Raw genomic sequence first — 115,343 nt, forward strand, 5'->3', positions numbered from 1 at the left:
GAACGCGACCCAGCTGTCAGTTGGCGGATTGACGGTTCGCCTCGCGTGTTTTGCGACATGCGGAAAAAACTCATCAGTTCCGTGAGCTGATAGGCGATCCGCAAAATGTGTGCCAAGTGTATAAAATTTAGGTTGTATCAAATTTTGAAGTGCTTCCATCCGTTTTTCCAGACCATCTATTGAAAATACATCAAAATCATCTTTTTCCCAAAAATGACTAAACATTTTCATTACCCCCAATTACATTTACACGTTTATCATAACAGAAATCGGGGAACAATCTTTAACAAGAAGGCTTATAACTAGACCACATTTCAGACGCGGCATATTTTAATAATAACTAACGGAAAATTTGGACTATATAACGAAAAAGGGGTGTCAATTATGAAACAGGTTGTCCATGTAATTCGAAAGGCTGATGTTGAAAAAGAATATGTGAGGCTGTTAAATCTAGAGCTTGATTATGAACTTGCAACACTTTTCGATGCAGTACAGGAAAATGATGCAAAGCAGAAAATGAAGAGTAAACATAGGCTTACGGAGATTCATCGTGAGTTGGAGATTTTGAATGGTTTCGCATAATTGCGATTGGCTGACCAGAAAAGGCATCCGTGCACATCCTTTGCAAACAGGGATTGTGTAATGGGATGCCTTTTTCGATATAGTATGATATAGATGGTTGTTACGGAAGGGGTGGCTTCATGAAGTGGGGAATGATTGATCGTTACGCAAAATCATTGATAAAAGAAGCTGGACATAAAATACGCGTCTCTTTCTTTAATCAAATCGATATCGACTCAAAGTCGGATGCGAATGATCTGGTTACGAATATAGATAAGGGAATTGAACAATTTTTCATCAGCAGAATCAAAAGGGATTTTCCCGACCATAAGATTTTAGGGGAAGAGGGATTCGGTGACGATGTCCAGACATTGGAAGGCGTTGTTTGGATGCTTGATCCGATTGACGGTACGATGAATTTCATACACCAGAAACGAAATTTCGCTATTTCGCTCGGTATCTATGCGGAAGGTGTCGGCATGCTTGGCTATATTTATGACGTTATGCGTGATGATTTTTATCATGCCGCGAAAGATGAGGGGGCTTACTTCAATGATGAACGGCTGCCGCAACTGGAAGTCACGCCGCTGACAGAAGCGGTTATCGGCATCAATGCCAGCTGGGTCGCCCCGAATCGTTACGTGGATAATGAAAAAGTAATCGAAATGATAAAAAAATGCCGGGGGACGAGATCTTATGGTTCAGCCGCCATGGAACTGGCGTATGTTTCCTCGGGCAGATTGGACGCTTATATATCAATGAGGCTGTCGCCTTGGGATATTGCGGGCGGCATTGTCATAGCTCAAGAGGTGGGTGCGATTGCGACAAACATGAATGGGGAGTTCCCTCGGCTGTTAGGGCAGGATACTTTTATAGTCGCGCGTCCGGGGCTGCATCGAGACATTTTGACGAACTATATCCGGATGAAACAATAAAAAAAGTGACGTTCCAAGAACCGGATGATCGGTTTTTCCCTGAAACGTCCCTTTTTAGAAATCCTATATTAGAGCAGGCCTTGCTCTCTATATCTCTTTTTCGTTTTGAATCCGTTGCCCATGATCAGAATCAACGCCAGAATAGCGATGATGGCAACAGGAATGCTGCTCATGCCGACTGCGACGCCGATAGCGCACATTGAAGCAATAGCGCCAATGGAGTATAAAACAAAAATCCATTTGATGTTTTTCAAAAAAAATACCCCCATCTATTATTAAATGTTTTCGAATTATCTTTTCATGTGCTATAATAACACAGTTAATCAGATGAAAAAAGAATAATGGAGTGAAATCATGACTAAACTGCGCAATGATTTACGTAACATAGCTATTATCGCCCACGTCGACCACGGAAAAACGACGCTTGTCGATCAACTTTTAAAGCAATCGGGAATCTTCCGTTCCAACGAACAAGTAGATGACCGTGCAATGGACTCTAATGAAATTGAACGTGAACGCGGAATTACAATTCTCGCAAAGAATACGGCAATTGAATATAAAGAAACAAAAATCAATATCCTGGATACACCAGGTCACGCGGATTTCGGCGGAGAAGTCGAACGTATCCTGAAAATGGTGGATGGTGTAATTCTTGTTGTCGACTCATACGAAGGATGTATGCCACAAACGCGTTTCGTACTGAAAAAAGCGCTTGAGCAAAACTTGAAACCAATCGTAGTCGTCAATAAGATTGACCGTGAATTTGCACGTCCGGAAGAAGTAGTAGATGAAGTTCTTGAATTGTTCATCGAACTTGATGCGAATGATGAACAACTTGAATTCCCTGTTATTTATGCTTCAGGATTCAACGGTACTGCAAGCTTATCACCAGATATTTCAACTCAAGAAGATACATTGCGTGTACTTTATGACGCGATTTTAGAACATATCCCTTCACCGGTTGATAATCGTGACGAGCCTTTGCAGTTCCAAGTATCGCTTCTTGACTACAGCGATTATGTCGGTCGTATCGGTATTGGACGGATTTTCCGAGGAACGATGAAAGTCGGACAATCGGTTGCAGTTATGAAACGTGATGGCACTGTGAAAAACTATCGTGTCACGAAAATGTCCGGTTTCCTCGGATTGAAACGTGTTGACATTCAGGAAGCTTTCTCGGGCGATCTTGTTGCGGTATCCGGAATGGAAAACATTGACGTAGGTGAAACGATTTGTCCGGCAGATCATCTGGAAGCTCTTCCGGAATTGTTTATTGACGAACCAACGCTTCAAATGACATTCCTTGTAAACAATAGCCCGTTTGCAGGTAAAGAAGGTAAATGGGTTACGTCTAGAAAAATCGACGAACGCCTTCAACAGCAATTACAGACAGATGTATCTCTTCGTGTAGATCCAACTGATTCACCTGATGCATGGACTGTTTCAGGACGCGGTGAGCTTCACCTTTCGATTCTAATCGAAAATATGCGCCGTGAAGGATTTGAATTACAAGTTTCTAAACCAACAGTAATCGTAAGAGAAATCGATGGCGTCCGTTGTGAGCCTATTGAACGTTTACAAATCGATATTCCTGAAGAACATACAGGTGCTATTATCGAGTCGATCGGTGAGCGAAAAGGTGAAATGCTCGATATGATCAATAACGGTAACGGACAAGTCCGTCTAATCTTCAATGTACCCGCACGCGGATTAATCGGTTATTCAACGGAATTCCTTACATTGACAAGAGGTTACGGAATTATGAACCACACGTTCGATTCTTACCAGCCGATGGCAAAAGGTAAAGTCGGCGGCCGGAGAAACGGAGTTCTTGTTTCGATGGAGAACGGAACAGCTACGCCTTATAGCATCATGCAACTAGAAGATCGCGGTATTATGTTCGTTGCTGCCGGGACTGATATCTATGCTGGAATGGTTGTTGGTGAAAATACGCGCGAAAGCGATTTGACAATCAACTTGACGAAAGCTAAACAAGCGACTAACGTCCGTTCCGCATCTAAGGATCAGACGGTTTCAACTAAAAAACCACGTATTATGTCTCTTGAAGAAGCGCTGCAATACTTGGATGACGATGAGTATTGCGAAGTGACGCCGGAATCAATCAGACTTCGAAAAAAAATACTTGATAAAAACGAGCGCGAACGAGTTCAGAAAAAGAAATAATCGTTTCGCAACCAAACTGGGACTTGTTTTAAGTGGAAGAAGACATCAATTGATGTCTTCTTCCTGCAGGTTTCGACAACAGCGAGGCATGAGGTTTCTCCTAAACTCTTTGGCGGCAACGGTCTTGTTTTATAGCTGCCTTCCGTGCTTTCGGATATTAGAATAGGTTATTAGAAGGGAATGTGTTGAATGAGTGCTAATGTTGAGGACGCAGAAATCGTATTCGGACGGATGTCGGGTATTGCACGCTTTATCTATGAAGTGATGCCTTCCTATACGGTTGCCGGTTACGCGCTTTTTGCCCTCGTCTTCCTCATGTCGGCAATTGTGTATAAACTGGGATTTGCTAGAAAGCTTAAACCTTTGCAAAGTTTAATCATTTATATCTTCCTGTTTATCGGCTGTCTAATTTTGACGTTTCTTGGATTTTTCCTTCCGATTGTGGAAGGGCTTATCGTGGCGGCTCTAATTTTGATTATTTACAGGGTCCGTAGGATGAATGAATATAAAGACAAAAAGGAAGACCCCATCGCGTGATGGAGTCTTCCTTTTTAATTAAAAATCCTTTTCGATTGAATGCGAACTACGATGGAAAATAAAGTTTCCGGTCGCGATACGGGCAATCGTTTTTTCTGCTATCCGATCATGGCATTGTTCACACATGTATGTATGAATGGGGCGGTTTCTCAGCCTTTTTGCTAATGGCGCATCGTCTGGGAGTTGCCCGGTATTGTCGCAGATGACACATTTTACGCGCATTGGAAATCCTCCTTCAGTCAACCCGGATTGCATTGATGTTGCGAATCGGATTGTCGATGTTCGAGCCGTCTTTGAACAGGACGTGAACGGGACCGCCTTCTAGTAGCGGCTTTCCTTCATCGCTGAATTTAAAGAGGATATCATCGACTTTCGCAAGTGGAAACGAGTAGTTTTCGCCATCAATTGTTTCGAATGAAAACGTCTGCGCATTATCGGCAGGTTCTGCAATTTTCATGAAGTGTTGTAATTGAATGGCATAAGTTCCAGTCAGCACTTTTCTTTTCTCGAATTTTTTCTCCGTTTCCAAAGTCGGTGGGAAAGTGGCACCTTCCATTATTTCGCGGGACCAATGTTTCCCCATATCTCGTTTATATTCTTCCAGCTCATCTTTTTCGATGTAGCTGTCTGTAAAATACGTTTTTAAATCAACCCTGCGATCATCAAAAATCCAGACGGTCGGGTCAAGAGTAATCGTATGACGCACATTACCTTTTATCGGAATTATCGATTCCAAATGAATATCCTCCTACTAAATAAATAATCTTTTGTAATCAGTATAACGCTTTGGACTCCCAAGGAAAAGCTTTTCCATTCAAATGCCGGCAGTCAAAGGGAAAACACTTGCTTTTTCCCGATTCGAAAGATACAATTTATTCATAATAACCTTTAAGAAATAAAAGTTTGATGGGGGCGTCCTCATGGATATAGAATTGCAGGAAACATATCAGGAAAAGGCCCTGAAGCAACTTCAAGCCGATGCCGATAAGATTGCACAACTGATAAAAGTACAGATGGATCATTTGACGATGCCTCAGTGCCCGCTTTATGAAGAAGTACTGGATACACAAATGTATGGACTCTCCCGGGAAATTGACTTCGCTGTGAAATTGGATCTGATTGATCGCACCAAGGGGAACGAAATTCTTTCCCTGCTTGAGAAAGAAATGTCGGCATTGCATGAAATATATACGAGAAAATAAGCAAAAAACTCAAACTGACATCAAAGTTTGAGTTTTTTGTTTAAAGAAGAAGAGGTAACCCTATGAAAACATATGTAAAAAAACTATCCCGTTATTTTGATTTTCCTTTGTTTTTTGTCTATCTATTGCTTTGCCTGTTTGGGCTGATCATGATTTATAGTTCAAGCATGGTGGCAGCCGTGAACAGATACGATTACCCTGCCGATTATTTTTTACAAAAGCAGTTGTTGAACTTAAAGCTTGCTATTCCCGCTTTTTTTCTGGCTGCCTTTTTTCCCTATAAGAATTATAAACGGAAAAAAGTAATGATTTTTGCTGTAATTAGCATGCTATTCCTGTTGTTTCTTGTTCATTTCGTCGGGACAGGGGATCATGTTGGTGCCACCAGCTGGATAAAAACGCCTTTTGGAAATCTGCAACCTTCCGAAGTTGCGAAACTAGCAATCATTGTCTACTTTTCTGGGGTTTTTGCGAAAAAGTACGAGTCAGGTACGATCGATAATATCAACCAATCGATTGGGCCACCCGTTGGCATTTTAGTATTGGCTGTGGGCTCCATTATGCTTGAAACGGACATCGGAGGCTCTTTCATCATTATTGTCACCGCCCTTTCCGTGCTAGCGGCAAGTGGTATCAAAAAAAAGACCTTCCTGAAAATAAGCGGCATCATTTCAATTGGACTTGTATTCGCAGGTCTTGTCCTGTATTTCCAATGGGAAAACATCATGACCGAGGGAAGAAAAGGCCGCATATTGTCATTCCTCAATCCCTTTGATTATATCCAGGGGTCGGGCTATCAAATAGCGAACGGCTATATCGCCATCGGGTCAGGCGGCGTGCAAGGAAGAGGGCTTGGTAATTCCATTCAGAAAATGGGTTACCTGCCTGAACCGCAAACTGATGTCATCATGGCGGTCATTTCTGAAGAATTAGGCGTTGTTGGATCAATCATTGTTATCGGTGGTCTCGGGTTCATTGTTTTACGCGCTCTATCAATTGCGCTTCAAGCGAAAGACCCTCATGCTCGTATGCTTGCAGCAGGGATTGGAAGTATGATAGGAATTCAAACTTTCGTCAATTTGGGCGGTCTGACGGGTTTGATACCGCTTACAGGGGTTACATTGCCTTTTATTAGCTATGGCGGTACATCAATTATTCTGTTATCTTTATCATTAGGAATATTGAGTAATGTTTCAATGTTCGTAAAATACGATAAAAACAAATAGAAAAGGAAGTGCCTTGTGATGGAAAAGATTAAGAAGATTCTTGTAGCCAACCGTGGTGAAATTGCAATCCGAGTTTTTCGCGCATGTACCGAATTGAATATTCCGACGGTAGGTATTTATTCAACGGAAGATAGCGGGTCGTTCCATCGTTATAAGGCGGATGAATCTTATCTGGTAGGGGAAGGGAAAAAACCGATCGATGCCTATCTTGACATTGAAGGAATCATCGCGATAGCAAAAGACTCAGGCGCGAATGCCATCCATCCCGGTTATGGATTTCTTGCTGAAAACACGGAGTTTGCAAGGCGACTTGAAGAAGAAGGCATCATCTTCATTGGGCCAAGCGCCAAGCAACTCGATATGTTCGGAGATAAAGTAAAGGCGCGTGAGCAGGCAGTTAATGCGGATATTCCAGTTATTCCGGGCAGTGACGGTCCAGTTTCCGCGGTAGAAGAAGTTGCAGCATTCGGAGAAACGAATGGTTATCCGATCATCATCAAAGCATCTCTAGGTGGCGGGGGACGCGGGATGCGAATTGTAAACTCCGCTGAAGAAGTTAACGAGGCTTTCGACCGGGCGCGATCAGAAGCGAAATCCGCATTCGGATCTGAAGAGGTTTATGTTGAGAAATACATCGACAAGCCAAAACATATCGAAGTCCAAATTCTTGGAGATACATATGGTAATGTCGTTCATTTATTTGAACGGGACTGTTCGATTCAGCGTCGACACCAAAAAGTTGTTGAGATTGCACCTTCGATTTCACTCGAAGATGGTTTACGTGAACAAATTTGTAATGCGGCAGTCCAACTGATGAAAAATGTGAATTATAAAAACGCGGGGACTGTTGAATTTCTCGTATCGGATGGCAGATTTTATTTCATCGAAGTGAATCCGCGCATCCAAGTTGAGCATACAATCACGGAAATGGTTACAGGCATCGATATTGTCCACGCACAGATTCATATTGCAGATGGGAAAAACCTGCACGAGGGCGAAGCAAGTGTTCCTGTACAGGACAAGATTCCGCTATTTGGTTATGCTATTCAATCCCGTGTTACAACGGAAGATCCTTTGAATGATTTTATGCCTGATACAGGGAAGTTGATGGTATACCGTTCAGGCGGAGGGTTTGGTGTCCGTCTAGATGCGGGCAATGGGTTCCAGGGAGCCGTCATAACACCATATTACGATTCTTTGCTTGTTAAAGTCTCCACATGGGGTATGACATTCCGCGAAGCTGCTTCGAAGATGGATCGGAATCTGCAAGAGTTCAGAATTCGGGGGATCAAGACGAATATCCCATTCCTTGAAAATGTAGTAAAGCATAAAAATTTCCTGACAGGTAATTATAATACCAGTTTCATTGATTCAACCCCGGAACTTTTCTTGTTCCCGAACCGCAAAGACCGCGGGACAAAAATGTTGAATTACATCGGTAATGTCACAGTAAATGGCTTCCCGGGAATCGGCAAGCAATCGAAACCATTGCTCCATCCTGTAAGAAAACCGGTAATCGACCTGCTTACTCCGCCACCGTCCGGCACAAAACAGATTTTGGACGAACGTGGCGCGGAAGGACTAGTCAAGTGGATCAAAGAACAAGATGATGTACTTTTGACAGATACGACATTCCGTGACGCGCACCAATCTTTGCTGGCTACACGGATGCGGACTTCCGACATGACATCAATCGCGGCGGAATCCGCCAGACTCATGCCTGACCTGTTTTCATATGAAATGTGGGGCGGGGCGACATTCGATGTTGCTTACAGATTCCTGAAAGAAGATCCTTGGGACAGGCTGTTGAAATTGCGTCAGGAAATTCCGAATGTACTACTCCAAATGCTGTTCCGCGGTGCGAATGCTGTCGGTTATACAAATTATCCCGATAATGTTATCCGTGAGTTTGTTAAAAAATCGGCGGAAGCCGGGATTGACGTATTCCGTATATTCGATAGCTTGAACTGGATCAAGGGAATGGAAGTCGCCATTGATGCAACACGGGATGCAGGCAAAGTCGCCGAAGCAGCTATCTGTTATACAGGAGACATCCTTGACGATTCACGTGCGAAATACACGGTAGGTTATTATAAAGAGATGGCTAAAGAGCTTGAATCAGCAGGGGCCCATATTCTTGCAATCAAAGATATGGCGGGTCTTTTAAAACCGGAAGCTGCATATCGTCTTGTTTCCGAATTGAAAGCTACGGTTAATATACCGATCCATCTCCATTCGCATGATACGAGCGGTAACGGTATTTATATGTATGCAAAAGCGGTTGAGGCCGGCGTGGACATCGTAGACACGGCTTTAGGGGCGATGGCGGGTCTGACCTCACAACCATCGGCCAGCTCGTTGCACTACGCGCTGCAAGGCGGCAAACGCAATGTACGGGCAGATGTAAAGTCCCTGGAAGACTTATCGTACTACTGGGAAGACGTACGGAAGTATTATCAGCACTTTGAAAGCGGAATGATGAGTCCCCATTCCGAAATTTACGTCCATGAAATGCCTGGGGGTCAATATTCGAATTTGCAGCAACAGGCGAAGGCGGTAGGGTTAGGCGAGCGCTGGGAAGAGGTCAAGGACATGTATTCCCGTGTTAACCTATTATTCGGCGATGTCGTTAAAGTGACCCCTTCATCCAAGGTAGTCGGAGATATGGCATTATTCATGGTGCAAAATGAACTCGACGAGAAGTCGGTCCTTGTCCGCGGTAAGTCGATTGATTTCCCGGAATCGGTTATTGAGTTTTTCGAAGGATATATTGGACAGCCTTACGGCGGATTCCCTGAGGAACTTCAAAAAATCATTCTGAAAGAGCGCGAGCCAATCACTGTACGTCCCGGGGAGTTGCTGGAGGATGTCGATTTCGAAAAGCTGCGTAACGAATTGAATGATAAGTTAGGGCGTCCGGTTACCAGTCATGAAATACTTTCTTATGCACTCTATCCAAAAGTTTTCGAAGAATATTCCCAGATGAATAAACAGTTTGGTGATTTGTCTGTTATTGACACACCTGAATTTTTATATGGGATGCGTCTAGGAGAGGAAATCGAAGTAGAAATTGAAAAGGGGAAAACATTGATCGTTAAGCTTGTTTCGATCAGCGAGCCTCAATCGGATGCCACAAGAGTCATTTATTTCGAGCTGAACGGGCAACCGCGGGAAGTGATTATTGAAGATATGGCCGTTGAGTCCGTATCGGCACGCAAACAAAAGGCGGATTCGGCAAATGAATCGCATATTGCTGCCACGATGCCGGGAACTGTTCTGAAAGTTGCTATCTCCAAAGGGGCGAAAGTGAAAAGGGGCGAACATTTGCTCATCACGGAAGCTATGAAAATGGAGACTACGATTCAAGCACCTTTCGACGGCACAGTAAAAGAAATATATGTAACTGCCGGTGAGTCAATTGCTACAGGAGATTTGCTCGTCGAATTGGAACATTAAAAGAAAAACAAGAGCATCCGGGTTAAATCCGGATGCTCTTGTTTTTTCAGCTAGTGTATTGGGTATTCTTCTAGATAGGAGCGGCTTTTACGGACCGCCCCTCAGTTTTTATTTTGACAGTTTACTCCTCGAAACAAGCAAAATCATATACGTTAACAAACCGAACAGCAACGTAATGAACAGCGAATGGAGCAAAGCGACATAAAGGTTCAGCCTTGTCATGACAACCAGCAGGCCAGTAGTCGCTTGAAGCGCTACGAGTGTAAATGCGGTAATCCAGCCCCAATAGATGACACGCTGATTCTTATAATGCCGAATGGCGTGGATCATGATGATCAATAACCAGATGAAAATGACTGCCGCGGCGGCACGGTGACCCATTTGAACCCATTCGAACATGCTGCGCGGAAGCTCGAATGAACCATTCCGGCACAATGGCCAGTCCAGGCAGGCGAGTCCGGCTTCCGTATGGCGAACAAGAGCGCCGGTGTATACTACGAAGTATGAGTAAATGGATACCCCGATGGTATGCCTTTTCAGCCGTCCGCCGATTTGTATCTTATCGGCATCAAACTTATGATCCACCTCAAAAACCAGAAGTGTCAGAAGAAAGACGGATGCAAAAGAGAGAAGTGAGATTCCGAAATGAAGTGCGAGTATGAAATCGCCTTGACCCCATAATACTTGAGCGGCACCGATCAGTGCTTGCAGGATTAGAAAGAATACAGCCGAAATTGCTAAGAATTTCGTTTCTCTTATATGTCCCAATGCCTTCCAAGACCAAACAGCCAATACAACAATTAAAATCCCCACGGATCCGGTGACAAGCCGATGTGAAAACTCTATTAGCACTTCCGCGGTGATTTCATCTGGTATAAGTTGTCCATTACACCCAGGCCAATGCCTCCCGCAACCCATGCCGCTATCCGTCTTTGTTACGAGGGCACCGCCGAGTAAGATTAAGAGCATACCTATTGTCGAAGCAACGGCGAACCATTTCAAATATCTATTATATCGCAAAAAATGACACCTACTTTTTATATGATGACCCCTGAATATAAGGTCCCTGCTTTTTTGATGATAACGAAAAATAGTTGAAAAGACAACGGAGAACGGATAAAAAAGGCTAAGTGGCAACCCTTTTCACAAATTGTTCATAAAAAAGACGCTTTACCTTCACAAAAGACCTATTGAAATGATTTACTATAGAGAGTGTTAGAAGCAAATGTGTCGATATTTCAAGGAATTCGGGGGAAATTTTGTATATGTATAGAATTACTACTCGAATTTCGATATAGTAAAGTAGAGTGGTCAACGCCTACAACTTTGAAAGGAGGGGTAACTTGTCAAACGGTCATACAATTTCTACACCTGTCGAATCGAACGCAGTGCCGGCATCACTTTATAAGGATTTCCTTGCGCTCATTAAAATCGGCATCGTTAATTCGAACATGATAACAACTTTTACCGGACTATTTCTGGCATTTCAAATCACTGGTAAAAACTTTCTACATAACATAGATCTGCTTGTCTATGCTCTTGTCGGATCAGGATTGATTATTGCTGGATCTGCAGCGCTTAACAATTTAATCGATCGTGATATCGATCCTGTCATGACGAGGACAAAGTCGAGACCAACAGTTACCGGACGATTCAAAGCGCCGGCTGTATTGGCACTTGCGCTGACTTTCATCGTCGTAGGTGAAGTACTCTTGTTCTCCGCTTCTGTAGCAGCGGGTCTTTGGGGACTTGCAGGCATCTTCAGTTATGTTGTACTCTATTCGATGTGGTCAAAACGCAGACATGTCAGCAACACGGTCGTTGGAAGCATTTCAGGGGCCATACCGCCTTTAATTGGATGGGCTGCGGTAGAACCGGCACTTGGTGCAGGCGCCTGGGCTTTATTCCTGATCATGTTTGTTTGGCAACCGCCTCATTTTTATGCGCTTGCAATGCGCCGGACAGAGGAATACCGCGCGGCAAACATTCCAATGTTGCCTGTTGTAAAAGGTTTTGCCAGAACGAAGAAGTCGATGTTGGCATGGGTTCTCTTTTTATTTCCGTTGCCGTTTCTTCTTACCGAGCTTGGGGTAGGCTTCTTAGTCCTTGCAACTGCGTTGAATATCGGATGGCTTTATTTGGCACTTAAAGGATTTAAAGTTAAAGATGATCTGAAATGGGCGACGGGCATGTTCATTTACTCATTGAACTACATGACAATCCTTTTCGTCGCAATGATCATTTTCTCGATATTCATCTAACGTATCGGAATTCTTTCTGTAGACAGGAATTCACATAGAGGGGTCAGCAGTCCTCAAAATAAGAAAAACATTTTTTTGGAAAGAGAGGTATCATTAAGCGATGATGAAAGGACTCAAAAAGTGGCGTCTTTTTTCACTATTAGCAGCTCTAACCGTATTTCTTGCGGGATGCGGCCAAGAAGAGCTATCCACGCTTCTTCCGGCTGGTCAAGTCGGAAAAGATCAATTCAAATTGTTGATGTTATCATCAGGAATCATGTTATTCGTTATTGTCGCAGTTATGGTCATTTACTTAATTGCAATTGTTCGTTTCAGACGATCAAAACTAGGTGAAGATCATATCCCTGAACAAGTTGAAGGGAGTCATACATTGGAACTTGTGTGGACGGTCATTCCGGTTCTTCTAGTGTTACTTCTAGCTGTACCTACTGTTTATTACACATATAAATTTAGTAATGTTACAGCGATGGATGTAGTAGATGAAGAAGGAAATGCTGAAAACCTTGTCGTCGATGTTACGGCGAAGCTATACTGGTGGGAATTCGAATACCCGAATCTGGGAATCGTCACAGCACAGGAGCTTGTTGTGCCGACTGACGAAAAAGTATACTTCAACCTGATTGCGGCAGACGTAAAGCACTCTTTCTGGATTCCGGCAATTGGAGGTAAGCTCGATACGAACGTTGAGAACGTCAATAAATTTTATTTAACGTTCGATAAAGAGTCGAAGGATCTTAAAGATGGTGTGTTTTACGGTAAATGTGCTGAACTTTGCGGACCATCACACGCACTCATGGATTTCAAAGTGAAAACATTACCGCGTGCCGAGTTTGACAAATGGGTTACAGCGATGAAGGCAACTGGCGAAGAAACGACTGATGTTGCTGCAGCTGGTCAAGGTGAAGAATTGTTCCAACAAAGCTGTATTGGATGTCACGCAACTTCAGCGGTTGGTGAAAGCGGAGCAGTCGGACCAAACCTAGCATCATTCGGTGATCGCAATCGTATAGCAGGATTCATGGATCACGATCAAGAATCGCTAGTCGAATGGCTCTCCGACACACAAGAACACAAGCCAGGAAACTTGATGCCGTCATTCGGTGAACAGCTTTCCGACGAGGAACTAAATGCAATTGCAGAGTACCTCATGAGTCTTTCTGTAGAAAAATAATTTTTAATGTGAAATTGAAGAGGAGGTAAACAAATTGAGTTCAGTTGCTCAAAAAAGAGGTTTTGGCGCAACGCTATGGGATTGGCTGACAACAGTCGACCATAAGAAGATCGGTATCCTTTATCTCCTGGGTGGAGGATTCTTCTTCATAGTCGGCGGTATAGAAGCAATGATCATCCGGTTGCAGCTTTTAACGCCAAACAACGATCTCGTCAGTGCGGGGATTTTCAACCAAATGATCACGATGCACGGAACGACGATGATTTTCCTTGCGGCCATGCCGATATTAATCGGGTTTATGAACGCCATCATGCCGCTTCAAATTGGAGCACGTGATGTTGCATTCCCATTCCTTAACTCATTAGGGTTTTGGATGTTCATGTTCGGTGGTATTTTCTTAAATCTTTCTTGGTTCTTCGGTCAAGTTCCTGATGCAGGCTGGACATCTTATGCTTCGCTTGCCCTTGTATCCGAAGGACACGGCGTCGACTTTTATGCAATAGGTCTTCAAATTGCCGGTGGTGGTACGTTAATGGGGGGGATTAACTTCCTCGTAACAATTATCAACATGCGTGCACCGGGAATGACATATATGCGTATGCCGCTCTTTACATGGACTACGTTCGTTGCTTCAGCAATGATCCTGTTCGCATTCCCACCATTGACAGTTGGACTTTTCCTTCTGACATTTGAACGGATGTTCGGAGGTAACTTCTTTGATCATACAATGGGCGGAAATACGATTATCTGGGAGCATATTTTCTGGATATTTGGTCACCCTGAAGTATATATCTTGATTTTGCCGGCTTTCGGTATTTTCTCGGAAATCTTTTCAATCTTCTCACGCAAACGTCTCTTTGGGTATTCCGCGATGGTATTCGCTACCGTCCTAATCGGGTTCCTTGGATTCATGGTTTGGGCTCACCATATGTTTACAGTTGGTCTTGGACCGACGGCAAACGCTATCTTCTCTGTAGCGACAATGGCTATCGCCATACCTACAGGAGTCAAGATATTCAACTGGCTACTCACCATGTGGGGAGGTAGCATAAAAATTACAACACCGATGCTTTGGGCGTTAGGTTTCATCCCGACGTTCGTCATGGGTGGAGTTACAGGAGTTATGCTTGGTACTGCACCGCTTGATTACCAATTGCATGACACATACTTTGTTGTTGCTCACTTCCACTATGTAATCGTTGGTGGAACAGTATTTGGTATACTTGCGGGCTTACATTTATATTGGCCGAAAATGTTCGGTACATTATTAAATGAAATGCTTGGTAAAGTGACATTTTGGTTCTTTTTCATCGGTTTCCATTTAACATTCTTAATTCAGCACTGGTTAGGGTTCTGGGGAATGCCTCGTCGTGTATTTACATACATGGATGGACAAGGCTGGAACTCATCAAACTTAATTAGTACAGTCGGAGCTTTATTCATGGCAATCGGAATCACGGTACTTGTGTATAACATTATCGTAACTTCCGTTAAAAATGTACGTGTAGCAAATGATCCTTGGGGCGATGGTCGTACGCTTGAATGGGCGATAGAATCACCGCCACTATACTATAACTTTGCACAAACACCACTAGTACGTGGTCTGGATACTGTATATATCGAAAAAATGGAAGGCAATGCGTCTGGGCTCACTCCGGCTGAACCTGTTCAAGATATCCATATGCCGAACGGTTCGTTCATTCCATTCATGATGTCCCTAGGTTTGTTCATTGCAGGATTTGGTGCAATGTACCGTGCTGAAGAGTCATGGGGATTACCTGTCCTAATATTCGGTCTTCTGTGGACGTTCATTGCAATGGCAATGCGTTCATTGAAAGATGATTTGGGCTACTATGTCAAGAAAGATGAAATCTTGAGAGATATGAAACGTAAAGGGGGACAAAAATAATGGATTTGAATAAAAAATTCACCCCTGAGACGTGGCCGGATCATCCGGAAAGAGCAACACTGGAAGCAAAAAATAAGTTTGTAGGTTTCTGGCTGTTCCTTGGCGGAGAGACAATCTTGTTCGCGACGCTTTTCGCGACATATCTTGCTTTAAAGAACAAGGGGCCAAGTGGATTTGAATTCACGACGCAAGGTCTCTTTGAATTGCCACTCGTATTCGTTATGACGTTGCTTCTTTTAACATCATCATTGACGAGTGTTTACGCGATGTATCATTTGAGAAATTATGATTTCAAGAAAATGCAACTTTGGCTCGTTATTACAGCGTTCCTAGGCCTTGGATTCCTTGCGCTTGAGATGTATGAGTTTGTTCATTACGTTAAATTAGGTTTCACATATGACAACAGCGCATTCAGTTCAGCATTTTACACACTTGTCGGAACGCACGGTTTCCACGTAGCAGTCGGACTTGTTTGGATCACACTGCTTATCTATCGTAACTCCAAGCGCGGATTGAACTTGTATAACGCGACGAAGTTCTATACGTTCTCGTTATACTGGCACTTCATTGACGTTGTTTGGGTATTCATCTTCACTGTAGTCTACTTGATGGGAGTGATAGGTTAATATGTCGGACATCCAAGTTTACAAAAAGTCGCCAGCTCAATTTAACTTAGACCAAAGACGTGCACGAAAATCAATGCGCGGTCAGGTTATGATGTTTTCGTTAATGATTTTCATGACGATTATGTCATTTTCAATGGTTATGGCTTACCAAGCTGATGTTGCCGGATTTTCAAAATTCCTGATTATCCCGTCTCTACTGTTATTTGCTGCAGTGCAAGTAGGCCTGCAATTGTATTACTTCATGCATATGAGTGAAGAGGGACATGGTGTTCCCCAAATGTTCATGTATACGGGAGTAGTTCTTTCATTCGCTGTCGTATTGACATTTGTAACAATCGTTTGGTGGTAAAAAATAGTCGTAAAAGCCTGTGGAAGATTTTATTCTCCACAGGCTTTTATTTTTTTATAAACTGTCATAGTTCGTACATTGAGTTACGGCTCCATTCGTTTTATAATGAGGAAAGACTTAATTGAAGGAGCGATGTCAAATGCCTTTAAGCATATTTGGATTCCGGGCTTTATGGAGTCCATGGTTCTTACTATTCATCATACTCGGTATGGCTTTATATTTAATAGTGTCGACGAAAATGCGCCATCGATTTAAAGACACGCATCCGATCACTAAAAAACAGATATTCTTTTTCATGACTGGTATGATTCTGCTCTACGTCGTGAAAGGATCGCCTGTAGATTTACTCGGTCATATCTTATTTTCAATGCATATGGTACAAATGGCAGTTCTATTGCTGATTGTTGCCCCGTTAATCATGATGGGGATACCTAATTGGATGTGGAAAAAGGTTTTTGATGTCAAGATTATTGACAAGCTATTCCGATTCTTCACTAAACCGGTTCTTAGCCTACTGCTTTTCAGCGGGATGTTTTCATTTTATCATTTACCCCTTGTCCTTGATAATGTGAAAATGAGTCTTATCCTTCACTCCATTTTTACGATTACGCTATTTTTTGCAGCTATATTTCTTTGGTGGCCGATCATTAACACATTGGAAGGTCAACCGAAGCTTCATGGCTTGAAAAAAATTGGTTATGTCATATTAAGTGCAATATTAATCACTCCGGCATGTTCTCTCATCATCTTCGTAGATGTACCTGTTTATGAAACATATCAATCCGGTGAAGCATGGTTAAAGGCGATGGCGCTTTGTGTACCTGCAAGCACGCTCTCTGGATTATCGGGATTAGGTATTTCAGGGCCGGAACTATTTACGAATATGCCTACTTTAGTTGATCAACAACTTGGCGGCATTATCATGAAAATAATTCAGGAACTTGTTTATGTCGGTGTTCTGGGTAGCATTTTCATTAAATGGTATAAAGAAGAGCAGGAAAATGCGGACGAAATTACTGCGAAAGCACTTCTCGAACGTCAAAGATTGACGATGCATGGGTAGTTAACTACGTAGGGGTCTTTTTCGTGAAATGGCTTATTTCATCTTTACAATTTGTAAAGGTGAGGATAAGCCATTTTTAATGTATTTCTATATAAATTGAAATAAAGAATCCCTTCAAATCCGTTTCGGCGCTTTGTGGATGCCTCCTCCGATAAGCGAGGGCACTGAAAAAGTCCGGATTCCTTCAATCCCGTTGATTTCCGTTTCGAGCGGACGCTTTCCGCGGGCACGGCTTCAGCCAATCGAACAGCGATGGGTTCGATTTGCCTTAATTTCTGCGTTCTTGGCAGAAATTAAGGCATCCTTCCCTCGTGTTCCCAACGCTAACGCTTTTGGTCGCAAAAGCCGTTCTGCGGAGTCTTCAGCTAAGGAAGAGTGTACTTTCTCTTCCTATCTTTGCCTTCTGTTCCCGCCGGAGTCGAGCGCTTCCACTACAATCAACTAGTTCTTACTATAAACAAGAACTTTTTCAATGGCTTGGCTTAGGGCGGGAGGCATCCCCGAGCGCCGAAGCGTGTATTAACGGAAGCTCCTTATCCCGCTCCGTAGAATAGTGAACATGAACATTCCCAGTGCCTCCAACATACCTACGAAGTAACAGCGCCATAGCGTGTATTATAGGTAATCCTTATTCCACTCTATAATAGTGGATTTTTTCAGTAGCCTCCGATATCCCTGGGAAGAACTAGAGCAGGCGCACTTCGGTGTCAGTAACTGGACACCGGGTAGCCCAAGCCACGTCGGCATTATTCATATGTTCAATATAAATAGATTTTCACATGTAAAAAACACGCAATCATATACAGTGACTGCGTGTTTTTTATTTGCGCCTTTTCAAATCCTGAAATTCATTTTGATAAATCCGGCTTCACGGGCTGTTGTAAACAATATGACGGCTAATGGGCCGATAAAAAATCCGAGGAAGCCGAAAAGCTTCAATCCAATGAACATTGCTATCAGTGTCGGGAGCGGTGATAACCCGATTTGTGACCCCATCACCTTTGGTTCGACAGTTCGTCTTATGACGAGCAGGACAGCTGCTAAAATAGCCAATTGTGTCCCGGTTGCAACATCGCCGCTTATGAATAAATACAGTGACCAAGGTGCAAGAATGATGATTGAACCAAGAATCGGGATGACATCGATTATCCAAATAACAAGCGACATGACGACGGCGTATTTCGGAATTATCAGCAGAAGACCGACGAAAGTGACTGCTAGAATGATAAGACTGACAAGCAGTTGTGCTTTCAAGAATCCGAAAATGACGGAATTCAGACGCGTAATCATAAACCGAACTTTTTCCGCCGTTGCCGTTGTTAAGTGCCTGAATAACAGTCTTTTCAATTCAGGAAGTTCAAGCATAAAGAGGAACAAAGCAATGATGAAGACGATAAAACTGACAAGGAAATTTGGGATATCTGTCATAAGTACCATGATTTTTTCGTAACTGAGTAAATTAAGAATCGATTCCCTTATCGTTTCGAACCCATTCTTGAATTCTTTTTGAATCGCTTTTACAACATCATCTGGCATTCCGGAGGTATATTGAAACAATTTACTTTGCGCATCAATCCATACACCAGATAGCGAATTGAAATAGTCGGGAGCTGCCTTAGTGAAGTCAATAATTTTACCAATCAATCGAGTGACTGTAAAATAGAGAAGGAATGTAATAAATGCTAGGATAAACATGAACACTGAGATGACGGATAGCTTGCGATTCCATTTGAATTTATTTTCAGTGAGTCTAACTAAGGGGTCAATTATCAAAGCGGTTAGAAGGGCTGAAATGATTGGTAATGATACCGGCAATATGAAAATAAGAATCAAGATGATGAAGATTACACTTAGTGTTATGATGAGATTACGTTTCGTAAGCCATTTTGACAAGATCATTCCTCCAGGGTATTCGCTATTTCAATTATAACCAAAATTTAGATGATTGAATAGTAAAGGAGAAGGAAGTTGGTCGATTTTCAGGCTGACAATAAAAAAGACCGGAGAACAGTTAGTCCTCCAGTCTTCAAAATAAAATTATTTCTTCAGGTTATAAGGTTCAAGTGCTGCGCTTACTGCTTTCAGCGTTGCGACACAGTCTTTGACAAGACTTTCAGGGAAATGTTCCCCTTCGCCGTACTCGACGCCGTGTGGATAATAATGTTTGCCCACGACAGGCTTTTTAAGAATCATGGTCGCATTGCGTGTATCGACATCACCATCGGTTGTGTAACTGAATACGCGCAAATAATATGTACCTTCTTTGAGTGTATATTTCTTATCAAATGTAGCTCGTTCATAGTCCCACTGACCTGCACGGACAAGGTCGTGTTTTAACATGATTTCGTCGAGTATCGATAAGTCGGCAACAATGTTTTCAATACCTGTATCTTCAATATACATAGTTTATATCCTCCTTATAAATCGTCCAGCCAATTCCCTATACCTATTTATAATAGAACAAAACACCAACAGTTGCAATGACAACATTGTGTCAAGAGGCGCGGGATTTAAAAAATAATGTAAACCTCAACATTTTTATCAGATTGACGAAGTATAATGGGGGAAGGACCCCAATCAATAATGATTAGCATGTACTAATTGACTACATTAATTACTTGAGGAGGCGGGTAGATACATGAAAGTAATATGGAGAATAATCTTTCTGCTCGTTATCGTCCTTGTGCTATTTTATATAATAGATGATCGAGTTAAGGAAAATAAACCACTGGAATCTCCTGTGAAACATGGGACAGCGATTCCTGTACCCGGAAACGGGGAGGAAATGCCGATGAACCAAGCGGCAAGACCGGAGTCGGGGATCTCTTTGTTTGTAGGGAAAAGCTTGGATGAATTAATTGATGAAATCGGGAAACCCGACCGCATCGAGCCTTCTGATTATGGCTATGATTGGTGGATTTACAATGGTGACCCACAGCTAATGGCGGGAGTGATGGATGGAAAAGTGAATCAGGTCTATACGACGGAATTATCTTCCAATGTAGAGCCTTTTGAAATCGGGCAGGACGTAAAAGACATCTACCGGTTTACTATTGTTGAATCGGAGGTGGGTGTACATATCGGGGAAAGCATTTATACGTTTACACTAAACAGCGAAGATGTGAAAAATCGACTGCTGATTGAATATGAAAATGTCTTTGCGCAGCTTTACATTGATGAGGTGGATGGGGAGTTGGAGGCAATACGTTTCATTGATCCATTCACGCTCGTCCTTCATCAGCCATACGATATGTCGTACATGGGTGAAATCGTCAGCGCGGAACGGCCCTCTTCAACAAAACAGATGGAAGTAGATCGGGCTATGGAACGTCAAATTAGTGAATTAACAAACCTTTACCGAAAAAATCATGGAGTAAATGAAGTATTGAACGATTACGGCCTTTCAGAAGTGGCACGAAAACATAGTAAAGATATGGCGCTTGAAAATTATTTTTCCCATGAATCTCCTGTGACCGGTAATCTTGCGGATAGGTTGAAAGAAGAAGAAATCGAGCATCGCAAAGCAAGGGAAAATATCGCTTTTAACTACGTAGATGCAATAGAAGCAGTTCATGGCTGGCTTAATTCGTCCGACCACCGTGAAGTATTGCTTGAAAAGGATGTCACACATCTTGGCACGGGGGCATATGGCAAGTATTATACACAAGTTCTAGTGCGCTTAGCTGAAGAAGAAAAGAGACAGCAATGAATGACATTGCTGTCTAAGGTGTTACCCATGTTCCCGTCTCTGTCCCGGCGATACCTCTGATGTAAAGGGGTGTCGCCGTTTTTAGGGCATGGAGCGCTGCACGTTTCTGAATGATCGGTCTATCGCAATCCAACAAAGGAATAAATTCTTTCAACTTCAGCACGTCATGTTTGCGTGGATTCTCGACCTCGCGCGGATCGTGGGTCATTACACCGGGGACATCTTTGAAAAACTCGGCATGGGAGGCGTGGAGTGCACCTGCGAGAGCGATAGCAGACAGATCGCTGCCCCCTCTCCCGAGTGTCATGACCTGACCATTTTCCGCTACACCTTGAAAGCCCGGAATGATTACACAGTGGGTCCTTTCAAGGCTTTTTATTATTGACGAAGTATCGATGCGTGTAATTGTTCCATCGCCAAAATCACCTGCAGTCATTATGCCGGCTTGAGCGCCATGGAGGACAGTGTTTACGATGCCTGCCCGTTCTAACTCGGCGGATAACACTGCTGCTGCTATGAGTTCGCCGCAAGACGCCGCAAGATCGCTTGCTGCAGTCGAAGAGGAAAAAGCGTCTGTCAGCTGAAGGAGGCTGTCCGTCGAGTAAGGGTCACCATAACGCCCAATTGCGGAGACGACAACGACGACGTCCCCAAACTCTTTTAAACCATTTTTTATATGGTTGATGCAATTCAATCTCATTGCCTGGTCTTTCACTGCAACACCACCGAATTTCTGGATGATCATAAAGGCTCCCAACTTTCTTCGTGACGTTCATTGAGTTCTTTTCATACGATAAAGTATGTTCGCTCTCAATATATTCGTTTTCGCAGAAAAATGTTCGGGAAGGAGAGAGTGGTGCTGTATTTAACGGAACTAATAAAAAACTGGCCCTGTACAGTCAGTGGTGGGGAACTCAGAACTGTCGTCACGGGAATAACTGAAAATTCTTCACGGGTGAAAAGCGGCTACATTTTTGTAGCGAGGCGGGGCGGTCACTACGACGGAGCGTTATATATCAAAAAAGCGATTGAACAAGGCGCTGCAGCTATCGTTATTGATCGAACAGATGTAATCGGAATTCCAGCGGGTGTTGTTGTCATCATCGTTCCGGATTGTAGAGTTTTTCTGTCACATGCGAGTGCGCGGTTGGCGGGCAATCCGGCAGAACGGTTGAAAGTGATAGCAGTGACCGGAACGAATGGAAAGACTACGGTCACTCACTTCATCGGCCAGTTATTGAAGGAACTTGGAAAAAAGGCGGCTGTCATCGGTACAACAGGTATTTTTATTGACGGAGTAAAAATTGACTATGATGGTCCGCAAATGACAACTTTGCCTGCGGAATATCTTCATTCGTTATTACAAAGATGTGAAAATGAAAAAGTCACTCATATAGTCCTTGAAGCTTCTTCGCTTGGACTGTCTACGAACCGCTTGGATCATTGTGCAATCGACATCGGCATCTTGTTGAATATTGGGACTGATCATTATGAAGAGCATGGCGGCAAGACTTGTTATGTCAATGCGAAAAAGCGTTTATTCGGGATGGTGAAAACGGCCATCGTCAACAAAGATGACGGAGAATGTGTAGAAATGGCTAAAAGCGCACCTGTGCCGGTTGTTTATTTTGGGACTGATCCAGCTGCGGATATACAGGTGCCGTACTTGCAGATGAACCCCATGATTCCGGGGCATTATAATCGATTGAATGCATTAGCGGCAATCAGTGCACTTTTAATCCTCGGGTACACGGTTGACGAGGTTGTGCCACGCTGTGGAGTACTGCAACTTCCCGAAGGCCGCTTGCAACGATTAGAGCGGGATGGTATACAGGTATATGTCGATTATGCACATACACCTGATGCGTTGGAAGCGGTTTTGAGGACATTGGCAAATTCGTGTTATGGGAAACTGATTACGGTATTTGGATGTGGCGGTCAGCGAGACAAAGGGAAAAGGGCCGAGATGGGAGAGCTCGCGGTCCTTTATTCATCCAGTGTCATCGTCACTTCGGATAATCCGAGAAATGAAGATCCTGATGCGATTGTAAGGGACATCATGGAAGGTTTTGGAGGGGATTGTTCGGCTATCGAAGCGGTGCTTGACCGGAAATATGCAATTAGAAAAGCTGTTTTCTGCGCGGCTCCGGGAGACGTCGTCCTGATAGCGGGAAAAGGACATGAGAAAACGCAGCACACTGCGGATGGTCTGATTCCTTTTTCGGATATTGAAGAAGCGGGGAAAGCCCTTTCTGAAAAAACCTTTCTGGATATCAGGGGAATTAATAGTGAATAAGTGCATCTAACCCCTTTTTTCTGGTATGATATGTTTGGATTGGAGGGGATCATTCACATGATGACAGACGAATGGATCACCATCATTGAACATGCTGAAGAACTGACTGAAATGCTGCTTTCTTCGGAGGCGGTGGCTGATTACCGCAAAGCCTACAATGATGTCTATTCGGACACCGAACTTGTGAAGGAAATTCAAGAGTTCACGTCCATGAAAGAAAGATATGAAGAAGTCCAACGATTCGGAAGATATCATCCGGATTATAATATAGTAATGAAAAGTATCCGTGTACAAAAACGTGCGCTGGATATGAACGAACGGGTTGCGGAGCTTCGATTGACCGAGAACGATGTTCAATATATATTGGACGAAATCGGCTCCATCATTGCAAAGTCCGTTTCAGACGAAGTGAAAGTTCCGGCCGGCAGCGCATTCTTTTCTGACTCTTCTTGTGGAGGAAGCTGTGGAACCGGGGGAGGTTGTTCCTGCTCGGCGTAAGTCGAACAACGCTTGGAAACATCATAGGGAATCACTTGTCTTCGAAAAGAAAAAGGTTGCATGCACGTCGGATTCCCGGCGTACATGCAACCTTTTTCTATTCCTAATTATCAATGTTCTCCGAAACAATCTCCATTGCAGGAGTCGGACGGTCAGTGATGAAGCCTGCCGCTCCCGCATGCAAAAGTTTGATGAAAGAGGTTTTCTCATTGACGTCTTCAAAATAAACCGGAACGTTCGTTTCCGACAATAAAGTAATGAACCCTTCAGTGCCTAGTGGAAACAACCCAATTTTTTCCGGAATCCTGAAAAGGTCGGCCCGCGGACTATATAGATGTCCGAACATACTCGTGAACGCGGCATAAGCTCTTTTCACTTCATTATCGCCCGCACCTGTTGCTACCCTGTTTTGGGCATATAAGTTGAATCTGTCTGTCTGTTCGTCATATGGACTAGTCACAACAACGCAATCTTCAGCCCCGAGTTCTTCCAGAAGCCGCCAAAGTTTGGATGGCATCAAGCTTCCCTCATAGGTATCCGGAGAATCCTTCAGATTTAAGACGATTAACATATGTGGAAACAACTGGATTAGTTCACGGAGAGTAAGAACTTTTTCCTCTTTTCCACGATAGGGGTATTGTCCGGTCTCATCTTCAAAATGATAGCCTGCATCAGCCATTTTCAATTCACTGAGCGTATAGTCGGCGATCCTTCCGGAGAAATCTGTTGTCCGATCTGCAAATTCATCGTGGAAGACAATGATTTCTTCATCCTTGGTTAACCGGATATCGACCGCGAATCCATGTACTCCGAGGTCAGCTGCCTTGGAAAATGCCGCCAATGTGTGTTCCGGTGCTTCGGCCATACCACCTCGATGAGCAAGAACGACAGGTTTATCGAAAGCAAGTGCTTTCTTGCCTTCGCGCGATAGTGGTTTTGCAACAGCCTTCGAAGCAGCCCATGCAGCAACACCGGCGGCACCTACTGTGAGGGCCACGTTTGTTTTTCTACCCATTCAGGAACCTCCCTGTAAAATTAAATATTTTTTATGATTATCCTGATTTCAATTGTTTTTTTTATTATAGGGCAAAAGTTTGACGTTGTCAGCAATGTTCAGTGTCTAGCGGGCGATTTTTGCCTTTCTATTGTTGCAGCCCTTTTCGCACCTATGGTATTGTATGGGTTAGGAAAAGAGGGGAAATCTATGATCGATCGTCAAGGAATCATTGTCTATCTTCACCATTTGAAACAAGCGAAATCATTTCGTAAGTATGGCCACGTCCATTATATATCACGAACGATGAAGTATGTCGTCCTATATTGCAATATGGATGATGTCGAAACGATCATGGGGAAAATTGAACGTCTTCCATCCGTGAAAAAAGTTTTGCCCTCGTATCGTCCGTTAGTGAAAACGGAATTTGAAAACGCTAAACCTGATAGAGCGAAAGAATATGACTATAAAACAGGATTATAAAAATTATCTTAACGGGGGGAGTAGTTTATTCATGCGCAAGATCCCGGTTGTGTATTGAAAGAACAACTCCCGTTCCGCAAATTCTGAAGAGTTTTTCAACTCGACATAGACAGGTGTGCTGCCGGCTTTTTCTGCCGCATCTTCAAATAGTAACCTTCTTTTCGATTTGTCGTCGCCTTGCTGTATAATTCCTTCTCTGCAAATGTAAACGGGCATAAACTGACCGTCATTCACAGGGTTGAAAGATGCTGCCAGCGATAGGGCATGACCAGCCGGGGTTTCTGAGGATAAGATAAATGTCTTGTCCAAGCGGGCGCTATTCGTTCTAATTAGTTCACATAATTCGTAAACGTCACCATAACCTTGTCCGAGTTCTATAAATCGTTGATTTAATATCATACATAACCACTACCTTTCTGAATATGTAAATCTACAATCATCATACCATTCCGAATGCGGTGGCGCATTCATCAAATCATGCCGCGGGGTGTCATATTTTGAATTTTATCGGGAAGATACTGCTCATTCTGCTGATTGTCAATGGTCTTTTAATTTATACGCAATATAGTCAGGCGGAGGGCGGAGATGTCATAGGAAAGGATGTTGAATCCTATTCTCAAGACATTGAAGTGATCAACCGTCCGGACGCGCTTCATATTAGGCATCATTTTAGAGGGTTATCCAATGTGCGCCGTGAAATTGTCTGGCCGGAAAAGAGCATCAACCGTTCATGTTACCTAGCAGACGCATCTACCTGTAACCGATTGGACGAAAATTCCACGGCGTTTCTCGAAGGGGACAATGATCGCCAGTCCATTTCGTATGACATACCCAAAACGGGGACCGTTAAAAAGACCGCTCTATTTAACGCCCCTTTTGCTTCACTTTATGACTCTTCTGTAGTGTACACTTACTTCCATATGACGGATGAAACTGGTATCGGCGGATTATGGGTGAATGGCCTAGAACAGGTCGGTGAAAAAGAAATGACGAATATAAATTATGCATTATTTCGTGGTTCAGGTGAGGTCAATGATCTGTATTGGCAAAAAAACAACCTGCCTCTTTTTTATGCGGGGGATAGATTAACTGTTTTTGGAAAAGGCGGCGACACCAAGCGGCTGGTAGAAGTTGATAAAGCGCTTAAGGCGGTAGATGCAAATCATTCGGCAGTTGTAATCGATAATTCAAATCCGCCTGTCCATTCCGACAGATTCATCGTTTCGGATAATACGGATGTTGTGGAGGTGTCTGACCGGCTTCTGACGATGGCTATGTATGAACGGTATAGTATTCAGCCCAAGGAACAGCTGACTGCCGAGGTGATCGCCTCAATTCTTGGCGGAAAACCGGTGGGCTCGAAAAAATCGCGTGAAATGTATCACATGCTTACCGAAACAATCAGTAAGGAAGAACTTGGCGAGTTACGAGCTCTATTAAGCGACTTGTCGAGTCGGGAAATCAATGCAACTGTTTTGGACGAACTAGCTGGCGAAGTGATAGGATTTAAGACAACCTTTTTCACCCGAAATAACCAAGGTGATGCGGTTGGTCATCCATTCTTGATTGAAGACCCGCGAAAAGTATCTTTCGAAGGGAAAGACTTCTCGGATATTCAAGTTATTTTAAGAGAAGGAAAAACACTTTATCCTGCCAAAAAAGTATTGAAATTGGCGGGTTATAAAGTTTCCTCAAATGAACGATCGATATATATTAATAATAAAATCAGGAAATTCAGGTTTCCGCTGAACGATTTTTTTTACGTTTACAATGAACATAGATACGATGTCGTGACGATGCCATTCGAAATACTGGAAAATGATTTTTATTTCGAGGAGAGTTGGTTTAAGCGTTTATTTCTTCTCAGTATCGAGAAAACGGCGGATACGATTGAAATCAGGAGAATTTCTACACTGCTGGAGGAGGAAAAAGACAATTGAGAATCGTTGCTGGGACAAGAAAAGGAATTCCCTTGAAGTCCTTACAGGGCACAGATACGCGCCCGACATCCGATAAAGTGAAAGAATCCGTATTCAATATGATCGGACCTTATTTTGACGGGGGAATCGCTGTCGAATTGTTCGGCGGCAGCGGTTCTCTTTCCCTAGAGGCTTTGTCGAGGGGAGTGGACGAGGCATATATATTCGAGAAAAATATGAAGGCCTGCGCTATCATTAAGACGAATGCGGAAAAGTGCCGCTTTTCGGAGGAACTACATATCCAGCGTGCGGATGCGAGAAACGCCGTCAAAATCTTGCAAACAAAAGGAAAGAAAGCGGACCTGCTTTTTATCGACCCTCCCTATGCAGAAAAGAAATTTTACGATCTTGCGCAGGATTTTGCGGATAGTTGCCTTCTTTCCGATAGCGCTATCATCGTATGTGAACATGAAAAGAAGTTAGTATTACCTGAAATGTTTGGGGCATATCACAAGAGAAAAAATGCAGTGTATGGAAATAGTGCTGTATCTATTTATGGGAAGTGAGGTTTCAATAATGTCGAAAATTGCAGTTGTACCGGGAAGTTTTGATCCGCTAACTAACGGACACCTTGATATCATAAAGAGAGCGGCAAGGGTTTTTGGTGAAGTAAGGGTCGCGGTTATGAATAATTCGTCGAAGAATTCATTGTTCACCGTTGAAGAACGGATGGCATTGATTGCAGAAGTAACTGCCGCGTTGCCGAACGTTAAAGTGGAGTCGTCTTCCGGTTTGCTTGTCGATTATGCAAAAAAAATAAAGGCATCTGCAATTGTTCGCGGATTGCGGGCTGTTTCCGATTTTGAATACGAAATGCAAATTACCTCTATGAACCGATATCTTGACGAAAGCATTGAAACCTTTTTCATCATGACGAATAATCAGTACTCGTTTCTCAGTTCGAGTATCGTCAAAGAGGTGGCAAAGTATGGCGGTTCCATTTCCGGACTTGTTCCGCTTCAAGTTGAAGAGGCATTGAAAAAGAAATATGAAGCATACTAAAACTATTATGGTTATGATGAAATCGAAATTTCGTCATAACCATTTTTGTTAATATAAAAAATAGAAAATAATTGGAACAAAAATGACACTCCAGATTCGTCCCATTAAGTATGGAGTCATGGGGATATTTTGGGTTTTTGCGATAACAAAGACTTGCATATGGATACTTAGTCCATTCAGGGAGATGATGGCGGCGATAAGGTATGGGAAAATCGGCATACCATAAAAATGATCAGTTGCAGACTGGACTCCGGACGTCATTTCAAAAATGGCCAAGGCGAATGTTTTTGTAATCCCCATCTCCACTGTGAATACGGAAGTGAAGGCGGTCGAAAGAATAGTGCCAAGTGATGAAAAGAAAATGACTGTCGTTGCAACAAGGATGATTATCGTTGAACTTTCTTTGATGGCGTCAAGAAGCGGCATTCCTTTTTCTTTTTTTGGAAGTTGAGAGAGAGAGTTATCTTTGTTATCTCCTTGATGCAGAAATAAAAGGGCGATAAGAAAAAAGATGATATTCGCGATGTGGATGGCTATAAGCAGCTTCCATCCGGCACTGACGTCTCCAAATAGTTCCGTCCCGACGAAACCGATGATGAACATTGGACCCGGTGCATGACATGCAGCAACAAGCAATCCGCTTTGCCTCTGAGATAGTTCACCATTTTTCAACATTTCGGTTACTGTTACTGCGCCGACCGGGAATCCGCCGAACGATCCAAGTACGTATGCTTTCATGAACCGTCTCCACTTCGGTGTTTTTTGCGGGCGGTCCGGCATTTTCAAAAGCCACTGTGTCAAAATGATATAGGGAAGCAAATATGGAAGAAGCGCATGGATAAATAACTGGGCTCCCGCTTCAGCTCCGTCATGAGCAATATCGGGCTGCACGATGAACAAAATGATAAGGCCCCAAATGATTGCAAGGATCATCATATTATAAAGGCGTGCATGTGTTTCATTGACCACGCACTCCGCTCCTTTCACTTTCCGACAAAATTGCTATCATTTTGTCGGGATTTCTTTTGTAAGTCATTTTTTGGTGCTACACTTATATATATGTGAAGAAAGTACAGGCTATTAACGGAGGTGTTCGTGATTTGAAAAAGAAACGACTCAGTTTGATAGGAGTGATACTGGTTATAACAGCTATTCTGCTCGTTTATCCATTGGACTCTTATATTTCTTCGCCGGGTGGTACATATAACTTGGATCCGTTAGTGGAAGTTGAAGGCGGAGATGAAAATGACATTGGCACGTTCAGCCTGATGACGATTTCCGTTGCAAAAGCGACTCCGGTTTCCTATGTACTATCGAAGTTTTCGGATAAGAAAAAGCTTCTTCCTCCTGAGAAAGTTAGAAGGGAAGGCGAGAACGATAAAGAATATAATATCCGTCAGAAAAAACTGATGACGAGTTCCCAGTTCAATGCAATTACGGTGGCTTTTGAAAAGGTCGGTCTTCCCGTTGACATCCAATTTGATGGAGTCTTTGTCATGATGGTCCTCGAAGGAGGCGCATCCGAAGGTATATTGGAACTCGGAGATAGGATCCGTGCAGTCGACGGTGTGAAATTGAAGGAATCGGGACAATTCTTTACGCTTATCGGCGATAAGAAATTGGGTGACGAAGTGGACCTCACTTTGGAGAGGGACGGCAAGACGCTCGATTTCACGGTGGAATTGAAGGAGTTGCCTGACAGTGACGGTCGGGCCGGGCTTGGTGTCCGGTTTGAAGAGGATAGAACGCTTGTGACTGAGCCGGAAGTCGATTTCAAAACATCGAATATCGGCGGTCCGTCTGCGGGACTGATGTTTACACTTGAGATTATGAATAAGCTGCTCGACGAAGACCTTACAAAAGGATATAAAATCGCAGGTACGGGCGAAATGTTGGAAGATGGAACAGTTGGAAGGATCGGGGGAGCGGATTTTAAAGTGATAGCCGCATCCCGCCAAGACGTGGAAATTTTCTTTGCACCAGCGGATGATTTGCCTGACGAAGTACGGGCGGCGAACCCTGGGATAGTAACAAATTATGAAGAGGCCGTGGAAATGGCAGAAAAAATCGGTACGAAAATGAAAATCGTACCGGTGAAATCGGTGGATGATGCGCTTGACTATCTGGCGGCATTGAAGGAAAAATAAATGAATTTCACGAGATGATGATCGGATGAGTCTCATAATCAAGGCCGATTCTTGAACGGGAATCCTCATTATCGATTCCTAGCGCGTACATATCAGCTGCGTGGATATCGAAATCCAATGAAGGATGTGAAAAGGCTGCTGCTTTGCTAATTAAAGGAAGCTTCAGCCTTTTTTTATGTTCATTAAGATAAAGTCTTCCGGCAGACGTCATACCGAGCAGGCGTAAATAGGATGGTGTTGGCATCTTGTTGCGTATTTCGTATGTGAATCCGGTGAATATATGAGTCAGCATGCGCTGGATGCGGGTCCAGGTATACCGTTTGGATTTCACTTCGGTCATGAAGCCGTCAAATGACTTGTTATTGGCTGCCGCACGGTATAACAAGTTCTCGATCCCTTCAGTTACGTCCGCAATCATAGCAAGGCGTTCAGGACCTTCCCGTAAAATCGTGAATCGGAGTTGGGGATAGAAAGAAGACCAATTGCCGAATAACTGACTTTCCGCTTGCCAATCCAGGAGGCTAATGCGGGTCGTGTCGGGTATGAAATCCGTAACCGAGCTAATTGTATCCGACCCGAAAAAGGATTTTCTGATCCCGGTTGCACTGGCAATCCGGTTCCCTTTAACCGCATCATCATGATACTGGGCGACGATACGTGGAATAGTAACTGCTTTCATCCGGGAGCCGATTGCGTCAGCCGCTTCCAAGTAATGAAATCCTAAAATGTTATTCGGTTTTGAGAGATCGGCAAGCGGTCCTTCGATTGCAGAGGCATCGGAAGCCGCAAGATAAGCTTCATTCAACGCCTTTGGATAACTGAGACCTCGGCCGACGGCTTCTTTAATCATACCTTCATATTCTTCCCCGGCTTGTTGAAGGAGAAGAAGACTATTTTCGAACGGTTCAATGGCACCATCTTCACTGCCGAAACAGAATGCGCTGCACTGAACGGCGTCCAATAGCTGTATGGCGCCGCGGGCGAAAGTAGGAGCATTAGCGGTCGCAAAAGCATAAGGAAGCTCCACAACTATGTCTATGCCGTTGTGCAATGCCATGGATGCACGAGTCCATTTATCGACAAACGCGGGTTCTCCCCGTTGAAGGAAGTTTCCACTCATGACGGCAATGACAATATCTGCTTCAGTCATTTTTTTAGCTTGTTGTGCATGGTGAAGATGACCGTTGTGAAACGGGTTATATTCGACAATGATTCCTGAAGCTTTCAAATCCATCACTCCTTTGCTATAATGAATATTAATTATACCTATGCGGCTGATGAAGTGACAAGAAAATATCTTGACATCCCTTTTCGCCCATTATATAATCAACATTGTTGTCTTGAGGTGATAGACATGAAATGGTCGATCCATCAATTGCAGAGATACAGACAAGGTGCGATGCCGCTTGACGAAGCTGTCGACCTTGAATCCGTGAAAAAACGGAACCCGGAAATCCGGGATATTACGCCTGTCCGAGTGACCGGAAGTTGTACAATCGGATCCAAGAAATTGGTATGCCGATTCCGGCTCGAAGGTACGATGACATTGCCTTGTTCACGAACATGGGAAGACGTCGAATTACCGTTTTCAATCGAAGCTGATGAACAGTTCAGCTGGGATGAAGAAGTTCTTGCAACAGACGATGAAATTCATCCTGTTGTAGGTGAGGTGATCGATCCAACCCCTGTATTCGAGGAGCTCGTCCTCCTTGAAGTGCCGCTTCAAATTATTAGCGAAAATGCTGACGAAATGCAGCAGGCTGAAGGGAAAGGCTGGTCATACGCGACCGACGAGGAGTACAATGCCAGGCTCCGCGAGGAACTGGAAACGAAAGTGGATCCCAGACTTGCCGATTTGGCAAAATTCTTTGAATCCAAGGACGAATAGGCGATCGTAAGGAGGTGCCCCAGATGGCTGTACCAAAAAGAAGAACATCCAAAACAGTTAAAAACAAGCGCCGTACGCATTATAAATTGCAAGTACCGGGAATGACTACTTGTACTAACTGTGGCGAAATCAAATTGGCTCACCGCATTTGTAAATCATGCGGTCAATACAAAGGAAAAGAAGTTATAGGTGAATAAGTAAGATTTGCCTATGAAGGCTACCGTGAGACCATGGCTCACGGTAGCCTTTTTTCTATATAGAAAAGTTCCAGGGGTCGCCCGGTAGTTTGCGAGCAAGCATACCACAGCCTCCAGGAGGAAAAAGTTCAATTCCTCCCAAATGCCTTATGATCCGAGTGGTTGGCACCAGAAGCTAAACAATGGTAATATCAGGGTAAAACAATTAACGATTGGGGAAATGGACATGTCTTACAGCATAGCTATTGAAAATGGAATCGCCACGTTTACAATCGACCGACCGGAAATGCGTAATGCCATCAATTATGCGGTCATGGAAGGGCTGGAACAATTTCTGAATCAAATTGAAGGAAATCCCGATGTTGCATATACAGTTATAACGGGAGCGGGTGACCGGGCATTCTGTTCGGGAGGGGACTTAACTGAATTCCATTCGTTGCGCACTACGGATGAAGCGTATCCGATGTTAAGCAAAATGGCCGGTCTTTTACACCGAGTGGCTACACTGCCGATGCCTGTGATTGCGCTTGTCAATGGTGCCGCGGTGGGCGGAGGATGCGAAATCGCTACAGCCTGTGATTATCGAATTGTTTCATCGAAAGCGAAAATAGGTTTCATTCAAGGGACGCTGGCCATCACAACGGGCTGGGGCGGCGCCACGCTGCTATTTGAAAAAGATGGCAAGCATGACCGTGTGTTCCGTTTGCTTTCCGAGGCTGGATTACATACGGCACAGCAAATGTTGGAAGCGGAGTGGGCGACCGAGGTTTATGAGGGCACTGCTGAAGAAGGACTGAAACAGTTCCTATCCAAAATGTCAGTTCATCATCCATCTGTCCATCGGGCTTACAAGGCGATTGCCATCCGAAAGTGGACAGCTGATTTCATACGTGACCGAATGATTGAAGAATCACGCCAATGCTCCATTTTATGGGGAGAAGAAGCGCATCATGATGCGGTGAATAACTTTCTGACAAAAAAGTGAATCATAATCTGATCGCCGTCCATGGATTATGCATGGATGGCGATTTTTGTGTGTGAAGGATAAATCGCTTTGGGGTATTGAAAAATCAAAATTAGACTAGTTGAAATGACGTGAAAAAATGTTTTTTTCAGACAAAGGTTGAAATCGCTTTGAAACATCGTATAAACTAAAGAAGGAATGGAAGTTCACATTTTAATAGTCTGGGGGATTATCATGGATAAAATACTGATTGCGAATCGTGGGGAAATCGCACTTAGAATCATAAAGACCTGTAAAAGACTTGGTATCGGCACCATCGCTGTCTATTCGGAAGCGGATGTTGACATGCCGTTTGTGAAAGAAGCGGACGAGGCATTCTTGCTGGGACCTGCACAGGTTCAACAATCATATTTAAAAGCGGACGACATAGTCGAAATCGCGATCCGCGCCGGGGCAACCGCCATTCATCCGGGATATGGACTGCTATCGGAAAACGCGGAATTTGTGCGTAAAGTACAAGCGGCAGGAATTCGATTCATCGGACCTGACGCGGACACAATTGACAAGATGGGGGACAAAATCGGTTCTCGATTGACGATGAAAGCGGCAGGGGTGCCGGTCGTACCTGGAACCGATGAAGGAATCGCTACCTTGGATGATGCCGTGCTTGCCGCAGTTGAAATCGGCTATCCGATTATGCTGAAGGCGAGTGCTGGCGGCGGTGGAATCGGTATGGTTCGCTGTGAAGATGAGCAAGCGCTCAGTCAGCATTTCCAATCAGTTAAGACCCGTGCAAAAGCGTACTTCGGGGATGATGTCGTTTTCCTTGAAAAATTCATAGCGGATGCACGTCATATTGAAGTACAAGTCTTCGGAGATGATTTCGGAAATGTTGTTCATATGTTTGAACGTAATTGTTCAGTGCAACGGCGCAATCAGAAAGTGATTGAAGAATCGCCTTCGCCGCACCTGCCTGAAGAAGCGCGACAACGTCTTTACAAAGCGGCAGTCGACGCGGCGAAAGCCGTTTCCTATAAAAACGCTGGGACAGTCGAATTTATTGTCGATGAAAACAATAACCTTTACTTTCTTGAAATGAATACTAGATTACAAGTCGAGCATCCGGTGACCGAGGAGGTGACGGGATTCGATCTTGTCGAATGGCAAATTGAAGTTGTGAAAGGAAATAAACTTCCGGTGGTAAATCAAGCTGACATAAAGTCGGAAGGTCATGCGATCGAGTTCCGCATTTACGCGGAAGATCCTGTCAAATTCATGCCGTCGCCAGGAACGATCAAGACACTTGACTGGGGAGATACTACCGGAATCCGTGTCGATTCGGGATATGTCGAAGGTGGGAAAGTGACTCCCTTCTATGATCCGCTTATTTCAAAGGTGATTATCCACGCAGCTACTCGGGGAGAAGCAATCCGGAAATCAGAAACATTTCTTTCGAAAGTGGAGATTGACGGATTAAAAACGAACATCCCGTTATTTAATAAATTCCTGAAATCTGAGGAATTCCGGACAGGTGACTATTCAACGTCGGTTTTATCAACATGGGCCGAACAACAAAAGGAGGAAATAACAACATGACTCAAGTGAAATCAACTATGGCGGGTACAGTATTTACAGTGAACGTAACAGAAGGACAAGAAGTAACAGCGGGGCAAGTGGTCATCGTACTTGAATCGATGAAGATGGAAATCCCGGTTGAAGCGGAAGCAGCCGGTAAGATATCAGCCATCAACGTTCAAGTCGGCGATTTTGTCAACGAAGAAGATGTCCTGGTAACGATCGAAGCGTAAGGGAAACGTGTAGAGATATTGGATGAAAGGGGTTATCAAATGACTAAAACGACGGAACAGACAACTTACAACGAAAAACTTGAAGAAAAATTACAAGAGATTTTTGCCGGTGGTCAACCGAAATATCATGAGAAATTAAAGGAACAGAATAAGATATTTGTCCGTGACCGACTGGAACTTCTGTTTGATGAAGGAAAATATACGGAAGACGGCAGGTTTGCGAATTGCGAGGCGGGGGACTTGCCGGCGGACGGCGTCGTTACGGCTATGGGGAAAGTGAACGGCCAGACGGTCTGCGTAATGGCAAATGATTCAACGGTGAAGGCGGGTTCATGGGGCGCCCGAACGGTTGAAAAAATCATCCGAATCCAGGAAATCGCCGAGAAAAACCGTGTACCGATGCTGTATCTGGTTGACTCGGCTGGTGCCCGTATTACAGATCAGCTTGATATGTTCCCGAACCGTCGCGGTGCAGGAAAGATATTCCACAACCAGGTGAGGTTATCGGGTTTCATTCCGCAAATTTGTATTCTGTTCGGTCCTTCTGCTGCGGGTGGCGCATACATACCGGCATTTTGCGATATCGTCATCATGGTGGACGGCAATGCGTCGATGTACTTAGGCTCTCCGCGAATGGCTGAAAAGGTCATTGGTGAAAAAGTGACATTGGAAGAAATGGGCGGCGCGCGGATGCATTGTTCAGTCAGCGGCTGCGGTGACGTCTTAGCGGAAAATGAAGAACAGGCGATTGCGGAAGCGCGTCGTTATTTATCATTTTTCCCTGCGAACTACACGGAGAAGCCGGCTTTGAAAGAAACAGTCGAGGTGAAGGCGGGCAGGACGCTTGAAGCAATCATTCCTGAAAACCAAAATGCGCCTTTCGATATGTATGAAGCGATTGATGCATTGATTGATGAAGGAAGTTTCTTTGATGTTAAAAAGTTGTTTGCGGGAGAAATCATTACAGGTTTGGCCAGAATCGAAGGACAGCCGGTTGGTATCATTGCCAATCAGCCGAAAGTGAAGGGTGGGGTTTTGTTCATTGATTCTGCGGACAAAGCAACAAAGTTCATCAACCTTTGTGATGCATTCTCGATACCGCTTCTGTTTCTTGCGGATGTGCCAGGATTTATGATCGGGACGAAAGTTGAACGTGCAGGAATCATCCGTCATGGCGCGAAGCTGATTATGGCAATGAGCTCGGCGACAGTGCCGAAAATTTCGGTTGTTGTCCGTAAAGCGTATGGGGCGGGTCTATATGCGATGGCAGGTCCTGCGTTTGAACCGGACGTCTGCATTGCGTTGCCGACTGCCCAAATTGCGGTTATGGGACCTGAAGCGGCAGTGAATGCAGTCTATTCGAATAAAATCGAAGCGATTGAAGATCCGAAAGAACGTCTAGCATTCGTGCTGGAAAAACACAAGGAATACAAGGAAGAAATCGATATTTATAAGATGGCGTCCGAACTCATCATTGATGAAATCGTATCACCATCCAGTCTGCGGGAAGTACTTGCAGACAGGTTCCGTTTCTACAGCACAAAAGATATTCCGCAGCCACCGAGAAAACATCCGGTGTATCCTGTATAATCGACTAAAGAACAAAAAGGTCCGCCGGCGTTCAGGCGGGCTTTTTCAATTGGAAGGAGGGGGAACATATGGATGTAATCATAGCAGGAGCCGGTTCGATCGGGCTGCTGATCGGATCGTGTTTGTCTGAAGCGGGAATGGATGTGACATTCTACGTCAGAAGGGAAGGACAGGCGCAACTTATTCGGAAAGAAGGGATTCAGCGCGTCAACCTGGACGGTACAATAGATGTCTTCGAGGTAAAAGCTACAACAGATATTCGAAGTTTATCGACTGCTGCGCTGTGGATTGTTGCAGTCAAATATGCAGGTCTGCGTGACCTCCTTTCAGAAATGCAGAAAGCGCATGTGCATAATCCCGTTCTATTCGTTCAGAATGGAATCGGCCATGTTGAACTTATTAAGAACACTGAATTGCCGCACGTGGCCTTCGCAACTGTGGAGCAGGGAGCGGGGCGTATGGATGACCGCACTGTTTCCCATAACGGCATTGGAATGTTGACGATTGCCGCCGCCCATGGTGCGTCCGGTACATTCGGTTTAATCGGCCGGGCGCATTCGGACATATTCCCCGTGAGTTATCAGGTTGATGGTGAACTGATCTTGATGCGTAAAGTGCTCATCAATTGTATGATCAATCCGTTGACGGCCATTCTTGAAGTGAAAAACGGGGAATTACTGACGAACGATTATTGCATGACGCTCTTTCATACGCTTTATGCAGAATTGATGGATGCCTTCCCGGAGATGAAATCAGTTCTTCCGTTTGAGGCGATAGTGGATGTCTGTAGAAAAACAGCCAGAAATAGGTCTTCGATGCTGACTGACCGTTTAGCAGGGCAGCCGATGGAAATCGAGACGATCATCACAGCGGTTATCCGAAAAGCGCATGAAAGTGCCAAATCGCTGCCGCTTCTTACAACATGTGAACAGATGCTGTATGCCATTGAGAGGAAAGGGGAAAAGTAATGAATGGAGTGTTTTCTGCAGTTGTAGGGACATTCATCCTGTTCCCTTTCATAGTCACAATCCTCTTCCTTATCATCATGAAAAGGATTGGAAGAGCCCCGAAGTCCGTCATGGGGCTAGCGGCAGACGTGACAACACCGTTCCTGTTTATAGGGATTTATGTCATATCTTATACGATATTTGGAATCGGGACGGCATTTTATATTGCGGGGATTGCAATTGTCATTGCCATCATTCTCGCCTTCATCGAACGAGGCGCTGTAAAAGATTTCCGGATTGTACGGCTATTACGGAAAATATGGCGGTTTTACTTCCTTTTCTCAGTGGCCGTCTATCTACTTCTTATAAGCTTCGGAACCGTATTGAAAATCATTGAGTATCTAAAATGAATGGCAGTGTTTTTGTATAAGCGTATATTTTTCAATCCTGCAGCTTGAAATGATATACTCTCTTCATACCGATAGTTACAAAGGGGCATGAATAATGGAATTGGAAGTAATGGCATTACAAGAAAAAAATAAAGTGATGCAATCGTATAATAACGATAAGGAATTCTTACATACGTTTTTTGATTATGAAAATGAAGAGAGCTCCTATCCCGAGAGGCTGAGGGAGCTTGCAGACCGTCCGTTCGAAAGGCGGCGACTTGCAGAAATCATCCGATCATTCATGGAACCTTTTGGAATATCTACGATTGCCGACAAGCATATCGTCGAACTGTCAGAAAATGCTGTCGTATCAATCGGCGGTCAGCAAGCAGGAATTCTGACAGGCCCCCTCTACTCCGTCCACAAAGCGATAACGGTCATCCTACTTGCGAAAAAGCAGAGGGAAGCCCTTGGTGTGCCTGTCGTTCCCGTATTTTGGGTAGCAGGCGAAGATCATGACTTGAATGAAATCAATCATGTCTATACGGAAATGGAAGGTCGCGCGGTGAAACATCAATACCGCGAAAAGTTCGTACTGAAACTGATGGCGTCGGATGCGGAGTACGACAAAAAAATGATGACATCATTCGTCAAAGATATTTTCGGGAAGTTTGGTGAAACCGCCTATACGAAAAATTTGAAGGATGATGTTCTGAAGGCTGTGGAGCTTGAAGATACATTCACGCATTTTTTTGTCAGACTGATGAACGGTCTTTTTAAAGAAGAAGGCCTTTTATTCATCGATTCGGCATTCAAACCGTTGCGGGAACTTGAATCATCTTATTTCGTCCGACTAATTGAAGAGTCTGAACAAATAGCTGAAATGATTTCAAACAAAGAAGAACTGTTTGAACAAAAAGGATACGGTTCACCCCTCGGAACCGAAATTGAGGCTGCAAACCTCTTTTATGTCCATGACACAGGGCGAATTCTTCTATCTAGAAAAGATGGTTATTTCGTGAATGACAGTTCGGGCATCCGGTTTTCAAAAGCTGATTTGTTGCGGATTGCCACTGAAAAACCATGGCTTCTGAGCAATAACGTCGCAACAAGACCGCTTATGCAGGATATGGTTTTCCCTGTCCTTGCCTTCGTGGGTGGTCCCGGCGAGATTGCTTATTGGTCCATCTTGAAAGAGGCGTTTCATCATTTGCATATGAAAATGCCGATTATCGTTCCGCGGATGTCCATGACGCTAGTAACTCCGCAAGTGAAGCATTTGCTCGATGAAAATTCCTTTACGGTTGAAGATGTCATGTCGGGAGGGGTAATTACTGCCCGGGAACAATTCATCAGTGGGTTGAATGATGAACGTTTCGATTCAGTTTTACATGAAACAGAAGAGTTGCTTGGCAAACAGTACGAAAAAATTGCTGAATTCGCCGATAGGCAAGGACCGACGATGCAAGAGTTGCTGCAAAAAAATCTTCGGTTCCATACAAAACAGTTGGACTTTTTGAAAGGAAAGGCGGAAGAGGCGGTATTGTTGAAACATGCTACTGCACTTCGTGCTTTCGGTATATTGGAAGGGGAATTGTTCCCTGATGACGTATTGCAAGAACGGCTTTATCCACCCTATACCTATTTGAATAAGTATGGTCCAACTCTTATACAGGATCTTCTGCGCTTGCCTTTTGAAATGGATGGGACACATAAAATCATCTATCTATAAATGGTTGACCTATAATTACACTCTTGCTTGCACAGTTGTGCGGACAAGGGTGTTTTCTTATGTAGTCAGAAAAATCTCATTGAAACAAGTACTATTGACACATTTTATATGGAAATTGCAATTTATTTGGGAAACTGGTGGAGGAATGTGGGGGGATGTGGTACATTAATTTCATATAGTGGGGTGAAGAGTATGTTCATGGGCGAATATCAGCATACTGTCGATACAAAAGGTCGCCTGATTGTTCCTTCGAAGTTTCGGGAACATTTGGGGGATGGTTTCGTATTGACCCGCGGCCTGGACAATTGTCTCTTCGGTTACCCAATGGATGAATGGAAACGTCTTGAAGAAAAGCTTAAGGCTTTGCCAGTGACGAAAAAAGATGCACGTGCATTTGCAAGGTTTTTCTTTTCCGGTGCCACGGAAGTTGAATTGGACAAGCAAGGGCGCATCAATATTCCGTCATCCTTGCTCCAATACGCAAAAGTTGAAAAAGATTGTGTCGTAATCGGTGTTTCGGGCCGAATTGAAATATGGTCTAAAGCAACGTGGGATGTCTACTATGATGAATCAGAACAATCGTTCAACGATATTGCGGAAAATATTATCGACTTCGATTTTTAAAGGAAATTACTTATTGATGAAAGTGGGCGGTTTCAATTTTTAACCATACAACAGTTTTGCTTCATGAAGCCGTCGAAGGTTTAGCTATAAAACGTGATGGCATATATGTCGATTGCACACTTGGCGGAGCGGGCCACAGCACGGAGATAGCCAAGAAATTATCTCCGGAAGGTAGACTTATCTGCTTCGATCAGGATATAACAGCGATTGAGGTTGCAAAAGAACGATTGAAGGATTATCTTTCTCAAGTGACATTTGTCCATTCTAATTTCAGGAATTTGAAAGCGGAACTGGAAAAGATCGGCGTTTCGTCTGTCGACGGCATTCTTTACGATTTAGGAGTATCATCACCGCAGCTCGATACACCCGAACGGGGATTTAGCTATAATCATGAAGCTCCGCTTGATATGCGAATGGATATGGACGCTCCGTTAACTGCACATGACGTCGTTAACGACTGGTCGTATGAAGACTTGGTCCGAATCTTTTTCCGCTACGGCGAAGAAAAGTTTTCAAAAAGAGTTGCACGTAAAATTGAAGAAGCACGTCAGCTGTCTCCTATCGAGACGACTGCAGAACTTGCAGAACTGATCAAGTCGAGTATTCCGGCCGCAACGAGACGGACGGGGGGACATCCTGCAAAAAGGGTATTCCAGGCAATACGGATTGCGGTGAACGATGAACTTGGTGCTGCCGAGGACTCTTTAATGGATGCGATTACATTACTAAATCCGGGAGGGCGTATTAGTGTTATCACGTTCCATTCACTGGAAGATCGACTTTGTAAAACGATTTTTAAGGAAGCATCTTCATTACCTGAACTTCCGCCGAATTTACCTGTAATCCCGGAAGGTATGGAACCAATTTTGAAATTAGTAACAAGAAAACCGATAATACCGAGCGAAATAGAGATAGAAGAGAATAAGCGGGCAAGATCCGCAAAACTAAGAATCGCCGAAAAAAGGTGAAAGGGGAAATGTGTGAATGGCACTAGAACAGAGAAATTTCCAGTCGACATATGTACGCGAACTCGAAACACCTGAAGCTCCGAGGAAACAGCCTCGAATACGGCCTTCTCGAAAAGTATTTTCTGTCGGGGAGAAATTCTTATTCGTGCTGTTTTCAACAATCCTTGTCCTTTTCTCAACAATGATTTTACATACACAAGCACAAATTAATGACACTAACAGGGAAGTGCAATTGATAGGAAATGAGATTACGGAAACGTCAAAACAAAATATGGAATTGTCCATCCAAGTAAAAGAAAAATCCACATATGAACGTATATGGGAGAAAGCGAAGGAACTTGGCTTGAATCCGAACGAGAACAACGTAAAGGTCGTGCCTGGACGATGAAAAAAAAGTTTCGATTCCAATGGGGAGCCTTTCTGATGTTTTTGGTATACGGAGGGCTCTTTTTCCTTTTGTTCGGAAGAATACTATTCATCCAAGTTACGGGGCAAGCGGAAGGAAAAGTGATGGCAACTCTAGCCGAGGCGAAATACTCGAGGGAATCGGTATTGAAAGCGGATCGCGGAACGATTGTCGACCGTAAAGGCGAGTTGATTGCATCCGATACGCTGAGTTACAGACTTATTGCCGTATTGAGTGCAGGTGCAAGTAAAGGGTCAAAAAAACAATTGCATATCACCGATTATGAAAAAACAGCCGATGTGCTCGCCGAATACATTCCGCTTGAAAGAGATGCGATCCTCTCCCGCTTGACTGAAGCGGCAGAAGGTGGGAAATATCAAGTGGAGTTTGGAAATGCCGGCCGGGATATCAGCAATGAGACCGTCTTAGCGATTAAAAAGAAAAAGCTTCCGGGCGTTCTTTTCATCGAAGACAAAAAACGCTATTATCCAAACGGAGTTTTTGCCTCGTATTTAATCGGTTTTGCGATGAAGGAAGAAGATGGCAAAGGAAATGTTTCCACAGTCGGTAAAATGGGGCTCGAAAAAACGTATAATAAAGAATTGAATGGAACAGATGGCAAAGTGAATTTTAAATCGGACGGCTTCGGATTCATGTTACCGAAAGCCGATAAAGCGGTTGTCGCTGCACAAGACGGTTATGAAATCCAACTGACCCTCGATAAGACCATTCAAAACTTTGTGGAAGATGCGATGAATCGAGTGGAAAAGGAATATTCACCGAAAAAGATATTGGCTGTTGTAGCGAATCCGAAAACCGGGGAGATACTGGCAATGAGTCAACGTCCCGCGTTTCATCCATCCACTCGTGAAGGGCTTACGGAGAACTGGTTGAATCAGGCAGTGGAAACGACAATTGAACCGGGTTCAACAACTAAAATGTTTACAGTAGCCGCAGCGATTGAAGAGAAGAAGTGGATTCCAACTGATTATTATAAATCTGGGCAGTATACAATTTTTGGTGATACAATACGTGATCATAATATTACAGGGTGGGGCTATATTTCATTTCTGGAAGGTTTTCAACGCTCCTCTAACGTATCAATGGCCTATTTACTGGAACGAATGGGTGATAAAAAATATATGGAGTATTTTCGGAGGTTCGGATTCGGAGAAAAGACCGGGATTGACTTACCCCATGAAGCAGCGGGAAAAATTCTCGACACATATCCGATTGAACGGCTAACGACTGCATTCGGTCAAGGTTCAACTGTAACGCTGATGCAGATGGTACAAGCCGCTACAGCAATTGCCAACGACGGCGTCATGATGAGACCTTATGTGATTGATAAAATTACCAATCCTAATACCGGTGAAATTATTCGGGATCAAAAACCGGAGGAACATGGGAACCCGATTTCTGCCGAAACAGCAAAGCAAGTTAGAGAATTGCTAGCTTCGACCGTCACTTCGGAAAAGGGGACAGGTAGAAAGTTCGCCCTCAATGGCTATACGGTTGGCGGTAAGACGGGGACAGCAGAAATACCCGACTCTTCTGGAAGGTATTTAAAAGGGAATGGGAATTATCTCTATTCTTTCCTTGGCATGGCACCCGCAGAAGAACCTCAGCTGTTGACGTATGTCCTTGTGCAACAGCCGAAACTGAAAGCAGGTGAAATCGGTTCGGATGCTGTTTCAAAATTATTCAATTCTATCATGGATAACAGTTTGCGCTATATGAACATCATTCCCACTGGAGATGACATCATTGAGCCGACGGTCCTCCGCGACTATACTGGAAAGGATTCGGCTGAAGCAATCGCAAAATTGAAGGAGGATGGTTTCATTCCTGAAATCCTCGGTGAGGGTGGGGACATCACCAACCAATATCCGCAAGCCGGAACGAAGCTAGTGGAGGGTTCAATCGTTTTATTGCAGACAAAAGGCGTGACTACGCTTCCTGACTTCACCGGGTGGTCGAAAAAAATGATGCTTTCGTATAAAATGTTATCCGGTCTTGATATACGTATTAACGGCGATGGCTACGTTACTGAACAAAGCTTGTCAAAAGGGTCCTTAATCAGAAAAGATGAGCCAGTAGTCATTCATTTGGAACCGCCTTCTGAAATCTATAAACCCGTTGAAGAAAGCGATGAAGAGGAAAGCATTGTAGGCGGTTAACGAATACGAATCCTCGTCACATCATACGTTGATAGAAAAACGAGAGGTGTGTAACCGCTGCGGACGATTATTAAGTTACAATCAAAAAAAAGGCTACGGGCGGTATTTGTTATTTTTCTTATCTGTCTTGCAATGGTTGTTGCAAAGCTATTTCATGTGCAAATCATCAAACATGACTTGCTGAAAGGACGCGCGGAAGCAAACTGGGATAGAGAAATCCCATTTGGCGGGATGCGCGGAAATATAGTCGATCGGTATGGTGATTTGATTGTCGGCAATAGACTAGCGCCGACACTGTATTTCATGCCATCCCAAAATCGTGAAGTGAAAAGTGCGGCGACTGCGCTGGCAAAAATTCTAGAAGTCGACGCTACTAAACTGGAAGAGAAAATGGCGCAAAGGGAAGTTATGGTTAAATTGGCGCCCGAGGGAAAAAATATTACGAAAGAGCAGGCGGATGAAATCGCACGACTCCAAATAGATGGATTGTATACGGGGGTTGATTTTGTCAGGGATTATCCGAATGGAGAGCTGTTATCTAGATTGATAGGCTTTACGGGATATGATAGTCAGGGACTAGCGGGTATTGAATACGCATATGACGAAATTCTGCAGGGTACGGGCGATAATATTCGATTGTATACAGATGCAAAAGGGATCCCGCTTCCCCACGTAGACGACGGTTTTAAGACCGGGAAAAAGGGTGCCAATGTTGAGCTGACGATCGATTTACGCATGCAGGAAATAGTGGAGCGGGAATTATCGCAAGCTATGGAAAAATACGACGCAGCCCAAGCACTTGCAATCGTCATGAACCCGAAAACGGGCGAATTGCTGTCACTTGCTTCCGCCCCGACATTTCACCCGTCTGAATATCAAAATGTGGATCCGAGTATTTATAATCGGAACTTGCCCGTCTGGATGACATTTGAACCGGGCTCGACATTCAAAATTCTAACGCTCGCTGCGGGACTTGAAGAAAAAGTCATTGATCTTCATAAAGAGCATTTTTATGATCCGGGCTATGTAATGATTGCGAAAGCTAGACTGCGCTGTTGGAAAAGAGAAGGTCACAAGGATCAGACCTTCCTCGAAGTCGTTGAGAATTCGTGCAATCCGGGATTTGTTGAAATCGGACAACGATTAGGACCAGAAAAGTTAAATAAATACATCAAGGACTTCGGTTTCGGCGTATCGACCGGCTCAGGTATTGCGGGCGAGTCAAAAGGAATTCTTTTTTCCGAAAAAGCTTTTGGTCCTGTGGAGCAAGCGACAACTGCATTCGGTCAAGGAATATCAGTAACCCCGATTCAACAAGTTCAAGCTGTTGCCGCTGCGATAAACGGCGGATATCTATATCGTCCGTATATCGTGAAAGAAATATTGGACGATAAAGGAAAGACGCTTCAATCGTTCGAACCTGATATGCAGCGGCAGGTCATCAGTGAAGAAACATCGAAGCAAGTGCGGGAAGCACTTGAATCAGTGGTGGCGAATGGTTCCGGGCGTAACGCGTTTACAGATGGGCTACGTGTTGGCGGAAAGACCGGGACTGCGCAAAAAGTTGTCGATGGTGCTTATAAAGATGGTGATTATATCGTTTCATTCATCGGATTCGCACCGGCGGATGACCCCGAGCTACTAGTTTATCTTGCGATTGACAGCCCGAAAAACTCAGTTCAGTTCGGCGGGGTTATAGCCGCGCCTATCGTAGGACGGATAATGGAAGAAATTGCACCGCTGGCAGGTGTCACGAACAGGGAAGGGCAAATTGAAAAGGAATACCGGTGGGGAGATCCACTGACTCATAGAGTTCCCGACCTTACGGGAATGACAAAAGGGAAAATCACCACTCAATTATATACGTATCGAATTGAATGGCACGGTTCCGGTGAAAAGGTGAAATATCAGTTGCCGGCCGCTGATACATTGATTACGATTGATGATGTAATCCACGTTTATACTGACTAAAACATTTAAATGCAAAGTCTGATACAAGGCATCAAGTGAGGCCTTATCAGAAGTTAGAAGGAGAATAAATCATGACACTCGGCACGACATTGACGGCCATTGGGGTCGCGTTCATCATTTCAACAATATTGGGGTTTGGAATTATCCCCGCTCTCAGGAGATTGAAGTTTGGGCAGAGCATCCGGGAAGAAGGCCCGAAAACCCATCAGAAAAAGGCGGGTACACCTACAATGGGCGGGCTTATTTTTATCGGTTCCATCATCATTTCAACGCTCGCCCTTTCATACATATTCGGTGTGCTGACAACACAGACGATTGTCCTGTTGCTCGTTCTAATCGGTTTTGGTGTCATCGGATTTTTAGATGATTTTATTATCGTTGTACTAAAAAGGAACTTGGGGCTAACGTCCATTCAAAAGCTGATTGGGCAAATCATTGTTGCAGTTGCAGCATTTTTCCTTCTGAAACTGGGACCGTTCGATACTGCGGTTCAAATTCCATTCACTGATTTTAAAGTCGAGCTTGGTGTATTCTACGTAGCCTTTCTTATTTTTTGGCTGGTCGGATTTTCCAACGCTGTGAATTTATCGGATGGGTTGGATGGACTGGTGGCAGGAACATCATCCATCGCATTTGCAGCATTTGGCGTCCATGCACTTGTTTACGGACAACATGATATTGCAGTCTTTGCTTTTGTGGTGACAGGAGCAATGCTTGGCTTCCTCGTCTTCAATGTCAAGCCCGCCAAGGTTTTCATGGGAGATACGGGATCATTGGCTTTGGGTGGAGCACTTGCGATGATTTCCGTGCTGATAAAACAAGAATTCCTTCTTGTCATCATCGGGATAGTCTATGTCATTGAAACGCTTTCAGTTATCATTCAGGTGATCAGTTTTAAAACGACAGGAAAACGGGTATTTAAGATGAGTCCCATTCACCATCATTTCGAATTATCTGGCTGGTCCGAATGGAAAATCGTTATTGTTTTTTGGGGAATCGCATTTTTCGCAGCAATTCTCCCTGTCTTGCTGGAGGTGATGTAAGTGAAGAATGCAAAACAATTTAACGGTATGAAAGTATTGGTTCTCGGTCTTGCGAAAAGTGGCTTTGCGGCGTCGAAGTTGCTACATGCGGCGGGAGCGTCAGTGACTGTCAATGACGCATCACCGGATCATGGCAATGAAGCTGCCGCGGTGCTCCGTTCGGAAGGCATCCGTGTTATTTGCGGCGGTCACCCCGCCGGTATTCTGGAAGATGGATTTGATTTCATTGTGAAAAATCCTGGTATCCCGTACAGTAACCCCGTTGTAGCGGAAGCGCTCGGTAAGGGAATCCCCGTTTGGACAGAAATAGAGCTGACATCCAGGATTAGTGAAGCGCCGATCGTCGGGATAACGGGGTCCAATGGTAAAACGACAACTACCACATTGCTGTACCATATGCTTAATATCGGTGGAAAACAGCCACTAATCGCAGGGAACATCGGAACCGTCTCCTGTACGGTTGCCGAAACAGCGACAAAAGAAAATGTCATTGTCCTGGAAGCATCGTCATTCCAACTTATGGGGACGGAAACTTTCCGACCTGACATTGCCATCTGGACAAATTTGTATGACTCACATCTCGATTATCACGGGACTTCGGAAGCGTACGCTGAAGCGAAATATGAAATCACCAAAAATCAAACACAAGACGATTACCTCATCTACAATGACGATCAGCCTGAACTCCGTAAGCATGCGCTACGTTCTTCTGCCGTCAAGATTCCATTCTCACTGACCGGGATGAAGGAAAATGGTATATCAGCTGATAATAAGCAAATTTACTGGAACGGGGAACCTTATGTAAAACGAACCGTCATCAAGTTACCGGGACAGCACAATCTTGAAAATATTTTAGCGGCGACAGCAGCTGCCATCCTTTTGGGTTGTGATAAAACGGCAATTGAAAATGTTCTAAGTTCCTTCACGGGTGTCCGGCATCGGATGCAATTCGTCAAGGAATTGAATGGACGTAGGTTTTACAATGATTCGAAAGCAACGAATACACTGGCTACAAAAAGTGCACTCGCTGCATTCGATGGACCGACTATCCTGATTGCCGGCGGATTAGACCGAGGGCATTCATTCGAAGAACTAAGACCTTATATGGGCAATGTGCATAAAGTAGTTGCTGTTGGAGAGACCGCAAATAGGTTTTCAGAATTTGCAAAGTCATGTGGCGTTTCGACGGTCCTTACTGCCGCTGATGTGAAAGATGCCGTACAAAAAGTCTATCCGCTCACTGCGGAGGGGGATATCATCCTCTTGTCGCCGTCCTGTGCAAGCTGGGATCAATACCCTGATTTCGAAATCAGGGGAGATCGGTTCATAGAAGCGGTCATGGAATTATAAGTTTTGAAGCGAACGGCAGAAGTTCAGTCCATTTGATAAATAATCCTTAATCGATTCAGCAAATTTGCGGAAGGATGCGTTCACTGGAAACAAAGTTGAAAATATCATTTATCATTTCTGCCGTGGCGCTGTCACTCATCGGATTGGCTTTTGTCCATTCCGCCGGTTCATACTGGGGTGCGGTCCATTATGCGGATACCTCCTCCTTCATCGTCAAACAGGGCATTTATATGGCAGTGTCCATTGGTATTGCCCTTATCATCATGAAAAGCCCGTTGACATCACATCCGAAAACATGGACGGCATTCTATATCATTACGATTCTGATGCTCGTCGCAGTTCTCATACCTGGTATCGGGGCAGTCCGGAACGGTTCCCAAAGCTGGATTGCTTTCGGACCGTTCAGTATCCAGCCTGCCGAGTTCATCAAAGTTGCATTGATCGGGAAACTTGCATGTAGCATAGATCAAAACCGCGGTAAAGGTGTTTTCCGGCTGAGTCATTTCGGATTGATTCTTCTTCCCGCGGCACTCATCATGCTGCAGCCGGATCTTGGTTCTGCTGTCATCATGATCGTCTCCGCTTTCGTCATTTTGTTCATAGCCGGATACCCGTTGCGTTTCTTCGCGTTTCTAGGATTGGCCGGGGTTGGTGGTTTCGTTGCGTTGATTGCTGCGGCACCATACAGGTTGGATCGTATTAAATCTTATATCGATCCATGGAATGATCCGCTCGGTACCGGCTTTCAGGCGATTCAGTCGCTGTTCGCCATTGCGCCTGGAGGATTGGTCGGTCATGGTTATGGGAATAGCCGTCAGAAGTATCTTTATTTACCGGAGCCCCAAAATGATTTCATCTTCTCGATCATCGCGGAAGAATCGGGTTTCATCGGCGCAACAATCGTTATAGTACTTTTCGCAGTCTTATTGGCGTCGACTTTCGGGATTGCGATCAGGACGAAGGGCTTTTATGCATTTCTGATGGTAGCGGGAATGGGATCAATGATTGTTTTTCAAACGTTCTTGAACGTAGGTGTTGTTTCCGGATTGTTGCCTGTAACAGGTGTCACATTACCATTTATTAGCTACGGGGGCTCGTCGCTGATGACGACATGGATAGCGGCCGGAACAATTATGCATTTTACAGTCGGAAAAAAGTCGGGATGATAAAGGAGGGGCCGAAATGGACAAAGTCATCGATATTGAAGAACGGATTCCATCGATGCGGGAGAAGCGCCGCAGGAAAACGAATAAAAAATTCCTGTTCATGTTGACGGTGTTCATCACGGCGCTCCTGTTCATCCTTTATTTTCAATCACCGCTCAGTAAAGTAGAGGAGATTATCGTGAATGGCGCGGTTCTTCATGAGCCCGATTTCTATAAGGATCGGAGCGGTTTATCGGCGGACAAGTCCATTTGGAGCTTCAATGCGGGAGATGTCGAGCAGACACTTGGTAAAATTGAAGGTGTACAGAAAGTTTCGGTGTCACGGAAATGGTTCAGGGACGTCGAAATTGACATTACGGAATGGAAGACCGTAGCTTACTTTGAAGATCGGGGACAGTACAGTCTGCTGTTGGAAAGCGGGGAGACGTTTCAGGACACCCTATCACTGCCGGAAGCCGATTCGCCAGTTTTAAACAATTTCAAAACGTCAAAACTGCGGAAGCGGATGACTAAACAATTAGTGAAAATGGATGATGATGTTTTCCACTCAATCTCGGAAATCATTTTCGAAGGTGACGAGGAAAGTTCGGATAGTATTACGGTTTATATGGATGACGGGTTTGAAGTTCGGGCATTCATTTCCACATTCGCGGAAAAAATGTCTTATTATCCCGACATTACCGCACAATTAGATGGCTATGAGAAAGGTGTTATAGACATGGAAGTCGGTACTTTTTTCACTCCTTTCAGCAAAGTTTACGGGTTAATGGAGGAGGAGGATCCGGTTGACGAAGAAAGTGAGGAATGACTATAAAAGGAGGGGCAGAAGCATTCTTTTTTCCGTCGTCTTTCTCGTACTCGGCTTCATTCTCGCATTTTCTTACAGGACCCTCGGAATAAATCAGGAGGCCAATACTGTTAAACCCTCCCATTTCATTCAGGAAGAGGACTATCGGGAAATGTTAATAAGCCAGCAAGAACGAAATAAGGAACTGACGGATGAAATCGCCGCCAAGCAGGAAGAGATACGTGAGTATGAACGTTCTTTCTCCACAGGGAAGAAAAATCATGCCGGTCTCGTTGAAGAAGCAAAAGATCTCCGCTTGCTGCTTGGCGTAATCCCGGCTGTTGGACAAGGCGTCAAGGTTACGTTGAAGGATGCCGATTATGATCCGGTTGAGCAGAACCCGAACGATTATATTGTCCATGAAAGCCATATTCTTCGGATTGTCAACGAATTGAGAATCTCCGGAGCACAGGGGTTAGCGATAAACGGACAAAGAATAACGTCAAACTCCCATATACAATGCACGGGTCCAGTCATTACAGTCGATGGGAAAACTTTTCCGGCACCATTCGTGATAGAAGCGGTTGGTGATATGAATGTCCTGTCTTCCGCCCTGCATTTAAAAGGCGGAGTGGTCGATAGCTTGATCCGTGATAATATCGTGGTTACGACAGAACAATCAAAAGATATCCGCTTATCGGCTTTGCGGGATGAAAGTTGAATATCGGCATGGGAGGGTAGGCGGATGAAAAAAACGATACATTGGAAATTTACATTGATTCTGCTCCTTGTCGGGTTTATGACCGCCGTCCAATTCAATTCGATGAAAAATCCTGAAAAACGGGATACACGTGACGTCTGGGCGATCCGCCAAGACTTGGCTACTGAAAAGCAGATTCACTCCGAGATGCTGTCTGAAATTCGTGAGCTCGACAAGACGATACTTACATACAGATCGTTGAATGATGAAAACACAGGCAGGGCCCTTGCCCAAACGGTGGACAAGCTACACCGTCAAGCCGGCGTTACGGATATTGAAGGACCCGGCATTGTCATCAAGGTCGAGCCCTCAGCGGAAAGTGCAGCGTTAGGTATCCCTATCACCGGGATTTCGCCGGAACTGCTCACACGTTTTGTTAATGAGTTGAATCGTTTTAAAGGACTCATTTTTGAAATTGATGGTAAACGGTATACGATTTTAAGTTCAATCAGGGATATAAATGGAATGACGACCGTGAATGGACTGAACGTTTCAACGCCTCCTTTCACAATGAAAATCGTTTCCCCGACATTTGCGGACAGTGAAAAGTTGTACAGTTATTTAGCAGCTTCCACGATTCATGATGATTTTTATCTGGATGATTTAATCCTTGAAGTTGGAAAACCCAAACAGGCGGTGGAAATCCGCGGCTACTCCGACAGGATTGAAAATCAATTTTTAAAGGAATTGCCGAAAGGGGAATAACTTATGTGGTTACCTTTACTCGGGCTTGCGCTTGGGGTTTCGCTAGGTCTGTTATCAGACATCCAAATTCCGCAAATCTATGATAATTACTTATCGATTGCCGTACTAGCCGCTCTCGACACTCTTTTCGGAGGCATCAGGGCTTACTTGCAGCAAGTGTACGACGATAAGGTATTCATCTCCGGATTCTTCTTTAATATCGCACTAGCGGCCGCACTGGCGTTTCTGGGTGTGCATCTGGGTGTGGACTTGTACTTGGCTGCAATATTTGCATTCGGTGTCAGGTTATTCCAGAACATTGCTGTTATCAGAAGGATCATGCTTGTGAAATGGACAGAAAAAGGCAAGGTTTCAAATACAAATGAACCTTAATGAAGGGGTTTGAGCAAGAGATGTCGAAAATATTTAGACAATACGCTCCTGATACAATAGAATGGGAGTTAAGAGTTGATATGGGAGGTGCCAGTAATTGAGCCAATCAGAATTATATGTATCACTTGATATAGGTTCTTCATCGGTTAAAGTCTTAATTGGTGAGGTGGATGGCGGTTCCCTGCACGTTATCGGAGTAGGTAATGTCCAATCCGCGGGAATACGCAAAGGAACGATCATCGATATAGATGCAACCGTCCAATCAATCCGAAAAGCAATAGAACAGGCTGAAAGAATGATCGGGATGCAGATCCGCGAAGTCATTCTGGGCATTCCTGCTAACGGCGTTATATTACAGGATGTCAAAGGAGTAGTGGCCGTTAACTCGGAAAACCGTGAAATCACCGACGACGATTTGGATCGTGTCATGAAATCGGCACAAGTCATGTCAGTTCCCCCTGAGCGTGAAATCGTCAATATTATACCGAAACAGTTCATCGTCGATGATTACGATGAAATAACGGATCCGAGGGGAATGATCGGTGTCCGGCTGGAAATGGACGGCACGCTCATCACTACATCGAAAACATTGGTTCATAATATATTGCGTTGTGTGGAGCGGGCGGGTCTCGTGATCCGAGAAATTTATCTACAACCGTTGGCGGCGGGTACATTCGCGCTGACAGCTGATGAAAAGAACCATGGTACTGCATACATCGGCGGCGGTTCCACGACAGTCTCCATTTTTGGTGAAAACAGGTTCATGGCGACGGCTGTCATTCCTGTAGGTGGGGACCATATTACAAAAGATCTGTCGATCATTTTAAAAACCCCCACTGAACAGGCCAGAAAGATTAAACATCAGTATGGACATGCTTTTTCCGATGACGCCTCTGATGATGAGTTATTTGAAGTGCCTGTCATCGGCGCTGATTCAAAAGATCAGTATAGTCAACGATACATATCGGAAATCATCGGTGTGCGACTTGAAGAACTTTTCGATCTTGTGCTGGAAGAGTTATACAGGATGGGCGTTCGGGATTTACCGGGCGGCGTCGTATTGACCGGCGGAATAACGAAAATGGATGGTCTTCTTCAACTTGCAAGACATGTGCTGAAAACAAGGGTCCGAATCCACACGCCTGAGTATATCGGGGTCAGGGAGCCGATGTATACGACTGCGGTCGGCCTTATACGCTACGCACATATGCAAGATTCATATTTCGGTCATGTGCCGGACTCACCGACAGTTTCGGCTTCCGAGCATCAATCACCGGCATCAGTCAACAAGAAAGTGCCGGCAGAACGCAATAAAGAAAAAAAACCAGGTATTTTGGATAAGGCGAAGCGAGTATTTGATAATTTCTTCGAATGAATCAAAAAACAACCGTAGGAAATGGATTAGGAGGAGAAATGATGCTGGAATTTGATACGAATGTTGACGCGTTGGCGGTCATTAAAGTAATCGGTGTTGGCGGCGGTGGGAATAATGCCGTAAATCGAATGATTGAACATGGAGTACAAGGTGTGGAATTCATTGCAGTTAATACAGATGCACAAGCTTTAAATCTCTCGAGTGCGGAAGTGAAATTGCAAATTGGAGGTAAACTGACACGCGGACTTGGGGCAGGTGCAAATCCGGAAGTCGGCAAAAAAGCGGCTGAAGAAAGTAAAGAGCAGATTGAAGAGGCATTGCGCGGGGCGGATATGGTTTTTGTCACTGCAGGTATGGGTGGGGGAACCGGAACAGGTGCTGCCCCGGTCATCGCACAAATCGCGAAGGATCTCGGTGCGCTGACGGTCGGTGTTGTGACAAGACCGTTTACATTCGAAGGACGCAAGCGTCAGACACAGGCAATCGGCGGTATTACATCAATGAAAGAATCTGTCGATACGCTTATTGTCATTCCAAATGATAAATTACTTGAAATCGTTGATAAAAATACGCCGATGCTAGAAGCGTTCCGCGAGGCGGATAACGTTCTTCGTCAAGGGGTACAAGGTATCTCGGACCTGATTGCAGTTCCTGGACTTATCAACCTGGATTTTGCTGATGTCAAGACAATCATGTCCAATAAAGGCTCCGCTCTTATGGGGATCGGAATGTCGACCGGGGAAAACCGGGCGGCCGAAGCGGCGAAGAAAGCCATTTCCAGCCCATTGCTCGAAACATCGATAGACGGCGCCAAAGGTGTGCTTATGAATATCACAGGCGGTTCGAATCTGAGTCTGTTCGAAGTACAGGAAGCGGCGGATATCGTTGCCTCCGCGTCGGATGAGGATGTCAACATGATTTTCGGTTCTGTCATTAATGATAATTTGAAAGATGAAATTATCGTGACAGTAATTGCGACAGGATTCACCGAAGAGCAGCTAACCGCTTCACGGCCTGCGAGAAGCGCCGGCTTCGGAGCAAGTCGTTCACAAACGCGTGAACAGCAGCCGCCGGTGCAACAACCCCCTACGCGCGAGCGCAGGGAAAGGGAGGAAGCGCCGCAGTTCCAACAACAGGAACCGACGCGTCAGCCTCAAAGCAGTCAACAAGACGATGCGCTCGATATCCCGACATTTTTACGCAATAGACGTAGATAATAAAGACATATCAAAAGCTTTCCGAAAGGTGCACCCGCACTTTTCGGAAAGCTTTTTTATATTTAACCATCTGGGTATTCTTGCAAAGCGACCATATAGATGGGCAGACTAGATTGACCGTATAACACGACAGACAGGATATATTACGTGGTAGACCGACCTTATCTTCACCCCGATCGACCATTAATTTGGAATCGAATCCTGTCGATTTCTTTTTTTTACATCGCCCCCGTTCCGACAAACATTTCATGGGATAGGTGATAAAGTTGTTTCCAAGGAGGGCGGTTTATGTACGGAGAAATCATTGTCGGAATGAATATGTTGTTCAATTACGCAATTCTTTCATTCGCCAACAAGGTAGGAAACGTCCAAGCCGCCCGCAGACGGCTCGTGTTCGCTTCTTTTGCGGGTGCATTGCCAGTTGTCATTTTTCCTTCATCAATGATTATTGTAATTCTTTCATTTTTTTGCATGACGGTAGTTGCTTTCGGAAAATCTTTTCAACCGTGGAAAAAATCCGCGTCGATGGTTTTGATAGGAGCGGTTTTTGCCGGTGGATTTTTAACCGCTTTCCAATACCGGATCACTATTTTTAGTTCTTCGATAAACGTGCTCACCTATGCGGTTGTGGCGTATGTCTCACTTTATTTCATGAAAAAGAAATGGCTTGACGTTAGAACCGGTCGCCATGTATCAGCGCTCAGAGCGTCGTCCGTTATAGATATTTGGAATGCTGAAATTGAAATTGATGTGTTCGTCGATTCAGGGAACGGTTGCACGGAGCCGTTGTCAGGTGCTCCCGTCCACTTTGTATCATTAAAAGCGTTGGAAAGACACATGCCGGAAGAATTGCTGAAGAAATTGCTTGCTTGGGATCCACATGGTGCACCTTCAATGTCGGGATTTCCTGAAGCCTATCAAAAACAGATTCGGCTGATTCGATTGGTAACTGTCCAGGGGAATTCCTGGGCAGTCGGATTCAGATTCGATCGATGGGTTATCGGAGACGGAAATGCACTGCAGCCGGGTTATATTGTAGTGACAAAAAATGACCGCCGTTATCCTGATGGTGCAGAAGCCATTTTGCACGTATCCGCAATGGAATCATTAAATGGGGAAAGGGGAACTGCTTATGCTACATGAATTGAAAAAATGGATGTCGGTGATCGCCAGCTTTTTTAAACGGAAAAATGGCACATACTATATTGGAGGGCATGAGTCGCTTCCTAAGCCATTGACCCGTGAAGAAGAGGCGGAAACAATCAAAGCATTCATGGAAGGTGATATGAATGCGCGCGACAGACTTATCGAAAAAAATCTGCGTCTCGTCGTATACATCGCACGTCGTTTCGATAATACGAATACACATATCGAGGACCTTATCAGCATCGGTGCCATTGGTCTCATAAAAGCGATTGAAACATTCAAAACGGACAAAAACATCAAATTAGCGACCTATGCATCCCGATGTATTGAAAATGAAATCCTGATGCATCTCCGAAAAACAAATAAGACCAGATCAGAAATTTCTTTCGATGAACCGTTAAATTCAGACGCGGACGGAAATGAATTACTTTTATCGGATATCCTTGGTACAGATGAGCATATTATCACTGACGATGTCGAAAAGAAAATTGAACGCCAGCACATGATTGAAGCCATTATGGGTCTCGACGAACGGGAGCGCTATATTATGGAATGCCGTTTCGGATTGACGGGACAAGTGGAAATGACACAAAAGGAAGTGGCGGAATTACTTGGGATTTCCCAGTCCTATATTTCAAGGCTAGAAAAGAAAATCATTTCGGAACTGCGTGAAAGCTTGAATCAGCCGATTGCATAATGGGTGAAATTGGCGAAGTGGATTCCCGCATATTCTGGACGACTGCGGACAGACTATCTTGTACAGTCATCTACAGAATGCGGAGGAAAAGCGAATGGTACGTACAAGAGTAGAAATTTGTGGAATCGATACGTCCGAACTGCCGTTACTCACGAACGACGTGATGAAAGCTACGTTTGTCAGGTTGCAAAGTGGAGATAACTCGGCAAGGGAAGAACTTGTCATCGGAAATTTACGCCTCGTCCTAAGTTTGGTCCAAAGATTCGCATACAGAGGGGAACAGGCAGACGATTTATTTCAAGTCGGCTGTATCGGTTTGCTGAAATCAATCGACAACTTCGACTTGAAACATAATGTCAGATTTTCAACATACGCAGTCCCGATGATCATCGGGGAAATTAAAAGACATCTGCGTGATCATCACTCAATCAGGGTATCAAGATCACTCCGGGATATTGCATACAAAGCAATACGAGCCAAGGAACAGTTCATTAATGACAATCAAAGGGAACCGCGAATTTCGGATTTATCGGAAGCGACAGGTATTCCGGCCGACGATATCCTTTTTGCGCTTGACGCGATTCAAGATCCGATGTCGCTCCATGAGCCTATGAACGGTGATGGCGGTGATCCAGTATTCATGATGGATCAAATACAGGACAAAACCGTTTCGGAAGAGCGGTGGCTAACTTATGTTTCGGTAAAAGAAACGGTATCCACCATGGATGAAAGACAGCAATCAATCCTGTCCAAAAGGTTTTACTTAGGACAGACACAAACCGAAATCGCCAAGGAACTAGGTATTTCACAAGCGCAAATTTCAAGATTAGAGAAAAGTGCAGTTCAAACCATTAAAGATGGAATGGAATAGAAATAATAAATGTAACGCAATGCGACTACCGCATTGCGTTATTTTTTTGCCTGTAAGCATATATTCACCATAAGGAGGGATTTTATGAAGTTTTCAGAGATGCAAAAAAAAGAAGTTATCGATGCAACGAAAGGTTCGTTTCTTGGGTTTGTCCAAGACGCTACAATTGATATCGAAAACGGAAAAGTCGAATCCTTGCATGTGGGCGGCGGAGAGCGAAGCGGTTTTTTTGAGGGGAAAGATAAAGATCCGAAGCGTGTCAAGCTGAAAGATATTACTACAATCGGCAAAGATATTGTACTAGTCGGTAAAAAGGTCGCTGAAAAATGAATTATCATTGATATGTACCGCCCGGATTGGTACAATGAAATGAAAGATTGATGAAAAGTAGTGATGATAATGGCTGATCTTCAACAACGAATACAAAAAATTGAACAAGATATACAAATGACTTGTGAACAAATAGGTCGAAATAGATCTGAAATAACGGTCGTTGCCGTCACCAAGGAGATTTCTGCGGCAAGAACATCCGCAGTGCTGGAAGCTGGTATTGAACAGCTTGGTGAAAACCGCCCCGAAGTGCTTCTTGGTAAGCAGGAAATAATCCAAAGCGGTGCAATATGGCATTTCATCGGCAATGTACAAAGTAGAAAAGTGAAAGACATCATTAATCAGATTGACTTTTTACATTCTGTAGATCGAATGAGTTTAGTGAAAGAAATCCAGAAACGGGCAAAGCAAACGGTCGACTGTTTCGTTCAAGTCAATGTTTCCGGTGAAGCAAGTAAATCGGGCGTAACGCCATCTGAACTAGAGGGCTTCATTGAAGAAGTGGTGGCTTACGATAAAGTCCGGGTCATTGGACTGATGACGATGGCTCCATTCACGGATGATAAGGATGTAATCCGCACCGTTTTCCGTTCATTAAGGGATCTGCGGGATACAATTGCAGCAAAAAAATTGCCATACGCACCATGTAATCAGTTATCCATGGGAATGTCGAATGATTTCATAATCGCTATTGAAGAAGGTGCTACCCACGTAAGAATCGGGACTGCACTTGTCGGAGCAGAAAGCGAGGGAGACGGATGAGCATAAAAAACAAATTTGAGAAGTGGTTTTATCTAGATGATGAGGAAGTCGAGGAAAAAGAACCGCCTCGTCGGGAAGAACAGCGGCCTGTTCAGGAACAGCCGCGTAGAGCACCTTCACGAAAACCAGCGACTGGCGAACCTCAACAATCAGCAACAGTAGTCAGCTTGCAAAGTTTACAGAAGTCATCTAAAGTCATTCTTATCGAACCGCGTGTTTATGCGGAAGCACAAGACATTTCCGAACACTTGAAAAACAAAAGGGCTGTTGTCGTCAATTTGCAACGAATCGAACGGGACCAGGGAATACGGATTGTCGATTTCCTAAGCGGTACTGTATATGCAATTGGCGGTGACATTCAGCGGATAGGGACGGATATTTTCCTTTGCGTACCAGAAAATGTGGAAGTTGCAGGTGCAATCTCCGATTATTTTGAGAGATAGAAATTGAATGAGGTGTACGAAACAGAATGGCAGAAATTATAATGTTACTATATAAAGGTATTGCTTGGATAATTCAGATTTACTCGATACTACTAATTATATATATTCTAATGTCGTGGGTACCTGCTTCACGCGAAACGAAATTCGGTAAAATGCTTGAGAAAATTGCAGAGCCTTATTTAGGTTTCTTCCGAAAGTTCATTCCGCCGCTTGGAATGATTGATATTTCACCAATCGTTGGATTATTTGCTTTAAGCTTGATATCTAAAGGCGTTTATGCAATATTTGTGAAAATACTAATGTTCGTTCAATGATAATGCGGTCCTCACTTATGTGAGGATTTTTCTATAAGGAGTAGAAAAGATGGAAACAATACTGCAGCATTTTCGAAAAGATGAACAACCTTTCATAGAAATGGCGATTGGCTGGATACGTGAAGTGGAAGATACTTATTCACCTAAATTGACAGGCTTTTTGGATCCGAGGCAACAGCGCATTGTTGAATCGTTGGCCGGCGGTTCCAGTCTGAAGGTTGCCTCGCACGGAGCCCTTCCTGGTGCGGAACGGCGAAGAGTTCTAATCTTTCCGGATTATTACGAGCCGGAACTGCTTGATTTTCGGATAACCGTATTCGATGTCAAATATGCATCAAAGTTTCTCAACTTGGACCACAAGGACATCCTTGGTTCGATGATGTCCTTGGGAATCAATCGCTCGAAATTCGGTGATATCCGGGTAGGGGATGATGAAGTTCAATTTGCTGTCGCAGATGAGTTAAAGGACTATATGGTAGCTAATTTCACATCAATCGGAAAAGCCAAAGTGACGGTTGAGGAAAATGTTCATCCAGAAAAATGGATAGGCTCGACGGATACGTGGACGGAGGACATGCATATTGTCAGTTCATTAAGACTTGATGTAGTCACGGCTGCGCTGGTCAATATCGCGCGCCCGAAAGCGGCTACACTTATACATGGCGGAAAAGTGAAAGTGAATTGGGCTGTTAGAGATCAGCCTGCATTCGAACTTCAAGAATCGGATATGTTATCCGTCAGGGGTTCAGGCCGTTTTAAAGTAATTGCGATCGAAGGAAGAACACGAAAAGACAAAATTAGGCTAGTTGTCGGGAAGTTGGAATGATTAATTCCATACTTGCGGACAGTGAGTCTGATTGGTTCCATGACAATCAATAGGTTGGAACTTCCCGAAAAAATGAAGTTTCACTTAAACAGGTAACCGTTGGAGAAAAAACTGTTATCTGAAGTCTCAACATGTATAATAGAGAGGGAATAAGTTAAAGGGGAGATGCATCAAATGGCGTTATCACCACTTGATATACATAATAAAGAATTTGCCAGTAAGTTCCGTGGATATGACGAAGATGAAGTGAATGAATTCTTGGAGCAAATCATGAAAGACTATGAAAATGTTCTTGAAGAAAATAAAACTTTGAAATCCAGTTTGAAACAATCAACAGAACAAGTTTCCCATTTTAACGCAATCGAGCAAACACTTCAAAAATCTATTCTTGTCGCTCAAGAAGCCGCGGAAGACGTTCGTAGAAATTCCATGAAAGAATCGAAACTGATTATAAAAGAAGCGGAAAAGAACGCGGATCGGATCGTTAATGAAGCGCTTTCGCGAGCACGTAGGATTTCCGTGGAAGTTGAGGATTTAAAAAAACAATCAAAAGTTTTCCGTGCCCGTTTCAAAATGCTCATCGAAGCACAGCTTGATCTTATCCAGTCGGATGACTGGGACGTTCTGCTTCAATATGAAATCAATGCGGAACGATTAGAAGTGGCGGCCGAGCAGGATTCGTAAGGAAACTTGACTTTTGTCTTGAATCGAACATATACTAATATTTATATATTTACAATAGGCGTTGAAAGAGAAAGTACTTTCCAAATTTGTGGATAGCGAGCCGGGGGCGGTGGAAGCCCGGTCAACGGATTGGAAATGAAAATCACTCCCGAGCCGGATTGCGGAATGAAGTACGTAATCCCGGAAACACCCCGTTATGGTGTCTGAGTGGCAACAAATCCGTTTGTTGCAAGTAGGGTGGTAACGCGAGATTAATTCTTCGTCCCTTTTAGGGGCGGGGATTTTTTTATTTCCGGACTTCCGCATCCATACGTTCGGAGGTCTACAGGAAGCCCATGCTTTTCTTATTTTAAAGGAGGAATATAAAATGGAGTATAAAGATACATTGCTTATGCCAAAAACAGAATTCCCCATGCGGGGCAACTTGCCGAATAAAGAACCGCAAATGCAAGAAAAGTGGGAACAGATGGACATTTATAAAAAAGTGCAGGAACGGACTGCAGGCCGTCCATTTTTCGTCTTACACGACGGTCCTCCATATGCAAACGGCGATCTTCATATGGGTCATGCACTGAACAAAGTATTGAAAGATATTATCGTCCGTCATAAATCAATGACTGGTTTCCATGCCCCATACGTCCCTGGCTGGGATACACATGGACTGCCGATTGAACAGGCACTTGTTAACAAAGGTGTAAAAAGGAAAGAACTCACAGTCGCGGAATTCCGCAAAATGTGCGAGGAATATGCGCTTGGCCAAATTGACAGCCAGCGTAGCCAATTCAAACGGATTGGTGTAAGGGGCGATTGGGAAAATCCATATATTACACTGAAACCGTCATTTGAGGCGCGTCAAATTCAAGTATTCGGTGAAATGGCTAAAAAAGGATATATTTATAAAGGATTGAAACCGGTTTATTGGTCTCCTTCCAGTGAATCTGCACTAGCTGAAGCGGAAATCGAATACCAAGATAAAAAGTCACCATCCATTTATGTTGGTTTCCCGGTGAAAGATGGGCTTGGCGTTGTTGACGAGGATGTGAAGTTCTTAATTTGGACGACAACTCCATGGACAATCCCCGCAAACCTCGGTATTTCAGTTCATCCGGAATTCCTGTATGTCGTAGTTAAGGTTGGGGAAGAGAAATTCCTTATCGCCAAAGATCTTCTTACTTTTGTTGCAGAGGAAATTGGCTGGGAAGACTATTCTGTCGAACGCGAACTGAAGGGCTCCGAACTCGATCGTGTAGTTGCGAAGCATCCTATATATGACCGCGATTCGCTCGTCATGCTCGGCGATCACGTTACTGCCGAAGCGGGTACTGGATGCGTTCATACAGCACCAGGCCACGGGGAAGATGACTTCTATGTGTCCAAATCATACGGCATCGACGCGCTTTCTCCTATAGATGACCGAGGAGTTATGACGCATGAAGCGCCGGGCTTTGAAGGGCTATTTTACGAAGATGCGAATAAAGCAGTGACAGAAGCACTGGATAAAGTGGGGGCTCTTAAGAAGTTATCATTCATCACTCACTCTTATCCGCACGATTGGCGTACGAAAAAGCCGGTTATTTATCGCGCGACTGCACAGTGGTTCGCTTCAATCGAGTCGTTCCGCACGGAATTGCTAGAAGCAATTAAAAACACGAAATTCACACCATCATGGGGTGAAACTAGACTATATAATATGGTTCGCGATCGCGGAGACTGGTGTATTTCCCGTCAGCGTGTATGGGGAGTTCCAATTCCGGTATTTTACGCAGAAAATGGCGAACCGATTATTACAGACGAAACCATTTCCAACGTCTCAGAACTGTTCCGTGAACACGGTTCCAACATCTGGTTTGAACGGGAAGCAAAAAATTTGCTTCCGGAAGGTTTCACCCATGAAGGAAGTCCGAATGGGCATTTCACGAAAGAGACGGACATCATGGACGTTTGGTTCGATTCAGGTTCAACGCATCAAGGCGTGCTAGTTGAACGGGATGACCTTGTCTATCCTGCCGACCTCTATCTGGAAGGCTCCGACCAATACCGCGGCTGGTTCAACTCTTCGATTACGACAAGTGTTGCCATTAATGGCCATGCACCTTATAAAGGTCTATTAAGCCACGGCTTTACGCTTGATGGTGAAGGACGTAAAATGAGTAAATCGATCGGTAACGTCATCGTTCCATCCAAAGTGATGAATCAGCTCGGGGCAGATATTCTTCGCCTCTGGGTATCTTCCGTTGATTACACGGCGGATGTACGTGTTTCTGATTCCAACTTCAAGCAAGTCTCTGAAGTGTATAGAAAAATCCGTAACACACTTCGTTTTCTACATGGAAATACATCGGACTTCAATCCGACTGTCGACGCGGTGGCATTTGAAAATCTGCGGACAGTAGACAAATTCGTTTATGTAAAATTACAGGATTTGATCAAAGAAGTACGTGAAGCTTATGATAACTACGAATTTGCAAATGTCTATCATGCGGTGAACAACTTCTGTACGGGCGAATTGAGCTCGTTCTACCTCGATATTGCGAAGGATGTTGTCTATATTGAAGGAGCGGATCATCCGCACCGCCGTGCAATGCAGACAGTGATGTATGAAACATTGATTACACTGTTGAAATTGTTGACACCGATCGTGCCGCATACGACAGATGAAATGTGGGCATTTATCGAGCATAAAAACGAAGAAAGCATTCAGCTGACGGATATGCCGGATGCACAAGATCTGGGAGCAGATGCACAAGCACTGCGTGACCGTTTCTCAACATTGATGCTTGTTCGTGATGACGTTTTGAAGGCGCTTGAAGAAGCTAGAAACGATAAAGTAATCGGGAAATCGCTTGAAGCGAAAGTAACGGTTGCAGTCCCTGAGAGCATGATAGATGTTTTCACAGCGGACGATATCGATTTTGCACAATTCTTCATCGTATCGCAATTTGCAGAAGCATCTATTGCAGATATGCCGGAAGGAACTTTGAAACTGGATACGGTCAGTGTTCTTGTTGAAAAGGCCGATGGCGAAAAATGTGAACGTTGCTGGACGATTTCAGAAACAATCGGAACGGATGAAACACATCCTGCACTATGTACCCGCTGTGCAGAAGTTGTGAAAAAGCATTATTCATAAACTGTTAAAACTGAAAGCCGCTGCGGCAGTCTTTTTATAAGGCTAGCCCCTGCGGCTTTTTTTAACGTTGAAATGCGGTCATATAACAGTCTATGTGTTAAAATAGTACATAATCTGTCGGACGGGGGTATTTGGATTGTTCATTTATTATGGATTGGCGGCCGTCGTCATTATGTTGGACCAAGTAACGAAATGGCTCGTCGTCAAAAATATGGAACTCGGAGAAAGAATCAGTATTGCAGATCCTAATTTGGGGCTTCTTTCCCACCGCAACAGGGGAGCGGCATGGGGCATGTTAGAAGGGCAGATGTGGTTGTTTTATATTGTCACGATTGTCGTTATTGGAGGTATCATCTATTACTTCCATAAAGAGGCGAAAGGGCAACCGCTCTTTGGATTCAGTTTAATGTTCCTGCTGGGCGGGGCAATCGGTAACTTCATCGATCGTGTGTGGCGCAAGGAAGTCGTCGATTTCGTTGATGTCAGGATTCCGATCATCAATTATGATTTCCCAATCTTTAATGTGGCGGATGCAGCATTGACAGTCGGCGTGATAATGATCATCATTCATATTATTTTGGATGAAAAAAAGAACAAGAAAAAGGTGTAATTATGGATAAAATTGAAATTGAAATTACAGAAGAACACGAAGGAAGCCGTATCGACAAAGCGTTGTCCGCTGTCAACCCGGAATGGTCACGCACACAAATCCAAACATGGGTGAAAGATGGACTAGTTCTTGTAGGCGGTACCGAAGTGAAACCAAATTATAAAGTCAGGCTAGGGGATACGGTGACGGTGGATGAGCCGGAACTGGAAGAACTGGACGTCGTTGCAGAAGACCTTGATCTAGATATAGTCTATGAAGATAAAGATGTGCTTGTTGTCAATAAAGCACGTGGCATGGTCGTCCATCCTGCACCGGGGCATCCGGGGGGGACGGTCGTCAACGGTCTTATGCACCATTGCACGGATCTTTCTGGCATCAACGGCGTACTACGTCCGGGCATTGTCCACCGTATCGATAAAGATACATCCGGGCTTTTGATGGTCGCGAAAAATGATAAAGCACATGTTTCATTAGTCGACCAACTCGTCAACAGGTCGGTAACGCGAGTTTATACAGCGCTTGTCCATGGTCATATCCCGCATGATAATGGGACAATTGACGCACCGATCGGCCGTGATCAGCGGGAACGTCAAAATATGGCAATTGTTGATAAAGGCAGGCACGCGGTGACACATTTTAAAGTACTTGAGCGGTTTGGCAATTACACACTTGTCGAATGTAAATTGGAAACTGGCAGGACTCACCAAATTCGCGTTCATATGAAATATATCGGATTTCCGCTTGTCGGGGATCCGAAATACGGTCCGAAAAAAACGCTCGATTTTGGCGGACAAGTATTGCATGCCGGAACGGTCGGTTTCATTCACCCTGAAACAGGTGAGTATATGGAATTCAACAGCCCTCTGCCCGAAGACTTTCAAGCCTTGGTTGATAAAGTCAGAAAAGATGTTGACAAAACAGAAGCATGAATTGTATACTGAACGAAGCAATTGAATAGCGATACCTTTAAAATCAGTCCAGAGAGGCTGGGAAGGTTGCTCGGAAGTACGATGGAACTGCTGCGCGCAGTATCTATGTACATTTTTTCTGCACGTATACCCTCCCGCCAATAAAGGCCGGGGGGATTTTTTTATGGAAAAATGGAAATGGAGGATAAAAAATGACGGAAAAAGCAAATATTCTTGATGAACAAGCAATCGGCAGGGCAGTTACACGAATTGCTCATGAAATTATCGAACGCAACAAAGGGATTGACGAGTGCATTCTCGTCGGCATCAAAACCAGGGGTGCATATCTGGCGAAAAGGCTTGCTGAAAAAATCGAGCTGATTGAAGGGAAGCCGATAAAAAAAGGCGAACTTGATATTACATTGTATCGTGATGACCTTATGCTGAAACACGATAATAACGAGCCGCTTGTCCAGCAAGTAGACATCAAACATGACGTGACGGACAAAAAAGTGATCCTCGTAGACGATGTCTTATATACAGGCAGAACAGTCCGGGCGGCGATGGATGCGGTCATGGACCTTGGAAGACCCGCATCAATTCAATTGGCGGTGCTTGTAGACCGGGGGCATCGGGAGTTGCCGATCCGACCTGATTTCGTCGGAAAAAACATCCCCACGTCAAACGATGAACGGGTCGTCGTTAGTGTGCAGGAGACGGATGGCAAAGACGGCGTATCGATCCATTCAAAATAAAAATGGTGAGAGCCACGAAAATAGATTGTGAGATTAGATAGTAAATAAAGTAACCGGTACGGAGGAAGTCGATTATGAATGAAAAAGTTTTAGATGTACATGAAAAACCGGCAACAGCCAGGTGGTTAATCCTAAGCTTGCAACATATGTTCGCTATGTTCGGCGCAACAATATTAGTTCCTCAACTCGTCGGATTAAGTCCGGCTATCGCCCTTCTGACAAGCGGGATTGCAACAATCGTCTTCATCCTTGTAACAAGGTTCCAGGTACCGGCATACTTAGGATCCTCATTCGCCTTCATCATACCGATACAAGTAGCGACTGAAACGGGCGGAATTGGCAGCGCAATGATCGGCAGTATGTTTGTAGCACTCGTCTACGGACTCATTTCATTGCTCATCTGGAAAACGGGCTACACTTTGATCATGAAAATCTTGCCGCCGATTGTGGTGGCGCCGGTTATCATCGTCATAGGACTTGCATTGTCACCGACAGCGGTCAGTATGGCAAGTACGATTCAAGTCGGAGATGAAAAAGTGTATAACCTTCTTCATTTTTCAGCAGCGCTCGTCACCCTGGCAGCCGCAATTATCTGCATCATGTTTTTCAAAGGAATCGTCAGCTTGATGCCGATACTTATCGGAATCATCGTCGGCTACATTTACTCGGCGTTCATCGGGATATTGGATTTCACTAAAGTTTTGGAAGCAAAATGGTTTGAATTTCCGGCAATGCTGATTCCCGGTGTGGATTACGATTTCGTCATTACACCTACGCTACTTGGCCTAATGGTGCCGATCGCCATCGTCACGATTTCAGAACATATTGGACATCAGCTTGTTCTTGGAAGAATTGTTGGGAGAAACTACATAAAAAATCCTGGTTTGAACCGATCTTTACTCGGTGACGGACTGGGGACTTTAATAAGTGGACTAGTCGGAGGACCGCCTAAAACGACGTACGGTGAAAATATCGGTGTCCTTGCGCTCACTCGTGTATATAGTGTCTATGTCATCCTGGGAGCTGCAGTCTTCGCCATTGCCTTCTCATTCTTAGGAAAAGCGATGGCATTGATCGCTACGATTCCTACGGCAGTACTTGGAGGGGTATCGATTCTATTGTTCGGAATAATCGCTTCATCCGGGTTACGGATGCTGGTGGATCATAAAATTGATTTTGGTAAACAGCGTAATCTTGTTATCGCTTCAGTCATTCTTGTTCTCGGTATCGGCGGGGCATCCATCAAATTCAGTGAAACATTCCAAATTGAAGGAATGGCTTTGGCTGCCATTGTCGGGGTCGTCCTGAACTTGATACTTCCAGGAAGAACAAATGAAACTCTAGTTGATGAAACTGAATAGAAGACCTTTTAACACTGTTCCGAGAGTCAGGGAAAGGTTCGTTTGACACCCATTCTACACAATAAGTGGAGAGTGCGGAATGTCATATCCAACGAGCCTTTCCGCCTGCCGGATGGGCTTTTATTAATGAAGGGAGACAAGCCGAATGAAGCATCTAGTATCGATGAAACATCTATCTGAAGAAGAAATCATGACAATCCTTGACCGCGCTGATACGTTCAAAAAATTCGGTGCCCGGGAATTGCCCGGGAAATATATTGTAAGCAACTTGTTTTTTGAACCAAGTACACGTACGAAAATGAGCTTTGAAATGGCGGAAAGGAAAATCGGACTTGATGTATTACCTTTCGAATCCAGCTTTTCCAGCACACTGAAAGGTGAGACACTTTATGATACGGTGAAAACGCTTGAGGCGATCGGTGTCGATGCACTCGTCATCCGCCATCCCGAAGACGGCTATTATGAACACCTGATTGGACGAACGTCAGTTTCCATCATCAATGGAGGCGATGGATCAGGACAGCATCCAACACAGTCACTTCTGGATCTGTTCACAATCAGAGAAGAATTCGGTTCATTTGAAGGACTGAATATACTAATTGCAGGAGATATCACACATAGCCGTGTGGCACGCTCCAATGCAGATGCCCTGACGACATTGGGAGCAAAAGTGACATTCTTATGTCCGGCCGAATGGGCAGGCGAATTTGACAGTGTAGATTCATGGGATGATGTGATAGAAAACTGTGATGTAGTCATGCTGTTGAGGGTGCAACATGAAAGGCACGGGGTAGAAACGGTCTTTTCGGGAGAAAGTTATCATGAACGGTACGGGTTGACAGAAGCGCGTGCACGGAAATTGAAGGACAAGGCAATCATTATGCATCCAGGTCCATTCAATCGGGGGATTGAAATTACGGATTTGTTAATCGAAAGCTCCAAATCACGGATTTTCAAACAAATGGAAAACGGTGTATACATACGGATGGCTGTATTGGAATCGGTATTGAAAGGGAGGAATTGACATGGAGAAAGTTATTCAAAATGTACAGATGCTGAATAGTGAAGGGGATCTTGTGATAACGGATGTGAAATTATCGGGTGATAAAATCACGGAAATCGGTAGTCAGCTGACAGTGGAAAATGCGGAAATAATCGACGGTGAAGGTCTATTACTGGCACCGGGCTTCATCGATGTCCACGTACACCTTCGTGAACCGGGTGGCGAACATAAGGAGACGATTGAAAGTGGGACACTAGCAGCTGCAAAAGGCGGTTACACGACAATCAGTGCAATGCCGAATACAAGACCCGTACCCGACACAAAAGAAAATTTGACACTTGTCAATGACTTGATCAAACAGAAGTCCCTGATTCGCGTACTACCATACGCATCCATCACGATTCGGGAAGCCGGCAAGGAACGGACGAATCTCGCTGAGTTGAAAGAACATGGGGCATTCGCGTTCACGGACGACGGTGTTGGTATACAACAGGCTGGAATGATGTTTGAAGCGATGCAGGATGCGGCTGCAATAGGCATGCCGATCGTTGCGCACTGTGAAGACAATACACTTATCTACAGCGGTGCGATGCATGAAGGGAAGCGTAATAAGGAACTCGGTCTTCCTGGCATCCCTTCAATAGCGGAATCTGTCCATATCGCACGGGATATTTTACTGGCGGAAGCTGCGGGCGCCCATTACCATGTGTGTCACGTTAGTACGAAGGAATCTGTCCGGGTGATTCGGGACGCGAAAAAAGCGGGTATACATGTAACCGGAGAAGTGAGCCCGCATCATCTTCTTCTGTCGGAAGAAGACATTCCCGGCGATGACGCGGATTGGAAAATGAATCCGCCGCTTCGGGGAACAGAAGATCTTCAAGCTCTGCGTGAAGGGTTGCTGGATGGCACGCTTGATTTCATCGCAACGGACCATGCACCGCATACAGCGGAGGAAAAAGAAGCTGGCTTTGCAAAAGCTCCATTCGGCATTACCGGTTTAGAAACGGCATTTCCGCTTCTTTATACGAGCTTCGTTAAAAAGGGGTCATGGACATTGCAGCAGCTTATCGATTGGATGACGAAAAAACCGGCTGACGTATTCGGGTTGCCATACGGAAAAATCGAAGTCGGCGCGACGGCGGATCTAGTGTTGATCGATTTGAATAAAGAAGCAAAAATAGATAGAACTACATTTGTTTCAAAAGGGAAGAACACACCATTTGACGGTTGGTCATGCACAGGGTGGCCGGTAAAAACGATTTACGGCGGAAAAATAGTCTGGGAGGATGGACAATGATGAAAAAAAGAATGCTGATTTTAGAAGACGGTACGATTTTTGAAGGAATCGCATTTGGTTCCGATGAAGCTTCAATCGGGGAAACAGTTTTCACGACAGGAATGACAGGCTATCAGGAAACTATTTCGAATCCGTCGGGTGCTGGACAAATCGTCGTCATGACGTACCCGCTCGTAGGAAACTACGGTATTAACCGTGATGATTATGAATCGATCGAACCGGCTGTGAACGGTATTGTTGTCCGTGAATTATCGGACGAACCTTCCAACTTCCGCAGCGGCATGACGCTGTGCGAACTGCTGACGATGAAAGGCATCCCTGGAATCGAAGGTATCGATACACGGAAGTTAACTAGGCTGCTGCGTGATAAAGGATCACTAAAAGGTATTCTGACAGCTGCAGGTGAAGAAGTGAATGTGTCGGAAATAGTTGCAGATGTCGCATCTTCCAAATTGCCGACAGACCTTGTTGCCCGTGTTTCGACAAAAAAATCTTATCCTAGCCCGGGTCGCGGTGAGCGCGTTATCCTAATCGACTACGGCATGAAACATAGCATTTTACGGGAGTTGAATGCCAGGGATTGCGACGTTGTGGTAGTCCCGTATAACACTTCGACAAAAGAAATCCTATCATTATTCCCGGATGGCATTGTGTTATCGAACGGACCGGGTAATCCTGAAGATGTCAAAGGTACGGTAGAAACGATTAAGGAATTGCTAGGGAAAGCCCCAATCTTCGGAATCGGTCTTGGCCATCAGCTGTTTGCTCTTGCCTGCGGCGCACGCACGGTTAAATTGAAAAACAGTCATATGGGCGGCAATCATCCAGTAAAAGACTTGACCTCAGGCCGGACTGAATTGACATCTCAAAGCCATGGCTACGCAGTGGATGAGGCATCACTTGAAGGCACGAACCTTGAAGTGACCCATAAAGCACTCAACGATAATTCAATTGAAGGTTTGAAAAGTACAGCATACGACGCATTTTCCGTTCAGTTCCACCCGGAATCAGCCCCGGGACCTGAAGATTCGAAGCACCTGTTTGACAGATTCATGAATGTAATGAAAACGAGCAGCCGAAAGGAGAATTTCAATGCCTAAACGTACAGATATTGAAACCATTTTAGTTATCGGGTCAGGCCCGATTGTCATAGGTCAAGCAGCAGAGTTCGACTATGCGGGTACACAAGCATGTCTTTCATTAAAAGAAGAGGGCTACCGTGTTATTCTAATCAACTCCAATCCTGCGACGATAATGACGGATACGGAAATCGCGGACAAAGTATATATCGAACCGATCACACTCGACTTTGTCAGCCGTATCATCCGTAAAGAACGTCCTGACGCACTTCTTGCAACCATGGGGGGACAGACCGGTTTGAACATGGCGATTGAATTGGATGAATCGGGGATTTTGGAAGAACTCGGCATCGAAATCCTTGGTACGAAGCTTGATGCGATCCATCAGGCTGAAGACCGTGACTTATTCCGGACGCTGATGAACGAACTTGGTGAACCTGTTCCGGATAGTGATATCATCCACAACCTCGAAGAAGCATATGCATTCGTTGAAAGAATCGGCTATCCCGTCATCGTTCGTCCTGCATTCACACTTGGCGGTACAGGCGGAGGAATGTGCTACAACGATGAAGATTTGGAAGAAATCGTAACAAGCGGTCTAAAATATAGTCCTGCAACGCAATGCCTACTTGAAAAATCGATTGCCGGATATAAGGAAATCGAATATGAAGTCATGCGTGATTCCGCAGACAATGCAATCGTCGTCTGTAACATGGAAAACGTCGATGCAGTCGGAATCCATACAGGAGATTCAATCGTCGCAGCTCCAAGCCAGACGATGACAGACCGTGAATATCAGATGTTGCGGAATGTATCGTTGAAAATTATCCGCGCACTGAAAATCGAAGGCGGGTGTAACGTTCAGCTTGCACTTGATCCACATAGCTTTGATTATTACATTATCGAAGTGAACCCGCGCGTCAGTCGGTCATCTGCACTTGCATCAAAAGCGACGGGCTATCCGATTGCGAAACTAGCTGCGAAAATTGCAGTAGGCATGACACTCGATGAAATGATGAATCCAGTTACGGGCACAACGTACGCTTGCTTCGAACCATCACTTGACTACATTGTGACAAAAATCCCGCGCTGGCCGTTCGATAAATTCGAATCTGCCAAACGAAACTTGGGTACGCAAATGAAAGCGACAGGTGAAGTGATGGCGATCGGCCGTACATTTGAGGAATCAATCTTAAAAGCGGTACGCTCACTTGAAACTGGACAATTCGGACTATCATTGAAAAATGGTTCGGAAATGACAGATGAATGGATTGAAAAACGTATCCGTCGTGCAGGGGATGAGCGGTTGTTCTTCATCGGAGAAGCTTTCCGTAGAGGAGTGACAGTTGAAACGATTCATGAATGGAGTCAAATTGACGTCTTTTTCCTACGCAAGTTCCAGAAAATCGTGCAATTTGAACTGGTCCTAAAAGAAAACCCATTCGACTATGCTACATTGCGCACTGGAAAACGGATGGGCTTCTCGGATGTGACGGTTGCAGAATTGTGGAACACGGATGAGCGTACAGTTTACGATTGGCGAAAAGAGCAAGGCCTTATCCCGGTCTACAAAAAAGTCGACACATGTGCTGGCGAATTTGAATCAGACACACCATATTTCTACGGAACATACGAAGAAGAAAACGAATCGATTAAATCAGATAAGAAAAGTGTCATCGTTCTTGGTTCCGGTCCGATTCGTATCGGTCAAGGCGTCGAGTTCGACTACGCGACGGTGCACTCTGTGTGGGCGATCCAAGAAGCGGGTTACGAGGCCATCATCATTAATAATAATCCTGAAACCGTATCAACGGATTTCTCGATTTCGGACAAATTATACTTCGAGCCGCTGACGATTGAGGATGTCATGCACATCGTTGATCTGGAACAGCCTGAAGGGGTCATCGTCCAGTTTGGCGGACAAACAGCCATCAACTTAGCGGATGGCCTCGAAGCGCGCGGCGTGAAAATTTTAGGAACATCCCTGGAAGATATCGACCGTGCGGAAAACCGCAATAAGTTCGAAAGCGCATTGCGTGAAATCGGTATTCCGCAACCATTGGGTAAAACAGCTGTTTCGGTACCGGAAGCAATCGCCATAGCCAAGGAAATCGGCTATCCCGTACTCGTAAGACCTTCCTACGTTCTTGGCGGACGAGCGATGGAAATTGTTTACCGTGAAGAAGAGTTGCTGTACTACATGGAACATGCCGTGGAAGCGAGTCCGGATCATCCAGTACTGGTCGATCGTTATTTGACAGGAACTGAAATTGAAGTCGATGGAATATGTGACGGGGAAAACGTTTTAATCCCCGGCATAATGGAACATATTGAACGAGCCGGTGTCCACTCGGGTGATTCAATTGCAGTCTTCCCGCCGCAAAACTTATCGGCTTCCCAAATGGAAACAATCGCTGATTATACGACCCGCCTTGCGAAAGGGCTTGGGATTATAGGCCTGCTCAATATCCAGTTCGTCATTTCGGAAGGGCAAGTGTACGTCATCGAAGTGAATCCGCGCTCAAGTCGCACGGTTCCGTTCCTTAGTAAAATAACAAATATTCCAATGGCAAACATTGCGACGAAAGCAATTCTTGGTCAGTCGATCATTGAACAAGGATACAAAAATGGACTCGCTCCGGCACCAGCCGGTGTCTATGTTAAAGTACCGGTATTCTCATTCGCGAAGTTGCGTCGCGTCGACATAACGCTTGGACCTGAAATGAAGTCAACCGGAGAAGTGATGGGGAAAGATACAACACTCGAAAAAGCGCTGTATAAAGGTCTCGTTGCTGCAGGCATGGAAATAAAAGAATACGGCTCTGTCATTATGACCGTTTCTGACAAAGACAAAGAAGAGATGGCCGGCATCGCCAAACGCTTTACGGATATCGGTTACCGTATTTTGGCTACGGGTGGTACAGCGTTGGCGCTGGAGAACGCCGGAATCCGCGTGAAAACAATCGGAAAGATCGGTTCCGAAGGGCCGACGCTTCTGGATGTTATTCAAAAAGGAGGAGCACAAATCGTCATCAATACACTGACAAAAGGGAAACAACCTGAACGTGACGGCTTTAGAATCCGCCGTGAGTCAGTTGAAAATGGCGTTCCTTGCTTCACTTCACTTGATACGGCGGATGCAATGCTGCGTGTCATCGAGTCAATGACGTTCCAAACAGAGGAAATGGGGAAAATGGAGGAACTCGTATGATCATTCAAGATCGAATGACGGTTACTTCGCAACAGCAGATTGCACATAACATTTTTGAAATGAAGTTGAACGGTAAATTGGTCGGGGAAATTTCTTCCCCGGGCCAGTTTGTCCATATTCGGGTTTCCGATTCATTCGAACCGTTGTTAAGAAGGCCGATATCCATCGCCTCCATCGATCAAGAGGCCGGCGAAATGACAATCATCTATCGTGCGGAAGGTAGAGGAACTACAATCCTTTCGCAAAAACGTTCCGGTGATGAAATTGATGTACTCGGTCCGCTGGGCAATGGTTTTCCGATTGAAGAAACGGCGGATGGTGAGACAGCAATCTTGATTGGGGGCGGCATCGGAGTTCCTCCGCTCTATGAACTGTCGAAGCAATTGACGGCTAAAGGCGTAAAGTGCACGCATATCTTAGGGTTCCAATCAAAGGACGTTGTGTTTTACGAAGAGGAATTCACTAAGCTGGGTGAGACACATATCGTAACGGTCGATGGGTCGCATGGAACGGCAGGTTTCGTGACGAACGTAATGGCGGAACTAGGCAATGAATTCTCGACTTATTACAGTTGCGGTCCAATGCCTATGCTTGAAGCCGTGCAAACAATGTACGAAGGAAAAAAAGGGTTCCTGTCATTTGAACAACGAATGGGCTGCGGCATTGGCGCCTGTTTTGCATGTGTTTGTCAAACGACGGAAGGATCGGAAAAGGCGTACATCAAAGTATGTTCTGATGGCCCGGTCTTCCCGGCAGGGGTGGTGGCGATATGAACAGACTATCAATTGAATTGCCAGGTTTACAGTTGAAAAATCCAGTTATGCCGGCATCCGGCTGTTTCGGATTTGGCAAAGAGTACGGACAACTGTATGATTTGTCGCTGCTCGGTGCGATTATGATCAAGGCGACGACACTTGAAACGAGGCTCGGCAATCCGACGCCGCGTGTGGCAGAAACGGCATCCGGCATGCTAAATGCGATCGGCCTCCAAAATCCGGGTTTAAAAGGCGTTATGGAAGGCGAGTTGCCTTGGCTTGAACAGTTCGATGTACCGATCATCGCAAACGTTGCGGGTACTGAAACGGCTGACTACGTGGAAGTGGCGAAAGCCGTATCTAAAGCACCGAATGTGAAAGCACTTGAATTGAATATTTCTTGTCCGAACGTCAAAGCGGGAGGCATCACTTTCGGAACAGATCCGGAAATTGCGAAAGAGCTGACAAAAGCCGTGAAGGAAGTTTCCGAAGTACCGGTTTATGTCAAACTCTCACCCAACGTCACAGACATTGTTGAAATTGCGCGGGCTGTCGAAGCGGGAGGGGCGGATGGCATCACGATGATCAATACACTTGTGGGTATGCGTCTTGATCAAAAAACGGGCCGCCCGGTCATCGCAAATGGTACAGGAGGTTTGTCCGGGCCTGCAGTGAAACCGGTCGCTATCAGAATGGTTTATGAAGTAAGCAAAGCTGTCAATATCCCGATAATCGGAATGGGCGGGGTTACAGAAACTGCTGATATTATCGACTTTATGTCAGCGGGTGCAAGTGCTGTAGCGGTAGGAACAGCGAATTTCGTCAATCCGTTCGTTTGCCCGCAAATTATTGAACAATTGCCGGCAAAGCTGGACGAGCTTGGTATCAATCATATTTACGAACTGATAGGGAGGAGTCACCGTCTATGAAAACCTCACCAATTATAGCGCTCGATTTTGATTCGGCTGAAAAAACCTTCGACTTCTTACATGCCTTTGACGGAGACATAAATGTAAAAGTAGGCATGCAGCTTTATTATAAGGAAGGTCCTGCAGTTGTCGCACGTTTGAAAGAAAAAGGATATGATGTATTCCTTGATTTGAAACTGCATGATATTCCAAATACGGTGAAGTCTGCGATGGAAGTGCTTGCAGGATTCGGTGTAGACCTCGTGAATGTCCATGCAGCCGGCGGAAAAACGATGATGGAGGCGGCGCTGGAAGGGCTGGATAAAGGAACACCATCTGGAATGGCACGACCATCATTAATCGGTGTAACGCAATTAACTTCGACAGACAATCGACAGGTACGTGAAGAGCAGTTGATTGGCGTCTCATTGGCAGAATCTGTCCTTCATTATGCGAAGCTGACGAAAGTGGCAGGGCTAGATGGTGTTGTTTGTTCTGTTCATGAAGCGGCTACGATTATGAATGTTTGTGGAGAATCCTTTTACAAAGTGACACCGGGCATCCGTCTAGCCGACGGCGGGTCGCATGATCAGAAACGGATTGCGACACCTGAAGAAGCGCGTCTGGCAGGTTCTACGCATATCGTTGTCGGACGGGCAATAACGGGTGCAACCGATCCACGGGCGGCTTATGAACATATACATGCACTTTGGAAGGGGACGGAATAAGAATGGTGAAAAAAGAAATCGCGGAAATCCTGTTGAATGTTGGCGCAGTTGAACTTAGTCCGAGTGAACCGTTTACATGGGCATCGGGCATCGAGTCCCCGATTTACTGTGACAATCGCTTGACGATGTCAGATCCAATCGGACGAAAAAAAATTGCAGAAGGTCTAGCGGGATTGATCCGTGAAAATTATCCGGAAACGACGGTCATTGCAGGGACGGCGACGGCTGGAATTCCACACGCAGCATGGGTTGCGGATATTCTTGGACTGCCGATGGTCTATATCCGTTCAAAAGCAAAAGGACACGGACGCAGCCGTCAAATCGAAGGCAAAATTGCTAGTGCGGATAAAGCAGTTATTATCGAAGACTTGATTTCAACAGGCGGCAGCAGTTTAAATGCTGCGGAAGCACTCCGTTCTGAAGGCATCGAAGTGACTGGAGTCGTTTCCATTTTTACATATGAACTTCAAAGTGCAGACGATACATTTGCGTCCGCAGAGTTGACATACAAAAGTTTGACCGATTTCGGAGCGCTTGCTGAAGCGGCACAGGAAAACGGTGCAATTAGCGAAGAATCAATCAGTGAGTTACTGGATTGGCATGGGAAATTGAAAGCGGGTTTATTGAAGTGATAAAAATACTAGTCCACGATGGTCACATCCATGTGGACTAGTATTTTTCATTTACAAGAATTCGAAATACTTGAACAATTAAACTATTAATATATAATTTAGCATTACTTCGACAATAAAGGAGAATCAGCATGACGAGAATAGTTTATAATGCAAAAGGAGCAACAGCATCAGGACCCTACTCACACGCGGTGGATGCAGGTGAATTGGTATATTTCTCTGGTCAAACAGCGATGAATTCAGTTTCGGCGGAACATATGACGGGGGATATTCAGGCACAAACGAAGCAGTGTTTTATAAACTTATTTGAGGTATTAGAAGCAACCAACCTCACTTCTGATGATGTAGTAAAAGTAAATGTATATTTAACAAATATGAATGACTTTACCGCAATGAATGAGGTCTATAAAACACAGTTTGCCGAGCCATTCCCCGCCAGGACATGTGTAGCGGTTTTAGCACTACCGTTGGGTGCAGATGTAGAAATTGAAATGATTGCAAAAAGAGGCTGACGATTAAATGAAGTGAGAAAACGTTTAACAAATTATGATTCTTTTAAGCGAAAGTCGAATTCACACTTCCATCAGCTATTCATCACCCGATTAGGATGTATCGCAGTTATGAATACACTTTTTGAAAATCGCTTTGTGACAAATGAAGAATAGTTACAAAGGGAAATGGAAAAGCTGAATTTTTCAGAGTACTTGGATCGTTGGAAGTCTAAAACACTTACTCATGTCAGGAGATTCTAGCATGCAGGAATTCAAAATAACTTACTTCTTTGATGAAGAGCATTATATCAGAAGATTCATCTTCATGGAGTCCCAAGAAAAAGCGGAAGAACTGATTAGAAGCGAACGGGATCAATATATTTCGTTCCGGGATAGCAGAGGGATTTATCATGAGCTGAATACAAGCAATGTTCGAGTGATCCAACTGTCTGACTATCACAGAATTAATAAGTAAAAAAACACCAAAGTAAAATGTCGTAAGCTCGTGGGTAGCGCTATTTATAATCAATAGTAAAGTGGATTCGATGGGATTTATATATTCAATTTCTTGAAAGGTATGGACTATGCAGTATGTATAATATCTTATACTTTCAGTTGAACAGATGAATCGAGCGAAGGCGCCTTCATGTGGTAGCCGAAGCGATAAGCCGGGCAGTGGTCTTCTGCCCGGCTTATCGCGAGAGGCATCCACAAGCGCCAAAGCGTGTATGATGGGAGATTCTTAATCCCATTCTATATTATTATCTAAAATAGAAAATGCTAATCCACGACGGATATCATCATCGTGGATTAGCATTTCGTTACTTACGTAATTTCATCACTACATCTTCATTCGGGTCAACTAAAATCGTTTTCTGCTCAAAGTAGATGACAAACCCCGGTTTTGAACCGTTTGGCTTTTTAACATGCCGCACTTCAGTGTAGTCAACCGGTACAGCAGAAGATCCACGGGCTTTACTGAAGTAGGCGGAAAGAATTGCCGCTTCATGGATTGTTTCTTCGTCGGGAGCAGCATCATGGATGACGACATGAGAGCCTGGTATATCCTTCGTATGCAGCCAAGTTTGTTCCCGGGATGCGATTTTGAAAGTTAAATAGTCGTTTTGCTTATTGTTCTTGCCTACGGAAATTTTCACGCCTTTGGAAGATACATATGTTTCAGGCACCGGTTTTTTCGGCTTCAGTTTCTTTTTTGACTTACGAGCCTTCAGAAAACCAAGTTCCGCAAGTTCTTCACGTATTTCTTCGATGTCTATAGGGGAAGCTTGCAATACCTGCTGTTTGATCATTTCGAAGTAAGCGATATCTTCTGCTGTTTTTTCAAGCTGTTCCGCAATCATGATAAGCGCAGTTTTCGCTTTCGAGTACCTCGAATAAAAGCGCTGTGCATTATCGATTGGCGATTTCCTCGGGTCAAGCGGAATGGTGACCATCGTTCCTTCATCATAATAATTAGCGACAGTCGCTTCCGTTGCACCTTTTTCAATGGCGTAACTGTTTGCGGTTAGCAGTTCGCCGTACAGCTGAAATGTATCAAGCTTCCCGGCAGCTTCTCTTTCTTTTACAAGCTTTTTCGTTTTCAGATTCAGTTTGGCGATTTCATTGTCAAGCCAACGTTCAAGGTCCGCCGCTTGTGACTTCACACGCTCCCGTTCAGCTCGGGCAAAATACACTTTATCCAGCAAATCACCTAGCGTTTTGTATTCTGCAATCGTCTTATCCGCATGCGTTAGCGCTGTTGCGGAAAATACGGTTTTTGTTCCGATTTCTGAAATATTTGGCGTGCTGTCTATTCCTTTGAATGAAGCAAGAAGTGATGTAAACACCGTAAATTTATCCTTAGCCGAAGCACCTTTCAAGCGATACAGTAATTCTTCCGCATTAATCGGTGAAAAACCCGAAAATTGCTCCACGACATCACGAGCACTGTTCAACTCCGGTAACAGCTCGTCAAATTGTGCCTCTGTCACCGCGAAAGGATCTTTTTTGTCCTGCGGGGGAGCCGGAATAAAAGGCTGTCCAGGCAATATCGTCCGATAACTATTTACCGATGGCGGCAAATGCTTCATACTTTCAATGATGAGATTACGATCCGGATCTACGAGTAGCAAGTTGCTGTGCCTGCCCATGATCTCAACGTAAAGCCGTCTATTAATATCGTCGCCGATCTCGTTTTTTGCCTTAATGTTAATTGTTATGATTCTGTCGGTGCCGAATTGGCCAACCGATGTAATGGAGCCGCCTTCTAAATGTTTTCGCAATACCATGCAAAATAGGGGTGGTTCGGAAGGGTTTGTAATCGATTCTTCCGTCAATTGGATGCGTGAATAGGATGAATGCGTTGAAATTAGAAGTTTTTGGTTTTTTCCGTCTGCGCGGATTAGAAACACGACTTCCTGTGCGTTCGGCTGATGAATTTTGGAGATGCGTCCATTTTTCAAGACTTGTAGCTCCTGCACCATCGCCGTTGTGAATAAACCATCAAATGCCATTTGGATTCCTCTTTCAAATCGTTTTTCCCCATTTTAGCACTCTGGGAAGCTTATATGGTATAATATGAACAGATTGTTTCAATCAATAACGATTGGAGAAGGCATTATTGTGCCGAATCTCCATTGTAAATCAGATTAGATAAGAAGAGGGATCAAATGTATAAACAACGAGGGCTTCTGATCGTCTTGTCCGGACCTTCCGGTGTAGGCAAAGGGACGGTTCGAAAAGAGCTTTTTACACAACCTGATACGAACTATGAATACTCCATTTCGATGACGACGAGAAGTCCCCGCGAAGGCGAAGTGGATGGCACAGATTATTTCTTCAAATCAAAAGATGAGTTTGAACGATTGATTGAAGAAGGCAAGCTGCTGGAATACGCAGAGTATGTCGGCAATTATTACGGTACTCCGCTTGATTATGTCAATGAAACACTTGATGCAGGGAGAGATGTATTCCTTGAAATTGAGGTTGTCGGAGCCGCCCAGGTTCGTGCTAAAGTCCCGGACGGACTCTTCATTTTCCTGGCGCCGCCGAGTTTGTCGGAACTAGAAGACCGACTCGTCGGCAGAGGCACTGAAGAAGCCGATGTCATTGCAACACGCATTTTGAAAGCGCGTGAAGAACTCGAAATGATGAACTTGTACGACTATGTCGTGGAAAACGATGAAGTGACAAACGCATGCGATCGCATCAATGCAATCGTCACTGCAGAACATTGCCGCAGAGAACGTGTGGAAAAGTTATATTTAGGTATGCTGAAAGGGGAATAAACAATGTTAACGCCATCACTCGATTCATTAAAAGAGAAAATTGATTCAAAATACACGCTTGTGACACTCGCTTCAAAACGGGCGCGTCAAATGCAGGAGGAAGGAAATAGACTCCTGCCCTCTTATGTATCCAACAAGAATGTAGGCAAAGCACTTGAAGAAGTGGCTGCAGGCATGCTTTCGAAGCAGGAAACGGACGATTCGGTCGTCTACGAAGACGAAGTTTAATAGGAGGAGTCCCTCTTTATTGGAGTCTGCATTAAACTTTCATTAGAATAGGTAAACGTGATACTCCCTTAGAAACGAGTTTTTCTTTGGGAGTTTGTCATTTTTAGAAGGGAAGAGATAGTGTTGCTGAATAAAAAAATCCTCCTTTGTGTAACTGGCGGTATCGCGGTCTATAAAGCTGTTGCACTGGTAAGTAAATTGTCGCAGGCGGGAGCTGACGTCAAAGTCATGATGACCGAATCGGCAAGAGAATTCGTCACGCCGCTGACATTTCAAGCGATGTCACGCAACGATGTGTTTTTCGATACGTTCGATGAAAAAGATTCCCGTGTCATTGCGCATATTGACTTGGCTGATTGGGCTGATCTCGTTGTCGTTGCACCGGCTACTGCAAACGTAATAGGTAAACTCGCACAGGGAATTGCGGACGATATGGTAACGACAACCCTTCTGGCCACCAAAGCGGAAGTGTGGATAGCCCCTGCAATGAACGTTCATATGTATGAAAATAAAGCGGTTATCCGCAATATTGTTACATTGCATGAAGATGGCTACAAATTCATTGAGCCGTCTGAAGGCTTTTTGGCATGTGGTTATGTAGGGAAAGGGCGTCTGGAAGAGCCAGAAAAGATTGTGGAACTGATAACAAAACGGTTTACGTCGCCGCATCAACTTCCGCTTTCCGGTAAGAAAGTAGTGATTACAGCAGGTCCGACCCGTGAACGGATTGATCCGGTACGGTATGTGTCTAATTTTTCAAGTGGCAAAATGGGATATGCGATGGCCGAAGCTGCCGCGGCACTCGGTGCAGATACCGTACTTATTTCTGGACCAGTCGGATTGGACAGGCCAGCTGGAGTGACTGTTATTGATATAGAAAGTGCAGCGGAGATGTTCGAAGCGGTCCGTGGACAATTCGATGATGCCTCGATTGTCATCAAGGCTGCCGCAGTTGCAGATTATCGTCCTAGAGAGGTTCACCCGCAGAAAATGAAAAAACAAGCGGGAGATTCGGTTATTGAACTTGAACGGACAACTGATATTTTGAAAACAATCGGTTCACTGAAAACGGACCAGATCCTTGTCGGCTTTGCTGCGGAGACTGAAAATGCAGTCGGCTATGGCATGGATAAACTGGAAAGAAAAAATCTGGATTATATTATCATCAATGACGTGACCGATCCGGATGCAGGGTTTGGAAAGGATACGAATGTTGTAACGCTACTGTCTAAATATGGAACGAATAAACCATTCCGAGCAATGCCGAAAAAAGAACTTGCCATACTGCTGCTGGAAACAATTATACAAGAAGAAAGTGATCAACTAAATGATCGCTGAAGTCATTGTAGATGTAGCGGCTTATCCAATCGACAGGCCGTTCGATTACCTTGTTCCGGAAACGTGGGAATCCGTAATTGAACCCGGAACACGTGTGAAAGTACCGTTCGGACCGAGGAAGGTGCTCGGCTATGTGACCAGCCTGAAAGCAGAGAGCGAACTTGCGCTTGGGAAAATAAAACCGATAGATGAGCTGATTGATTTGGACCCGGTCATATCCGAGGAACTGCTCGACTTGTCCCGCTGGCTTGCTGTTGAGACATTGTCATATGAAATCGATGCACTGCAAGTGATGCTGCCTGCTGCTATGCGCGCCAAATATGAAAAATTCATCGTTGTCGAGGACCCGGAACGGATTGAAGATGAGGATTTCAACGCTTTTCTTGCGGGCAGGAAACGAATTCCGATGAAAGAAGTGGATACATCCGGGTTGGTGAGGACTTTAAAACGCTATGCGGTGCAGGGAATCGTCACAGTTGATACAGCTATAGGCCAGAAGACAGCGATGAAAAAAGTACGTATGATCCGTATGGCTGATGAAGAAAAACTTAGGGAACTGCTTGAATCCATTCATTCAAATGCAAAAAAACAAGCAGAATTAATCCGCTGGATGATTGAACATGCAGGACAGACAATCAGTGCGAAACAGTTGATGGAACAATCTGGAATTCAGCCAACGGTACTGAAAGCGGTTATAGAAAGAGGCGCGGCTTTCGAGGAACTTGCTGAAGTTTATCGCGAACCGGATGCACCTCAACTGAAAGATACGGCAATACCCGAACATTTAACTGACGAACAGCAATTTGCACTTGATCGCATTGCAGCATCGTCTGATGAACAAAAAGCACAGACATTCCTTCTTCATGGCGTAACGGGCAGTGGTAAAACAGAGGTGTATTTACGGGCCATCAAACGCGTTTTGGATAAAGGTGAAGATGCTATTGTTCTCGTTCCGGAAATCTCGTTGACGCCGCAAATGACGTCACGATTTAAGGATCGTTTCGGCCCGCTCGTCGCTGTTATGCACAGTGGCTTGTCCGCTGGCGAGAAATACGATGAATGGCGGAAAATAAAACGGGGGGAAGTAAAAGTTGTCGTCGGTGCCAGATCGGCGATATTCGCCCCGTTTGAAAATCTTGGAATACTTATTTTAGATGAAGAGCATGAATCGACGTATAAGCAGGATGATACGCCGCGTTACCATGCCAGAGACGTTGCCATTAAGCGTTCTGAATTTTATGGATGTCCTGTCATCCTTGGCAGTGCAACTCCTTCACTGGAATCGTATGCCCGGGCATCGAAAGGCGTTTATACATTGTTGACATTGACAAAACGTCCAAGAGAACAAGCACTTCCAACGGTAACGGTTGTTGATATGAGGGAAGAATTGAAGACGGGCAACCGATCGATGTTTTCGTTGCCGCTTGCGGAAGCGATCCGGATTCGGTTAGAAAAAAGAGAGCAGATTGTCCTATTCCTGAATAAGCGTGGCTTTTCATCCTTTGTCCTATGCCGGGATTGCGGGACAGTCGTTGAATGTCCGAATTGTGATATATCACTCACCTATCATCGGGCACACGAACGGTTGAAATGCCATTATTGCGGTCATGAAGAACGGGTACCGCTTGATTGTCCCGAATGCAAAAGTGAACATATACGGTTCTTCGGAACGGGAACTCAGAAAGCGCAAGAAGAAATTGCAAAACTGTTTCCGGAAGCACGCGTCCTTCGAATGGATGTCGATACGACGAGACAAAAAGGTTCACATGAACGGTTGCTCAGGCAGTTCAGTGAAGGGGAAGCGGATATTTTGCTTGGGACGCAAATGATTGCAAAAGGGCTAGATTTCCCGAATATCACACTCGTCGGCGTGCTCGCGGCGGATACGACGCTGCATCTTGCCGATTTCCGTGCAGCTGAAAAAACCTTTCAACTGATGACGCAGGTTAGCGGACGAGCGGGCCGCCACGAATTGCCTGGAGAGGTGTTCATTCAGACCTATTCTCCTGAACATTACGCAATCGATTTGGCAAAGGCGCAGCATTATGAGCCTTTCTACAATATGGAAATGGCAGCAAGAAAACAATACGGCTATCCGCCATTTTATTTCGTCACACTCGTTCAGTTCACTCACGAGGATTTGTTGAAAGTGGCCGATTTCGCCGAGAAGGCCACCGGCTATATGAAAGCGAACTTATCCGCGGATACAGTCGTCATCGGACCGACCGCAGCCGCTATCAGCCGTGTGAACAATAGATATCGTTACCAATGTTTGATAAAATACAAAAAAGAGCCGAAGTTGACGGAAACGTTGCAACAGCTTATTAAGTATTACCGGACGGACTGGATAAAATCAGGACTTACAATGACCGTTGATGTAGAACCGGCGTCCATATATTAATAACAACAGCGCAAGCGTCTGGGCGCCTGAAGTCCAGACGTGAAATCGCCGTATCTGAGCTGATCCACAGTACAAAGTTGTATAACATCTTAGATAACAAGACAGAAAAGAGGAAAAGATTTGGCAATACGAGAAATTGTGAAGCATCCGGCACCGGTTCTTCAACAGTCATGTAAAGAAGTAGTGAAATTTGATAAGAAGCTTGCAAAGCTGCTTGACGATATGTACGACACAATGGTGGCTGCTGATGGCATCGGCCTTGCTGCACCGCAAATCGGAGAAGCTGTACGTGTCGCTATCGTCGATATGGGCGAAGGACAAGATGTCATTGAAATGGTGAATCCAGTTGTGACGGCAATCGGCGGTTCGGAAATTGAGGTGGAAGGCTGTCTCAGTTTCCCGGATTTATTCGGCGAAGTGGAAAGACCGTTTTTTGTCCGTGTTGAAGCACAGGAACGGAATGGTGCTTTATATGAACTGGAAGCGGAAGATTATGAGGCACGTGCTATTCTCCACGAAATCGATCATTTGAACGGTGTTTTGTTTGATTCGAAGATCATCCGTGTCGTTGATCCGTCGGAGTTTGAAGAATTGGTTGAAGAAGAAGTTGTGGACGAAAGCGGTGGAGGTGGACAGCGATGACGAAGATAGTTTTCATGGGCACACCGGAATTCTCGGTGTCGGTCCTGACGATGCTTTACGATGAAGGACATACAATCGCGGCAGTTGTTACGCAGCCGGACAGACCTGTAGGACGGAAACGGGTCTTAACGCCACCTCCAGTTAAGGTGGAAGCGCTTCGCCTCGGATTGCCGATTATTCAACCTGAAAAACTGAAAGGTTCCACCGAACTTGATGACATCATCGCGCTCGAACCCGATTTAATCGTTACCGCCGCGTTTGGCCAGATATTGCCAAAAGAGCTGTTGGAAGCACCGCGATTAGGGTGCATCAATGTACACGCTTCCTTATTGCCTAAGTATCGCGGCGGTGCACCGATTCACCAAGCAATTATGGACGGTGAAACAGAAACGGGCGTAACAATCATGTATATGGTTGAAAAACTCGATGCAGGCGATATCATTTCCCAAGTGACTGTTCCCATCTCAGATACTGATCACACAGGTAGTATGTTTAAAGCATTATCGGTTGCGGGCACAGCACTGCTTAAAGAAACACTGCCTTCTATATTGAACGGGACAAATGAGCGGACTGTCCAGGATGAATCACTCGTAACATTTGCACGTAATATTTCCCGTGAACAAGAACGGATTGACTGGTCTGAGGGCGGTAAAACCATCTTTGATAAAATTCGCGGGCTTCATCCATGGCCGGTTGCATATACCGTATTCCAAGGTGAAAACGTGAAAATCTGGTGGAGCGAAAAAAGCTATTCGAACGAAAATGCACTGCCGGGGACAATTATCGGAATTGAAAGCGACCGGATTCTTGTGAAAGCTGGCGATGATACTGCTGTCGCGTTAACGGATCTTCAACCAGCCGGAAAAAAACGGATGACTGCGGATGAATTCATTCGCGGAACCGGATCTAAATGGAGTAAAGGGGACCGTTTCGAATGAATACTAGACCGAAAAAGAAAATATGGAACGGCAACGTCCGAGACGCGGCTCTTTCGATACTGATGGAAATAAATGATCATCAAGCATACAGCAATCTCTTGTTGCATAGAACAATCGAAAAATATGGTATCGAAACGAAAGATCGGGGATTGTTGACTGAATTGACCTACGGTACGCTTCAACACCGCATGACACTCGATTATTACCTCGAACCGTTCGTCCGTGGGAAATTGGACGGCTGGGTACGCGAACTTCTTAGATTGTCGTTATATCAAATCGTCTACTTGACGAAAATACCTCCGCATGCCGTGGTCCACGAAGCGGTCGAAATTGCGAAAAGACGCGGCCACAAGCGGATTGCACCCACTGTCAACGGCATTCTCCGTTCCGTATTGCGCAAAGGTGTACGATCACTTGATGAAATGAAAGATGGCACTCTGAAAACATCCATTGAAACGAGTCATCCAGAATGGCTCATTAAACGGTGGAATGAACAATTCGGGGAACAGGAAGCGGCTGTAATGGCACATGAAAACAATCATCCCGCTGCGATGACAGTTCGTGTTAATACAGCAAAAGCGACTCTTGATGAAGTCATCGCCTCATTGGAATCGGAAGGTGTAGAAGTGAGAAAAGGCGAAGTTGTGCCGGAATGCATCATTTCAGAAAGCGGTAATCTCGCCAATACAGAAGCATATAAAAAAGGCCTGATTACAATCCAGGATGAAAGTTCGATGCTTCCCATACTTGCACTTGATTTGTCCCCAGGTATGAAAGTTCTGGATATGTGTGCAGCCCCCGGAGGGAAAACAACCCACATCGCTGAAAAAATGAACGATGAAGGGGAAGTATTCGCTCATGATCTACACGAACATAAACTGAAGCTTATTGAAGCCAATGCAAATAGACTTGGCCTCTCGTCAATCAAAGCGTTAAGCGGAGACAGCCGGAAACTGAGGGAACTATATGAAGCATCTTCATTTGATCGTATTCTCGTCGATGCTCCTTGTAGCGGTCTCGGTGTCATTCGTAGGAAACCTGAAATTAAGTACAACAAATCACAAGCGGATTTCGATGCGCTAACGGATATCCAATCGGATCTTCTTGACACGGCCCGCGAATTGATCAAACCTGATGGAATAATTGTCTATAGTACATGTACTGTTGAATACGCTGAAAACCAAGGGATGGCTGAACGTTTCCTTGCACGGCACGATGATATGGAAAAAATCCCGTTGCATCAATTGGCTGACAACGAGAAATTGGCGATTGAAGACAACACTCTTCAAGTGCTCCCGCAACATTTTGGCAGCGATGGATTTTTTGTCGCGGCATTCCGAAAAAAAGGTCAGTAATAGAGCGGTTCGATTCAGAAAAGGGGGGATGGATGTTGCAATTTGAAGTCTTGACTGATATTGGAAGAAAGAGGACCGTCAACGAAGACAGTGCAGCTGTCTACACACATCCTGAGGGGATTATCCTTGCTGTCGTAGCGGATGGGATGGGCGGTCACCGTGGGGGGGATTTTGCCAGTTCTACGGCAATCAAAGTTATCGGTGAACAATTCATGAAGCTTGATAGTTCAAGATTCGAAGCGGAAGAGAATTGGGCACAATGGTTGCAGGAAGCCGTCAACCATGTGAATACGATGCTCTTCGAATATGCAAACGAAAATGAAGAGTATAAAGGAATGGGAACAACGCTTGAGGCTGCTCTAATCCGTGGTCGTTCCTGTCTTTTGTCACATACCGGCGACAGCCGTGTCTACGCAATCGATGACAAAGAGATACGCCAAGTGACGCGAGATCATTCTTACGTCAATGTGCTTCTCGACAGCGGTGAAATCACTGAAGAAGAAGCCGCAGTCCATCCGCGTAGAAACTGGATTATGAAAGCAATTGGATCGGAAAAGACGATTACACCGGAGCTGTATTCGTTTGAAGTGAAGGAAGGGATGTATGTACTCATTTGTACAGATGGACTCAGCAATAAAGTCGAACAACAGTTGATGCATGAAATTGTCATTGCAGATTCAACGTTGCGTAAAAAGGCGGAGCAACTAGTAGAATTTGCGAACAAGATGGGCGGGGAAGACAATATTTCCGTCATTTTGATTGAATCTACCGAAGTGGAGGTGTCTACTCCATGATCGGCAACAGAATTGGCGGACGTTATGAAATAGTCAAAAATATCGGCGAGGGCGGCATGTCAAAAGTCTATCTTGCACATGACGTCATCTTGGACCGTGACGTTGCCATCAAAATCCTTAATTATGATTTTGCGAATGAAGAAGCGCTGAAGAGAAGGTTTAAACGGGAAGCGCTTTCTGCGACAAGTCTCACACATCCGCATATTGTCGATATATTCGATGTGGGTGAGGAAGATGAACTTCACTATCTAGTGATGGAATATATTGAAGGTCAGACGTTGAAGAAATTTATCCAAGAAAAAGGTCCATTGACGCCAGAACAGGCAATACCGATTATGCAACAAATTGTGTCTGCCATTGCGAATGCCCATCATAACGGCATTGTACACCGTGATGTAAAACCCCAAAACATCTTAATGGACTCGGACGGGAATGCGAAAATCACTGATTTCGGTATTGCGATGGCACTAAGTGCAACAGCTCATACGAAAACAAACTCGGTTATCGGTACTGTCCATTACTTGTCGCCTGAACAAGCACGCGGCAGAATGGCAACGAAGAAATCTGATATTTACTCATTGGGCATCGTATTTTATGAGCTTTTGTCAGGTGAATTACCATTTTCAGCAGATACAGCGGTCGCTATCGCATTGAAGCATTTACAGGAAGAAACACCTTCCGTAAAGAAACTATTCCCTTCAATTCCGCAAAGCGTGGAAAACGTTATATTGAAAGCAACTATGAAGGAAGCTGCATATCGCTATGATTCAGCTGATGAAATGTATGATGATCTGCTGACGGTTTTGTTGCCGGAGCGTGCTGATGAAAAGAAATTCGAAATTGTGTTTGACGATGATCGAACCCGTGCCATACCGATTGTTAATGAATCGGCGAAATTCGATAGTCTTGAAGAGACAAAGAAAATAGAGCCAGTGAAGCTCGAACAAACAACCCCGCCTCCGAAAAAACGCAAGAAGTGGCCATTTATCATTGGTGGCATCATAGTCGCGGTCATCTTGGCTCTCCTGGTTTTCTTTTTGCCAGGCTTGTTGGGGCCTAAAACAGCAATTATCCCCGATGTATCTGGATTGGAAGAAACGGAGGCGGCAGATCGACTGCTTGAAGAAGGTTTCGAAGTGGATGAAAGAACGGAAGAGCCGTCTGAAGAAGTTAAGGCGGGGGAAGTAATCCGGACCGTACCGGAGGCTGGGAAGAAAAGGGATGTCGGCTCTGCCATCACATTATTCATTAGTACAGGAAAAGAAAAAACGAAGCTTGCCGATTATGTCGGCCATGATTATTCTACAATTACGACACGTCTAGCAAATTACGGTTTCAAATCAATAGATTCCGTAGAGAAGTTTTCCGAAGAGCCTAAAGGGACAATCCTGGAACAAGAACCGAAAGTGGGAGAGGATGTAGTTCCTAGTGAAACGGATTTAGTATTTACGGTAAGTAAAGGGATAGAGGAAAGAGAACTCAGTAATTTAATCGGCTTCGATGACAATCAGCTGAATGAATATGCGAAAACGTCCGGTTTCCGTATTGAGGTAGGAAAGAAAGAGTATTCTTCCACAGTAGCTGCAGGCCGAGTCATTTCACAGGATCCGTCGGCGGGAACAAAAATCGTGAAAGGCGGAAAAGTTAAAGTTACCGTCTCAAAAGGACCGGCGGAAAAACCGTATAAGCTACTTATTAAGACGGTAACTATTGAATATGATCCTAAAGTGAATGAACTCGCCCCCGATGATGGCGATGGCGATGTCGGAGATGGGGAAGAGGAAGACGGCGACAGCGATGAAAAGCAATTGGAGCCCGTCCCGCAAACAATTAAAATTTACGTTGAAGACAAAACACATACAATGTCCAAACCGTATGCCGAATTTACGATAACTAAAAATACGGTGAAACAGATTGAAATGAAAATTGAAGAAGGTAAAAGCGGCACATATAGAATAATGCGGGATGATGAGCAAATTGATGAACAGACGATCAATTATAGTGACGCCAAATAGAAGGGGTGAAAGAATGCCGGAAGGACAAATCAGAAAAGCGATCAGCGGGTATTATTATGTGGAAAACGATGGGGAGATCATTCAGTGCAGAGGTCGAGGTGTTTTCAGAAACCGGGGTGTCCATCCGCTTGTAGGGGATTTCGTGACCTACGTGCAAGTTGAGGATAATGATGCCACAGTTACTGAAGTACACGAACGGTTCAATGAGCTTGTCCGGCCGCCGATTTCAAATGTCCACCAGGCGCTGCTTGTCTTTTCCGTTGTTGAACCAGCATTCAGTCTTTATTTGCTGGACAGGTTCCTTGTTGTTGTTGAATCGTTCGGCGTAAAGCCGATAATTTGCCTGACGAAAAAAGATCTTGCTGATGCTGATGAATTAAGAAAAGTAACTGAATCTGCAGCGTATTACACCAAAATGGGTTATGACGTCATAGAGACTTTCATTGATGATCCGAAACTTACGGCGTTATTGAAACCGTATCTCGAAGGAAAAACAACCGTTCTTGCGGGTCAGTCAGGTGTCGGAAAATCGACGCTTTTGAATACAGCACTTCCTGAACTCGACTTGAAGACGGGTATCATTTCGGAAGCGCTTGGACGTGGGAAACATACGACGAGACATGTTGAACTGCTTGAAATGTCAGGTGGTCTTGTCGCAGATACTCCGGGTTTCAGTTCACTTGAATTCGATCATATTGAAAAAGAGGAACTGTCCCGTTACTTCATTGACATGGATGAAGTTGCTCCAAACTGCAGGTTCCGTGGATGTCTGCACATGAAAGAACCTAAGTGCGCAGTAAAAGACATGGTGGAGACCGGTGAAATCCCGCGTCATCGCTACGATCATTACTTGCAGTTCATGCAAGAAATACTTGACCGAAAGCCGAGGTATGAAAAACATGATTAAAATTGCACCATCCATTTTGGCGGCAGACTTTTCAAAGCTTGCCGAAGAAGTGAAAGAAGTCGAAGCAGCAGGGGCGGAATTAATCCATATCGATGTCATGGATGGCCATTTCGTTCCCAATATTACAATGGGGGCAATTGTTGTCGAGGCGCTTAGGCCCGTAACTAAATTGCCGCTGGATGTCCATTTAATGATTGAAAATCCTAATATGTACATTGAACAGTTTGCAAAGGCAGGAGCGGATTACATCACCGTCCATGTGGAAGCGTGTCCGCATTTGCACCGAACGCTCCAGCTGATCCGGTCGTACGGTGTGAAATCAGGTGTCGTGTTGAATCCACATACACCAGTCGAAACGATTCTTCATGTCCTTGATGAAATTGATTTAGTGTTATTCATGACGGTCAACCCCGGATTCGGCGGACAGAAGTTTATTCATTCCGTCGTTCCGAAGGTGAAGCAGCTGGCTGATATTATCCGTGAAAAAGGATTGGCGATTGAAATTGAAATCGACGGCGGCATCAATGAGGAAACGATCATTCCTTGTGTCGAAGCGGGCGCTACCATCCTTGTCGCAGGATCGGCCATCTACAATGCACCTGATCGCGCGGAGGCATTACGCCGTATTAAAACCGCTGGTGAAAGTGCGCTGGGGAAATGAAATATGCCGTCGTCTGTGCAGGTGGACCTGCATCGGAAATGGCTGACTTGACGGAGTTCAATAAGGAAGATACGGTGTTCATCGGGGCGGATCGGGGAGCATTGCATTTATTGCAAATGGGGATTATTCCGCATGAAGCGGTCGGAGATTTTGATTCCGTTTCGCAGAGTGAATATGATAGGATAGCCGATTCGGTTCATCTAATCGGGAGATTCCGTTCAGAAAAGGACGAGACCGACACGGAGCTTGCGGTCGAACGTGCTCTTTCCTATCATCCCGAGAACATCATTCTAACCGGAGTTACAGGAGGAAGGCTGGATCATATGGAATCTGCCCTTCATCTCCTGTATCGGCTTCAGAAAGAAAATAGAAAAATAGCATTTTCAATCTGCAATGCCACAAACGAACTTCTGATTCTTTTACCTGGAACTCATCAAGTGAAGCCGGAAAGCCGTTTCCCCTACATCTCATTTTTTCCATTTGGCGGCGGGGTTACAGGACTTACACTTAGCGGATTCAAGTACGAAACAGTAGACGCCGTACTAGAAACAGGCATGACGTTATTCACTAGCAATGAACTGGTTGCAGAAGTCTGTACTATCTCGTTCCATAAGGGCATATGCTTAATGGTAAGGAGTTCAGATTCCTGAAAGGAGTGGGGAATTGCGAGTTTATACATTTACGATGCCGAAGTTTATAAGTGGGGTTGTACGGAAGTGCATGGTTGTTTTCCAGAAGGACGATAAGCCGAAAGCCACTGCTAGCAACAACAAGAATAAAAAAAGGAAAAAAGAAAAAACGCCGGGCTGAAGAAATTCAGCCCGGCGTTTTATTTTCCTAAAGCTTCAGCGCTTAGGCGCTGAAGTTTTAGTTACAATCCATTAAACACGTTGAACTTTACCTGATTTAAGGGCTCTTGCAGAGACCCATACACGTTTAGGTTTACCGTTAACGAGAATACGGACTTTTTGAAGGTTCGCACCCCATGAACGGCGAGTTGCGTTCAATGCGTGGGAGCGTGCATTGCCTGTACGGGCTTTGCGACCTGTAATAACACATTCTTTAGACATAGTAGTACCTCCTTGCGAATGATGATTAAGTGCTTTACTTCTTTATTCGCATACCATAATAATGTATCATATGAAGAAACGTGTTGCAACCTTTTTTGTGACATCTTTCAAGGTAAATACCTTTACACGTTTAACTTCATTCAGCGGGATCTAACCTGTGGCGTAATTGATCGTCCTAATTATGCTTTCTTTTATTATTATAACAGGTATAGTACAATTGGATAAGAGAAAAAGGTTCCAGGGGGGATAAAACCATGTCAATCGAAGTGAAGAATGAATATGGCAAAATCGATATTACGAATGACGTTATCACCCAAGTGGTTGGGGAAGCGGCTATCGAATGTTATGGAGTTGTCGGTATGGCTTCAAGGCATCAGATCCGGGATGGCCTAACCGAAATTCTCGGGAAAGAAAATTTCGCACGGGGGGTCATCGTCCGTAATGTTGGCGAAGATACACATATCGATATGTATGTCATTGTCGGATACGGCACGAAAATTTCAGAAGTCGCCTACCAAGTACAATCAAAAGTGAAGTATACATTGAAAAAGACAGTCGGCATGACTGTGAAATCTGTTAATATTTTTGTCCAGGGAGTCCGAGTGACGAACCTGTAAGAGGAGGAAATAATTTCTATGAAAACCATAGATGGTTTACAATTTGCGGAAATGATAAAAATGGGTGCTCACCATCTTTATCAAAATGCCGACTACGTCGATTCACTAAACGTTTTCCCGGTACCTGATGGCGACACCGGCACAAACATGAATTTATCAATGACATCAGGGGCGAAGGAAACGGAAGAAAACGCTGTAGATCACATCGGTCAAACCGCACAAGCGTTATCGAAAGGATTGCTGATGGGGGCACGTGGTAATTCGGGTGTCATCCTTTCACAGCTATTCCGTGGCTTCGGAAAAGCGATTGAAAGTGAAGCCTCCGTCGATGGTGTGAAATTCGCTGCGGCATTGAAGTATGGTGTTGAAACGGCTTATAAAGCGGTTATGAAACCAGTAGAAGGAACAATATTGACAGTCGCGAAAGATGCATCCAATGCCGGAGTGGAAAAGGCCGCTACGACGGATGATTTCATTGAGGTAATGGAAGCTGTAGTGAAAGAGTCAAAAGCTTCACTTGAGCGGACACCCGATTTGTTGGCGGTATTGAAGGAAGTGGGCGTCGTCGATAGCGGCGGTCAAGGTCTTGTCTATGTATACGAAGGTTTCTTGGCATGCTTGAAAGGCGAAGAACTTCCGGCAAGAACAATCGTTGAGTCTATGGAAGACTTAGTTAGCGCTGAACATCATCGCAGTGTTCAAGGATTCATGAATACCGAAGACATCGAATATGGGTATTGCACAGAGTTTATGGTGAAATTCGAGGACGATAAACTGCTGACGAATCCATATGATGAAGCTGAATTCCGACAAGGATTGAGCCGATTCGGCGATTCCCTTCTTGTCATTTCCGATGACGAAGTAGCAAAAGTACATATTCATACGGAAGAACCGGGAGACGCACTAGGTTACGGTCAAAAGTTCGGTTCTCTTATTAAAATTAAAATCGAAAATATGCGTGAGCAACATCTGGAAATCGTCGGTGACAATCATTCGGTGTCAAACATGCCGAAAAGAGAAGCCGTCAGACATCCTTACGCGATTGTCACGGTCGCTATGGGAAGCGGAATTTCCGAATTGTTGAAAAGCGTAGGTGCTTCAGCGGTCATTGAGGGCGGTCAGACGATGAATCCTTCAACAGAAGATATCGTCAAGGCCATTGAGGAAGTGGGCGCTGAACGGGTTCTGATTTTACCGAACAATAAAAATATCATTATGGCGGCTGAACAAGCTGCTGAAATCATCGGCATCGAAGCAGCTGTCGTTCCTACAAAAACAGTGCCTGAAGGGCTTGCGGCCATTCTTGCTTTCAATCCGGAAGCGGAAGTTAGTGTAAATGCTTCTGCAATGACGGAAGCGGCATCGTTTGTAAAAACGGGACAAGTCACACATGCAGTAAGAGATACGTCGATCGACGGCGTCGAAATCACAAAAGCAGATTTCATGGGCATTTCAGGCGGCAAAATCATTACATCTGCACCTTCGCTTGAAAAAGTCATGAAAACACTGTTGGACTCAATCATCGATGCAGAGGATGAAATCGTTACAATCATCTATGGTGAGGACATCGATGAGAAAGATGCTTCTGCAATCGTAAGTTATGTAGAAGATAATTTCGACCATACGGAAGTGGAGCTGTATAACGGCAAACAGCCGTTGTATCCATATATCATTTCAGTAGAATAAATTAGGAAAGAGCAGTGCGCTTATGAAAAGCCGCACTGCTTTTCTTTTGCTTGGAATGGAAACAACATCTTTTGTCTTTATAACAATTATCGTGTAAAATGAATAATAGTATATTCTTACTAATGGGGGGTAGTGTCTATGAAATACAGATCAGTTTTCGATATTATTGGACCTGTCATGATTGGTCCATCATCTTCACATACTGCCGGCGCTGCAAGAATCGGCCGTGTCGCTCGGACACTTTTCGGCCGACAACCGGAATGGGCTCGGGTCCATTTATATGGTTCTTTTGCAGAAACATATAAAGGTCACGGTACGGATGTAGCTATCATTGGCGGATTATTGGATTATGATACATTCGATGAACGCATCAAATCGGCGTTTGCAGATGCAGAACGTGTTGGATTGACGTTTGAATTTATTCCCGAAGAGGAAGAAGCGATACATCCCAACACGGCCCGTCTTGTTATTGGGGATAGCCAAGGTGTTATGGAGCTGACTGGAATTTCGATAGGTGGCGGCACGATGGAAGTTGTTGAACTTAACGGTTTCCCGCTCAGGTTGTCAGGTCATTATCCTGCGCTTCTTATCGTTCATAATGATCGTTCCGGAGTTATTGCAAACGTTTCCAATGCGATTGCAAAACTGAATATCAATATCGCGCACATGGAAGTTGACCGGAAGGAAAAAGGGGAAATGGCACTTATGGTGATTGAGGTCGACCAAATGATCGACGACGCACTGATTAATGAGTTGGAAGCATTGCCTGATGTAACGCAAGTTTCAACATTGGCAAACTAAAGAGCGGTAAACGGGAGGGGAAACATAGATGGATGTTTTATTCAGTAATGTTAAAGAGCTTGTTGCACTTGCAGAGTCACAAAATAAACCCATTTCAGAAATTATGATCGAACAGGAAGTACTCATCACCAAACGCTCGAGAGAAGAAGTTATCGCGCAGATGGATAACAATTTGACAGTGATGGAAAAAGCGGTGGAAAGAGGTCTTGAAGGTGTCCAATCAACTTCAGGTCTAACCGGCGGTGATGCGGTACTCATTCAAAAGTACATGGCAACGGGAAAATCCCTTTCGGGGGATATTATCATGGATGCCGTTAGTAAGGCGGTCGCTACGAACGAAGTGAACGCGGCGATGGGGACGATTTGTGCGACGCCGACAGCTGGTGCTGCGGGCATCGTGCCTGGAACTTTGTTCGCCGTCAAGAATAAATTGAATCCCACACGCGAACAAATGATTAATTACCTGTTTACGTCGGGGGCTTTCGGTTTTGTTGTTGCGAATAATGCGTCGATATCAGGTGCGGCGGGCGGTTGCCAAGCAGAAACGGGTTCGGCCGGTTCGATGGCGGCAGCTGCAATCGTCGAAATGGCGGGCGGGACACCGCAGCAAAGCGCGGAAGCATTTTCCATCGTCATGAAAAACATGCTTGGTCTCGTTTGCGATCCGGTTGCGGGGCTTGTCGAAGTGCCATGTGTGAAACGGAATGCAATGGGGGCCGCAAAAGCGCTTGTAGGAGCAGACATGGCGCTAGCAGGTGTGGTTAGCCGTATCCCGACGGATGAAGTGATTGAAGCGATGCATAAAATAGGACAGTCGATGCCTTCAGCATTACGGGAAACAGCAAAAGGCGGATTGGCAGCTACGCCGACTGGAAAAGCGCTCGAAGCAAAAATTTTCGGCAAGGATAAAGTGGATAGTGACACAGTTAAATCTTAATTCTGTCACGACAATAAAAGGGGTCGGAAAAGCAGCCGGTGAACAGTTTGAAGTGCTTGGAATCTCAACTCTTCAAGATCTATTCATGACGTTCCCGTATCGGCATGAAGATTTCAGGTTGAAAGATTTGACCGAAACTCCTCATAATGAACGAGTCACGATTGAAGGAAGGGTCGAAAGCGAGCCTTCCGTTCTTTTTTTAGGGAAAAACAGATCTCGTCTACAAATCCGTCTTCTTGCCGGGAGGCATCTCGTGAAGGCGGTTTTTTTTAATCAGCATTATTTAAAAGATCGCCTGTCACTTGGGACGATTGTCACCGTGACAGGAAAATGGGACCGCGGACGGCAAGTGATCAATGTGAGCAACTTCAAAGATGGTCCAAAAACGGAACAAGCCGATTTTGAACCGGTGTACAGCTTAAAAGGTGTGATGCATCAGAAGACGTTTCGCCGTTTCATGCGCAATGCATTGGATACAGCTGTTGGTCAGCATGTGGAATCCCTTCCTGCAGACGTTCTTGAACTGTATCGCTTGCCGGGAATCGGAAATGCCCTTGAGATGATTCATTTTCCAACAAGCCCGAATGATGTAAAACAGGCTAGAAGACGCTTTGTCTATGAAGAACTGCTTTTGTTTCAACTGAAGATGCTTGGTATGAAAAAAGCGCGGAAAGAAGCGGAAAAGGGCGTTGTCATCGATTATGACCTTGCCAAGGTGAAAAATTTCATTTCAGCATTGCCATTCGAATTGACGGGGGCTCAAAAGCGGGTTGTCAATGAATTATGTGCGGAGCTGAAAAGCCCGACTCGGATGAACCGTCTCCTTCAAGGGGATGTGGGATCCGGGAAGACGGTCGTAGCGGCAATCGCTTTATATGCCGCCATCACTGCGGGTTATCAAGGAGCCCTAATGGCACCTACGGAAATCCTGGCCGAACAGCATGCCATAACGCTCGCTGAGTGGCTCGAACCTCACGGTGTTACCGTTGCATTCCTCGCTGGTTCGACGAAAACGAAGGCAAGGAAAAACTTGCTAGAGAAACTGGAATCGGGTGAAGTTGATCTACTTATCGGGACACATGCACTGATTCAGCCAGATGTCATCTTCAAAAATCCAGGCTTGGTCATTACTGATGAACAGCACCGGTTCGGCGTCGAACAGCGCCGTGTTCTACGGGATAAAGGGTTGAATCCGGATGTATTGTTCATGACCGCAACCCCGATTCCGCGTACACTAGCCATCACTGCATTCGGGGAAATGGATGTATCTATCCTTGATGAGTTACCGGCGGGCAGGAAAGAAATTGAAACGCATTGGCTGAAAGAAGATTCCCTCCTCCCGGTTTTGCGGAAGATGGAAAAAGAATTGGGTGCAGGACGTCAAGCGTATGTCATTTGTCCGTTAATCGAGGAATCCGATAAATTGGATGTTCAGAACGCAGTAGATGTCCACAGTCAGCTATCTACTCATTTCAGCGGTAAATATACAGTCGGCCTTATGCATGGCCGTCTTCATTCAGATGATAAAGATGCCATTATGCGTGATTTTAGTGACGGAAAAATCGACGTTCTCGTCTCGACGACTGTCGTGGAAGTGGGGGTCAACGTGCCAAACGCGACGTTTATGCTCATATATGACGCCACGCGTTTCGGACTTGCCCAGCTCCATCAACTTAGAGGGCGGGTAGGTCGTGGCGCTGAGCAATCATATTGCGTCCTCCTAGCAGATCCGAAAACGGAAGAGGGTAAAGAACGGATGCAAACGATGACGGAAACGAATGACGGTTTTGTGCTAGCGGAAAAGGACCTTGAGCTAAGGGGGGCCGGTGACTTTTTCGGGAAAAAGCAAAGCGGGTTACCTGAATTTAAAGTGGCCGATCCCGTTCATGATTACAGGGCGCTTGAAACAGCGAGGAAAGACGCGGAGAGATTGTTGGAATCACGTCATTTCTGGGAAGATCCCGAATACGGCATACTTCGGTCACATCTTGAACAGTCGGGCGCTCTCAGTGGTGATCGAATCGATTGAGGAAATTCGGAAGACCACGTTTCTTAAAACGACGCCTTCCGAATTTCTGAAAATCACTGAAAAACCTATTTCTTAAGTCCTGTTAATAAAACTGGATATCGCCTTCCTTATCCATATGAAGGCGACTCCGCATTCCTATGCTGTCTAGCTCCAGGCGTCAGCCCCTCGAGTCGCTTCAGACCATAGGATAAAAGGCAAAGGGCGCCTTTTTCCTATGGTCTTCCAGCGCTTTTCGGGGCTAAACGACGCCTTCCGCATTTCTATGCTGTCCAGCTCCGACTCCCAGATGCTCGGGTCATAAGGTGCTTCAGCTGTGCGGCAAAGAGCGCCGCTTCGCCGAATCATCTTATACCTGTCGCATCTAAACGGTCGTCTCCGCATTTCTATGCTTGCATTCTTTTTTCTATGTTTATATACTGTTATTAGTACCAAGTGCTAATCCGGAAGGTGAAACGATTGAGAATGCCTAAAAAGGAAAGGCAACGACTGCTTGGAAAGTTGCTAAAACAAAATCCGTTTCTGACAGACGAAGAGCTGTCGGAACATTTTACTGTAAGTGTCCAAACGATAAGGTTGGACAGGCTTGAGCATGGAATTCCCGAACTGCGGGAACGGTTGAAAACGGTTGCGACCCGGACGATGAAGGAAGAAGTGAAATCCCTTCATTCCGATGAAGTCTTTGGAGACATCATCGATATGGAACTCGATGAAAGGGCATTGTCGATATTCGATGTGACTGAAGACCATGTCTTCCAGCGAAATGGGATAGCGCGCGGGCATCATCTTTTTGCCCAAGCAAACTCGCTTGCTGTCGCTGTTATGAATGATGACCTTGCTTTGACCGCGAAGTCGGCCATCGACTTTCTGAAACCGGTGAAGGCGGGGGACAGAGTGGTTGCACGTGCGGAAGTGAAGAAAGAGAGTCTTGGAGAGAAGCGGACATTGGTCGTGGTCGTGTCAACTGTCAATGACGAAACGGTATTCACGGGCGAATTTCACATGTACCGAACGACTGATAGGAAGCAGGGGGAAATGAAATGATCATTGCAGTAGATGGAATGGGTGGAGATCATGCGCCTGGTCAAATTATTGCGGGTGCACTTGAAAGTCTCAACGAATTCGATGATATTAACATACATATTTATGGTGATGAACAGACGATGGCACCATTTTTAAGAGAACATGCCCGTCTGAAAGTCATTCATTGCACGGAGAAAATAGAACCTGATGATGAACCGGTTCGTGCTATCCGCAGAAAAAAAGATGCGTCGATGGTGAGGATGGCTCAAGCGGTTAAAGATGGAGAGGCTTCTGCCTGTGTATCTGCAGGTAACACAGGTGCACTTATGGCGGCGGGCTTGTTCATAGTAGGACGAATCAATGGGATTGAACGACCTGCACTGGCGCCGACTCTTCCTACAATTGATGGTAAAGGGTTCGTCATGCTGGACCTAGGAGCAAATGCGGATGCGAAACCCTCTCACCTTGAACAATATGCGGTTATGGGAAGCATCTACGCAGAAAAGGTGAGGGGTCTCGAAAACCCTCGCGTCGGTTTATTGAACATCGGAACGGAAGAAGGAAAAGGGAACGAATTGACGAAAGCTGCTTTTGAGTTACTCTCAAAAGCGCCCATCAATTTTATCGGGAACGTCGAATCGCGTGATTTGTTAATGGGTGTGGCGGACGTCGTCATAACAGACGGCTTCACGGGTAATATGGTTCTTAAAACGATTGAAGGGACAGCATCCGCTTTCTTCTCGATGTTAAAAGAAGTATATGGCGCTTCATTAAAATCAAAATTATCTGCGGCACTTGTGAAAGATGATTTGCGTGGATTGAAAAACAAAATGGACTATTCGGAGTATGGCGGAGCGGGTTTATTCGGCTTGAATTCACCCGTTATTAAAGCACATGGTTCATCAAACGCGAATGCTATATTGAATGCTGTTCGTCAAGCAAGGACGATGGTGCAGTACGACGTTTGCGGCACAATCCGTGAAACGGTAGGAAAGGTGGAAACTCAATGACGAAAGTGGCATTCATTTTCCCGGGGCAAGGCTCACAATCAGTCGGGATGGGAAAAGAGTTCGTAGAAACGCAAGTTGAAAGTATGAAGTTCTTGGAACAGGCGGACCGTGTACTTGATTTACAACTTAGCAAACTGATTCTGGAAGGACCGCAAGATGAACTGACGCTAACATACAATGCACAGCCTGCTCTTCTCACTGTCGGCTCATTGATTGCATCGCGTTTGGTCGAAGAAGGCATTACGCCTACTTATACTGCAGGACATAGTCTCGGTGAATATACTGCGCTCGTCGCTTCAGGTGTTATGTCATTTGAAGATGGTGTTTCAGTGGTTCATAAGCGCGGATTGTATATGAACGAAGCGGTGCCTGCTGGTGAAGGGGCGATGGCGGCAATACTTGGACTTGATGGTCAAAAGCTGAAGGAAGTGACGGATGCCATTACAGCAGATGGTTTTGCCGTCCAACCGGCCAATTTGAACTGTCCCGGCCAAATTGTCATTTCAGGAACAAAAGCTGGCGTCGAGAAGGCATGTATCCAATTGAAAGAAGCTGGAGCGAAAAGAGCGATTCCGCTTGATGTCAGTGGACCGTTTCATTCTTCACTAATGAAACCTGCTGCAGACAAACTTCGTGCAACACTTGATGGAGTGGAGATGGAAGATGCGTCCATTCCGGTTATTGCGAATGTGAATGCTTCAGTCGTAAACGATCGTGACGACATAAAAGAGTTGCTCGTTGAACAACTGTATTCTCCTGTCTTATGGGAAGATTCTGTCCGTATGCTACTGGAGCTCGGCGTAACGCACTTTATTGAGTGCGGTCCAGGAAAAGTGTTGAGCGGTCTTGTTAAAAAGATAGACCGGAGCGTCACGGTACTACCGGTCTATGATGAAGAAACATTACAAACTGTGATCGAAGCTTCGAAAGGGTGGTCGTAATGGGCAGATTTGAAGGGAAATCAGCAATCGTAACAGGGGCGTCGCGTGGAATTGGCCGTGAAATTGCACTGCTTCTTGGTAAAGAAGGGGCGCGTGTTGCGGTAAATTATAGTGGCAGTAAAGATAAGGCGGATGAAGTCGTTTCGCTAATTACGGAATCTGGCGGAGAAGCATTCGCTATCCAGGCTGACGTATCCAATGCTGAAAGTGTTAAAAATATGGTCGACAAAACGTTAGAAGCTTTTGGCAGGATTGATATCCTTGTCAATAATGCGGGTATTACGAGAGATAATTTGCTCATGCGCATGAAAGAAGACGAGTGGGACGATGTCGTTAATATCAACTTAAAAGGCGTATTTTTATGCACGAAAGGTGTCACGAGGCAAATGATGAGACAACGTGAAGGAAGAATCGTCAACGTTGCATCGATTGTCGGAGTGTCAGGAAATCCTGGACAAGCAAACTATGTCGCTGCAAAAGCCGGTGTCATCGGTTTTACAAAGACTGCCGCAAAAGAGCTGGCATCACGCAATATAAATGTTAACGCGGTTGCGCCAGGGTTTATTACGACCGATATGACGGATGCGCTGAGTGAACAAGTTAAGGGGCAAATGTTATCGGGAATACCACTTGGCAAGCTCGGAAGTCCTGAAGATGTAGCGCGTACCGTTCTATTTCTTTTATCGGAGGACGCTGCTTATATTACGGGTCAGACGATTCATGTCGATGGCGGTATGGTAATGTAATAGAGGTTGATCGAACATCCAGCGCCTAGAGGCTCGGGTCATAAGCCGATCCAGCTAGGAAGGATTGAATTGCATCCTTCCCGAGCACAGTACGTTGCTCTGCTGGCCTGTCTTATGCCTGTCGCCTCTAAGCAGGCGCTTCCACATTTCTTTAATGTCCATTTCCAGGCGTCAGATGCTCGGTCATAAGCCGGCTCGACCATGCGGCAAAGAACGCCGCAAGGACAATCCGTCTTATGTCTGCCGCATCTAGACGACGCCTTCCACATTTCTTGAGAGGAGGTGACAAATTTGTCAACAGTACTTGACCGTGTAACAAAAGTGATTGTCGATCGCCTTGGCGTCGATGAAAGTGAAGTTAAAATGGAAGCTTCTTTCCGTGATGATCTCGGCGCAGATTCATTGGACGTCGTTGAACTTGTAATGGAATTAGAAGATGAATTCGAAATGGAAATTTCCGATGATGACGCTGAAAAGATTGCAACTGTCGGAGACGCAGTTTCGCATATCGAGAAAAAAGTGAACTAATGGATATTCCGGTTGAGACTCTTTCATCCTTTCTGCTTTGGAAAGGATTGAAAGCGTCTCTTTTCGGTTTTATCGCAAACACTTTTGCACTGTGGCGTTGAAAAGGGTAAAATTATATGCACTATGTACTGAAAGGCAGAATCGATAATGACTAATACAAACAATTATAAAGGAAAACATGCAAACGCGTCTTTACCGGCGGCAGTTCGAATCAAGTTTGATGAATTACAAAAAGAGTTGAACATCACTTTCAAAAATATTTCACTGCTGTACAATGCATTCACACATTCATCTTATGTGAATGAGCATCGGAGAAAAAACTTTACGGATAATGAAAGACTTGAATTCTTGGGCGACGCAGTGCTTGAGCTTGGTGTATCTCGGTTCCTTTATTCTACTGAGCCTGACATGAGCGAAGGAGAACTAACGAAACTTAGAGCGGCGATTGTCTGCGAACCTTCACTCGTGAAATTTTCCAATGAACTTGGCTTCGGCCGTTTCATCCTTCTTGGGAAAGGTGAGGAACAGACAGGTGGACGGATGCGCCCTGCACTTCTTGCTGACGTGTTTGAGGCCTTTATAGGTGCCCTTTACATAGACCAAGGGATGGAAGCTGTAATACCATTCTTGGAACAAGTCGTTTTCCCGAAAATCAGTATCGGTGCTTTTTCGCATGTGATGGATTATAAAAGCCGTCTGCAGGAAATAATCCAGCAGACGAACAGCGGTCAACTGCAGTACGAAATCATTGAAGAAAAAGGTCCTGCTCATGCGAAAAACTTCGTGACTGTCGTTAAACTGGGCGATGAGCAGCTTGGAACAGGTCTTGGGAAATCGAAAAAAGAGGCAGAGCAGGAAGCAGCCCGCCATGCAATTCAAGATTTAAGCAGTCGGCAGGCTGAAGGAGAGATTTAATCGTGTTTTTAAAAAGGTTGGAAATTAAGGGATTTAAATCGTTTGCTGAACGAATCGCAATCGATTTTGTCCCGGGCGTAACGGCAGTGGTCGGCCCGAATGGAAGCGGAAAAAGTAATATCACAGATGCCATCCGCTGGGTTTTAGGTGAGCAGTCTGCAAAATCGCTCAGGGGCGCGAAAATGGAAGATGTCATTTTTGTGGGAAGTGATTCACGAAAATCGCTTAACTTTGCAGAAGTGACCCTTATTCTTGATAATAGTAAAGGTCTTTTTCCACTTGATTACACTGAAATTAGTGTCAGCAGGCGTGTTTTTCGTTCAGGGGAAAGCGCTTATCTGTTAAATGGTCAACAATGCCGGTTGAAAGATATCAATGACGTGTTTATGGATTCCGGACTTGGCAAGGAAGCTTTTTCAATTATTTCACAAGGTCGGGTAGATGAAATTCTGAATAGCCGTCCTGAAGACAGACGAAGTATTTTTGATGAGGCTGCTGGGGTTCTTAAATACAGAACTAGAAAAAAGAAGGCGGAACAAAAACTTTTTGAAACGGAAGACAATCTGGATCGTGTACTAGATATATTGAAAGAGCTGGATTCAAGAATCGAACCGTTAAGAGAAAGCGCAGAAGCGGCACAAAAACATAAAGTGCTTTCGGAAGAAACGCGTGAAGCAGATGTTTCGTTGCTGACCTATGATGCAAGTAATCTACGCGTAGAAATTCTCGGAAAATCAGATGAAGCCGAAAGATATTCAGAAAAGAAGGAACAACTCGAAGCTGAATCGAAAATTGCTGAAGAAGCTTCGGCGGCAGCGAAGAAAGAACTTACAATCATGGATGAACAACTGGAAACACTGCAAAGAAAACTCGTAGTGGCGAGTGCAGAGACGGAAAAGTGGGAAGGAAGACGACTTTTATCACTTGAGAAACGTCGTAATGCAGACCAACAGTTTGAGAGAGCCCGATTTGATCTTATCACTACCGAAAAAGAGAAGGCGGGCCTTTCAGAAAAACTCGGTAAAGCCCGAAAAAAACTGAAACAGTTGGTAACGGAACATGAAAAAACAAGCTTCGAGATGGATGGCATTTCTCAAATTCTGAAACGTTCAGTTAAAGAGACGGAAAAAGAAATTGATGAATTGAAATCGACCTATATCGACCGGCTAAACGAAGAGGCGACAATTCGCAACGATTTGAAGCATGCGGAGGAGCGTCTCGCAGGTGAAAAAAATTCATCCGAAAAAATCTTACAGCAGAGATCAGTCCAGAAAGCACGCCTTGCAAAACTGACGGAAGAAAAAAAAGAAAAAACGAAAACGTTATCCACTTTAAAACAGAAATCAACGGCAGCGGATTCAGCCTCCAGAAAATTGGCGATGGAATTGCATCATGCTGAAGAAGCACTTAATTTACAGCAGGAAGTTATGCAAAAAGCGCTCAATAAGCAACATGAGATGCACGGACGGGTGCGTGCGCTTGAAAGTATGGAAGCGGACTTTTCTGGTTTTTATTCAGGTGTAAAAGAGATTCTTGTTGCAAAAAAATCCGGTAAGTTAAAAGGGATTGACGGTGCAGTAGCGGAACTCATATCCGTCGAAAAAGACTATATTAAAGCGGTGGAAACAGCGCTTGGCGGCGCGATGCAACATATTGTGACCTCGACTGAATCAGAAGCTCGCAAGGCAATTGCTTATTTGAAAGTGAAGAATGCCGGACGGGCGACTTTCCTGCCCAGGGATGTAATGAAATCAAGGAAGCTCCAACCAGCTTCGCTTCGTTCAGTTGAACAGCATCCCGAATACATAGGGACCGCTGATCGTCTAGTACAGAGTGATGTTGAGTATTCGATTATCACGGAAAACTTACTTGGCAATACAATCGTTGCAAAAACACTCGCTGGAGCTTCGGCAATTGCAAAAGCGCTTGGCTATCGTTTCCGTGTCGTGACGCTGGATGGCGATATTGTGAATGCCGGTGGTTCCCTTACAGGGGGCGGTGTCAAAGGGCAGGCCTCGGTCTTTACAAGAAAAGCGGAACTTGAAACGTTGCAAAAGCAAGTAACCCGAATGGCCGAATCAATCAATTCCGCAGGAAAGAAAATCGGCGATACGAAAATGACCGTCGCGGAGAAAATGCATGAAGCAAATCTGTCACGTAAATTGACCGATAGCTTACAACTCGATATTGCGACAGCGGAATCCGGCATTCGCGAAATCGATATGTCCATCAAGGCTGTTGAAGCAGAAATTGCTTTGACCGAGATGGGAAGACGCGGTGCCGAAAATGCTGGTTCGGAGTTGCTGGAGAAGAAAGCTGCATTACAAGAAAATCATGCACGCGTGAAGAGTGAACTGGAAACAATCCAATTGGAAGTAGAGACGCTTGAACGCCTTGCTGCGGATCGACGGAACGAAGAAGCCGCATTGACAACCCGATTCAATGAATTACGGGAGCGTATCGCAGTTTTACGTGAACAGAAGGCACACCAGCAAACTTCCATCGTGGAAATGGAACGTGCCTTCACACAAACCGAGCAGAAATGGACTGCATTACAGGAAGAAGTGCAGTATTTCACGGGAAGTGAAAATGGCGGGGAATTGACTGCTGAACAAATTGCAGAGGAAATCGGAAAAGCGACTGCTGAAAAAAGTTCGATTGAAAAAGCGATTACAGCAAGCAGGAAAACCCGTACGGATCTGGCAGCTCTTCTTGAAGAGAAAAGCACGTTGCTACGCGAGTTGAGAGGTAGTGCCGGACAAGTCATTTCTGCGTTGAATGCAGTATCCGTCTCGCTATCACGTTTGGAAGTAAAATACGAAGCTGTCACCCAACGGTTGTTGGAGGAATATGGATTATATCCCGATCGGATGGTGGCGGAAGATTTTGATGAAGTTCGCACAAGGGAAAAAGTCGAATCGTTGAAACGCCAATTGGCCGCATTAGGACCCATCAACCCTGGGGCAATTGCGGAGTTCGAAGAGGTATCCGAGCGTCATATCTTCCTGAGCGAACAGCGCAATGATCTGCTTGAAGCGAAGAATACACTCCACGAAGCGATGTCTGAGATGGATACCGAGATGACCGCGCGTTTTTCAATGACGTTCAACGCTGTCCAGAACCGTTTCCAGCATGTGTTTAAAGAAATGTTCGGGGGAGGGGATGCGGATCTTATCCTTACTGAACCTGATAATCTCCTAGAAACAGGGGTTGAAATTGTAGCGCGTCCGCCCGGGAAGAAATTACAGAATTTAAGCCTGCTATCGGGCGGCGAACGTGCGTTGACAGCAATTGCGTTGTTGTTTTCAATTATCGAAGTGCGGCCGGTGCCGTTTTGTATTCTCGATGAAGTCGAAGCCGCACTCGACGAAGCGAATGTCATACGCTACAGTAAATACTTGAAGAAGTTTTCGGAGAAGACGCAATTCATCGTGATTACGCATCGGAAAGGAACGATGGAAGGCGCCGATGTGCTATACGGAATAACGATGCAGGAATCAGGTGTGTCAAAAGTTATTTCCGTCAAACTTTCAGAAGTGCCAGAAGAAGCTATTATGTAAAGGAGTGACTAATAGATGTCATTTTTCAAAAAACTGAAAGAAAAGATTACAGGCACGAACGAAGCTGTAACAGAGAAGTTCAAAGAAGGGTTATCAAAAACCCGTAATCAATTCACAACTAAAGTGAATGACCTTGTGGCGCGTTTCAGGGAGATCGACGAAGAATTCTTCGAGGAATTGGAGGAGTTATTGTTACAGGCGGATGTCGGATATGAAACTGTTATGGAACTTATCGATTTGCTCAAGGTCGAAGTGCAACGGAAAAACATTAAAGATACAGCGGGCATCCAATCGGTCATTTCCGAAAAATTAGTAGAAATCTACCAAGCGGGAGAAGAAATCGACAGCAGCCTGAATGTCCAAGAAGACGGTTTGACCGTCGTGCTGATGGTTGGAGTCAATGGCGTCGGTAAGACAACGACAATCGGGAAGTTGGCGTCCCGTCTTATGGCTGAAGGCAAGACGGTCATGCTTGCAGCTGGTGATACGTTCCGTGCCGGGGCGATTGACCAGCTTGTTGTCTGGGGTGAACGTGCAGGGGTTGAAGTAATCCGCCAATCGGAGGGATCCGATCCTGCCGCTGTCATGTATGACGCAATCCGGGCCGCAAAAAATCGCAAAGTGGATGTCCTCATCTGTGATACAGCGGGAAGGCTTCAAAACAAAGTGAACTTAATGAATGAGCTTCAGAAAGTGCACCGGGTCATCAGCAAAGAAGTCGAAGGAGCACCGCATGAAGTGTTGCTGGCGCTCGATGCAACGACAGGTCAAAATGCACTTGTGCAAGCACAGACATTCAAAGAAGCTACGAACGTTACAGGAATCGTCTTAACGAAGCTAGATGGCACAGCAAAAGGCGGAATCGTGCTTGCCATCCGGAAAAAGTTGAACATCCCTGTTAAATTCGTCGGCCTCGGCGAAGGTGTGGATGATCTGCAGCCATTTGACCCCGAGAAATATGTCTATGGGCTTTTTGCGGATGGATTGGAACAGGAAAGTGAAAATGACGCTACAGACAAGTAAAATAGCTTGACAGTACTCTGTCGTCATATTATGATGGCTGAGGAAGACAAGCGGGGAGGCGGAGCCTATGACGCTTGCAAAAACGACACGCATCAACTTCCTCTTCGATTTTTATCAGTCGCTTTTGACCGATAAACAGAGACTTTATATGCAGCTTTATTATTTGGAAGATCTTTCACTCGGTGAGATTGCGGGGGAATACGGCGTTTCACGTCAGGCTGTCTATGATAATGTTCGCCGGACTGAAGCAATGCTCGAAGACTATGAGATGAAGTTGAATTTATTTACGAAATTCCAGAAACGAGCAGAAATTGTGGATTCCCTTGAGCGGCTCGTAACCGATGATGTTAAAAACTCGGAAACAATCAGGGAATTATTACTCGCAATAAAAGATAATGAGTAGGAGGCTCTGTGCATGGCATTTGAAGGATTAGCCCAGCGCCTGCAAGGGACGCTACAGAAAATCAGGGGCAAAGGTAAAATCGACGAAGCTGACGTCAAGGAGATGATGCGTGAAGTACGTTTCGCGCTTATCGAGGCCGACGTCAACTTGAAAGTTGTGAAAGAGTTTGTCAAAACGGTAAGTGAACGCGCCGTAGGCCAAGACGTTATGAAAAGTCTAACACCCGGCCAGCAAGTCGTCAAAATCGTTAAAGATGAACTGACGAACCTGATGGGCGGCGAACAGAACCCCATCCAGTTTGCAAGGAAGTCGCCGACCGTCATCATGATGGTCGGTCTGCAAGGTGCGGGGAAAACGACGACCACCGGTAAATTGGCGAGCGTTCTTCGGAAACGGCACAATAAAAAGCCGCTTCTTGTTGCGGCGGACGTTTACAGACCGGCTGCGATTCAGCAATTGGAGACGCTTGGGAAGCAGTTGACGATGCCTGTATTCGCGCTTGGAACTGATATCTCACCTGTCGAAATTGTTCGCAAGGCAATGGAAGAGGCGGAGAAAGAACATCACGATGTCGTTATCATCGATACTGCGGGCAGGCTGCATGTCGACGAAGAACTGATGCAGGAACTGAAAGATATCCGGGATCTCAGCACTCCGGACGAAGTGTTCCTTGTCGTCGATGCGATGACAGGGCAGGATGCGGTGAATGTCGCTAAAAACTTCGACGATACTGTGGGCATCACGGGCGTCGTCTTGACGAAACTGGACGGGGATACCCGAGGCGGGGCTGCACTTTCCATCCGCGCCGTTACAGAAAAGCCGATTAAGTTCGTCGGGATGGGCGAGAAGATGGATGCACTTGAACCGTTCCACCCGGAGCGTATGGCTTCCCGTATTCTTGGCATGGGCGATGTGATGTCTCTCATCGAAAAAGCTCAAGAAAACGTCGATGAAGAGAAAACGAAGGAACTTGAACAAAAATTCCGGACGCAATCATTCACACTCGATGACTTCCTAGATCAACTTCAGCAGGTCAAGAAGATGGGGCCGCTCGACGAACTATTGAAAATGATGCCGGGCGCCAATAAAATCAAAGGACTCGAGAATGCCAAAGTCGATGAGGGGCAGATGGGACGTGTGGAAGCTGTCATTCAATCGATGACGACAGCGGAGCGCAATACACCCGACATCATCAATGCAAATCGTCGCAAGCGGATTGCAAAAGGCTCAGGTACGTCAATACAAGAGGTGAATCGTCTCTTGAAGCAATTCGAAGATATGAAAAAAATGTTTAAACAAATGTCAGGCATGCAACAAAAAGGCAAAAAGAAAATGAAGATGCCCGGACTAGATTCGTTTTTCAAATGAAAACCGGGATTTTCGAAAGAATTTCAAGGTGTTAAGAAAAAACACTTTACAAACAACAAAAAGCTTGATAATATACTATCTTGTGTGAAACTATTCGGAGGTGCAAGTAAAAATGTCAGTAAAAATTCGTCTTAAACGTATGGGAGCAAAGAAAACTCCTTTCTATCGTATTGTTGTCGCGGACTCACGTTCACCACGTGACGGCCGTCAAATCGAAACGGTTGGTACTTACAACCCGCTTACAAAACCAGCTGAAGTGAAGATCGATGAAGAGCTAGCTCTTAAATGGCTTCAGAACGGTGCTAAACCTTCTGATACAGTCCGTAACCTGTTTTCCGACAAAGGCATCATGGAAAAACACCATAACGCTAAACTCGGTAAATAATCAGGAGGGGTGCCCATGAAGCAGCTGATTGAAACAATTGTCAAACCGTTAGTCGATTATCCCGGAGATGTCCGGGTAGCAATGGATGAGCATGATAATCGTGTCATCTATAAACTATCTGTAAATCCCGAAGATATGGGAAAAGTTATCGGAAAGCAAGGGCGTGTGGCGAAAGCGATACGAACTATTGTTTATTCAGCAGCAGGCAGTCACCACGGCAAAAAGGTTTATATCGATATTATAGATTGATGCAGAAAAGGAGGGAGCCTAATGTTCCTTCCTTTTTTGTCTATATAAGTCGAACAAATGAATATCTATATAAACTGAGCGAAGGCACCATTCAGTGCCAATTGCTATCACAATTCGAAGGACGTGAATTGTGTCAGCAACTGGACACCGGGTAGCTGAAGCCCTAAGATTGGAGGCAGAGCTGCCCGGCTTAGGGGCCAACTGATAATCCTTCATATTTAAACCCTGTAAGTAAATCCTCCGTAATATCGGGGGATAGCCCGCCAGTTATTTGAATCCCCAGTATCGATGAAATAGGTACCATCAATATATCAAGAAAAACCAGCGAAGGCGCCTTAAAGGGGTAGACGGAGCCATAAGACTGACGACGAAGTTGTCCGGCTTATGGCGGAAGGCATCCCCAAGCGCCGAAGCGTGTATTATGGTCAAACCTTCTTCGATTCTATAATGACGGAAGGCTTATCCAAGCGTATTTGTAGAAAACTTTACTTCAAATTATCTATAAGTTATTATTTTTTCATATAAAGGATGGTGTGAATTATGCAATGGTTCAACGTTGGTACAATTGTCAATACACACGGAATCCGTGGAGAAGTCCGTGTCATATCACGTACCCATTTCCCGGAAGAACGCTATACGGTCGGCAATAAGCTTGCCCTGTTCATGCCGGATAGTAAAACACCTATTTACTTGACGGTGGCAAGTCACAGGCAGCATAAGAACTTTGATTTATTGACGTTTGAAAATCATCCGAATCTTAACGACGTCGAAAAGTATCGCAACGGTATTTTTAAAATAGCGGAAAACGAACTTGGCGATCTGGATGAAAATGAGTTCTATTATCACGAAATCATCGGTTGTACAGTAGTCACTACTGAAGGAGCCGATATCGGGAAAGTGACGGAAATCCTTGAAACCGGTGCGAATGACGTTTGGACGGTAACGCCTGAAAAAGGCAAGCCGCACTATATTCCGTATATCGAAGACATAGTCAAGGAAATCGATGTAGATAGTAAAAAAATTATCATCGATCCAATGGAAGGGCTTCTTTCATGATGAAAATCGATGTCTTATCACTGTTTCCGGAAATGTTCGAAGGTGTTCTTCATTCTTCGATCATGAAAAAAGCGCAAGCGAACGGTGCAGTATCGTTTGGTGTAACCGATTTCCGTGACTATTCTACAAACAAGCATCATAAAGTCGACGATTATCCGTACGGTGGAGGAGCAGGCATGGTGCTTAAACCGGAGCCTCTTTTCGCCGCTGTCGAAGCAATATCCGGAGGGATGGAAAAAAAACCGCGAGTCATTCTTATGTGTCCTCAAGGAGAACGGTTTACGCAAAAAAAAGCGGAGGAACTTTCCGCTGAAGAGCATGTTGTCTTCATATGCGGTCACTATGAGGGATACGACGAGCGCATACGCCAACATCTTGTCACGGACGAGTTATCCATCGGCGATTTCGTTCTGACGGGCGGAGAGATTGCTGCGATGGCTGTAATCGATAGTGTCGTCAGGCTCTTGCCGAATGTCCTGGGCAATTCGGATTCCCCAGTGCTCGATTCGTTTTCGACGGGATTGCTCGAACATCCGCAATATACGCGTCCTTCCGATTTTAACGGAATGGAAGTACCGCCTGTGCTTTTGTCGGGCAACCATGCGGAAATCGATAAATGGCGCGAAGAGCAATCACTCCTCCGGACATTCGAACGGAGAAAAGACTTGCTAGAAGACGCGCCGCTCACAGATCATCAGCGAAAATTTCTTAACCAATTAAAACAACAAAAAAAATAGCCTGATTTTCTTGCGTCGACTTGTCCTTTGTGATACTATCTTGTATGTACTTCTATGTTAAGTACATACTTACTGGTGTTCCGCTGCAAAGGCAGGAAGTGCAAGAGCATCTGTGGATAGGGAGAGGTTAAATTATGCAACATATCATTTCAGAAATCACAAAAGATCAGCTTCGTGCAGATCATCCATCATTCCGTGCAGGAGATACTGTTCGTTTGCACGTTAAAATCGTAGAGGGAACGCGTGAGCGTATCCAGCTATTTGAAGGAATTGTTATCAAACGTCGTGGAGGCGGAATCAGTGAAACTTTCACAGTCCGCAAAATTTCCAACGGTGTTGGTGTTGAACGTACATTCCCTGTACACACACCGAAAATCACTCTACTTGAAGTAACACGCCGTGGTAAAGTACGCCGTGCGAAGTTGTACTATCTTCGCAGCCTGCGCGGAAAAGCTGCTCGTATCAAAGAACTTCGATAAGCAAAAAATGCAGGAGGCCCGCAAATGGCCTCCTTTCTTTTTGCCTCAAAATTGAATAGACTGTACAATAAAGAAAGACGTATGCAGGAGGCTCAGCCGATGAATGAAGAGAAGAAGAAAAGAAATGAAACGTGGGAATGGGCGAAGGCACTTTTAATCGCATTCGGACTTGCGGCGATCATCCGAATTTTCCTATTTACACCGATTGTTGTCGATGGAGTATCAATGATGCCGACACTTGAGAATGGTGACAGAATGATTGTGAATAAAATCGGATACACGATTGGGGAACCGAACCGGTTTGATATTGTTGTATTCCATGCGCCCGAAGAAAAAGATTACATAAAAAGGGTGATCGGACTTCCGGGCGACGAAGTGGAGTATCGGGATGACGTTTTATACATTAATGGAAAACCGTACGAAGAACCCTATCTCGATCAATACAAGGCGGAAGTTGTGGACAGTCCACTGACTGAAGACTTCACCCTCGAGGAGAAAATTGGAAGTACAACAGTCCCGGCGGATCATATATTTGTCATGGGGGACAACAGAAGAAAAAGCAAGGACTCCAGACATATTGGGGCCGTTGCAATCGATGAAATCATCGGCAGTACTAAAATCGTCTTCTGGCCGATCAAAGATTTCGGGATTATCAAGTAACAAGAGGAGCTTACAACATGACAATTCAATGGTTTCCCGGACATATGGCAAAAGCGCGACGGGAAGTAACCGAAAAGTTGAAGCTTGTAGACATCGTTTTTGAGTTAATCGATGCCAGGCTTCCGCTATCTTCCAGAAATCCGATGATTGACGAAGTCATCCATCAAAAACCGAGACTTCTTATTCTGAATAAGATGGACCTTGCGGATGAAACGGAAACGGCCCGCTGGATCCGCTATTTTGAAACACGTGGAATGCGTGCGGTTGCCATCAATTCATTTGAAGGAAAAGGGCTTCAGATCGTAATAAAAGCTGCAAAAGAGATTTTAGAACCGAAATTAGAAAGAATGCGTAAAAGAGGCATCCGTCCAGGTGCGATGCGGGCAATGATTGTTGGCATTCCGAACGTCGGAAAATCGACGCTTATCAATCGTCTGGCGAAGAAGAATATTGCCAAAACAGGCAACACACCGGGCGTTACCAAAGCCCAGCAATGGATTAAATACGAAAAAGAGCTTGAACTCCTTGATACGCCGGGTATTTTATGGCCTAAATTCGAGGACAAGGATGTCGGCTTTAAGCTTGC

117 protein-coding genes and 1 other annotated feature (2 of these 118 running past the window's edge) are annotated in these 115,343 nt (G+C 44.9%); of the genes, 103 read left to right on the forward strand and 14 right to left on the reverse strand.

The window, feature by feature from the left end; all coding sequences use genetic code 11:
* A protein-coding gene (locus tag HDC33_RS04325; protein WP_179391270.1) for a YktB family protein crosses the window boundary here: on the reverse strand, positions 1–225 show its beginning. It extends 405 nt beyond the left edge of the window; 225 of the gene's 630 nt are visible here — the first part of the coding sequence; its start codon is at positions 223–225; the stop codon falls past the left edge of the window.
* A 159-nt stretch (positions 226–384) separates the two neighbouring features.
* Here HDC33_RS04325 and HDC33_RS04330 point away from each other — a divergent pair, with 159 nt between their 5' ends.
* On the forward strand, positions 385–582 hold the full coding sequence (locus HDC33_RS04330; protein WP_179391271.1) for a hypothetical protein: 198 nt from the start codon (positions 385–387) through the stop codon (positions 580–582).
* Between the two features lie 119 nt (positions 583–701).
* Positions 702–1,496 carry an inositol monophosphatase family protein gene (locus HDC33_RS04335; protein ID WP_179391272.1) on the forward strand — a complete coding sequence of 265 codons (795 nt, stop codon included), beginning with the start codon at positions 702–704 and terminating at the stop codon, positions 1,494–1,496.
* 68 nt (positions 1,497–1,564) lie between these two features.
* Here the strand turns inward: HDC33_RS04335 and HDC33_RS04340 are convergent, their stop codons facing one another.
* Positions 1,565–1,750 carry a YlaF family protein gene (locus tag HDC33_RS04340; protein ID WP_179391273.1) on the reverse strand — a complete coding sequence of 62 codons (186 nt, stop codon included), beginning with the start codon at positions 1,748–1,750 and terminating at the stop codon, positions 1,565–1,567.
* Positions 1,751–1,850: 100 nt separating this feature from the next.
* On the opposite strand from HDC33_RS04340, the gene typA reads away from it, so the two are divergent.
* Positions 1,851–3,680: a translational GTPase TypA gene (gene typA / locus HDC33_RS04345; protein ID WP_179391274.1), complete on the forward strand. Its 1,830-nt coding sequence runs from the start codon at positions 1,851–1,853 to the stop codon at positions 3,678–3,680.
* Between the two features lie 189 nt (positions 3,681–3,869).
* The gene (locus tag HDC33_RS04350) at positions 3,870–4,217 is read left to right on the forward strand and encodes a YlaH-like family protein (RefSeq protein WP_255457301.1); all 348 of its coding nucleotides are present in this window, start codon (positions 3,870–3,872) and stop codon (positions 4,215–4,217) included.
* A gap of 18 nt (positions 4,218–4,235) precedes the next feature.
* Here the strand turns inward: HDC33_RS04350 and HDC33_RS04355 are convergent, their stop codons facing one another.
* Both HDC33_RS04355 and HDC33_RS04360 read right to left on the reverse strand, forming a co-directional pair.
* Positions 4,236–4,439, reverse strand: a complete 204-nt coding sequence (locus HDC33_RS04355) for a YlaI family protein (RefSeq protein WP_179391275.1) — start codon at positions 4,437–4,439, stop codon at positions 4,236–4,238.
* Positions 4,440–4,452: 13 nt separating this feature from the next.
* On the reverse strand, positions 4,453–4,953 hold the full coding sequence (locus HDC33_RS04360) for a peptidyl-prolyl cis-trans isomerase (RefSeq protein ID WP_179391276.1): 501 nt from the start codon (positions 4,951–4,953) through the stop codon (positions 4,453–4,455).
* Positions 4,954–5,137: 184 nt separating this feature from the next.
* On the opposite strand from HDC33_RS04360, the gene HDC33_RS04365 reads away from it, so the two are divergent.
* From HDC33_RS04365 to pyc, 3 genes are all read left to right on the forward strand, one after another.
* Complete coding sequence (locus HDC33_RS04365) at positions 5,138–5,419, forward strand: Fpa/YlaN family protein (RefSeq protein WP_179391277.1); 282 nt, start codon at positions 5,138–5,140, stop codon at positions 5,417–5,419.
* A gap of 62 nt (positions 5,420–5,481) precedes the next feature.
* Entirely contained in the window at positions 5,482–6,645 is a 1,164-nt protein-coding gene (locus HDC33_RS04370; protein WP_179391278.1) for an FtsW/RodA/SpoVE family cell cycle protein, read from the forward strand.
* A gap of 18 nt (positions 6,646–6,663) precedes the next feature.
* Positions 6,664–10,101: a pyruvate carboxylase gene (gene pyc, locus HDC33_RS04375; RefSeq protein ID WP_179391279.1), complete on the forward strand. Its 3,438-nt coding sequence runs from the start codon at positions 6,664–6,666 to the stop codon at positions 10,099–10,101.
* A gap of 108 nt (positions 10,102–10,209) precedes the next feature.
* Here pyc and HDC33_RS04380 read toward each other — a convergent pair whose 3' ends face one another.
* Positions 10,210–11,121 carry a COX15/CtaA family protein gene (locus HDC33_RS04380; protein WP_179391280.1) on the reverse strand — a complete coding sequence of 304 codons (912 nt, stop codon included), beginning with the start codon at positions 11,119–11,121 and terminating at the stop codon, positions 10,210–10,212.
* 323 nt (positions 11,122–11,444) lie between these two features.
* Between HDC33_RS04380 and cyoE the strand changes: the two genes are divergently transcribed.
* The 6 genes from cyoE to ctaG all read left to right on the forward strand — a co-directional run bounded on the left by cyoE (position 11,445) and on the right by ctaG (position 17,480).
* A complete protein-coding gene (gene cyoE / locus HDC33_RS04385; protein WP_179391281.1) occupies positions 11,445–12,362 on the forward strand; it encodes a heme o synthase in 918 nt (305 codons plus the stop codon).
* 100 nt (positions 12,363–12,462) lie between these two features.
* The gene (coxB, locus tag HDC33_RS04390) at positions 12,463–13,533 is read left to right on the forward strand and encodes a cytochrome c oxidase subunit II (protein WP_179391282.1); all 1,071 of its coding nucleotides are present in this window, start codon (positions 12,463–12,465) and stop codon (positions 13,531–13,533) included.
* 34 nt (positions 13,534–13,567) lie between these two features.
* Entirely contained in the window at positions 13,568–15,442 is a 1,875-nt protein-coding gene (gene ctaD, locus HDC33_RS04395) for a cytochrome c oxidase subunit I (RefSeq protein WP_179391283.1), read from the forward strand.
* Positions 15,442–16,068, forward strand: a complete 627-nt coding sequence (locus HDC33_RS04400; protein ID WP_179391284.1) for a cytochrome c oxidase subunit 3 — start codon at positions 15,442–15,444, stop codon at positions 16,066–16,068. Before ctaD ends, HDC33_RS04400 begins: the two co-directional genes overlap by 1 nt.
* 1 nt (position 16,069) lies before the next feature.
* Positions 16,070–16,417 carry a cytochrome C oxidase subunit IV family protein gene (locus HDC33_RS04405; RefSeq protein WP_179391285.1) on the forward strand — a complete coding sequence of 116 codons (348 nt, stop codon included), beginning with the start codon at positions 16,070–16,072 and terminating at the stop codon, positions 16,415–16,417.
* Between the two features lie 139 nt (positions 16,418–16,556).
* A complete protein-coding gene (gene ctaG / locus HDC33_RS04410) occupies positions 16,557–17,480 on the forward strand; it encodes a cytochrome c oxidase assembly factor CtaG (RefSeq protein ID WP_179391286.1) in 924 nt (307 codons plus the stop codon).
* 834 nt (positions 17,481–18,314) lie between these two features.
* Here the strand turns inward: ctaG and ytvI are convergent.
* Both ytvI and HDC33_RS04420 read right to left on the reverse strand, forming a co-directional pair.
* Entirely contained in the window at positions 18,315–19,373 is a 1,059-nt protein-coding gene (ytvI, locus tag HDC33_RS04415) for a sporulation integral membrane protein YtvI (RefSeq protein ID WP_255457302.1), read from the reverse strand.
* A gap of 144 nt (positions 19,374–19,517) precedes the next feature.
* Positions 19,518–19,883, reverse strand: coding sequence for a YugN family protein (locus HDC33_RS04420; protein ID WP_179391288.1), 366 nt, complete (start codon positions 19,881–19,883; stop codon positions 19,518–19,520).
* A 235-nt stretch (positions 19,884–20,118) separates the two neighbouring features.
* Here HDC33_RS04420 and HDC33_RS04425 point away from each other — a divergent pair, with 235 nt between their 5' ends.
* On the forward strand, positions 20,119–21,189 hold the full coding sequence (locus tag HDC33_RS04425) for a CAP domain-containing protein (protein ID WP_179391289.1): 1,071 nt from the start codon (positions 20,119–20,121) through the stop codon (positions 21,187–21,189).
* Positions 21,190–21,202: 13 nt separating this feature from the next.
* Here HDC33_RS04425 and HDC33_RS04430 read toward each other — a convergent pair whose 3' ends face one another.
* The gene (locus HDC33_RS04430; RefSeq protein ID WP_179391290.1) at positions 21,203–21,934 is read right to left on the reverse strand and encodes an amino acid kinase family protein; all 732 of its coding nucleotides are present in this window, start codon (positions 21,932–21,934) and stop codon (positions 21,203–21,205) included.
* A gap of 108 nt (positions 21,935–22,042) precedes the next feature.
* Here HDC33_RS04430 and HDC33_RS04435 point away from each other — a divergent pair, with 108 nt between their 5' ends.
* Positions 22,043–23,485 carry a UDP-N-acetylmuramoyl-L-alanyl-D-glutamate--2,6-diaminopimelate ligase gene (locus tag HDC33_RS04435; protein ID WP_179391291.1) on the forward strand — a complete coding sequence of 481 codons (1,443 nt, stop codon included), beginning with the start codon at positions 22,043–22,045 and terminating at the stop codon, positions 23,483–23,485.
* Positions 23,486–23,542: 57 nt separating this feature from the next.
* A complete protein-coding gene (locus HDC33_RS04440) occupies positions 23,543–23,983 on the forward strand; it encodes a YlbF/YmcA family competence regulator (protein ID WP_179391292.1) in 441 nt (146 codons plus the stop codon).
* A 103-nt stretch (positions 23,984–24,086) separates the two neighbouring features.
* Here HDC33_RS04440 and HDC33_RS04445 read toward each other — a convergent pair whose 3' ends face one another.
* Entirely contained in the window at positions 24,087–24,998 is a 912-nt protein-coding gene (locus tag HDC33_RS04445) for a glycerophosphodiester phosphodiesterase family protein (protein WP_179391293.1), read from the reverse strand.
* Positions 24,999–25,187: 189 nt separating this feature from the next.
* Here HDC33_RS04445 and HDC33_RS04450 point away from each other — a divergent pair, with 189 nt between their 5' ends.
* Complete coding sequence (locus HDC33_RS04450; protein ID WP_179391294.1) at positions 25,188–25,460, forward strand: YlbG family protein; 273 nt, start codon at positions 25,188–25,190, stop codon at positions 25,458–25,460.
* Positions 25,461–25,463: 3 nt separating this feature from the next.
* Here HDC33_RS04450 and HDC33_RS04455 read toward each other — a convergent pair whose 3' ends face one another.
* Entirely contained in the window at positions 25,464–25,859 is a 396-nt protein-coding gene (locus HDC33_RS04455) for a DUF7147 family protein (RefSeq protein ID WP_179391295.1), read from the reverse strand.
* 98 nt (positions 25,860–25,957) lie between these two features.
* Here HDC33_RS04455 and HDC33_RS04460 point away from each other — a divergent pair, with 98 nt between their 5' ends.
* Genes HDC33_RS04460 through coaD form a run of 3 tightly spaced genes read left to right on the forward strand, consistent with a single transcriptional unit; the run spans position 25,958 to position 28,441 of the window.
* Positions 25,958–27,400 (forward strand): hypothetical protein, encoded by a 1,443-nt coding sequence (locus tag HDC33_RS04460; protein ID WP_179391296.1) that lies wholly within the window; start codon positions 25,958–25,960, stop codon positions 27,398–27,400.
* Positions 27,397–27,945: a 16S rRNA (guanine(966)-N(2))-methyltransferase RsmD gene (gene rsmD / locus HDC33_RS04465; protein WP_179391297.1), complete on the forward strand. Its 549-nt coding sequence runs from the start codon at positions 27,397–27,399 to the stop codon at positions 27,943–27,945. The genes HDC33_RS04460 and rsmD overlap by 4 nt, the downstream gene beginning before the upstream one ends.
* 10 nt (positions 27,946–27,955) lie before the next feature.
* The gene (coaD, locus tag HDC33_RS04470; protein WP_179391298.1) at positions 27,956–28,441 is read left to right on the forward strand and encodes a pantetheine-phosphate adenylyltransferase; all 486 of its coding nucleotides are present in this window, start codon (positions 27,956–27,958) and stop codon (positions 28,439–28,441) included.
* A gap of 48 nt (positions 28,442–28,489) precedes the next feature.
* Here coaD and HDC33_RS04475 read toward each other — a convergent pair whose 3' ends face one another.
* A complete protein-coding gene (locus tag HDC33_RS04475) occupies positions 28,490–29,410 on the reverse strand; it encodes a hypothetical protein (RefSeq protein WP_179391299.1) in 921 nt (306 codons plus the stop codon).
* Positions 29,411–29,541: 131 nt separating this feature from the next.
* Between HDC33_RS04475 and HDC33_RS04480 the strand changes: the two genes are divergently transcribed.
* Positions 29,542–30,588, forward strand: coding sequence for a SepM family pheromone-processing serine protease (locus HDC33_RS04480; RefSeq protein WP_179391300.1), 1,047 nt, complete (start codon positions 29,542–29,544; stop codon positions 30,586–30,588).
* Positions 30,589–30,595: 7 nt separating this feature from the next.
* Here HDC33_RS04480 and HDC33_RS04485 read toward each other — a convergent pair whose 3' ends face one another.
* Entirely contained in the window at positions 30,596–31,822 is a 1,227-nt protein-coding gene (locus HDC33_RS04485; RefSeq protein WP_370457404.1) for a nucleotidyltransferase, read from the reverse strand.
* Positions 31,823–31,942: 120 nt separating this feature from the next.
* Between HDC33_RS04485 and HDC33_RS04490 the strand changes: the two genes are divergently transcribed.
* The 47 genes from HDC33_RS04490 to HDC33_RS04720 all read left to right on the forward strand — a co-directional run bounded on the left by HDC33_RS04490 (position 31,943) and on the right by HDC33_RS04720 (position 78,446).
* Positions 31,943–32,476, forward strand: coding sequence for a YceD family protein (locus HDC33_RS04490; RefSeq protein WP_179391302.1), 534 nt, complete (start codon positions 31,943–31,945; stop codon positions 32,474–32,476).
* A 23-nt stretch (positions 32,477–32,499) separates the two neighbouring features.
* The gene (rpmF, locus tag HDC33_RS04495; RefSeq protein ID WP_179391303.1) at positions 32,500–32,673 is read left to right on the forward strand and encodes a 50S ribosomal protein L32; all 174 of its coding nucleotides are present in this window, start codon (positions 32,500–32,502) and stop codon (positions 32,671–32,673) included.
* A gap of 226 nt (positions 32,674–32,899) precedes the next feature.
* Positions 32,900–33,658 carry an enoyl-CoA hydratase/isomerase family protein gene (locus tag HDC33_RS04500; protein WP_179391304.1) on the forward strand — a complete coding sequence of 253 codons (759 nt, stop codon included), beginning with the start codon at positions 32,900–32,902 and terminating at the stop codon, positions 33,656–33,658.
* A 213-nt stretch (positions 33,659–33,871) separates the two neighbouring features.
* Positions 33,872–35,233, forward strand: coding sequence for an acetyl-CoA carboxylase biotin carboxylase subunit (locus HDC33_RS04505; protein ID WP_179391305.1), 1,362 nt, complete (start codon positions 33,872–33,874; stop codon positions 35,231–35,233).
* Complete coding sequence (locus HDC33_RS04510) at positions 35,230–35,445, forward strand: acyl-CoA carboxylase biotin carboxyl carrier protein subunit (protein WP_179391306.1); 216 nt, start codon at positions 35,230–35,232, stop codon at positions 35,443–35,445. The genes HDC33_RS04505 and HDC33_RS04510 overlap by 4 nt, the downstream gene beginning before the upstream one ends.
* 39 nt (positions 35,446–35,484) lie before the next feature.
* Entirely contained in the window at positions 35,485–37,035 is a 1,551-nt protein-coding gene (locus HDC33_RS04515; RefSeq protein WP_179391307.1) for an acyl-CoA carboxylase subunit beta, read from the forward strand.
* A 68-nt stretch (positions 37,036–37,103) separates the two neighbouring features.
* Positions 37,104–38,003, forward strand: coding sequence for a ketopantoate reductase family protein (locus HDC33_RS04520; protein WP_179391308.1), 900 nt, complete (start codon positions 37,104–37,106; stop codon positions 38,001–38,003).
* The gene (locus HDC33_RS04525; RefSeq protein ID WP_179391309.1) at positions 38,003–38,392 is read left to right on the forward strand and encodes a DUF3397 family protein; all 390 of its coding nucleotides are present in this window, start codon (positions 38,003–38,005) and stop codon (positions 38,390–38,392) included. Before HDC33_RS04520 ends, HDC33_RS04525 begins: the two co-directional genes overlap by 1 nt.
* A gap of 94 nt (positions 38,393–38,486) precedes the next feature.
* Positions 38,487–40,103 (forward strand): bacillithiol biosynthesis cysteine-adding enzyme BshC, encoded by a 1,617-nt coding sequence (bshC, locus tag HDC33_RS04530; RefSeq protein ID WP_179391310.1) that lies wholly within the window; start codon positions 38,487–38,489, stop codon positions 40,101–40,103.
* Between the two features lie 192 nt (positions 40,104–40,295).
* A complete protein-coding gene (gene mraZ, locus HDC33_RS04535; RefSeq protein ID WP_179391311.1) occupies positions 40,296–40,727 on the forward strand; it encodes a division/cell wall cluster transcriptional repressor MraZ in 432 nt (143 codons plus the stop codon).
* Between the two features lie 35 nt (positions 40,728–40,762).
* Complete coding sequence (gene rsmH, locus HDC33_RS04540; protein ID WP_179392626.1) at positions 40,763–41,695, forward strand: 16S rRNA (cytosine(1402)-N(4))-methyltransferase RsmH; 933 nt, start codon at positions 40,763–40,765, stop codon at positions 41,693–41,695.
* Positions 41,696–41,711: 16 nt separating this feature from the next.
* Positions 41,712–42,083 (forward strand): cell division protein FtsL, encoded by a 372-nt coding sequence (gene ftsL / locus HDC33_RS04545; RefSeq protein ID WP_179391312.1) that lies wholly within the window; start codon positions 41,712–41,714, stop codon positions 42,081–42,083.
* Positions 42,084–42,118: 35 nt separating this feature from the next.
* Entirely contained in the window at positions 42,119–44,281 is a 2,163-nt protein-coding gene (locus HDC33_RS04550) for a penicillin-binding protein (RefSeq protein ID WP_179391313.1), read from the forward strand.
* Positions 44,282–44,338: 57 nt separating this feature from the next.
* A complete protein-coding gene (locus HDC33_RS04555) occupies positions 44,339–46,252 on the forward strand; it encodes a penicillin-binding transpeptidase domain-containing protein (protein ID WP_483315872.1) in 1,914 nt (637 codons plus the stop codon).
* Positions 46,253–46,323: 71 nt separating this feature from the next.
* Positions 46,324–47,295: a phospho-N-acetylmuramoyl-pentapeptide-transferase gene (gene mraY, locus HDC33_RS04560; RefSeq protein WP_179391315.1), complete on the forward strand. Its 972-nt coding sequence runs from the start codon at positions 46,324–46,326 to the stop codon at positions 47,293–47,295.
* Positions 47,296–48,645 (forward strand): UDP-N-acetylmuramoyl-L-alanine--D-glutamate ligase, encoded by a 1,350-nt coding sequence (murD, locus tag HDC33_RS04565; protein WP_179391316.1) that lies wholly within the window; start codon positions 47,296–47,298, stop codon positions 48,643–48,645. It begins immediately after the preceding gene.
* Positions 48,646–48,719: 74 nt separating this feature from the next.
* Complete coding sequence (ftsW, locus tag HDC33_RS04570) at positions 48,720–49,811, forward strand: putative lipid II flippase FtsW (protein ID WP_179391317.1); 1,092 nt, start codon at positions 48,720–48,722, stop codon at positions 49,809–49,811.
* Positions 49,812–49,827: 16 nt separating this feature from the next.
* On the forward strand, positions 49,828–50,619 hold the full coding sequence (locus HDC33_RS04575) for a cell division protein FtsQ/DivIB (protein WP_179391318.1): 792 nt from the start codon (positions 49,828–49,830) through the stop codon (positions 50,617–50,619).
* On the forward strand, positions 50,597–51,319 hold the full coding sequence (locus tag HDC33_RS04580) for a DUF881 domain-containing protein (RefSeq protein ID WP_179391319.1): 723 nt from the start codon (positions 50,597–50,599) through the stop codon (positions 51,317–51,319). The genes HDC33_RS04575 and HDC33_RS04580 overlap by 23 nt, the downstream gene beginning before the upstream one ends.
* Before the next feature lie 24 nt (positions 51,320–51,343).
* Positions 51,344–52,063, forward strand: coding sequence for a DUF881 domain-containing protein (locus HDC33_RS04585; protein WP_179391320.1), 720 nt, complete (start codon positions 51,344–51,346; stop codon positions 52,061–52,063).
* A 3-nt stretch (positions 52,064–52,066) separates the two neighbouring features.
* On the forward strand, positions 52,067–52,435 hold the full coding sequence (locus tag HDC33_RS04590; protein ID WP_179391321.1) for a small basic family protein: 369 nt from the start codon (positions 52,067–52,069) through the stop codon (positions 52,433–52,435).
* Between the two features lie 97 nt (positions 52,436–52,532).
* Positions 52,533–53,810 (forward strand): cell division protein FtsA, encoded by a 1,278-nt coding sequence (gene ftsA, locus HDC33_RS04595; protein WP_179391322.1) that lies wholly within the window; start codon positions 52,533–52,535, stop codon positions 53,808–53,810.
* Between the two features lie 41 nt (positions 53,811–53,851).
* The gene (ftsZ, locus tag HDC33_RS04600; protein ID WP_179391323.1) at positions 53,852–55,027 is read left to right on the forward strand and encodes a cell division protein FtsZ; all 1,176 of its coding nucleotides are present in this window, start codon (positions 53,852–53,854) and stop codon (positions 55,025–55,027) included.
* 288 nt (positions 55,028–55,315) lie between these two features.
* Entirely contained in the window at positions 55,316–56,170 is an 855-nt protein-coding gene (locus HDC33_RS04605) for a sigma-E processing peptidase SpoIIGA (RefSeq protein WP_179391324.1), read from the forward strand.
* Positions 56,160–56,870, forward strand: a complete 711-nt coding sequence (gene sigE, locus HDC33_RS04610) for an RNA polymerase sporulation sigma factor SigE (RefSeq protein WP_179391325.1) — start codon at positions 56,160–56,162, stop codon at positions 56,868–56,870. Before HDC33_RS04605 ends, sigE begins: the two co-directional genes overlap by 11 nt.
* Before the next feature lie 94 nt (positions 56,871–56,964).
* Entirely contained in the window at positions 56,965–57,741 is a 777-nt protein-coding gene (sigG, locus tag HDC33_RS04615; protein WP_179391326.1) for an RNA polymerase sporulation sigma factor SigG, read from the forward strand.
* An 84-nt stretch (positions 57,742–57,825) separates the two neighbouring features.
* Positions 57,826–58,071, forward strand: a complete 246-nt coding sequence (locus tag HDC33_RS04620) for a PRC-barrel domain-containing protein (RefSeq protein ID WP_179391327.1) — start codon at positions 57,826–57,828, stop codon at positions 58,069–58,071.
* Between the two features lie 69 nt (positions 58,072–58,140).
* A complete protein-coding gene (locus HDC33_RS04625) occupies positions 58,141–58,833 on the forward strand; it encodes a YggS family pyridoxal phosphate-dependent enzyme (protein ID WP_179391328.1) in 693 nt (230 codons plus the stop codon).
* Positions 58,830–59,276, forward strand: coding sequence for a cell division protein SepF (locus tag HDC33_RS04630; RefSeq protein ID WP_179391329.1), 447 nt, complete (start codon positions 58,830–58,832; stop codon positions 59,274–59,276). Before HDC33_RS04625 ends, HDC33_RS04630 begins: the two co-directional genes overlap by 4 nt.
* 26 nt (positions 59,277–59,302) lie before the next feature.
* On the forward strand, positions 59,303–59,590 hold the full coding sequence (locus HDC33_RS04635; RefSeq protein WP_179391330.1) for a YggT family protein: 288 nt from the start codon (positions 59,303–59,305) through the stop codon (positions 59,588–59,590).
* Between the two features lie 49 nt (positions 59,591–59,639).
* Positions 59,640–60,416 (forward strand): YlmH family RNA-binding protein, encoded by a 777-nt coding sequence (locus HDC33_RS04640; RefSeq protein ID WP_179391331.1) that lies wholly within the window; start codon positions 59,640–59,642, stop codon positions 60,414–60,416.
* A 174-nt stretch (positions 60,417–60,590) separates the two neighbouring features.
* On the forward strand, positions 60,591–61,100 hold the full coding sequence (locus tag HDC33_RS04645) for a DivIVA domain-containing protein (RefSeq protein ID WP_179391332.1): 510 nt from the start codon (positions 60,591–60,593) through the stop codon (positions 61,098–61,100).
* A 52-nt stretch (positions 61,101–61,152) separates the two neighbouring features.
* Positions 61,153–61,370, forward strand: a binding site (T-box leader).
* Positions 61,371–61,467: 97 nt separating this feature from the next.
* The gene (gene ileS, locus HDC33_RS04650) at positions 61,468–64,230 is read left to right on the forward strand and encodes an isoleucine--tRNA ligase (protein WP_179391333.1); all 2,763 of its coding nucleotides are present in this window, start codon (positions 61,468–61,470) and stop codon (positions 64,228–64,230) included.
* Between the two features lie 136 nt (positions 64,231–64,366).
* Positions 64,367–64,840 carry a signal peptidase II gene (gene lspA / locus HDC33_RS04655; protein ID WP_179391334.1) on the forward strand — a complete coding sequence of 158 codons (474 nt, stop codon included), beginning with the start codon at positions 64,367–64,369 and terminating at the stop codon, positions 64,838–64,840.
* A 2-nt stretch (positions 64,841–64,842) separates the two neighbouring features.
* On the forward strand, positions 64,843–65,769 hold the full coding sequence (locus HDC33_RS04660) for an RluA family pseudouridine synthase (RefSeq protein WP_179391335.1): 927 nt from the start codon (positions 64,843–64,845) through the stop codon (positions 65,767–65,769).
* A gap of 191 nt (positions 65,770–65,960) precedes the next feature.
* Positions 65,961–66,503: a bifunctional pyr operon transcriptional regulator/uracil phosphoribosyltransferase PyrR gene (gene pyrR / locus HDC33_RS04665; protein ID WP_179391336.1), complete on the forward strand. Its 543-nt coding sequence runs from the start codon at positions 65,961–65,963 to the stop codon at positions 66,501–66,503.
* 74 nt (positions 66,504–66,577) lie between these two features.
* The gene (locus tag HDC33_RS04670; protein ID WP_179391337.1) at positions 66,578–67,864 is read left to right on the forward strand and encodes a uracil-xanthine permease family protein; all 1,287 of its coding nucleotides are present in this window, start codon (positions 66,578–66,580) and stop codon (positions 67,862–67,864) included.
* Between the two features lie 145 nt (positions 67,865–68,009).
* Positions 68,010–68,888 (forward strand): aspartate carbamoyltransferase catalytic subunit, encoded by an 879-nt coding sequence (locus HDC33_RS04675; protein WP_179391338.1) that lies wholly within the window; start codon positions 68,010–68,012, stop codon positions 68,886–68,888.
* 1 nt (position 68,889) lies between these two features.
* The gene (locus HDC33_RS04680; RefSeq protein WP_179391339.1) at positions 68,890–70,167 is read left to right on the forward strand and encodes a dihydroorotase; all 1,278 of its coding nucleotides are present in this window, start codon (positions 68,890–68,892) and stop codon (positions 70,165–70,167) included.
* The gene (locus HDC33_RS04685) at positions 70,167–71,267 is read left to right on the forward strand and encodes a carbamoyl phosphate synthase small subunit (protein WP_179392627.1); all 1,101 of its coding nucleotides are present in this window, start codon (positions 70,167–70,169) and stop codon (positions 71,265–71,267) included. The genes HDC33_RS04680 and HDC33_RS04685 overlap by 1 nt, the downstream gene beginning before the upstream one ends.
* Positions 71,260–74,457: a carbamoyl-phosphate synthase large subunit gene (gene carB, locus HDC33_RS04690; protein ID WP_179391340.1), complete on the forward strand. Its 3,198-nt coding sequence runs from the start codon at positions 71,260–71,262 to the stop codon at positions 74,455–74,457. Before HDC33_RS04685 ends, carB begins: the two co-directional genes overlap by 8 nt.
* The gene (locus tag HDC33_RS04695) at positions 74,454–75,230 is read left to right on the forward strand and encodes a dihydroorotate dehydrogenase electron transfer subunit (RefSeq protein WP_179391341.1); all 777 of its coding nucleotides are present in this window, start codon (positions 74,454–74,456) and stop codon (positions 75,228–75,230) included. Before carB ends, HDC33_RS04695 begins: the two co-directional genes overlap by 4 nt.
* Positions 75,227–76,141 (forward strand): dihydroorotate dehydrogenase, encoded by a 915-nt coding sequence (locus tag HDC33_RS04700; protein WP_179391342.1) that lies wholly within the window; start codon positions 75,227–75,229, stop codon positions 76,139–76,141. Before HDC33_RS04695 ends, HDC33_RS04700 begins: the two co-directional genes overlap by 4 nt.
* Entirely contained in the window at positions 76,138–76,848 is a 711-nt protein-coding gene (gene pyrF / locus HDC33_RS04705) for an orotidine-5'-phosphate decarboxylase (protein WP_179391343.1), read from the forward strand. Before HDC33_RS04700 ends, pyrF begins: the two co-directional genes overlap by 4 nt.
* Before the next feature lie 2 nt (positions 76,849–76,850).
* Positions 76,851–77,480 (forward strand): orotate phosphoribosyltransferase, encoded by a 630-nt coding sequence (pyrE, locus tag HDC33_RS04710; RefSeq protein WP_179391344.1) that lies wholly within the window; start codon positions 76,851–76,853, stop codon positions 77,478–77,480.
* Between the two features lie 131 nt (positions 77,481–77,611).
* A complete protein-coding gene (locus HDC33_RS04715; protein WP_179391345.1) occupies positions 77,612–77,992 on the forward strand; it encodes a RidA family protein in 381 nt (126 codons plus the stop codon).
* A gap of 241 nt (positions 77,993–78,233) precedes the next feature.
* Positions 78,234–78,446, forward strand: a complete 213-nt coding sequence (locus HDC33_RS04720; RefSeq protein WP_179391346.1) for a hypothetical protein — start codon at positions 78,234–78,236, stop codon at positions 78,444–78,446.
* 346 nt (positions 78,447–78,792) lie between these two features.
* Here the strand turns inward: HDC33_RS04720 and HDC33_RS04725 are convergent, their stop codons facing one another.
* Entirely contained in the window at positions 78,793–80,484 is a 1,692-nt protein-coding gene (locus tag HDC33_RS04725) for an Rqc2 family fibronectin-binding protein (protein ID WP_179391347.1), read from the reverse strand.
* A 156-nt stretch (positions 80,485–80,640) separates the two neighbouring features.
* Here HDC33_RS04725 and gmk point away from each other — a divergent pair, with 156 nt between their 5' ends.
* The 13 genes from gmk (at position 80,641) to spoVM (ending at position 93,347) form a co-directional block, all read left to right on the forward strand.
* Positions 80,641–81,258, forward strand: a complete 618-nt coding sequence (gmk, locus tag HDC33_RS04730) for a guanylate kinase (protein WP_179391348.1) — start codon at positions 80,641–80,643, stop codon at positions 81,256–81,258.
* 3 nt (positions 81,259–81,261) lie between these two features.
* Positions 81,262–81,486 (forward strand): DNA-directed RNA polymerase subunit omega, encoded by a 225-nt coding sequence (gene rpoZ / locus HDC33_RS04735; RefSeq protein WP_179391349.1) that lies wholly within the window; start codon positions 81,262–81,264, stop codon positions 81,484–81,486.
* Between the two features lie 120 nt (positions 81,487–81,606).
* Positions 81,607–82,824 carry a bifunctional phosphopantothenoylcysteine decarboxylase/phosphopantothenate--cysteine ligase CoaBC gene (gene coaBC, locus HDC33_RS04740; protein ID WP_179391350.1) on the forward strand — a complete coding sequence of 406 codons (1,218 nt, stop codon included), beginning with the start codon at positions 81,607–81,609 and terminating at the stop codon, positions 82,822–82,824.
* On the forward strand, positions 82,814–85,225 hold the full coding sequence (priA, locus tag HDC33_RS04745) for a primosomal protein N' (RefSeq protein WP_179391351.1): 2,412 nt from the start codon (positions 82,814–82,816) through the stop codon (positions 85,223–85,225). The genes coaBC and priA overlap by 11 nt, the downstream gene beginning before the upstream one ends.
* A gap of 120 nt (positions 85,226–85,345) precedes the next feature.
* Entirely contained in the window at positions 85,346–85,867 is a 522-nt protein-coding gene (gene def / locus HDC33_RS04750) for a peptide deformylase (RefSeq protein ID WP_179391352.1), read from the forward strand.
* Positions 85,864–86,805 carry a methionyl-tRNA formyltransferase gene (fmt, locus tag HDC33_RS04755; RefSeq protein WP_179391353.1) on the forward strand — a complete coding sequence of 314 codons (942 nt, stop codon included), beginning with the start codon at positions 85,864–85,866 and terminating at the stop codon, positions 86,803–86,805. Before def ends, fmt begins: the two co-directional genes overlap by 4 nt.
* A complete protein-coding gene (gene rsmB / locus HDC33_RS04760; protein WP_179391354.1) occupies positions 86,802–88,160 on the forward strand; it encodes a 16S rRNA (cytosine(967)-C(5))-methyltransferase RsmB in 1,359 nt (452 codons plus the stop codon). The genes fmt and rsmB overlap by 4 nt, the downstream gene beginning before the upstream one ends.
* 32 nt (positions 88,161–88,192) lie before the next feature.
* Complete coding sequence (locus tag HDC33_RS04765) at positions 88,193–88,954, forward strand: Stp1/IreP family PP2C-type Ser/Thr phosphatase (protein ID WP_179391355.1); 762 nt, start codon at positions 88,193–88,195, stop codon at positions 88,952–88,954.
* Complete coding sequence (gene pknB, locus HDC33_RS04770) at positions 88,951–90,969, forward strand: Stk1 family PASTA domain-containing Ser/Thr kinase (protein ID WP_179391356.1); 2,019 nt, start codon at positions 88,951–88,953, stop codon at positions 90,967–90,969. Before HDC33_RS04765 ends, pknB begins: the two co-directional genes overlap by 4 nt.
* Positions 90,970–90,982: 13 nt before the next feature.
* Entirely contained in the window at positions 90,983–91,876 is an 894-nt protein-coding gene (rsgA, locus tag HDC33_RS04775) for a ribosome small subunit-dependent GTPase A (RefSeq protein ID WP_179391357.1), read from the forward strand.
* Positions 91,869–92,537 (forward strand): ribulose-phosphate 3-epimerase, encoded by a 669-nt coding sequence (rpe, locus tag HDC33_RS04780; protein WP_179391358.1) that lies wholly within the window; start codon positions 91,869–91,871, stop codon positions 92,535–92,537. Before rsgA ends, rpe begins: the two co-directional genes overlap by 8 nt.
* Positions 92,534–93,187, forward strand: coding sequence for a thiamine diphosphokinase (locus tag HDC33_RS04785; protein ID WP_179391359.1), 654 nt, complete (start codon positions 92,534–92,536; stop codon positions 93,185–93,187). The genes rpe and HDC33_RS04785 overlap by 4 nt, the downstream gene beginning before the upstream one ends.
* Before the next feature lie 13 nt (positions 93,188–93,200).
* On the forward strand, positions 93,201–93,347 hold the full coding sequence (spoVM, locus tag HDC33_RS16890) for a stage V sporulation protein SpoVM (RefSeq protein WP_483315871.1): 147 nt from the start codon (positions 93,201–93,203) through the stop codon (positions 93,345–93,347).
* Between the two features lie 71 nt (positions 93,348–93,418).
* On the opposite strand, the gene rpmB is transcribed toward spoVM, so the two are convergent.
* A complete protein-coding gene (gene rpmB, locus HDC33_RS04790; RefSeq protein WP_179391360.1) occupies positions 93,419–93,607 on the reverse strand; it encodes a 50S ribosomal protein L28 in 189 nt (62 codons plus the stop codon).
* Between the two features lie 254 nt (positions 93,608–93,861).
* On the opposite strand from rpmB, the gene HDC33_RS04795 reads away from it, so the two are divergent.
* The 22 genes from HDC33_RS04795 to ylqF all read left to right on the forward strand — a co-directional run.
* Entirely contained in the window at positions 93,862–94,224 is a 363-nt protein-coding gene (locus HDC33_RS04795) for an Asp23/Gls24 family envelope stress response protein (RefSeq protein WP_179391361.1), read from the forward strand.
* An 18-nt stretch (positions 94,225–94,242) separates the two neighbouring features.
* Positions 94,243–95,910 carry a DAK2 domain-containing protein gene (locus tag HDC33_RS04800; RefSeq protein ID WP_179391362.1) on the forward strand — a complete coding sequence of 556 codons (1,668 nt, stop codon included), beginning with the start codon at positions 94,243–94,245 and terminating at the stop codon, positions 95,908–95,910.
* 138 nt (positions 95,911–96,048) lie between these two features.
* Complete coding sequence (gene sdaAB, locus HDC33_RS04805) at positions 96,049–96,711, forward strand: L-serine ammonia-lyase, iron-sulfur-dependent subunit beta (protein ID WP_179391363.1); 663 nt, start codon at positions 96,049–96,051, stop codon at positions 96,709–96,711.
* A gap of 28 nt (positions 96,712–96,739) precedes the next feature.
* Positions 96,740–97,648, forward strand: a complete 909-nt coding sequence (gene sdaAA, locus HDC33_RS04810; protein WP_179391364.1) for an L-serine ammonia-lyase, iron-sulfur-dependent, subunit alpha — start codon at positions 96,740–96,742, stop codon at positions 97,646–97,648.
* Complete coding sequence (gene recG / locus HDC33_RS04815; RefSeq protein WP_370457405.1) at positions 97,629–99,677, forward strand: ATP-dependent DNA helicase RecG; 2,049 nt, start codon at positions 97,629–97,631, stop codon at positions 99,675–99,677. Before sdaAA ends, recG begins: the two co-directional genes overlap by 20 nt.
* Before the next feature lie 456 nt (positions 99,678–100,133).
* Positions 100,134–100,718 (forward strand): transcription factor FapR, encoded by a 585-nt coding sequence (fapR, locus tag HDC33_RS04820; RefSeq protein ID WP_179391365.1) that lies wholly within the window; start codon positions 100,134–100,136, stop codon positions 100,716–100,718.
* Positions 100,715–101,707 (forward strand): phosphate acyltransferase PlsX, encoded by a 993-nt coding sequence (gene plsX / locus HDC33_RS04825; protein WP_179391366.1) that lies wholly within the window; start codon positions 100,715–100,717, stop codon positions 101,705–101,707. The genes fapR and plsX overlap by 4 nt, the downstream gene beginning before the upstream one ends.
* Complete coding sequence (fabD, locus tag HDC33_RS04830; protein WP_179391367.1) at positions 101,704–102,648, forward strand: ACP S-malonyltransferase; 945 nt, start codon at positions 101,704–101,706, stop codon at positions 102,646–102,648. Before plsX ends, fabD begins: the two co-directional genes overlap by 4 nt.
* Positions 102,648–103,394: a 3-oxoacyl-[acyl-carrier-protein] reductase gene (gene fabG / locus HDC33_RS04835; protein WP_179391368.1), complete on the forward strand. Its 747-nt coding sequence runs from the start codon at positions 102,648–102,650 to the stop codon at positions 103,392–103,394. Before fabD ends, fabG begins: the two co-directional genes overlap by 1 nt.
* A gap of 291 nt (positions 103,395–103,685) precedes the next feature.
* Positions 103,686–103,922, forward strand: a complete 237-nt coding sequence (locus tag HDC33_RS04840; protein ID WP_179391369.1) for an acyl carrier protein — start codon at positions 103,686–103,688, stop codon at positions 103,920–103,922.
* Between the two features lie 147 nt (positions 103,923–104,069).
* The gene (rnc, locus tag HDC33_RS04845; protein ID WP_179391370.1) at positions 104,070–104,837 is read left to right on the forward strand and encodes a ribonuclease III; all 768 of its coding nucleotides are present in this window, start codon (positions 104,070–104,072) and stop codon (positions 104,835–104,837) included.
* A 2-nt stretch (positions 104,838–104,839) separates the two neighbouring features.
* Positions 104,840–108,397: a chromosome segregation protein SMC gene (gene smc, locus HDC33_RS04850; protein WP_179391371.1), complete on the forward strand. Its 3,558-nt coding sequence runs from the start codon at positions 104,840–104,842 to the stop codon at positions 108,395–108,397.
* Positions 108,398–108,412: 15 nt separating this feature from the next.
* A complete protein-coding gene (ftsY, locus tag HDC33_RS04855; RefSeq protein WP_179391372.1) occupies positions 108,413–109,420 on the forward strand; it encodes a signal recognition particle-docking protein FtsY in 1,008 nt (335 codons plus the stop codon).
* 67 nt (positions 109,421–109,487) lie between these two features.
* Entirely contained in the window at positions 109,488–109,823 is a 336-nt protein-coding gene (locus HDC33_RS04860) for a putative DNA-binding protein (RefSeq protein WP_179391373.1), read from the forward strand.
* Between the two features lie 12 nt (positions 109,824–109,835).
* Positions 109,836–111,191, forward strand: coding sequence for a signal recognition particle protein (gene ffh / locus HDC33_RS04865; protein ID WP_179391374.1), 1,356 nt, complete (start codon positions 109,836–109,838; stop codon positions 111,189–111,191).
* 112 nt (positions 111,192–111,303) lie between these two features.
* A complete protein-coding gene (rpsP, locus tag HDC33_RS04870; RefSeq protein WP_179391375.1) occupies positions 111,304–111,576 on the forward strand; it encodes a 30S ribosomal protein S16 in 273 nt (90 codons plus the stop codon).
* Between the two features lie 15 nt (positions 111,577–111,591).
* Entirely contained in the window at positions 111,592–111,825 is a 234-nt protein-coding gene (locus HDC33_RS04875; protein ID WP_179391376.1) for a KH domain-containing protein, read from the forward strand.
* Between the two features lie 540 nt (positions 111,826–112,365).
* Positions 112,366–112,881, forward strand: coding sequence for a ribosome maturation factor RimM (gene rimM, locus HDC33_RS04880; RefSeq protein WP_218843163.1), 516 nt, complete (start codon positions 112,366–112,368; stop codon positions 112,879–112,881).
* On the forward strand, positions 112,881–113,618 hold the full coding sequence (gene trmD, locus HDC33_RS04885; protein ID WP_179392630.1) for a tRNA (guanosine(37)-N1)-methyltransferase TrmD: 738 nt from the start codon (positions 112,881–112,883) through the stop codon (positions 113,616–113,618). The genes rimM and trmD overlap by 1 nt, the downstream gene beginning before the upstream one ends.
* Positions 113,619–113,752: 134 nt before the next feature.
* Positions 113,753–114,097 carry a 50S ribosomal protein L19 gene (gene rplS, locus HDC33_RS04890; RefSeq protein WP_179391377.1) on the forward strand — a complete coding sequence of 115 codons (345 nt, stop codon included), beginning with the start codon at positions 113,753–113,755 and terminating at the stop codon, positions 114,095–114,097.
* A 99-nt stretch (positions 114,098–114,196) separates the two neighbouring features.
* A complete protein-coding gene (gene lepB, locus HDC33_RS04895; RefSeq protein WP_179391378.1) occupies positions 114,197–114,757 on the forward strand; it encodes a signal peptidase I in 561 nt (186 codons plus the stop codon).
* Positions 114,758–114,774: 17 nt separating this feature from the next.
* Positions 114,775–115,343 carry the 5' portion of a ribosome biogenesis GTPase YlqF gene (gene ylqF, locus HDC33_RS04900; RefSeq protein ID WP_179391379.1) on the forward strand. It continues 295 nt past the right edge of the window, so the window shows 569 of its 864 coding nt (coding positions 1–569); it begins with the start codon at positions 114,775–114,777; its stop codon lies off the right edge, out of view.

Source organism: Sporosarcina sp. JAI121 (genome assembly GCF_013408665.1).
In the GTDB taxonomy this organism is placed as follows: domain Bacteria; phylum Bacillota; class Bacilli; order Bacillales_A; family Planococcaceae; genus Sporosarcina.

Excerpts from the sequence above, each read along its gene's own strand:
- HDC33_RS04330 (WP_179391271.1), top strand. The coding sequence starts at position 385 with ATGAAACAGGTTGTCCATGTAATTCGAAAGGCTGATGTTGAAAAAGAA.
- HDC33_RS04335 (WP_179391272.1), top strand. The coding sequence starts at position 702 with ATGAAGTGGGGAATGATTGATCGTTACGCAAAATCATTGATAAAAGAA.
- typA (WP_179391274.1), top strand. The coding sequence starts at position 1,851 with ATGACTAAACTGCGCAATGATTTACGTAACATAGCTATTATCGCCCAC.
- HDC33_RS04350 (WP_255457301.1), top strand. The coding sequence starts at position 3,870 with ATGAGTGCTAATGTTGAGGACGCAGAAATCGTATTCGGACGGATGTCG.
- HDC33_RS04355 (WP_179391275.1), bottom strand. The coding sequence starts at position 4,439 with ATGCGCGTAAAATGTGTCATCTGCGACAATACCGGGCAACTCCCAGAC.
- HDC33_RS04365 (WP_179391277.1), top strand. The coding sequence starts at position 5,138 with ATGGATATAGAATTGCAGGAAACATATCAGGAAAAGGCCCTGAAGCAA.
- HDC33_RS04370 (WP_179391278.1), top strand. The coding sequence starts at position 5,482 with ATGAAAACATATGTAAAAAAACTATCCCGTTATTTTGATTTTCCTTTG.
- pyc (WP_179391279.1), top strand. The coding sequence starts at position 6,664 with ATGGAAAAGATTAAGAAGATTCTTGTAGCCAACCGTGGTGAAATTGCA.
- coxB (WP_179391282.1), top strand. The coding sequence starts at position 12,463 with ATGATGAAAGGACTCAAAAAGTGGCGTCTTTTTTCACTATTAGCAGCT.
- HDC33_RS04400 (WP_179391284.1), top strand. The coding sequence starts at position 15,442 with ATGGATTTGAATAAAAAATTCACCCCTGAGACGTGGCCGGATCATCCG.
- HDC33_RS04405 (WP_179391285.1), top strand. The coding sequence starts at position 16,070 with ATGTCGGACATCCAAGTTTACAAAAAGTCGCCAGCTCAATTTAACTTA.
- ctaG (WP_179391286.1), top strand. The coding sequence starts at position 16,557 with ATGCCTTTAAGCATATTTGGATTCCGGGCTTTATGGAGTCCATGGTTC.
- HDC33_RS04420 (WP_179391288.1), bottom strand. The coding sequence starts at position 19,883 with ATGTATATTGAAGATACAGGTATTGAAAACATTGTTGCCGACTTATCG.
- HDC33_RS04425 (WP_179391289.1), top strand. The coding sequence starts at position 20,119 with ATGAAAGTAATATGGAGAATAATCTTTCTGCTCGTTATCGTCCTTGTG.
- HDC33_RS04430 (WP_179391290.1), bottom strand. The coding sequence starts at position 21,934 with ATGATCATCCAGAAATTCGGTGGTGTTGCAGTGAAAGACCAGGCAATG.
- HDC33_RS04440 (WP_179391292.1), top strand. The coding sequence starts at position 23,543 with ATGATGACAGACGAATGGATCACCATCATTGAACATGCTGAAGAACTG.
- HDC33_RS04445 (WP_179391293.1), bottom strand. The coding sequence starts at position 24,998 with ATGGGTAGAAAAACAAACGTGGCCCTCACAGTAGGTGCCGCCGGTGTT.
- HDC33_RS04450 (WP_179391294.1), top strand. The coding sequence starts at position 25,188 with ATGATCGATCGTCAAGGAATCATTGTCTATCTTCACCATTTGAAACAA.
- HDC33_RS04455 (WP_179391295.1), bottom strand. The coding sequence starts at position 25,859 with ATGATATTAAATCAACGATTTATAGAACTCGGACAAGGTTATGGTGAC.
- coaD (WP_179391298.1), top strand. The coding sequence starts at position 27,956 with ATGTCGAAAATTGCAGTTGTACCGGGAAGTTTTGATCCGCTAACTAAC.
- HDC33_RS04485 (WP_370457404.1), bottom strand. The coding sequence starts at position 31,822 with ATGGATTTGAAAGCTTCAGGAATCATTGTCGAATATAACCCGTTTCAC.
- HDC33_RS04490 (WP_179391302.1), top strand. The coding sequence starts at position 31,943 with ATGAAATGGTCGATCCATCAATTGCAGAGATACAGACAAGGTGCGATG.
- rpmF (WP_179391303.1), top strand. The coding sequence starts at position 32,500 with ATGGCTGTACCAAAAAGAAGAACATCCAAAACAGTTAAAAACAAGCGC.
- HDC33_RS04500 (WP_179391304.1), top strand. The coding sequence starts at position 32,900 with ATGTCTTACAGCATAGCTATTGAAAATGGAATCGCCACGTTTACAATC.
- HDC33_RS04505 (WP_179391305.1), top strand. The coding sequence starts at position 33,872 with ATGGATAAAATACTGATTGCGAATCGTGGGGAAATCGCACTTAGAATC.
- HDC33_RS04510 (WP_179391306.1), top strand. The coding sequence starts at position 35,230 with ATGACTCAAGTGAAATCAACTATGGCGGGTACAGTATTTACAGTGAAC.
- HDC33_RS04515 (WP_179391307.1), top strand. The coding sequence starts at position 35,485 with ATGACTAAAACGACGGAACAGACAACTTACAACGAAAAACTTGAAGAA.
- HDC33_RS04520 (WP_179391308.1), top strand. The coding sequence starts at position 37,104 with ATGGATGTAATCATAGCAGGAGCCGGTTCGATCGGGCTGCTGATCGGA.
- HDC33_RS04525 (WP_179391309.1), top strand. The coding sequence starts at position 38,003 with ATGAATGGAGTGTTTTCTGCAGTTGTAGGGACATTCATCCTGTTCCCT.
- bshC (WP_179391310.1), top strand. The coding sequence starts at position 38,487 with ATGGAATTGGAAGTAATGGCATTACAAGAAAAAAATAAAGTGATGCAA.
- mraZ (WP_179391311.1), top strand. The coding sequence starts at position 40,296 with ATGTTCATGGGCGAATATCAGCATACTGTCGATACAAAAGGTCGCCTG.
- ftsL (WP_179391312.1), top strand. The coding sequence starts at position 41,712 with ATGGCACTAGAACAGAGAAATTTCCAGTCGACATATGTACGCGAACTC.
- HDC33_RS04550 (WP_179391313.1), top strand. The coding sequence starts at position 42,119 with ATGTTTTTGGTATACGGAGGGCTCTTTTTCCTTTTGTTCGGAAGAATA.
- mraY (WP_179391315.1), top strand. The coding sequence starts at position 46,324 with ATGACACTCGGCACGACATTGACGGCCATTGGGGTCGCGTTCATCATT.
- ftsW (WP_179391317.1), top strand. The coding sequence starts at position 48,720 with ATGCGTTCACTGGAAACAAAGTTGAAAATATCATTTATCATTTCTGCC.
- HDC33_RS04575 (WP_179391318.1), top strand. The coding sequence starts at position 49,828 with ATGGACAAAGTCATCGATATTGAAGAACGGATTCCATCGATGCGGGAG.
- HDC33_RS04585 (WP_179391320.1), top strand. The coding sequence starts at position 51,344 with ATGAAAAAAACGATACATTGGAAATTTACATTGATTCTGCTCCTTGTC.
- HDC33_RS04590 (WP_179391321.1), top strand. The coding sequence starts at position 52,067 with ATGTGGTTACCTTTACTCGGGCTTGCGCTTGGGGTTTCGCTAGGTCTG.
- ftsZ (WP_179391323.1), top strand. The coding sequence starts at position 53,852 with ATGCTGGAATTTGATACGAATGTTGACGCGTTGGCGGTCATTAAAGTA.
- HDC33_RS04605 (WP_179391324.1), top strand. The coding sequence starts at position 55,316 with ATGTACGGAGAAATCATTGTCGGAATGAATATGTTGTTCAATTACGCA.
- sigE (WP_179391325.1), top strand. The coding sequence starts at position 56,160 with ATGCTACATGAATTGAAAAAATGGATGTCGGTGATCGCCAGCTTTTTT.
- sigG (WP_179391326.1), top strand. The coding sequence starts at position 56,965 with ATGGTACGTACAAGAGTAGAAATTTGTGGAATCGATACGTCCGAACTG.
- HDC33_RS04620 (WP_179391327.1), top strand. The coding sequence starts at position 57,826 with ATGAAGTTTTCAGAGATGCAAAAAAAAGAAGTTATCGATGCAACGAAA.
- HDC33_RS04625 (WP_179391328.1), top strand. The coding sequence starts at position 58,141 with ATGGCTGATCTTCAACAACGAATACAAAAAATTGAACAAGATATACAA.
- HDC33_RS04630 (WP_179391329.1), top strand. The coding sequence starts at position 58,830 with ATGAGCATAAAAAACAAATTTGAGAAGTGGTTTTATCTAGATGATGAG.
- HDC33_RS04635 (WP_179391330.1), top strand. The coding sequence starts at position 59,303 with ATGGCAGAAATTATAATGTTACTATATAAAGGTATTGCTTGGATAATT.
- HDC33_RS04640 (WP_179391331.1), top strand. The coding sequence starts at position 59,640 with ATGGAAACAATACTGCAGCATTTTCGAAAAGATGAACAACCTTTCATA.
- HDC33_RS04645 (WP_179391332.1), top strand. The coding sequence starts at position 60,591 with ATGGCGTTATCACCACTTGATATACATAATAAAGAATTTGCCAGTAAG.
- ileS (WP_179391333.1), top strand. The coding sequence starts at position 61,468 with ATGGAGTATAAAGATACATTGCTTATGCCAAAAACAGAATTCCCCATG.
- HDC33_RS04660 (WP_179391335.1), top strand. The coding sequence starts at position 64,843 with ATGGATAAAATTGAAATTGAAATTACAGAAGAACACGAAGGAAGCCGT.
- pyrR (WP_179391336.1), top strand. The coding sequence starts at position 65,961 with ATGACGGAAAAAGCAAATATTCTTGATGAACAAGCAATCGGCAGGGCA.
- HDC33_RS04670 (WP_179391337.1), top strand. The coding sequence starts at position 66,578 with ATGAATGAAAAAGTTTTAGATGTACATGAAAAACCGGCAACAGCCAGG.
- HDC33_RS04675 (WP_179391338.1), top strand. The coding sequence starts at position 68,010 with ATGAAGCATCTAGTATCGATGAAACATCTATCTGAAGAAGAAATCATG.
- HDC33_RS04680 (WP_179391339.1), top strand. The coding sequence starts at position 68,890 with ATGGAGAAAGTTATTCAAAATGTACAGATGCTGAATAGTGAAGGGGAT.
- HDC33_RS04685 (WP_179392627.1), top strand. The coding sequence starts at position 70,167 with ATGAAAAAAAGAATGCTGATTTTAGAAGACGGTACGATTTTTGAAGGA.
- carB (WP_179391340.1), top strand. The coding sequence starts at position 71,260 with ATGCCTAAACGTACAGATATTGAAACCATTTTAGTTATCGGGTCAGGC.
- HDC33_RS04695 (WP_179391341.1), top strand. The coding sequence starts at position 74,454 with ATGATCATTCAAGATCGAATGACGGTTACTTCGCAACAGCAGATTGCA.
- HDC33_RS04700 (WP_179391342.1), top strand. The coding sequence starts at position 75,227 with ATGAACAGACTATCAATTGAATTGCCAGGTTTACAGTTGAAAAATCCA.
- pyrF (WP_179391343.1), top strand. The coding sequence starts at position 76,138 with ATGAAAACCTCACCAATTATAGCGCTCGATTTTGATTCGGCTGAAAAA.
- pyrE (WP_179391344.1), top strand. The coding sequence starts at position 76,851 with ATGGTGAAAAAAGAAATCGCGGAAATCCTGTTGAATGTTGGCGCAGTT.
- HDC33_RS04715 (WP_179391345.1), top strand. The coding sequence starts at position 77,612 with ATGACGAGAATAGTTTATAATGCAAAAGGAGCAACAGCATCAGGACCC.
- HDC33_RS04720 (WP_179391346.1), top strand. The coding sequence starts at position 78,234 with ATGCAGGAATTCAAAATAACTTACTTCTTTGATGAAGAGCATTATATC.
- HDC33_RS04725 (WP_179391347.1), bottom strand. The coding sequence starts at position 80,484 with ATGGCATTTGATGGTTTATTCACAACGGCGATGGTGCAGGAGCTACAA.
- gmk (WP_179391348.1), top strand. The coding sequence starts at position 80,641 with ATGTATAAACAACGAGGGCTTCTGATCGTCTTGTCCGGACCTTCCGGT.
- rpoZ (WP_179391349.1), top strand. The coding sequence starts at position 81,262 with ATGTTAACGCCATCACTCGATTCATTAAAAGAGAAAATTGATTCAAAA.
- priA (WP_179391351.1), top strand. The coding sequence starts at position 82,814 with ATGATCGCTGAAGTCATTGTAGATGTAGCGGCTTATCCAATCGACAGG.
- fmt (WP_179391353.1), top strand. The coding sequence starts at position 85,864 with ATGACGAAGATAGTTTTCATGGGCACACCGGAATTCTCGGTGTCGGTC.
- rsmB (WP_179391354.1), top strand. The coding sequence starts at position 86,802 with ATGAATACTAGACCGAAAAAGAAAATATGGAACGGCAACGTCCGAGAC.
- HDC33_RS04765 (WP_179391355.1), top strand. The coding sequence starts at position 88,193 with ATGTTGCAATTTGAAGTCTTGACTGATATTGGAAGAAAGAGGACCGTC.
- pknB (WP_179391356.1), top strand. The coding sequence starts at position 88,951 with ATGATCGGCAACAGAATTGGCGGACGTTATGAAATAGTCAAAAATATC.
- rsgA (WP_179391357.1), top strand. The coding sequence starts at position 90,983 with ATGCCGGAAGGACAAATCAGAAAAGCGATCAGCGGGTATTATTATGTG.
- rpe (WP_179391358.1), top strand. The coding sequence starts at position 91,869 with ATGATTAAAATTGCACCATCCATTTTGGCGGCAGACTTTTCAAAGCTT.
- HDC33_RS04785 (WP_179391359.1), top strand. The coding sequence starts at position 92,534 with ATGAAATATGCCGTCGTCTGTGCAGGTGGACCTGCATCGGAAATGGCT.
- rpmB (WP_179391360.1), bottom strand. The coding sequence starts at position 93,607 with ATGTCTAAAGAATGTGTTATTACAGGTCGCAAAGCCCGTACAGGCAAT.
- HDC33_RS04795 (WP_179391361.1), top strand. The coding sequence starts at position 93,862 with ATGTCAATCGAAGTGAAGAATGAATATGGCAAAATCGATATTACGAAT.
- HDC33_RS04800 (WP_179391362.1), top strand. The coding sequence starts at position 94,243 with ATGAAAACCATAGATGGTTTACAATTTGCGGAAATGATAAAAATGGGT.
- sdaAB (WP_179391363.1), top strand. The coding sequence starts at position 96,049 with ATGAAATACAGATCAGTTTTCGATATTATTGGACCTGTCATGATTGGT.
- sdaAA (WP_179391364.1), top strand. The coding sequence starts at position 96,740 with ATGGATGTTTTATTCAGTAATGTTAAAGAGCTTGTTGCACTTGCAGAG.
- plsX (WP_179391366.1), top strand. The coding sequence starts at position 100,715 with ATGATCATTGCAGTAGATGGAATGGGTGGAGATCATGCGCCTGGTCAA.
- fabD (WP_179391367.1), top strand. The coding sequence starts at position 101,704 with ATGACGAAAGTGGCATTCATTTTCCCGGGGCAAGGCTCACAATCAGTC.
- fabG (WP_179391368.1), top strand. The coding sequence starts at position 102,648 with ATGGGCAGATTTGAAGGGAAATCAGCAATCGTAACAGGGGCGTCGCGT.
- rnc (WP_179391370.1), top strand. The coding sequence starts at position 104,070 with ATGACTAATACAAACAATTATAAAGGAAAACATGCAAACGCGTCTTTA.
- ftsY (WP_179391372.1), top strand. The coding sequence starts at position 108,413 with ATGTCATTTTTCAAAAAACTGAAAGAAAAGATTACAGGCACGAACGAA.
- HDC33_RS04860 (WP_179391373.1), top strand. The coding sequence starts at position 109,488 with ATGACGCTTGCAAAAACGACACGCATCAACTTCCTCTTCGATTTTTAT.
- ffh (WP_179391374.1), top strand. The coding sequence starts at position 109,836 with ATGGCATTTGAAGGATTAGCCCAGCGCCTGCAAGGGACGCTACAGAAA.
- rpsP (WP_179391375.1), top strand. The coding sequence starts at position 111,304 with ATGTCAGTAAAAATTCGTCTTAAACGTATGGGAGCAAAGAAAACTCCT.
- HDC33_RS04875 (WP_179391376.1), top strand. The coding sequence starts at position 111,592 with ATGAAGCAGCTGATTGAAACAATTGTCAAACCGTTAGTCGATTATCCC.
- rimM (WP_218843163.1), top strand. The coding sequence starts at position 112,366 with ATGCAATGGTTCAACGTTGGTACAATTGTCAATACACACGGAATCCGT.
- trmD (WP_179392630.1), top strand. The coding sequence starts at position 112,881 with ATGAAAATCGATGTCTTATCACTGTTTCCGGAAATGTTCGAAGGTGTT.
- rplS (WP_179391377.1), top strand. The coding sequence starts at position 113,753 with ATGCAACATATCATTTCAGAAATCACAAAAGATCAGCTTCGTGCAGAT.
- lepB (WP_179391378.1), top strand. The coding sequence starts at position 114,197 with ATGAATGAAGAGAAGAAGAAAAGAAATGAAACGTGGGAATGGGCGAAG.